The following is a 114,788-nucleotide window of genomic DNA, read 5'->3' on the forward strand; positions in this document are numbered from 1 at the left end:
CGGGCCGCCTCAAAAGCGGCCCTTTCGCATGATAAGGCCAAAGAAATAACGCGGGGTGGAGCAGCCCGGTAGCTCGTCAGGCTCATAACCTGAAGGCCGCAGGTTCAAATCCTGCCCCCGCAACCAAGACCACAAAATCAGACAAAAGCCCTCCCAACGTGGAGGGCTTTTGCCGTTTGGGGCCAAGGTTTTAGGGTTCGGCGTGGTAGCATAACGCACCGCCGCCTGGATTTGATGCAAGGGAAGGCACAAAATCGCTGCCCGATCTCGCTGGTAGAGGAACCTGTGTCGCTGATCTATCCGGCTCTGGCGCCCGTCGAATCCGAGCTGCAGGAAACCGTGGGCACAGGGTGTCGGCGAAGCGCGTGTGCCCTACTTCAGCACGAGCTCGCGAAACGCCTCGCTCGCCCTTGTACGGTGCCTCTCGCGATGACGAATGAGGCAGAATTCGCGGGATGGCAATTCGAGTGGCATGATGCAGAGTTTTCCGGTGCTGACGCCCGCCTGAGCCACGGTCTGCGACACCGCTGTCGCCAGTTGGCCGGCCTCGACTGCCGCGCAAATGGCTTCGTTCGAGGGCAGCTCGAATGCGACACGCAGGCTATCCCGGCTCAGTCCCAGCTCGACCAACGCCCGCTCGAACGAGGATCGGGTGCCCGATCCCGGTTCGCGCAGAACCCATTCCGTCTCGTGCAGGTCCTGCGGCAGGATCGGCTGCCGGTTGGCCCACGGATGTTCATGCCCGACGATCACCACGAGGCGGTCGCTTGCGACGCGCTCGACCGACACCGTCGGTTCGTGAATCGCCCCCTCGACAAATCCGAGTTCGGCTCTTCCAGAGAGAATCGCCTTGGTGCATTGGGCGGTATTTCCGACCTCGAGCCGCAGATCGATCTGGGGATACTGCTGATAAAAACGCACAAGGCGCTGCGGCAACCAGTAGCTGGCAATGGTCTGGCTCGCGAAGACCGTGAGCGTGCCGCGCCGTATGTTGCTCAGGTCGTCCATCGCCGCTTCCGCGGCGCTAACCCGCGCAACGATCGCCCGCGCTTCGTCGGCAAGGGTCCTGCCGGCTTCCGAGAGTTCTATCCGACGGCCGATGCGATGGAAAAGCTTGACGGCGTGCCGCGTTTCCAGGGCGTTGATCGCGCCGCTGACGGTGGATTGCGTCAGGTTCAGCGCTTCTGCCGCACGGGTTACATGTTCCCGCTCAGCGACAGCCAGAAATATGCGCAGCTGTTCCAGTGTCACGTCACGCCCTTCAAATCACATGCTTGTCCGCCCAGCCAGCGTCCATGAATGTCCGCTGGAGAGAACAGGCCATCAAACTTACGGAAACAGCCTGACCAGCAGGAGGCCGGCTGTCGCGATGTACAGTGACGCGAGGAAGGCGAGAAGCAAGGGGCGAAGACCGCGCTGCTTCAATTTGGTGAAACTCGTCCCCAGGCCAAGCGCGGCCATGGCGGCCGTGAGAAGCACGGGGGTCGCGGTCACGATCGGCGCCCGCAGCTGCTCCGGCAGGATGCCCGTGCTGTTGAGGATCACCAGCAGGATAAAACCGACGATGAAGAACGGGACGATCTGGGTCAGGGCCGGGCGGCCTGCGCCAGTGCGTTCGCGGGGCGCAACGATGAGCGCCAGCGCGATCACGACCGGCGCCAGCATCATCACCCGGGCAAGCTTCGAGACCACCGCGACCTGTCCGGCCGCTTCGCCGCCCTGGAAGCCGGCGCCGACAACCTGGGCGACCTCATGGACGGTCAACCCGACCCACAGGCCGTATGTCTCCGGGGCGTTGCCGATGAGGATGTTCAAGGAGGGATAGAGGAACATCGCAATCGTGCCGAACAGCGTAATACATGCCACGGCATAGGAAACGTCCTCGTCCCTGGCGCGGGTGACGGCGTTGGCGCCGGCGATGGCCGAGGCGCCACAGATTGCGCTGCCGGTCGCCACCAGCAGGGTGAGCTTGCGATCGACGCCCAGCACGCGGCCCATCCAGACGGTGAACAGCAATGTCGACACAACGACGGCTGCCGCAAAGGCAAGGCCGGTGATCCCGATGCTGGACAGCTGGACGAAGGTCAGTTGCAGGCCGAGCAGAGCGACCGCAAGACGCAGCAGCTTCTTGCCGGCGAGGGAGATACCCGCGTCGGCCGAAGACGAAAATCCGACGACATTGGCGAAGACCATTCCCAGGAAAATCGCCGTGATCATCGGGCTCAGCGACGAGACGAAAGGCAGGCTGCGCAAGCCATAGGCGGATGCGGTGATAACCGTCACAAGGACAATTCCCGGAATGCAAGCGATCAAGGCTCCCTGCTTTGGACTGGAGGCGACGGAAATATGGGTCATGCTGAACGGCCTTGAATACTGTGCTCGATATCGCTCGAAATTAGAAAATTTGTTCGTATAACTCCAATTGTATTGGAAGATCATACCAATCGCTATTTTCGATCATTCCGGGGCGAGAAGGGAGAAGAGCGCCATGCAGCGAGCGGCGAGGGCAGATTCTGCCTCGCTCGGGGGCGATATGCCGGGGGCACGCGTCATCGCCGAGGGCGCGTCGTTGCGACGAGCCACCGGGTGCTTCCAGGCCATGGCCTGAATATCTGTCCTATCTGTGGGCGGCTTTGCGGGCCTCGACGGGAGACAGTCCGAAACGCCGCTTGAAGGCGATGCTGAAATGGGAAACGGAACGGAAGCCGTTTTCCAGCGCCACCGTCGTGATCGAGGTCTCGCCGCCGTTCTCCAGGGCCTTGCGTGAACGGTCGAGCCGCTGCATCCAGAGCCAGTTCATCGGCGTGACGCCCTCTGCCGCAAAAAGCCGGTTCAGAGTACGGGGAGATACGCCGTTGCTTCGGCAAATCTCGGCAGTGTCGAGGTCGGGATTGTCGATCTGCCGCAGCATGCTGTTCTTGATGCCGTCGCAGATGCGACCGCGACTGTCAGGCAGGGGGGACGTATCGGCGCTGATGCCGCTCTCCAGCAGGCTGAGCGTATGACGCACAATCCCTTCGGAGAGCGCGACATCGTCGAGCCGCGACAAGTCGAAAAACTGGCGCAGCGCGGCAAGCGCGAAACGCCCGCCCGAACTGCTCGAACGCACTGCAATCGGAGCGACCGAACTATTCACGGCCAGTTGCTGCTGCAGCATGGCTTCGGGAATGAGAAAGGTCTGGGCGAGATACCCCTCACCAAAGACCAGCGAGAAGGGGATATCCTGGCGGTAGATCAGCAGGTCGCCACTTTGAAGCTTCTGACTTGATTGCCGCTGTTCGACCGCTACGGTCCCACGGCGCATCAGCATGAACATCAACGAATTCGACGGGCTTGTGCGAATATCCTGAATATCGCGCTTGTAGGAGACGGGTGTACTGAAAACCCGGCCGACCTTGATGCCTCCGAAGGGAACCGTCTCGAAGCCCCCGCGAAAAATCGAATCGCCCAGCGGCATGGGCTTGACCCTGCTATATGCCCTGCTCAGGTGCTCACGCCATTTGGACATGTTACTGCCGTCGGCCGTCACCATTGTCCGCCGTACTGGTTTCAAGCCCAAACCTCCCGATGAGAATGCTTCAACGGAGCCGGCTATCTTCTGGCCTTTCGGCCATCGAAGGGTGGAGACCGCACCCGCAGCCAGTCCGGAAAATCCTCAAAATATCCAAATGGCCCTCCCGCCGAGGCCGGCAGCATGGTGATGAGGACGCTAAAAGTCAACGGAACGTCGCAACTGCATTCGCGGCACCGGATAAGCCGGGCTTTTCCGGCGATCAGCGCAAGATCGTGCGCTGCCGCCATCGACTGCAAGAGGCGCCGGTTGTCGCTCTGACAGAATCGGAGAGCAGGAGGACCGGCCTTCGCAAGGCCCCGCGGCGGGGGGACGAAGGCCGGTCCGGATGTTGATCAGGTTTCAGGACGGGCTGTTTCGGCAGAATTCAACCCGTGTCCGTTCCATCGGAATGGCCGTTGCGTTTTTCCAAGTGGCGCGCGGCGATGTAACCGAAGGTGATGGCCGGTCCGAGCGTGATTCCACCGCCGGGATAGTTGCCGCCCATGATGGACAGGGCATCGTTGCCCACTGCATAAAGGCCGCCGACCGGCATTCCACCGTCGTCCAGGACCTGTGCGTCGGCGTTGGTGCGGATGCCGGCGAAGGTGCCGAGATCGCCGATATGCAGGCGAACGGCATAGAACGGGCCCTTGGCGATGGGGGCGACACAGGGATTGGGCTTGTGAGCCGGGTCTCCCAGCGAACGGTTGTAGCTGGTCGAGCCCTTGCCGAAGGCCGGATCCTCGCCGCGCACGGCATCCTTGTTGAACTCGCGGATCGTGGTCTCGAGTGCCGCCGGATCGCAGCCGATCTGCTCGGCGAGCTCGGCGATCGAGCGTCCGCGCAACAGATAGCCGTCGCGAATCTGCTTGCCGAAGGGAACTGGTGCGGGCTTGACGAAACCCAGCCCGTATTTGCGCATCGCTCGATGATCGGTGACGAACCAGGCGGCGAATTCGGGTTTCGCCTGGCCTTTTTCCGCGCACTCTTCCAGGCAGCGATCATACATGGCCTGACAAAAGTCATGATAGGATTGCGCCTCGTTGACGAAGCGACGGCCCGAGCGGGTCACGGCGATGATGCCGGGCTTCGATCGATCGACGAAATGGGGGAAGGTGCCGAGCGCCCCGCCCTTCATCCTCGGGCGCGAGATCGGCACCCAGGCGGCCGGATGCGGCAGCGAGGTGTCGATCGCGATGCCCAGATCCTCGACCATGCGCAACCCGTCGCCCGTATTGCCGGGCGGGGCCGGCGAAACGTGGTCATGGCCGGTCTCGTCGTGCCGCAGCAGGGATTGGCGGCGTTTGGGATCCTGCGGGAAGCCACCGGCGGCAAGCACGACGCCGCGTCGTGCGATTACCTGCACCGGGCCGTCGGCGCGATGGACTTCCGCCCCGACGACGGTTCCCACTTCATCGCGAATCAGCCGGACGGCAGGCGCTGCGGTCCAGATCGCGACATTGCGATCAAAGGCGGATTTCGCCAGCCGACCGACCAGCGCATTGCCATTGGTAAGGCGCATGGGCCGGCCATGGAAAAGCATGTCGCGGGCATATTTGACGAGCAATTTGCCGACATAGGCGGCAGACACGGCCGATCGGGTCGCGTTGAAGAAGTGCAGAAGCTCCCGGCCTGATCCGATCATCATGCCGAGCAGGGTGATTTCCGCAAGCGGCGGGCGGAGTCTCTTGACCTCATCGCCAAGGGCGCGGGCGTCAAAGGGGCGGGCGACCAGGGAGCGCCCTCCATCCATTCCCCCCGGTGCGGTAGGATGGTAGTCGGCAAAGAATGGACCAAGATCGAATTTCAGTTCGGTCTTCGCCTCGTAGAACGCCATCGCTTCAGGCACGGTGTCCAGGAAGGCGTCGACGCGTTCCGCGTCGTAGAAGGCGCCGGCCTCATGGCGCAGATACTGGCGTGCGGCCTCGGGGCTGTCGATCAGGCCTGCCGCGCGTGCCTGGGGGTTGTTTGGCAGCCACATCCAGCCGCCCGACCGTGCCGTGGTTCCGCCGAAGACCACTTCCTTTTCGGCGACGACGACCTGAAGGCCACGATGGGCGGCCGCGACCGCGGTTGCAAGGCCGCCTGCGCCTGATCCGATCACCAGCACGTCGGTTTCAAATTTCTTCATTGTGGCTTGCGTCATGCGTCAAGACCCTTCCTCGACATGAGCTTCAGCGGGCCGGGTACGCCGGCCGGTCGCCCAACCGCCCGACAATTGGCGAGCGGGGGCCTCCCTCGGCGGGGATAGCAACATCGGACCCGATGCGCTGTCGTCACTGTTGGTTACAGCGCCCGGCGCGGCCTGCCTCTATCTTGTGTGGAAGCCAAACTCCGGTATTGGAGGCGTCTTTTACAAGGCGGCACCGTGGGAGGGCGTCAGGGCGACCAATATGGAGATTGGGCTCGTTCTGCGGTGAGGCGTGCAATGTGGGGAGGCCATGACAGAAGTCGTTGTTGAGAATCTGAAAAAGAACTTCGGTGAGCTGGTTGTTATCAACAACATCAGCTTTACCGTCCCATCGGGCAGCGTCATGACGCTTCTCGGGCCGAGCGGCTGCGGGAAGACCACGACGCTGCGCTGTATCGCTGGGCTGGAATGGGCGAATTCAGGCCGTATCCGGCTCGGTGAGGATACGGTGTTCGATGGAGCTGCGGACATTGCCGTACCCGCCGAAAAGCGTGAGATCGGCATGGTGTTCCAATCCTACGCCATCTGGCCGCATCTGACCGTTTTCGACAATATCGCCTTTCCGCTGAAATTGCGGCGGGCTTCCAAGCCGCAGATCCGCACGGCCGTCATGGAGGCGCTGGCCTCCGTCGGATTGCAGGACCATGCCAATCGCTATCCGAGCCAGCTGTCCGGCGGACAGCAGCAGCGGGCGGTCCTGGCGCGCTGCCTCGTCTACAAGCCGCGGGTTCTGCTTCTCGACGAGCCGCTTGCCAACCTGGACGCATCCCTGCGCGAGGAAATGCGCTTCGAGCTGCGCGAGGTGCAGCAGCGCTTCGGACTGACCAGCATCTATGTGACGCATGACCAGGCCGAGGCGATGGCGCTTTCGGACACGATCCTTGTCCTGAAGGGCGGCAATGTCGTCAGTGCCGGCAGCCCGCGCGAGGTGTTCGAGCATCCCAAGCACCATTTCGTCGCCGGCTTCCTTGGCGGTGCGAACATGCTCAGTGCGGTTGTGGCAGAGCGCGGCACGGACGGGACGTCGGTGCTGGGCGTCGAGGCCGATGGCCGCCTGGTGCTTCGCGCCGATGCTGCCCCCGGCAGCTCGGTGACCGTTGCCGCGCGTCCGATGGATCTGTCGCTGCATCTTCCCTCGAGCCCGGCCGAAGGCAGCTTCGAGGCGACCTTGAAACGGGTCACCTATCTCGGCGAAGCCATGGACTGCGTGGTTTTCGTTGCGGGTCAGGAAATCCGCGTGAAAGCCGAGCCGGACGCCAACTGGAAGGCCGGCGATGTCGTGCGTGTGCGCCTGCACCCGACGCGCGTCAACATACTCGAGGCGGAGAACGCCTGATGAAATACCACACTGCCACACAGCCGTTGTTCTGGTTCGCGATGCTGATGGTCGTCATGCTGACGGTCTATCCGTTCGGATGGCTGCTCTATGGAAGCCTGCAGGGCAAGCAGGGCCTGACCCTCGACCACTATTCCAACGCAGTCACGGCCGTATCGAACATCCGCACGATCTGGAACTCGATCCAGCTGGTGCTCTGGTCGCTGCCGATCGCATTGGTTCTCGGGATTTTCTCGGCGGTGACGGTGACGCGACTGGACATTCCGTTCAAGCGTGTCGTTCGGGTCGCGAGCATCGTGGCATTCGTCAGCCCGCCCTGGGTCGCGGCGATTGCCTATGCCTATCTGATGTCGCCCAATGCCGGCGGATTGAACCAGCTGATCGATCATCTCGTGGGTGTGCGCCCCTTCAACATCTTCTCGATGGGCGGCATGGTCTTCTGTACGGTGCTGTTTCTCTACCCCTATGTCTTCCTGACCATTTCCTCGGCGCTGGAGAATATCGACAGCTCCTACGAAGAGGCGGCCATCATCACCGGCTGCTCGCCGGTCCAGACCATGATGAGGGTGTCGATCCCGCTCGTCACGCCGGCGATCATGACCTGCACCATCTTTTCGTTGATCATGGTGTGGTCGCTTTACTCCGTGCCGGCGCTGCTCGGCATGCCGTCCAAGATCTATGTCTTTGCCACCTACCTGTTCTTCCTGCTCAACGGCTTCCCGCCGAGGGTCGAACTGGCATCGGCAATCGCGATCATGTTCGCGCTGATTGCCGGACTGATTGTCTGGTTCGGCTTTCGCATGGTGCGCCGCGCGCAGGCCGGTAAGTTCCAGGTCGTCGGCGGAAAGGGCACCAAGCATATGGCGATGAGGGCTGGCGCGATGCGGTTGCCTATCGCCATGGTCAATCTCGGCATCGTCGCGACGGCAATCATCCTGCCCTATCTGGTGGTTCTGTACCTGTCCTTCTCGGCGGATATCTACGGCTTCACGGCGAAGTTCACGTTGGCGCATCATCTTGGTGAACTCACCATGGGTTCCATGCCGCGGATCGTTTTCAACACGCTGGCGCTGGCCTTCGGAACCGCCCTTGTCGGCAGCGTTATCGGGCTGGTCATTGCCTTCTACGACATGCGCATGCCGAACGGGGCGACCGCGACCCTGTCGCTATTGGCCATGTTCCCGGTTGCCGTGCCCGCCGTCGCCTTCGTGATCGGCGTCATGTGGGGCTGGATCCAGCCGCCGGTCGTTCTCTACGGCACGCTGCTGATCATGGTCTTCGCCCAGGTCGCCCGTTTCCTGCCGCTGGCCACCCAGCATTTCCGCGACGGCCTGAACCAGATTCATGTCTCGCTCGAGGAAGCCTCCCGGATCTGCGGCGCCTCGCAGGGAACCACGCTTCTGCGTGTCTCGCTGCCGATCATCCGCCCGGTGGTCGTGGCAACCATGCTGCTGCTCTTCATGTCCTCGATGCGTGATCTGGTCACGCCGATTTTCCTCGGAACGGGCACGCCTTCGACCACGGTGATGGCGTCCAGAATCTTCAACATGTGGAATGAAGGCGAAATCTCGCGGGCTGCGGCCGGGACGATCCACTACATCGTGATCATGGGACTGATCTACTTCGCCTGCTGGCTGATCCTCAGGCGGTCCGGAACCAAGATTATCTGAGACGCGCAGCGTCCACAGATGAGATCCATCAAATCAGGGAGGTAAAGATGGAGAATACCCTTTCACGTCGGCAGATGCTCGGTGTGCTGGCTGCCGCACCGCTTCTGATGAGCGCCAGGAACGTCCTTGCGCAATCGGTATCGCCCGAGGCGCTTCTGGCGGGGGCGAAGACCGAAGGCAAGGTCGTCGTCTATTCGATTTTCCCGACCACGGTCGAATCCGCGATGATGCAATCCTATCAGGATGCGACCGGCATCACGATGGAGTACAGCCGCATCGGCGGCACCAACCCGACCCTGCAGAAGTTCTACTCGCAGGTGAAGGTCGGGCAGCATCTGACCGATGTGATCGTGCTGGAAAAATCCGCCAACATGATCGCGGCGAATGATGGCCTGTTTGCCAGCGTGAAGCCCGGCAACCTCCCGAATGTGGTCGAGGCGTTCCGCTCGGCGGACGGGCTGGCGCAGACGGTCATCGCCTCCTTCCACGTCGTCGTCTACAACAAGAACCTGGTGACCGAGGATCAGTTGCCGAAGGAATGGTCCGACCTCGCCAAGCCGGAATATGCCGGAAAGGTGGTGGTGGGTTCGCCCGAAAACAGCGGCTCGGCCACCGTGATGATCAAGACGCTTCTGGACCGTCATGGCTGGGACTTCTTCAAGACCCTCGCCGCCAACGGGCTGATCGAAACGACCCGCGAGGTCGAGGCTGCCGATCTGGTGGCGCGCGGCGAACGGCTTTTCGCCGTCATCGCCCAGACCGCACCGGCGGCGCAGCTGGCTGCCGGTGCTCCGATCGGCATCCATTTCCCTGCACGCCCCATCGTGACGGAATTTGCTGCGTCGGTGCCGCTCGAGGCGCCGCATCCGCAGGCCGCCCGTCACTTCCTCGATTACATGCTGTCCGAAGACTACCAGAAGCGCGTCGTCAGCGACCTGGCGGGCTACAGCGTTCTGACTTCGGTCGCGCCGCCTCCGGGCATGCCCGTTCTGTCGGATCTGGCAATCGAGCCCTTTGACTATGCCGCGCTCCTCGCAGAACGCGACGGGATTCTCGAGAACTGGCGCGAGATCATGGGCGCCTGAACCTGTTCTGCAGATGGTCGCGGCATGCCGCGGCCATCCACCTGAAATCCGACTAGGGACACATTATGATTGTCGATTTTCGCGTCCGGCCGCCGTTCAAATCATTCCGCTCCAGCTTTCTCTATCGCAAGCGAGACCCCTCGCCGGATCCTGTAACGGCGTTCGCCCTGCATGCCGGAATGACGCCTTACCGCTCGTTCGAGGAACAATCCATGGAGGCGTTCATCGAGGAAATGGACGCCGCGGGGGTTGGTCTGGGCGTCGTCATGGGACGCAGCGCACCGCCACCGTTCAATGGAGTGCCGAATGAGGAAGTGGCCGAACTGGTCGCTTCCTACCCGAACCGCTTCATCGGTTTCGGTGCCGTCAGCGGCATGGATGTGGCCGGCGGCGTGCGGGAGCTGGACCGGATCAAGGCGCTGGGCCTGCGCGGCGTCGCCATCGACAATGGCTATTGCGATCCGCCGATCTACGACGACGATGCACGGATGGATCCGATCTATACCCGATGCGAAGAGCTCGGATTGATCCTCTCCATCACCTCCAGCCTCTATCTCGGCCCGGACCTGTCCTACAGCCACCCGCAGGCGATCCAGCGTGTTGCCCGACGCTTCCCCGGCCTGAAGATCGTGGTGCCGCATGCCTGCTATCCCTGGACGACGCTTGCGGTCGCCGTGGCCATGCAGTGCACCAATGTCTACCTGATCCCTGATCTCTACCTGAACACGCCGGGTCTTCCGGGACAGCGCGACTATCTCGACGCGGCCAATACCTATCTGTCGCATCGCCTGCTTTTCGCCAGCAGCTATCCGGTTCGTTCGATGGGCGACAGCGTCGCCGCATTCAGCGCGCTGGACTTCCGCAGCGACGCGATCCGGCAGCAATGCCTCGGCCAGAACGCGCTCCGTCTTCTCGACCTTTGAACTGAATTGAAGGGCTTTGCCATGAACAACATCATCGACTTCCGCCTGCGCCCGCCGTTGCGTGGATTCCTGAACGCCAATTTCTCGCGCGTGAAGATCATCGAACGCTTTACCGGCCAGCTCGGCTTCCGGCAGGCGGACTCCGTCCGCGAGCTGTCCATCGACAAGCTTCTGGCGGAAATGGACGAGGCAGGCATCGAGAAGGGCGTGGTCGTCGGGCGCAACACCACCACGATCGGCGCTGTTCCGAACACCGATGTGGCGCAGATCGCCCTCGACTATCCCGAGCGTTTTGTTGCGGTTGCCTCGGTCGACCCGGTGAACCGCGCCTCGGCAATGGCGCAGATTGCCGAGGCGCGCAGCCTGGGCATGAAGATGATCAACCTGGAGCCGGGCCTCGGCGCCGATCCCATGCATTTCGATGATCGCCGGCTGTATCCGATCTATGCCTATTGCGAAGATGCCGGCATGCCGGTCATCCTGATGGGCGGCGGCAATACCGGCCCGAACATCAGCTACAGCAATCCCGAGCACATCGACACCGTGCTGCACGACTTCCCGAAGCTTACGGTGATTTCGGCGCACGGCAACTGGCCCTGGGCCCAGCAGATCATCCATGTCGCCTTCCGGCGGGAGAATCTCTACCTGTCGCCCGACATGTATCTGCATCACCTGCCGGGCATGGACGACTACATCAAGGCCGCCAACAGCTTCCTGGCCGAGCGGTTCCTGTTTGCCACCGCCTATCCGCTGACGCCGGTGGTCGAATACACCAAATGGTTCACCAGCCTGCCCATCCGTCCGGACGCGATGGAAATGATCCTGCGCGGCAATGCCGAGCGTCTGCTGGCCGTCGACCTGAAATGAAGTCGGTAAGCGCCCGGTATTCCGGGCCGAGGCTTCGGTCCCGAACAGCGCAAGAATGGAGAATGGGCCATGCAGGCGAGCAATGACGCCACACAACTCACATTGGATCCGGTACGTCGGCCGTTTCCATTTGGTCGGGTGACACTGCGCAACCGCTGCGCCATGTCGCCGATGACACGGCAGTTTTCTCCCGGCGGGCTGCCCGGCCCGGACGTGGCCGCCTACTACGCGGTCCGCGCGGCGGCGGGCGTCGGGCTGATCATAACGGAAGGCGTCTATGTCGATCATCCTTCCGCCGGCAAGCCGGATGCTGCGCCGGCGCTGCGGCCCGACACGGCTGACGCCTGGCGCCAGGTCGTCGATGCGGTGCATGAGCAGGGCGGGGCGATCATCCCGCAGCTCTGGCATGTCGGCAATTATCGCCGCGTTGCCGCGGGGGACCCTGCGCCGGGTCTCGGACCCGAGGCGATCACCGAAGCGGGGGAAACCGTGGTCCTCGCAATGAACCAGGCTGACATCGACGCGACGGTCGCGGCTTTCGCCCGGTCGGCCCGGATCGCGATCGATTGCGGCTTCGACGGGGTCGAGATCCATGGCGGCCATGGATACATGCTGGATCAGTTTCACTGGGAACGGACGAACAACCGGCAGGACGCCTATGGCGGCACGCTGGAAAACCGGTTCCGGCTGTCATGCGAGGTCGTGCGCGCCGTGCGCGCGGAGATCGGGCCGGATTGGCCGATCGTCTTCCGGCTGTCGCAATGGAAGATGTCGGATTACGAGGCAAGGATCCTGCAGGATGTCGGGGAGCTGCAACAGGTTGCGGCAATGCTGACGGAGGCGGGCGTCGATGTCTTCGACATTTCGGCGCGACGTTTCTGGCTGCCTGCCTTCGAGGAAGGCGGGCCGTCGCTCGCCGCCCTGTTCCGTGCCGCATCCGGCCGACCGGTAATCGCCGTCGGCAGCGTCGGGCTCGACAAGCCGAGTGTCTCGCGCCACGAGCGCACCGCCGAGACGATGAAGGCGGTGCCGGTTGGTATCGAAAACGCCTCGGCTGCCTTGGCTGCCGGCGAGTTCGATCTGTTCGCCGCCGGGCGCACGCTACTTGCCGATCCTCGGTGGCTGGAGAAGATCCTGGCCGGCAGGCTGGAAGAACTCGTGCCTGTGACCAGCGCCGCCTACGCCCGGCTGGTCACCTGACACAACCGTTGCTGCGGGATTTGCCCTTTCGCAACGAGCATCCGATCGCCGCCGGGCGATCGGCTTAGAAATTCAATTGAAATGGAGACGAGAAGATGGCGAAATTCGCTTCGGAAGGCGATCTGTCGGAAAAGGCGATCAGCTTCACCTGCATTGGCGAGGGGCTCTATGCCTTCACTGCCGAAGGCGATCCGAACACCGGGGTAATCATCGGCGACGAAAGCGTCATGATCATCGAGGCGCAGGCGACCCCAAGGCTTGCCCGCAAGGTGATCGAGTGTGTCCGCAGCGTCACCGACAAGCCGATCTCGCACCTGGTACTGACGCACTACCATGCCGTTCGTGTCCTGGGGGCTTCGGCTTACGGTGCGCGTGAAATCGTCATGACCGATGCGGCCCGCTCCATGGTGGTCGAGCGCGGTGCGGAAGATTGGGAAAGCGAGTTCCGCCGCTTCCCTCGCCTGTTCGAGGGCCATGACGAGATTCCGGGCCTGACCTGGCCGACGACGACCTTCTCCAACAGCATGACGGTCTATCTGGGCAAGCGCCGGGTCGACATCCTGCAGGTCGGCCGAGCCCATACGGCCGGCGACCTTGTGGTCTGGGTGCCCGACGAAGAGGTGATGTTCACCGGTGACATCGTGGAACATCGTTCGGCCTGCTATTGCGGTGACGCGCATTTCCGTGACTGGCCTCAGACCCTGGTCAACATCGCCGATTTCAATCCGCGCGCCATTGCGCCCGGACGCGGTGAGGCGCTGATCGGCGAGGAGATTGTCACCGAGGCCATCGCCAGCACGACCGATTTCGTCATCTCGACCTTCCAGGCGGCAGAGCGTGTCGCGGCTCGCGGCGGAAGCCTGCGCGAGGCCTATGTTGCCGTTCGCGCAGCCTGCGATCCGAAATTCGGTAACTTCGCCATCTACGAACATTGCCTGCCGTTCAACGTATCGCGCGCTTACGACGAGGCGCGCGGTATCCAGTCGCCCCAGATATGGACCGCCGAGCGCGACCGGCGGGTCTGGGAGCAACTGCGCGAAGAAGTATGACCGGGAAGATGGGGGGCGTCGTGTTCGCCCCCCATCTTGATGGGAGGAGAGGACCATGAACAGCTATTTTGCATTTCTTGAAGAGCTCGATCAGCAGGCGCCCGGAGTGCTGGAGCAGGCCATCGACATTCTGCAGGCCGATCCTGCGGTAAGCGCGGTGGTGAAGAATAGCGCGGTCGATGGGCTCGCGCCATTTGCTCCCTACCGGGGAGAACAGCAAGCCGGCCGCCCCTTCTTCGGAGCGGTCGAGTTTCGCACGGCCGATGCGGCCCATGCTCGAGCCTTGTTCGCGCGGATCGCGGCGCTGGGCGCCACGGTGCATGGCTATGATGTCACGCCCCTGGTGGAGAAGGATGAGCTGACGCCAGATGCGGGCGGGCATGTGCCGGGGCTCAAGACCCTGCGTGGCATCTCCTTTCATCCCGACCTGCCGAAGGCCGCCGCCCGGCGATGCTGGGATCATCATGTCGAACTCGCGCTTCAGCTGCACGGTTTCGACAAGTATGTGCGCTACTGGGTCAATGATTGCCTGACCGAGAATTCACCGAGAATCGGCGGCATCACCAATCTGCAATTCGCATCCGAAAAGCGAATGCGTGAGCGATATTTCGTCAGGGAGGGTGCCTCCGAACTGGTGTTCCATGACGTGACCTATTTCATCTCCGGCGGCACAAGGCGATTGCTGGCCGCCGAGCAATTGATCGCTGACTGACGGCATGCTGCACGTCCTCGCGCTCAGCGCTTCACCGCGGAAAACCGGTCCAGCACCCGGCCGAGGCTGTCCGCGTCATCGCCGAGTTCGGCTACGAGTTCCTTCTGGAAGTCCTCGGCCACCCGGCCAAGCCGCTCCATCAGTTTCTGTCCGGCTTCCGTCAATTCCAGCGCCACCAGCCGTTGATCGGTGTGGTGCGCTGATTTTCTCAGGAGACCCGCCTGCTCGAGCCGGGTGGCCGCGCGGCTGACCACCGACTTGTCGAGGTTGACGCGCACATTGATGTCCCGAACGCTGACCGGCCCGGAATTGTTGAGATGCGCCAGAACCCGCCACTCCGGAATGCTTAGTCCGGCTTCGGCCGCATAGCGCGCGGCAAACCGGCGGCTGATCTGGGCGGCGGCAACGCTGAGGCGATAGGGCAGGAACTGGTCGAGATCGAATGGCATGTGCTCTCCTTCTGGCGAGAGGTCCGGATTGTCATTGCTGATACAACAAAAACCCGGCGTGCGGAACTTTGCCGTTGACTTCGTTGCTAGTGCAACGGTATTTCATTGCTACAGCAACGATAATCGTCGTCGACGACATCGGGAGGAGTTCCAATGAGCAAGCAAGAACTGTCCGCCGGCATGACCCGTGCGACTGGCGCTACCGGCACGGTCGAGGGCTACATGCCCGGCTTCGGCAACGATTTCGAGACGGAGGCGCTGCCGGGCGCGCTGCCGCAGGGCCAGAACTCGCCGCAGAAATGCAATTACGGCCTCTATGCCGAGCAGCTGTCGGGCACCGCATTCACGGCGCCGCGCGGCCAGAACGAGCGGACATGGTGCTATCGCATCCGGCCTTCTGTCCATCACACCGGTCGCTTCAGCCCGATCGACGTGCCCTATTGGAAGACCGCGCCGAACATCATGCCGCATGACCCGAACCGGCAGAACATCATGAGCCTCGGGCAGTATCGCTGGGATCCGATCCCGCTGCCGGGCGCCGACGAGAACCTGACCTGGATCTCCGGCATGCGTACGATCACCACCGCCGGCGATGTGAACATCCAGGTCGGCATGGCGAGCCACGTCTATCTGGTCACCCGGTCGATGCAGGATGAGTATTTCTTCTCGGCCGACAGCGAGCTGCTCGTCGTGCCGCAGGAAGGCCGTTTGCGCTTCTGCACCGAGCTTGGGGTCATCGACCTCGAACCCAAGGAGATCGCAATCATCCCGCGCGGCCTGGTCTACCGCGTCGAAGTGCTGGAGGGTCCGTGCCGCGGTTTCGTCTGCGAGAACTACGGCCAGAAATTCGACCTGCCCGGCCGTGGTCCCATCGGCGCGAACTGCATGGCCAACCCGCGCGACTTCAAGTGCCCGGTCGCGGCGTTCGAGGATCGTGATGCGCGCTCCCGCGTCGTGATCAAATGGTGTGGCCAGTTCCACGAGACCTGGATCGACCACAGCCCGCTCGACGTGGTGGCGTGGCACGGCAACTACTGCGCCTACAAATACGACCTGCGCACCTATTCCCCGGTCGGCGCAATCCTGTTCGACCATCCCGATCCGTCGATTTTCACCGTCCTTACCGCACCCTCCGGGCAGGAAGGAACGGCGAATATCGATTTCGTGCTGTTCCGCGAACGCTGGTTGGTGGCCGAACACTCGTTCCGCCCGCCCTGGTATCACAAGAACATCATGTCGGAGCTCATGGGCAACATCTACGGCACCTATGACGCCAAGCCGCAGGGCTTCGCGCCCGGCGGCATCAGCCTGCACAACTGCATGCTGCCGCATGGCCCCGACCGGGATGCGTTCGAAGGCGCATCGAACGGCGAACTGAAGCCGGAGAAGCTGGATAACACCATGAGCTTCATGTTCGAGACCCGCTTTCCGCAGCACCTCACCGAATTCGCGGCGAAGGAAGCCCCGATGCAGGAAGAGTATATCGAGGTCTGGAACCGGCTGGAGAAGAAGTTCGACGGTACGCCCGGCATCAAATAGCCCCGGAGCCGGCATTGCCCGGCCCGTGACCGACACGGGATCCGGGCAGGGCAGCGCGCGTCCTCGATGCCCCCCCCGGAGCAACCGACAGGAGAAACAGATGGTAACGCCCCTGCGCAGCAGGATCGCATCCGCGAACGAACCGGGATGCAACTTTCCGATCCAGAACCTGCCCTACGGGGTGTTTTCCATCCAGGGCGCCGCGCCGCGCTGCGGCGTCGCGATCGGGGATAGGGTCCTCGATCTGGCGGCCTGCGAGGCGCAGGGCCTGATCGAGGCGGGCGGCACGTTCGCCGAGGCGCAGCTCAACGGTTTCATCGCGCTCGGCCGGGCGAAATGGGACGACGTGCGTGCGCGGCTGACCGGGCTTTTGGCCGAGGGCGCCACGGAAGACCTGCCCCTCGTGGCGATGGCAGACGTCACGCTGCATCTGCCGATCCGCGTCGCCGAATTTACCGACTTCTACGCCTCCAGGAACCACGCCTTCAATGTCGGCGTGCTTTTCCGCGGACCCGAAAACGCGTTGCCGCCGCAATGGACGCACATGCCCATCGGCTATAACGGGCGCGCCTCCTCCGTGGTCGTCTCGGGCACCCCGATCCGCCGTCCGATGGGGCAGGTCCGGGGCGAGAACGGCCCGGAATGGACCGCCTGCCGGCGGCTGGATCTGGAGCTGGAACTCGGCGCCATCGTCGGCGGCGACAGCACGATGGGCGAGCGCCTCAGCGTCGAGCGGGCAGAAGGGATGATCTTTGGCTATGTGCTGCTCAACGACTGGTCGGCGCGTGACATCCAGGCCTGGGAGTACCAGCCGCTGGGCCCGTTCCAGTCCAAGGCGCTCGGCACCACGATCAGCCCGTGGATCGTGCCGCAGGCAGCCCTCGAGCCCTTCCGCAGTGCGGGCGCCGAGCGGGTCAATCCGCTGCTGCCCTACCTGCAGGAAGAGCGCCCGGGTTTCTATGACCTGACTATCGGCTGGACGATGAACGGCCAGGTCATGGGCCGGACCAACTACAATGCCATGTACTATTCCAGCGCCCAGCAGCTGGCACATCATACGCAGACCGGCTGCCCGATGCGGGTGGGCGATCTTCTGGGGACCGGAACGATTTCAGGGCCGGCGCGTGACCAGACCGGGGCGCTGCTCGAGATGACGCAGGGCGGCAAAGAGCCGGTGGACGTAAACGGCCAGTCCCGGACGTTCCTTGAGGATGGCGACGAGATCGGCCTCTTCGCTCACGCCGACGGCGAGGGCTACCGCATCGGTTTCGGTCCCTGCACCGGCCGCATCCTGCCGGCGCAAGCATGAGCGTGGTGCTGCACGACTACTGGCGCTCCTCCGCCTCCTACCGGGTGCGGATCGCGCTCGGCCTCAAGGGGATCGGCTACGACCGCGTCTCCGTCGATCTGGTCAAGGGCGAGCAGCGCGGGGCGCAGAACCTCAGCGTCAATCCGCAGGGGCTGGTGCCGACGCTCCAAATCGACGGCATGCGGCTGACCCAGTCCCTGGCGATCATCGAATATCTCGAGGAAACGCGCCCCGAGCCCGCCCTGCTGCCGGCGACGCATGAAGGAAGGGCGCATGTTCGGGCGCTGGCGCTCGCAATCGCGTGCGAGATCCATCCGGTTTCCAATCTCAAGGTACTGAGCCGTGTCGAAGCGCTTGCAGGGGCTGAAGCGCGGGGGCAATGGAACCGCGAGAACATCGCCGCCGGACTTGAGGCCGTAGAAAACCTGCTGGACCATCCCGGATTCAACGGCCGCTTCTGCCATGGCTCCACGCCCGGCATGGCGGACTGCACGCTGATCCCGCAACTCTACAACGCCACGCGCTGGGGCGTCGATCATTCGCATCTGTCCCGTATCTGCGCGATCGCGCGCAACTGCGCCGAGCTGCCGGCCTTCCAGGCGGCCGCACCGGAGGCGCTGGCGTGAGCGCCCTTCGGGTCGCGTCGCCGTTTATCAGACAACCGGGCATGAGGAGCTTTGCAAGATGAAGAAGGTCTATTCGAGCGCGTCTGCCGCTCTGGACGGCCTGTTGACGGACGGAATGCTGATCGCCGCCGGCGGATTTGGCCTGTGCGGCATTCCAGAATTGCTGATCGATGCGATTCACAAGGCCGGAACGAAAGACCTGACGATCGCCAGCAACAATTGCGGCGTGGACGATTTCGGCCTGGGCATCCTGCTCGCGTCGCGCCAGATCAGGAAGATGATCTCGTCCTATGTCGGCGAGAATGCCGAGTTTATGCGCCAGTATCTGTCGGGTGAACTCGAGCTGGAATTCAATCCGCAAGGCACGCTGGCCGAGAGGATGCGGGCCGGGGGCGCCGGCATCCCCGGATTCTACACCAGGACCGGCGTGGGGACCGTCATCGCCGAGGCCAAGGAACACAAGGCGTTCGACGGCCAGACCTACATCCTCGAACGGGGCATTGTCGCCGATCTTGCCATCGTCAAGGGTTGGAAGGCGGACGCAAGCGGCAACGTCATCTTCCGCAAGACCGCGCGCAACTTCAACGTACCGGCCGCCAAATGCGGACGCGTCTGTGTCTGCGAGGTCGAGGAGATCGTGCCGACCGGCACGCTCGATCCAGACCATATCCATCTGCCGGGCATCTATGTCCATCGCCTGATCCAGGGCGCGCATGAAAAGCGCATCGAGCAGCGCACCACACGCAAGGAGGCCTGATCATGGCATGGGATCGCAATCAGATGGCTGCTCGCGCCGCGAAGGAACTGCGGGACGGCTGGTATGTAAACCTCGGCATCGGCATCCCGACGCTTGTGGCGAACTATATTCCCGAGGGCGTCGAGGTGACGCTGCAATCCGAAAACGGCATGCTTGGGATCGGCGCCTTTCCCTATGAGGGCGAAGAGGACCCGGACCTGATCAATGCCGGCAAGCAGACGGTCACCGAACTGCCGCAGACTGTCTATTTCGACAGCGCGGAAAGCTTTGCGATGATCCGCGGGGGAAAGATTGCGATGGCTATTCTTGGCGCCATGGAGGTGGCGGAGAATGGCGATCTGGCAAACTGGATGATCCCGGGAAAGCTGGTCAAGGGCATGGGCGGAGCCATGGACCTGGTTGCCGGAGTAGACCGCGTGGTGGTCGTGATGGATCACACCAACAAGGCGGGTCAATCCAAGGTCCTGAAACAGTGCACCCTGCCACTGACCGGCCAGGGGGTCGTAAACCGGATCATCACCAACCTCGGCGTGATGGAAGTGGTGGCGGGCGGGCTCAAGGTCATTGAACTGGCCGACGGCGTCACCGGGGAGGAGCTTCGCGCCTCGACGGAAGCAACGATCGTCGACTAGAACAGCGGGCGTTCGCCGGGTGTTTCCGCATCACGCCTCATTCCCCGACGAGCCCGCCGCAGTCTGGCAGTTACGTAAAAAACTTTGGCAATCCCAGAAAAGCAGCGGGCCGGCAAAGGCCCTAGTCTGGACACAGGATTTGTGGCGAGGGAGGTGTCATGTATCACTATCACGGAAGGCTTTCTGGCGCTGCTCTGTCGATAAACAGCGGTTGGTATCCGCGATTGCTGGATACGATTGGCAGCAAGGAATTCTCTCTCACCCTGAGCGAATTGCTCGCAGTTGTCGGTGTCGCTGAAATCTGCGTGGTTGCGCCGGGCATGGCGCGCGTGATTTCGCTTGTGAGCGAGGCCGGGTTGGAGGATGCCGATCTTGCCGCGAGTGCCCGCTCCCGCCATCGCAAAATTCAAGACGAGCATTGCGAAGACACTGACGAGAGCGCGGTCATTCGGCATTTCTTCCCGGCTGATCGTGATGCGCCAGAATGCCGGTCACCACGCAGTCGTTTTGTCGGAGAGACCGTTATCGGCAAGGGCGAGATCGATAGCCCGATCACTGTCCATCTCTACTATTCGAAGAAGAACATTGGCGACTGGGTCGAGTTCGACTGGATCCTGCAAGCGATCTATCCGTTGATCCTTGCGCATTACCGGCTTTACACACAAACGCGGCTGGAAAAGACGTCGTGTGAGTGGATCTCCCAGCGCCTGCAGGAACGGTTTCCCGAGCTGACCGAGCGGGAGGTTGCGGTCTGCGCCCGTTCCGTGCGGGGCCTGACGACCGAAGGCATCTCGCTCGACCTCGGCATCAAGATTACCACCGCCCTTACCTATCGCAGGCGCGCCTATGCCCGGCTGAACATATCGTCCTTGCAGCAATTGTCGTTGCTGGTGCTTGCCTAGGGTGCCCTGCCGGTTCGCTGGAGCTCCGGGGTTGCCGTGTCCAAGGGCGGGGTGCCGGGGTTTAACCGTGGCAAGGCGCGGCTCGCATCCGGAGCGGCTGGATGCTTGAAACGGCCACAGACCTGACCTTCTACCTCGCTGCCGTTCCCGCCGTGATCCTGCTCGGCATCTCGAAAGGCGGTTTTGCCGGCGTCGGCATGATTGCGTTGCCAATGATGGCGCTGGCGACCTCGCCGCTGGAGGCTGCTGCGATCATGCTGCCGATCCTTGTCGTGCAGGATGCGGTGAGTTTGCTGTCCTACCGCAAGACCTGGGACGGCTGGAATCTTGGCGCTTTGCTGCCGGGCGCCGTGGCCGGCATCCTGCTGGGCTATTTGCTCGCGGCCTCCGTATCGGACGCCATGGTCGCCCTGATGGTCGGGATCGTTTCCATCGCATTCGGCTTGCGCCGGCTGTTCATCGAGCGTGGCGGTGCCGGTCCGGCGGTTGCCAGGCCGAAAGCGGTTTTCGGCTTTCTGTGCGGGGCAGGATCAGGGTTTACCAGCATGATCGCGCATGCAGGCGGCCCCCCCTTCCAGATGTTCGTGCTGCCCCAGCGATTGTCCCGCGACATCTTCGTCGGCACCAGCGTGGCGTTCTTCGCCGCGGTCAATCTGATCAAGGTGCCGCCATATTTCCTGCTTGGCCAGTTCACTCGGCACAACCTCATCGCCTCGGCAACACTCATGCCGCTTGCGATCGTGTCGACCTTTGCCGGCATCTGGCTGGTCCGGCGCACGTCGGCGGATCGCTTCTACACGATCATCTATCTTCTGATGGTCGCCATCGGGATCAAGCTTTCCTTCGACGGGATCCGGGCCTTGTATTTGTAGGCCCTCGGGCCGGGCGGAAACAGAAAAGGCCGCGGTCCGAACAACGGAACCGCGGCCCTTGTCGAAGGCTTCGGGTCAGGTCAGGTGCGCCCGCCGGCAGCGGCGGAGCGCAGGTTGTCGAGCAGGACGGCCAGAAGCAGGATCAGGCCGCGCACGACATATTGATAGAACGCCTGGATATTGAGCAGGTTCATTACGTTCTCGGCAATGCCCATGATCAGAACGCCGACGATGACGCCCGTCATGGCCGCGCGGCCGCCGGCGAGCGATACGCCGCCGAGCACGCAGGCCGAGATCACCGACAGCTCGAGGCCCGTTGCGGCGTTCGGCTGGCCGGAGGTGATGCGCGAGGCGAGCAGCACGCCGGCAACGGCGCAGACAAGGCCCTGCAGCATGAAGATCCAGATGCGCATGTTGGAGACGTTGACGCCGGCAAGACGCGAGGCTTCCGGATTGCCGCCGATCGCCAGCGTGTTCTTGCCGAAGACCGTGCGGTTCAGCACGAAGCCGAAGAGCACGAAGAAGGCGGCCATGACCCAGATCGGCGACGGAATGCCGAGGAACTTCGACAGCGCGAGCTGGTAGAAGCCGGGATCGTTGATGCCGACGGCGCGGCCGTCCGAGGCGATCAGCGCAAGGCCGCGCACGATCTGCATGGTGGCGAGCGTGGTGATCAGCGCATTGATGCGGAAGCGGGCGATCACGACGCCATTGACGAGGCCGACGGCGCCGCCGCACAGCAGCGCGGCAAGAAGGCCGATGACGATCGAGCCCGAGGCGTTCGAGGCCATGACGGCGACCATGCCGGAAAAGGCGACGGTGGAGCCGACCGAAAGGTCGAAGTCGCGCGAGGCGAGGCAGAACATCATCGTGCAGGCGACGATGCCGATCGTGACGACCGATTGCAGCAGGCCCAGCATGTTGCGCTCGGTCAGGAAGTTGGGCACCGTCAGTGCCACGATGGCGAAGGCGATGGCGAAGATGACGACGAGGCCTTGCTCGCCGAGGAGGAGTTTTTTCAAAGACGTCATCGCGACTGGACCTGCTGGTTGGGGAGTTCGCTGGCATTGGATATGTCGGGCAGGGCGGCGGCGAGGATGCGCCGCTCGTCGAAGTCGTCGCGATCGATATCGGCGGCGACCCGGCCCTCGCACATGACCATGATGCGGTCGGTGATGCCCATCACCTCCGGCAGTTCGCTGGAGATGACGACGATCGCCATGCCCTGGCCGGCGAGTTCGTAGAGGATTTCGTAGATTTCCGACTTGGCGCCGACGTCGATGCCGCGCGTGGGTTCATCGATGATGAGGACCTTGACGCCCTGCTCGGAAAGCCAGCGGCCGAGGATGACCTTCTGCTGGTTGCCGCCGGACAGGTTGATGATGTCCTGCTTGCGGGAGGGCGTGCGCACCCTGAGCCTTGCGATGAACTGGTCGGCAAGTTCGGCTTCCTTCTTCGGCTGGAGAATGCCGAAGGGGGAGAAATGCCGGCGTGAGGAGATCGTCATGTTCTCCTCGATATTGCGGCCCTGCACGATGCCGTCGAACTTGCGGTCCTCCGGGCAGAGCACGATGCCGGCGCGGATCGAGTGCCGCGGACTGTCGGGCGTGACGGCTGTGCCGTCGACGCTGACCGTGCCTTGCGAGCGGCCGTCCGCGCCGTAGACGAGGCGTGACATCTCGCTGCGGCCTGCGCCGATGAGGCCGAAGAAGCCGAGGATTTCACCCTGGCGTATGGAGAAGCTGATCGGCGTGCGCAGCTTGCGCCCGGCAAGGTCCTTGACCTCCAGCCGCACCGGTCCCTGTTCGCGCGGGCGAAAACCCCAGATGTTGGAAATCTCGCGGCCGACCATTTCGGAAATGATCTGGTCGCGCGTGACCTCGGCGATCTCGGGATGATGCGCGGCAAGCTTGCCGTCGCGCAGCACGGTGAGGCTGTCGCAGAGCCGGAAGATCTCGTCGAGACGGTGCGAGACGTAGAGGATGACCTTGCCCTGCGCGCGCAGGCGATCGATGAGGGCAAAGAGGATTTCGCTTTCGCGCGAGGAGAGCGAAGAGGTCGGCTCGTCCAGCGCAATGACGCGCGCATCGGCCATCACCGCCTTGGCGATCTCCACCATCTGGCGCTCGCCGATCGAAAGGGCCGCGACCTTGACGGCAGGATCGATATCGATGCCGATATCGGCCAGCTTCTCCTTCACCACGCCCATCAGCCGGTTGCGGTCGATAATGCCGGCCTTGCCGGGGAAGCGGCCGAGCCAGAGGTTTTCGGCGACCGTCAGCTCGGGCACGAGCTGGAGTTCCTGATGGATCACGATGACGCCGGCATCGAAGGCGTCGCGCACCGAGCGGTAGCGCTGCACCTGGCCGTCGATGCGGATTTCGCCGTTATCGGACGACTGGTCGCCGGAAAGCACGCGGATGAGGGTCGATTTGCCCGCGCCGTTTTCGCCCATCAGGCCGTGCACGGCTCCCTTTTTCACGGAGAAGGAAACGTCGGCGAGTGCCTGGACGCCGGGATATCCCTTGGATATCGCCTTGAATTCAAGAAAGTCCTGCATGTCATCACCCCGGAGGTGGCCCGGCGGCTGGCGCGCTTTTCAGCCCCGCCGCCGGGATGAAATCATCTTGGGAGGATGACTATTCGATGCCGAGATTCTTGCGGACAGCTTCGTAGTTGTCGCGCAATGCGACCTCGCCCGCCGTCAGGATCAGCTTTTCCGGCTCCTTGCCGTTGGCGATCCACTCATACATGTTGAGTGCGGTCTCGTAGCCATGGCGCTTGGGCGAGATGATCACGGTTCCGAAGAAGCCGGTTGCAGTGGGCTTCTTGAATTCGTTGATCGCCGAATCCGCACCGCCGATGCCGACGCCGATCATGCTGTCGGCGGCAATGCCGACGCTTTCGGTGGCGCGAACGGCGCCGAGCACGGCTTCGTCATTGAGGCCGACGGCGACCCAGTGCTTGATGCCGGCATTCTTGTTGAGAACGACGGTCGAGGCATTCAGTGCCGCTTCCGTATCGGTCTTGGCCTGCGGGGCGTCGAAGATGTTGGCCTCCGGGAAGCCTGCGGCCTTCAGCACCGAGAGCGCGCCTTCGACGCGGTCGACGGCGGTCGGCAGCTGGTCGTAGGAGACGCGGATTGCGCCGACGTCCTTCATGTCCCAGCCGCGCTTCTTGATCTCGTCGAGGATCGTCTGGCCGGCGGCTTCACCGATCTTGGAGGCCGAGATACCCATATGTGCGACATCTTCGATCGCGCTGCCGTCGGCATTGACCAGGCGGTCGTCGACCGTCATCAGCTTGAGGTCGTTGGCGGCCGCCTTGGCGACGATGCCCGGGCCGAGCTTTACGTCCGGCGTGCAGATGATGAAGCCCTGTACGCCCTGTGCGCCGAGATTGTCGATAGCGGACTGAACCTTCTCGCCGTCCTCAGCGCCGATCTTGACGAGGGTGAAGCCCTTCTCCTTGGCGGCGATGTCGGCGAACTTCCATTCGTCCTGGAACCACGGCTCTTCCGGCTGCTTCACGATGAAGCCGATCTTCACGTCTGCGGCGAAGGCGGAGGTCGCGGCGAATACGGCGACGGTGCCAGCCAGGATGGCTGCTTTGATAAAGCCCATTGTCTCTCTCCCAAATGAACTGCGCTTGCAGTGGCTCAAGGTGTAGTTGCTTTCATCATAATCGTCAATTACTCTTGTATGATGAATTAAATAGCAGTGTATGATAGCTATGCTGTCATGCAGCAAATCCCGTCGTCGCTATCGGGCGCGAAACGGGATATGGATCGCGGGCGACGCACTGCGGCGACAATGGGATGGAGAATGACCGTGCAGAATGAGGGGGAGCGCTTGGATACGCCTGAAGGCTCAGGGACCGTGCGCCGGCCTCGTGTGCAGAAGAACGTCACGCGGTCGATCGCCTCGGATATCTGCGCGGATGTCTTCCCCATCGGGGCCTTCCTGCCAACGGAAGCCGAGTTGTGCCTGCGCTACGGCGTCAGCCGCACGGTCATCCGGGAAACGCTGAAGATCCTCGAATCCAAGGGCCTAGTGCGCGGGCGCTCTCGGGTCGGCACCATTGTCTGCCCGAAGGAGGAGTGGAACATCCTCGACGCGCAGGTGCTGGAATGGATCGGTCCGCGCATCTTCGAACTCGACCTTCTGGCCTGCGTGCTCGACGCGCGCCGCGCCATCGAGCCCTTTGCCGCGGAATTCGCTGCCGAGCGCGCGACCGTGCAGGAGGTTGCGGAGATCGAGCGGGCCTGGCAGCGCATGTGCGATGCGCAAGGCGATCTTGAGGCCTTCACGCAGGCGGATGTCGACTTTCACGCAGGCCTGCTCAGGGCCAGCCACAATCAGGTTTTCATGCAGCTCGCCAGCATCATCCAGGCGGCGCTCGAATTTTCCCTCTACGCCTCCAACGAGGCGGCGGATGCCCGCGACGAAGCGGTGGAGGTCCACAAGCGGCTCGTGGAAGCCCTGCGCGTGCGCGACAAGGCGGCGGCCCGCGAATGCTCGCACCAGATGCTCAACCTAGCCGCCCGCGACCTCGCCATTGCCGTGCGCAAGCATCCCGCGCCGAAAAGCGACAAGGAGAACAGACCATGACAGATCGCCTGGCGGGCAAGCGGATCGTCGTTACCGGTGCGGCGCAGGGCATCGGCCTTGCCATTGCCGAAACCTTCCTTGCGCAAGGGGCAAGCCTCTTCCTGATCGACCGCGATGGCCACCTTCTCGGCGCCGAGGCCGACCGTTTGCGCGCGGCTGGCGGCAGGCTTGCTCACGCGGCGGCGGACATTTCCGATGCGGCCGCGATCGAGCAGGCGATCGCCGTGGCGACACGCGAAATCGGCCAGCCGAATGCGCTCGTCAACAATGCCGGCGTCAATGTGTTCTTCGAGCCCCTGAAACTCTCCGATGCCGACTGGGAGCGTTGTTTCGACGTCAATCTCAAGGGCGCGTGGAATTGCAGCAGGGCCGTGCTGCCGGGCATGATTGCCGATGGCGGCGGCGTCATTCTCAACATCGCCTCGACCCACGCATTCACAATCATTCCGCACACGTTCCCGTATCCGGTCACCAAGCACGCGCTGCTCGGCATGACCAAGGCGCTCGGCATCGAATATGCCGGGCAGGGCGTTCGCGTGAACGCGCTTGCGCCCGGCTATGTGCGCACGCAGAAGGCCGTCGAATACTGGGAGAGCTTCCCCGATCCGGTGGCCGCCGAAGCCGAGACGATGAAGCTTCATCCTGGCGGGCGCATCGCGACGCCGGAAGAGATCGCCAGGGCGGCCGTGTTCATGATCTCGGACGAGTGCCCCTTCATGAACGCCACCTGCCTGACGGTCGATGGCGGCATGAGCGTCCTTCACCACCCCTGAAAGTCTGGAACCTCACGGATCGGCGTGCAGGGTCTCGGCCTCGATCAGCGACAGGAAGCGCTGCGCCAGCGGCGACAGCAGCGCGCCCTTGTCGAGGATGACGTTGTAGGCCGGCACGCTGACCGGGCGGGCCATGTCGAGCGTGACGATGCGCACGCCGAGGTCTTCCGCCATGAGAAGGCTGGCGACTTCGCGCGCCAGCGGGGCGATGGCGTCCGTGCGGGATATGGTGGCGAGCGTCAGCAGGGCCGAAGCTGAATAGGTCACGCGCTCGGGAAAGTCCGCATATTCGGCGCGAAACGCGTCCACCACCGTCGTCCAGATCGGCGAGCCGGCCGGCTGGAGGATCCAGTGATAGGGCGAAAGGTCACGAAAGCCGAGCCGGCTGCGGCCGGTGAGCGGATGCTTCTGCCGCACGGCAAAGCTCAGCACTTCCTCTCCGACCGGCCGCACGTCATAGGCGGTCGGGTCGTCCGCGGCGCTGAGCCGCGCCAGCACGAAATCGTATTCGCCGGCGCGCATGCGCTGCATCAGCGTCAGGCTCGGCTCGACATCGACCTGAAGCTGGGCGTGCGGGGCCTGCGCGCGCAGCGCCAGCGAGGCCGGCAGGACATGGGCGACGGCAGCCGCCGTCACCGCGCCGATCCGGACCCGGCCGCGCAACCCGTCGGCGACCTCGCGAATGTCGCGGCCGATATTCTCCACCTCCGCGACGACGCGGCTGGCGCGCGCGGCCAGCACATTGCCGAACTCGTTGAAGATGAAGCCGTGTGCATTGCGGGTGCAGATCTGCTGGCCGACAAGCGCCTCGATCTCGGCGAGCGTCCGGGAGGCTGCCGGCTGCGAAATGTTCATCTCTTCCGCCGCAAGGCTGAGCCTGCCCCGGCGGTGCAGGGCATCGATGAACCGGAGCTGGTTGAGCTTGAGATAATGCGCTTTCATACGGCCAGCCTAGTCGCGCCGGTATCATGACGCAATTGGTATGAAACGATATCGATTGATGATTTGACTGTTATGTGAGTTCCGCGTTCTGTGGGAGACGGGGAGGATGGCGATCTGCGCCCGCAGGCGCGCCTGACGCATCGCCCCCGCGTAACAGAGAGCAAGCACGACAATGACATTCAAACCTTCCGCCTGGCCGCGCAAACTGCGTTCGCAGGAATGGTACGGCGGCAATTCGCGCGACAACATCTATCATCGCGGCTGGCTGAAGAATCAGGGATATCCGCACGACTTGTTCGACGGACGCCCGGTGATCGGCATCCTCAACACCTGGTCGGATCTGACGCCCTGCAACGGGCACCTGCGCGAACTGGCGGAAAAGGTGAAGGCGGGCGTCTGGGAGGCGGGCGGTTTCCCGCTGGAGGTTCCGGTGTTCTCGGCCTCCGAAAACACCTACCGGCCGACGGCCATGATGTACCGCAATCTCGCCGCGCTCGCGGTTGAGGAAACGATGCGCGCGCAGCCGATCGACGGCGCGGTGCTGCTCGTCGGCTGTGACAAGACCACGCCTTCGCTGATGATGGGCGCGGCCTCCACCGACATTCCCTCGATCGTCGTCACCGGCGGGCCGATGCTGAACGGCTGGTTCCGCGGCGAGCGTGTCGGTTCGGGCACGGCGCTCTGGCAGATGTCGGAGGCGATCAAGGCCGGCACGATGAGCCAGGCCGACTTCCTCGACGCCGAGCAGGCGATGAGCCGTTCCTCCGGCACCTGCAACACGATGGGCACCGCCTCCACCATGGCCTCCATGGCCGAGGCGCTCGGCATGGCGCTTTCCGGCAATGCCGCCATACCCGGCGTCGACAGCCGCCGCCGCGTCATGGCGCAGCTTACCGGCCGGCGGATCGTCCAGATGGTCAAGGACGACCTCAAACCCTCCGACATCCTCACCCGCGAAGCCTTCGAGAACGCCATCCGCACCAACGGCGCGATCGGCGGCTCGACCAATGCGGTGGTGCATCTTCTGGCGCTTGCCGGCCGCGTCGGCATCGACCTGACGCTCGACGACTGGGACCGTCTCGGCCGTGACGTGCCGACCATCGTCAACCTCATGCCGTCGGGCAAGTACCTGATGGAAGAGTTCTTCTATGCCGGCGGCCTGCCGGTGGTGCTGAAGCGGCTCGGCGAATCCGGCCTTCTCAACAAGCAGGCGCTGACCGTTTCCGGCGAGACGATCTGGGACGAAGTCAAGGACGTCACCAACTGGAACGAGGACGTCATCCTGCCGACGGAAAAGGCGCTGGCCCATCAAGGCGGCATCGCGGTGCTCAAGGGCAACCTTGCGCCCAGGGGCGCGGTGCTGAAGCCGTCGGCTGCCACCGCCTCGCTGATGGTTCATCGCGGCCGCGCCGTCGTCTTCGAGGATATCGACGATTACAAGCGCAAGATCGAGGATCCCGATCTCGACATCGACGAGACCTGCGTGATGGTGCTGAAGAACTGTGGCCCGCGCGGCTATCCCGGCATGGCCGAGGTCGGCAATATGGGCCTGCCGCCCAAGGTGCTGAAGAAGGGCATCACCGATATGGTGCGCATTTCGGATGCCCGCATGTCCGGCACCGCCTATGGTACGGTCGTGCTGCATACCAGCCCGGAAGCCGCCGCCGGCGGGCCGCTGGCCATCGTGCGCGACGGCGATTTCATCGAGCTCGACGTGCCGAACCGGCGCCTGCATCTCGATGTGCCGGAGGGCGAGATCGAGCGGCGCCTTGCCGAATGGAAGAGCCCGGTCGCGCGCCCGGCGAGCGGCTACGGCATGCTCTACCACGATCATGTCACCGGCGCCGATACCGGTGCCGACTTCGACTTCCTGCGCGGCGCGCGCGGCAATGCCGTGCCCAAGGATTCGCACTGACCTATACGGCGAGCCTGCCGGAAGCAGGCTCGCCGGCACCCGCATGCGTGCCCCGTTTTCCCCGCCCTTTGCCGCCCTCCTATAATCGTCCGGACCCTTCGAGACAGGAGCCGGACGAATGGATGCGACTGAAAACCTGAACCTTCCCTATATCCTGCCCGCGCAGGCGCAGAAGCATGTCACCCACAATGAGGCCATCCGGGCGCTGGATGCGCTGCTGCACCTTGCCGTCAGCAGCCGGACCGTTGCCAGCCCGCCGGCAAGCCCTTCCGGCGGCGCGCGTTATATCGTTCCTTCGGGGGCGACCGGCGGCTGGACCGGCCAGGCAAGGACGGTCGCCGCATGGCAGGATGGCCTCTGGATCTTCTACGCGCCGCGCGAAGGCTGGCTTGCCCATGTGCTGGACGAGAACAGCCTGTTCGCCTTCAAAGCAGGCGACTGGGCGCCAGCTTCCTTCACCATCGCCATCCCTGATCGGGTCGGTATCAACGCCACGGCGGATGCGACGAACCGGCTGGCGGTCGCCGCTCCCGCGACGCTCTTCACCAACGAGGGGGCGGGGCACCAGATCAAGGTCAACAAGGCCAATGCCGGCGATACCGCATCGCTTCTGTTCCAGACCGGCTGGTCGGGGCGGGCGGAGATGGGGCTTGCCGGCAGCGATGCATTCCACATCAAGGTCAGTGCGGACGGCTCGTCCTTTGCCGACGCCATGGTCGTCAACCAGGCGACGGGGCGTGTCACTTTTCCGGCGGGCGTGCAGGACCTGCGGCCGCAGCTCACGGCAAACCGCACCTATCACGTCGCGACAACCGGCGATAACGGCAACAATGGCCTGACGGCCGGCACGCCCTTCGCGACCCTCCAGAAGGCGGTGGACGAGGCGGCAAGGCTCGACTGTGCGGGCTACGACGTCACGATCCAGCTGGCCAACGGCGCCTATGCCGGCGCGACCGCCGCCCGTCCTCTTGTCGGCGGCGGCACGCTCTTCATCAAGGGCAACGAGACGACGCCATCCTCCGTCGTCCTCTCGTCGGGCCTTGTCTTCGCCAATGGTGCGCAGGTTCGCGTCTCCGGCATCCGGATCGCCATCGCCACGGACATGATCCATGGGCTTTCGGTCGGCAACGGTGTGTCGCTGCGCCTCGGCAAGTTGGAATTCGGTGCCGTGGGGGCGAATGCGGACCACATCTTCGCCGACAGTCCCTGCCATATCCTGCTTGAGGAAAATTACACCATTTCCGGCGGCGCGCGGCGGCACATCAATATCGGCGCGGGCTTGCTGACGGCGGCGAACCGGACCTTCACACTGACCGGCACGCCCGCCTTCACGGCGTTCATCGCCGCCCGGAACGGTGGGGCCGTTTCGCTGTCGAACCCGACGATTGTCGGCGCCGCCACCGGCAGCCGCTATATCGCCGAGACCAACGGCGTGATCGACACGTTCGGCAAGGCTGCAACCTTCCTGCCGGGCTCGACGGCCGGCACGACGCCCTCCGGCGGCATATATGCATAGGCAAGCATCGCATGCGCTGTTTCCGGCGGCTCTTGCAACCGCGCCGCCGGACCGGCTATGAAATGCCATGTCTCTTGAATCCGTCCGCAGCTTCTTCGCTGAAAACGCTCCCGATATCACCGTCCTCGTCACCGAGCAGAGCTCGGCGACCGTGACGCTTGCCGCCGAGGCCCACGGCGTGGCGCCCGAGCAGATCGCCAAGACGATCTGCCTGCGCGTCGGGGAGGAGATCGTTCTTCTGGTCGCCGCCGGCACGGCGCGACTGAGCAACCGGAAATTCAAGGACCGCTTTGCCGCAAAGCCGCGCATGCTGGATGCCGAACAGGTGGTCGCCACCACCTCGCATCCGGTCGGCGGCGTCTGCCCCTTCGGCCTGCCCTCGTTGCTGCCGGTCTATTGCGACGTGTCGCTGCGGTCCTTCGAGGAGGTCGTCCCGGCTGCCGGCGCGACCAATGCGGCGGTGCGAATTGCGCCGGACCGCATGGCCGCGCTCGTTGCGGCCGAATGGATCGACGTCTGCGAATGACGGCGGGCGCAAGCCCCGCCGTGAAAGAGTTTCGCTAAAATCCGTGGAAATCCCCGACTGGCGCGGACGCGCCGGAACAAGCAATATAACAGAACTGTGATCACGGTGGTCTGCCTCTCGGAGCCCGCCGCGCACAGGCGCGGAAGGATCCGCGACGGGCTGCTGGAGGAGCATTTGCCCGAATCTATCGCACGACGGCGCCTGATGGTGTCCGTCAGGGGGAGAAAATATGTTTGAACGGCTTTTCAAGCTGAGTGAGCACGGCACGACCGTGCGCACCGAAGTGATCGCGGGTCTCACGACCTTCCTCACGATGTCCTATATCATCTTCGTCAACCCGGACATCCTGTCGACGACAGGCATGGATCGGGATGCCGTCTTCGTGGCGACCTGTCTTGCTGCTGCGCTCGGCTCCATCGTCATGGCGACTGTCGCCAACTGGCCGATCGGCATGGCTCCCGGCATGGGCCTCAATGCCTTCTTCGCCTTCACCGTCGTGGCCTCGCTGGGCTTCACCTGGCAACAGGCGCTCGGCGCGGTGTTCATTTCGGGCATCATCTTCGTCATCCTGACGGTGACTGGTGTGCGCAGCTGGCTGATCGCCGGCATCCCGCATTCGCTCAGAAGCGCGATTGCCGCCGGTATCGGCCTCTTCCTCGGCATCATCGCGCTGAAAAGCTCGGGCATCGTCGTGGACAACCCGGCAACGCTCGTCGGCCTCGGCGACCTGAAGCAGACGGGCCCGCTGCTTGCGATCCTCGGCTTCTTCACCATCGCGGTGCTGGATTCGCTGCGCGTCAAGGGCGCGATCCTGATCGGCATTCTCGTCGTCACGGTCCTGTCCTGGATCCTCGGCGTCAGCGAATTCCGCGGCATCGTCTCCGCCCCGCCGTCGATCCTGCCCACCTTCCTGCAGCTCGACATCATCGGTGCGCTGCATGGCGGCCTGCTGCATGTCATCCTCGTCTTCGTTCTGGTTGAAGTCTTCGACGCCACGGGCACGCTGATCGGCGTCGCCAAGCGCGCCAACCTCATCCAGGAAGGCAAGAAGAGCCGCCTCGGTCGCGCGCTTCTGGCCGACAGCACGGCGATCGTCGCCGGTTCGCTGATCGGTACGAGCAGCACCACGGCCTATGTCGAAAGCGCGTCGGGCGTGCAGGCCGGCGGCCGCACCGGCCTTACCGCCCTCGTCGTCGGCATCCTGTTCCTCGCTGCCCTCTTCATCTCGCCGCTCGCCGGCTCGGTGCCGAGCTATGCGACGGCACCGGCGCTGCTCTATGTCGCCGGCCTGATGATGCGCGAGCTGACGGAAATCGAATGGGAAGACCTGACGGAAGCGGCGCCCGCTGCGGTCACCGCGCTCGCCATGCCCTTCACCTATTCGATCGCCAACGGCCTTGCCTTCGGCTTCATCACCTACGCCGTACTGAAGCTCTTCACCGGCAAGTGGAAGCAGATCCATCCGGCAACGGCGATCGTCGCTGCCCTCTTCATCATCCGCTTCGCCTTCTTCGCCGAATAGAAAAGCTGGATCACTCAAAGCAAACGGGCCGCGCTCATAGCGCGGCCCGTTTCGTTTTGTGGATGCAAAAAAGCCGGCCCGTGGAGGCGGGCCGGCAGATCCGCAAACCTGATGGGTGGATCAGCGGATCAGAAACGCTTCGGCGTAGAAATGCTCTTCGAGGTTCACACCCTCGCCGCCGCGGTCGATCACGGCGAATTCGGAGACGCTATCGAGTGGCGTCAGGATGCCATGCCAGACATTGCGGCCGATATTGACGCCCTGGCCGGGCGCGGTGCGAAAGGCGATCGGTTCGGCCGGGCCGCTGTCCGTCTCCTCGGCGACGACGACGAGGAAGGAACTGTCGCCCAGCGGAATGAAGGCCTGGCTGCCGAGCGGATGGCGTTCGACCATGTTCAGCTCGAGCGGCAGCGGATAGGGTTCGCCGCGCAGCAGGCTGATCATCGGCCGGGCCTTCTCGCCGGTCGTCTCGATATTCGCAAGGTCATGGAAGCGGACGCATTTTCCCGCATTGATCGGGAAATTGTGCGCGCCCTCCTGCTCGATCACCTGGCCGAAGGGCGCGAACGCCTCGCGGGTCAGCGGCTTGATCTCGATGGTCTTCATGTCTTCCTCCCTCAGGCCGAATGGCCAAACGTGGAATCGGCAAGCATTGCCGTCCGGATGGATGTTGCGGCGCGACGGGGTGGGGAGGTCCCCTGTCGCGCCAAGGAATATCACACTCTGCTCAGGCCGGCAGCAGGGCTTTCAGCCGCAGGAGCGCGATGCGTTCGACCTGCCGGCAGGCGGTCGCAAGTTCGGCGTCGCGATCATTGGCAACGCGCGTCTCGAAGGCGGCAAGGATGCTTGCCTTCGTGTTGTCCCGGACGGCGATGATGAACGGGAAGCCGAATTTCGCGACGTAGCGGTCGTTGAGTTCGGTGAAGCGTGCCCGCTCGTCGTCCGTCAGCGCGTCGAGGCCGGCGGAGGCCTGTTCCTCGGTCGAGCTTGCCGTCAGGCGTTTGGCCTGCGCGAGCTTGCCGGCAAGGTCGGGGTGGGCGATGAGCACGCCGAGCCTTTCCTCGTCGCTTGCGGCGCGGAACTGGAAGGTGAGCGCGGCGGCAAGGCCGGTCGCGGTATCATTAGCCGGCGAAAGTTCATCGGCCCAGGCGCGTTGCGCGATCCAGGGGGAATGCTCGAAAATGTCGCCGAAACGTTTGACGAACGCCTCTTGCGGCATTTGCGACGGGCGCTCGGCGGCGGGTTGCGGCGGATGGGTGCTGGCCCAATGCTCGGCAATGTCGATGCGCCGGGCGATCCAGACCTTCTCGTGGCTCTGCACGTAATCGATGAAGCGGGCAAGCGCCATGACGCGGCCCGGCCGGCCGATCAGCCGGCAATGCAGGCCGATGCTGATCATCTTCGGGCTGCCCGCCTTGCCTTCCGCATAGAGCGCATCGAAGGAATCCTTGAGGTAGCTGAAGAACTGGTCGCCGCTGTTGAAACCCTGCGGGGTGGCAAAGCGCATGTCGTTGGTGTCGAGCGTATAGGGGATGATGAGCTGCTGCCTGCCGCCGTGCTCGTACCAGTAGGGCAGGTCGTCGGCATAGGTGTCGGAAATGTAGTCGAAGCCGCCGGCTTCCGCCACGAGATCGACCGTGTTGACCGAACAGCGACCCGTATACCAGCCGCGCGGCCGCTCGCCGGTGACGAGCGTGTGCAGGCGGATTGCTTCGGCGATCGCCGCGCGCTCGTCATCCGCGTTCATGTCCTTGTGCTCGACCCATTTGAGGCCGTGCGAAGCGATTTCCCAGCCAGCCTCGATCATCGCGGCGACCTGAGCCGGCGAGCGCTTGAGGGCGGTCGCCACGCCATAGACCGTGACGGGTACGTTCTTTTCGGTCAGTAGCCGGTGCAGGCGCCAGAAGCCGGCGCGCGCGCCGTATTCGTAGATCGATTCCATGTTCCAGTGGCGCTGGCCCGGCCATTGCGCCGCGCCGACGATTTCGGACAGGAAGGCTTCGGATGCCGCATCGCCATGCAGCACGCAGTTTTCGCCGCCTTCCTCGTAGTTCAGGACGAATTGTACGGCGACGCGCGCATCGCCCGGCCAGCGGGCTGCGGGCGGCTGTTGGCCATATCCGTGCATGTCACGGCAATATCGCATGGAACGCTCCTCCAAACGCTTTTTGATGGCAAATGTCTAACCCAGGAATCGCGCGAGCCATTCCTCCGTAAAATTTGAAAGTCTCGAACGATCTTATTGCTTTTCAGGGGATGTGACCTGGCCGATAGTGCAAGCAGCAGTGCTGTATTCGGGAGGAAAACATGCAGTCTCAATCGCACGGAGCCGGGCGGCTCACGACCCATGTTCTGGATACCGCGCGCGGCAAACCCGCCGAGGGCCTGCGCATCGAGCTTTACCGTGTCGAGGGCGACACGCTTCACCTTCTCAAGACCACCGAGACGAACGACGACGGCCGCTGCGATGCGCCGCTCCTGTCGGGCGAAACCATGAAGACCGGCACCTACGAGCTGCGTTTCCATGCCGGCGACTATCTCGGCCGCACGGGCGATGGCCCCCTGTTCCTCGACATCATCCCGATCCGTTTCGGCCTGGCCGATGCGGGTGCGCACTATCATGTGCCGCTGCTCGTCTCGCCCTTCAGCTATTCTACCTATCGCGGGAGTTAAGCTCATGGCTGCTGCACCGATCCGCTCGGAACTGCGCTTCATCCTCAACGGGCAGGACGTGGCCCTTCGCGACGTCGCACCGGACCACACGCTGCTCGACTGGCTGCGCCTTTCCCGTTCGCTCAGGGGCACCAAGGAAGGTTGCGCCGAGGGCGACTGTGGCGCCTGCACGGTGCTGGTCGGCCGCCTCACTCCGCAGGGCGGCCTTGTCTATGAGGGCGTCAATGCCTGCATCCGTTTCCTCGGCTCGCTGGACGGCTGTCATGTCGTGACCGTGGAGCACGTCGCCGGCGCCGGCGATCGGCTGCATCCGGTGCAGCAGGCCATGGTGGACTATCACGGCTCGCAATGCGGCTTCTGTACGCCGGGCTTCGTCATGTCGCTCTATGCGCTCTGGATGCAGAGCCCGAACCCGAGCGACGAGCAGATCGAAACGGCGCTGCAAGGCAATCTCTGTCGCTGCACCGGCTACGAGCCGATCCTGCGCGCCGCTCGCGCCATTTCCGAATATGGCGGCACGGACAAGGATCCGCTGCTGACGGAACGCGCAACGACGATCGCGCGCCTCAAGGGGCTGCGCGACGGTGCGCGCGTCGAGATCGGCGAAGGCAGCCAGCGGCTCATCGTGCCGGCGGATCTCGGCGATTTCGCCGCCGTACTGGAAGCCTCGCCCACCGCCACGGTCGTTGCCGGCTCCACCGATGTTGGCCTCTGGGTGACCAAGCACATGCGCAACATTTCGCCGGCCGTCTTCATCGCCGGGCTCGATGAATTGAAATCCATCTCGGTCAAGGACGGCACGGTCTCCATCGGCGCGGCCGTCACCTATAGCGAGGCCATCGAAACGCTCTCGCAGCACATCCCGGCACTCGGGCCGCTCATCAACCGTATCGGTGGCCAGCAGGTGCGCAACATGGGCACGATCGGCGGCAATATCGCCAATGGCTCGCCCATCGGCGATACGCCGCCGGCGCTGATCGCGCTCAACGCCTCGCTCACCTTGCGCAAGGGCGCGCAAAGGCGCACCATTCCCCTTCAGGACTTCTTCATCGCCTACGGCAAGCAGGATCGCCAGCCGGGCGAGTTCGTGGAGGCCGTGCATGTGCCGGTGCCGCCGGCGACGGAAAAGTTCGCCGTCTACAAGGTGACCAAGCGCCGCGACGAAGACATCACGGCAACGCTCGGCGCCTTCCGCCTGGCGCTTGCCGCCGACGGCACGGTGGCGACGATCCTGATCGCCTATGGCGGCATGGCGGCGACCCCGAAGCGCGCCTTCACCGTGGAAAAGGCGCTTGTCGGCCAGCCATGGACGGAAGCGACGGTGGAAGCGGCCATGGAAAAGTACGCGGAAGACTATACGCCGCTGACCGACATGCGGGCCACTGCCGCCTATCGCGCCCTGGTGGCGAAAAACCTTCTTCTGCGGTTCTACATGGAAACGACATCCAGCGGGCTCCCTGCCCAGGTGTCCAGATACGAGGCTGCGTAAGTCATGAACAAGCATACGACAGACCTCAAGGCTGAGAAGATTTCCGGCGGCGTCCACGCCAGTGTCCGCCACGATTCCGCGCACAAGCATGTTGCCGGCACGGCTGTTTATATCGACGATATCGCCGAGCCCACCGGCACGCTGCATGCCGGCCTCGGCCTCTCGACGGTGGCGCACGGCATCCTGAAATCCGTCGATCTTGCGGCGGTGCGCGCAGCGCCCGGCGTCGTCGACGTGCTGACCTATGCGGACGTGCCCGGCGTCAACGACATCTCGCCGTCCAACATGAACGACGATCCGGTCCTGGCCGAAGGCAAGGTCGAGTTCCATGGCCAGCCGATCTTCTGTGTCCTTGCCGAAACCCGCGAACAGGCGCGCCAGGCCGCAAGGCTTGCGAAGATCGAGTATGAGGAACTGCCGGCCGACATCGACATCTGGGATCTCGATGTCGCCACGCACAAGCAGGTCGTGACCCCGCTGACGCTGACGCGCGGCGATGCGGCAGCCGCGCTCGAAAGCGCGCCGCGCCGCGTGAAGGGCCGCATGCGGCTCGGCGGGCAGGATCATTTCTATCTGGAAGGCCAGATCTCGCTTGCTGTGCCCGGCGAGGACGACGAGGTCATCGTCTATTGCTCGACGCAGGGGCCGAGCGAGACGCAGCATATGATCGCGCACGCGCTCGGCGTGCCGAGCAATGCGGTGACGGTCGAGGTGCGCCGCATGGGCGGCGGCTTCGGCGGCAAGGAAACCCAGGCCAACCAGTGGGCCGCCATCGCGGCCATCGCAGCCAAGAAGCTGAACCGCGCTGTCAAGATCCGGCTCGACCGCGACGAGGACATGGTCGCGTCCGGCAAGCGGCACGATTTCGCCATCGACTACGATGTCGGCTTCGACGACGAGGGCCGCATTCTCGGCATCGACTATACGTTCGCGCTGCGGGCGGGTTTCTCGGCGGACCTTTCCGGCCCGGTGGGCGACCGCGCGCTGTTCCACTGCGACAACACCTATTTCTACCCGCATGTGCATGCCAAGTCCGCGCCGCTCTACACCAACACCGTCTCCAATACGGCCTTCCGCGGCTTCGGCGGGCCGCAAGGCATGGTGGGCGCCGAGCGCGTCATCGACGAGGTGGCCTTCGCCGTCGGCAAGGATCCGCTGGAAATCCGCAAGCTCAATTTCTACGACGCCATGGGTGTCGAGGGGAGCCGCAATCTCACGCCCTACCACCAGAAGGTCGAGGATTGCATCATCCAGCGCATCGTTGCGGAGCTTGAGGAAAGCGCCGACTATGCAGGCCGCCGCAAGGCGATCGCCGAGTTCAACGCCAGGAGCCCGATCGTCAAGCGTGGCCTTGCGCTGACGCCGGTGAAATTCGGCATCTCCTTCACCAAGACCGAATCCAACCAGGCCGGCGCGCTGGTGCATGTCTATACGGACGGTTCCGTGCACATGAACCATGGCGGCACGGAAATGGGCCAGGGCCTGCACCTGAAGATCGCGCAGGTCGTGGCGGAGGAATTCCAGATCGACCTCGAACGGGTGAAGATCACCGCGACGACCACCGCCAAGGTGCCGAACACCTCGCCGACCGCCGCCTCCTCGGGCGCCGACCTCAACGGCATGGCGGCGCAGAATGCCGCCCGCCAGATCAAGGACCGGCTCATCGATTTCGCCGCCGAAAGCCACCAGGTGCCGCACGACCAGATCGTCTTCCTGCCGAACCGCGTGCGCATCGGCAATGCCGAGATCCCTTTCAGCGAACTCGTCAAGCAGGCCTATATGGCGCGCATCCAGCTGTCGGCGGCCGGTTTCTACAAGACGCCGAAGATCCACTGGGACCGCTCCAAGGGACGCGGCCACGCCTTCTACTACTATGCCTATGGCGCGGCCTGCTCGGAGGTCTCCGTCGATACGCTGACCGGCGAATATGTCGTCGAGCGCACCGATATCCTGCACGATACCGGCCGCTCGCTGAACAAGGTCATCGATATCGGCCAGATCGAAGGCGGCTTCATCCAGGGCATGGGCTGGCTGACGACGGAAGAACTGTGGTGGGACGGCAAGGGGCGTCTGCGGACCCACGCGCCCTCCACCTACAAGATCCCGCTCGCCTCGGACCGCCCGAAGATCTTCAACGTGGCGCTGACCGACTGGTCGGAAGCCTACGAGCCGACGATCCATCGCTCCAAGGCGGTCGGCGAGCCGCCGCTGCCGCTCGGCCTTGCCGTGCTGCATGCGCTTTCGGATGCGGTGGCGAGCGTGGCGGATCACACGCTCTGCCCGCGTCTCGATGCCCCGGCCACGCCCGAATGCGTGCTGATGGCCATCGAGCGGCTGAAGGCCCAGAAGAAAGGGTAATCCGATGCCCGCCATGCGCGAAGATATCCGGGATTTCCTGCGGCGCGAGCCGGCGGCGGTCCTTGTCGAGGTGACCGGCGCGGCGGGTTCCACGCCGCGCGATACGGATGCCTGGATGCTGGTGTCGGAACGGGCGATCTACGCGACGATCGGCGGCGGGCAGCTGGAATATATGGCGATCGACCAGGCGCGGCGGGCGCTGCGCTCCGGCCTTGCCGCCGAGCCGATGAGCGTGCCGCTGGGCCCGGAGATCGGACAATGCTGCGGCGGCAGGGTCGGACTGTCGTTCACCGCGCTGGGTCCGGCCCTGGCAATGGACCTTGTTACCCGGAGCGACCTTGAACTGGCGGCGCGCCCGCATGTCTATGTCTTCGGTGCAGGTCATGTCGGCGATGCGCTCTCCATGGCGTTGTCGCTTGCGCCGCTGCGCGTCATTCTGGTGGATACCCGCGAGGACGAGCTGACCGCCTCGACGGTGCCGCATATCGAGACCTGCCTCACCGCCATGCCGGAGGCCGTGGTGCGGGATGCGCCCGCCGGCAGCAGCTTCGTGGTTCTGACTCACGACCACGCGCTCGATTTCCTGATCGCCGCCGAAGCGCTGCGGCGCGACGATGCCGCCTATGTCGGCATGATCGGCTCAAAGACCAAGCGCACCACCTTCCGCAACTGGCTGTCGCGCGAAATCGGCCATGCCGAACTCTTTGGAAAACTTGTCTGCCCGATCGGCGGCACGGCCCTGAAAGACAAGCGCCCCGCGGTCATCGCCACGCTCGCCGCCGCGGAAATCATGACGTCGGCGCTGACCTGGTCGGCAAGCCGGGCCAGGATTACGCAGGCCGTCAGTCGGTAGAAGCTTCGGCGGCAAGGTCCTCGCCGAGCAGCTTGCCGATCAGCCGCTGACAGCGCTCGGCCATGAAGTCGATCATCAGCCGGACCTTCGGATCCTGGAAGCGCTTGTGCGGATAGATCGCGGCGAGCTGCACGGGGGCGGGCGGACTGTCCTTGAGGATTTCTACCAGCCGGCCCTCCTTGAGATGGGCCTTCACCTCGAAGAGCGGCTTGTTGATGATGCCGCGGTCTTCCAGCGCCCATTGGGTGAGCACGTCGCCGTCGTCGCTGTCATAGGGGCCGCCAACCTCGAATTTGCGCGTGCCTTCCGGCGTCGCCAGCGTCCAGAAATATTCCTTCGAGCCGGGATAGCGCAGCAGCAGGCAGTCGTGCTTGTCGCCAATCAGCGCGTCGGCATTGGCCGGAACGCCGCGACGCGCAAGATAGTCGGGCGAGGCGCAGAGCACGCGGTCGCATCGCAGGATGCCGCGCATGCGCAGGTTCGAATCCTCCAGCACGCCAAGCTTGAAGGCGACGTCGACGCCCTCGGCGAGAATATCGACATTGTGGTCCGACAGGCGCACGCGCACCTCGATATCCGGATACTTGTCGTGAAATTCCGGGATGCCGGAGGCAATGAGACGTCGGCCGATGCCGAGCGGCGCGGTGATCCGAAGCGAGCCTTTCGGGTTGCGCGACAGATCGGCAATGGCGGCTTCCGCCTCGTTGACCGCCTCAATGATCTTTACCGCGCCGTCATAGAAGACGCGGCCGTGCTCGGTCGGCGACAGCTTGCGCGTCGTGCGATTGAACAGCCGCACGCCGAGATGACGCTCCAGTTCCTTGATGCGGTTGCTGGCGACCGCCGGGGTGACGCGCTGGTCGCGCCCCGCCGCCGAAAGGGTACCAAGTTCGACCACGCGAACGAAGACTCGCACATTATCGAGATAGGACATGGCTCTTTCTAGCACATTGGCGTGTGGAGCAAAGGGGAGGCCACCTTATAGTTTTTTTTGAAAGTGTTCGGCATTCACCGGGATTTCCGGGAAAATGACTTGATGGCAAACAGGTTCGATAAGATCGGGAGGAGGTCCCCATGTACGAATACGCCATTGCCTGGGACTGGGTAATGTTCGCCGTGCGCTGGTTGCACGTGATAACGGCCGTCGCGTGGATCGGCTCGTCGTTCTACTTCGTCGCGCTCGACCTGGGCCTGAAGAAGCATCCGGGGCTTCCGCCGGGCGCCCATGGCGAGGAATGGCAGGTCCATGGTGGAGGCTTCTACCATATCCAGAAATACCTGGTGGCGCCGGCCGCAATGCCCGAGCATCTCGTCTGGTTCAAGTGGGAAAGCTACGCCACATGGCTGTCCGGCTTCGCCATGCTCTGTCTGGTCTATTATGCAGGCGCGGACCTCTATCTGATCGACCCGAACGTGCTCGACGTCTCCAAGCCGGTGGCCATCGCCATCTCGTTGGCATCGCTCGCCTTCGGCTGGATCATCTACGACCTCATCTGCAAGTCGCCCTTCGGCAACGACAACACGCGGCTGATGGTGGCGCTCTACTTCATCCTGGTCGCCGTCGCCTGGGGCTACACGCAGCTCTTCACTGGCCGCGCCGCCTTCCTGCATCTCGGCGCCTTCACGGCAACGATCATGTCGGCCAACGTCTTCTTCATCATCATGCCGAACCAGCGGGTCGTCGTCGCCGACCTCATCGCCGGCCGCACGCCCGATCCGAAATACGGCAAGATCGCCAAGCAGCGCTCCACCCACAACAACTACCTGACGCTGCCGGTGCTGTTCCTGATGCTGTCGAACCACTATCCGCTGGCTTTCGGCACGGAGTTCAACTGGATCATCGCCTCACTGGTGTTCCTGATGGGCGTCACCATCCGGCACTACTTCAACACCACGCATGCCAATGCCGGCAATCCGACCTGGACCTGGCTTGCCACGGCGCTGCTCTTCGTTCTCATCATGTGGCTTTCCACCGTGCCGAAGGTCCTGACGGGCGAGGCGGACGACACCAGGGTCTCCACCGCGCAGCAGCCCTTCATCACGGCGGAAGCCTTCCCGAAGGTGCGCGACACGGTGCTTGGTCGCTGCGCCATGTGCCACGCCAAGGAACCCGGCTGGGAGGGGATCGTGGTGCCGCCGAAGGGCGTGGTGCTGGAAACGGACGGCGAGATCGCCGCCCATGCCCGCGAGATCTACCTGCAGGCCGGTCGCTCGCACGCCATGCCGCCGGCCAATGTCACCCAGATCTCGGACGAGGAGCGCAAGCTCTTCGTCGCCTGGTATGAGAACGCGGTTAGCGGGGAGAAGACCCAATGAACGAACTCCTGATCCGCGGACGGGTGCTGACCTTCGTCGCCGAGCCGCAGGGCATCGACGACACGGCCTCCTATCGCTACTTCGAGGACGGTGCCGTCTTCGTGCGTGGCGGCAAAGTGGTGGACGCAGGCGATCATGCTGACATCAGCAAGCTTGCTGGCGCGGATGTCGAGGTGGCCGATCACCGGCCGAACCTCGTTCTGCCGGGCCTTATCGACACGCATTTGCACTTCCCGCAGACTCAGGCAATCGCTTCCTACGGTGCGCAGCTTCTCGAATGGCTGAACACCTATATCTTCGTCGAGGAACAGAAATTCGCCGAGGCCGCCCATGCGGCGGCCGTGGCCGATCGCTTCATGGACGAGCTCCTCTCGAACGGCACGACGACGGCGGTCGCCTATTGTTCGGTGCATCCTGAAAGCGTCGATGCCTATTTCTCGGCGGCCGCGGCGCGCGGCATGCGCATGATCGGCGGCAAGGTGATGATGGACCGCAACGCGCCGGACGCGCTGCGCGACACGCCGCAGCAGGGTTATGACGAGACGAAGAAGCTCATAGAGAAGTGGCACGGCCGCGGCCGGGCGCTCTATGCCATCAGCCCGCGCTTCGCCATCACCTCGACGCCGGAGCAGATGGAGATGAGCCAGGCGCTCGTTGCCGAGCATCCGTCCTGCTACGTCCAGACCCATCTTTCGGAAAACCACGACGAGATCGCCTTTGCGACGTCGCTTTATCCTGAGGCCAGGGACTATACGGATATTTACGCGCGCTATGGCCTGCTGAACGAGCGCATGCTGCTCGGCCATTGCATCCATTTGAGCGACCGGGAGATTTCCGTCCTCGCCGAGACCGGCGCGGTCGGCGTCTTCTGCCCGACCTCCAACCTCTTCCTCGGCTCGGGCCTGTTCGACCGGGACCGGTTCGACAGGCTCGGTGCGCGCTGGTCGGTGGCGACGGATGTCGGCGCGGGCACCAGCTTCTCCATGCTGGAGACGATGGGCGAGGCCTACAAGGTGCTGCATCTGCGCGGCCAGAAGCTGACGCCGTTCAACTCCTTCTACCGCATGACGCTGGGCAATGCCCGGGCGCTCGGGCTGGAAAGGCACATCGGCTCGCTGCATGCGGGGGCGGATGCCGATATCGTCGTGCTCGATTCCAGCGCCAAGCCGGCGATGGACTATCGCATGCGCACCGCAACCACGCTGATGGAGGAACTGTTCATCCTCCAGACGATGGGCGACGACCGCTCGGTCGCCGAGGTCTATGTCGCGGGCAAGCCGATGAAGGCGAAATCCGCGACCGCAAAGCGCGTTCTCGAAACGGCCTGACCACCGGGGTCGTCCCGGACCAATCGTGCTGTCGTGTCCCATGCAGGGGCGCGGCGGCATCTGGTTTCCGGCTCAGGCGGAGCGCGACCGTCCGCCCATTGCCTTGGTCAGTCCTTCCGCCGCCGCTCTCACGACCGGCCCGAACGCATCGACCTTCGCGTCGGGCAAACGCACCGCCGGTCCTGATACCGAAATCCCCGCAACGGCCTCGCCATATTCATCGAAGATCGGCGCCGCCACGCAGCGCATGCCGAGCGTGTGCTCCTCGTCGTCGATCGACCAGCCGCGGGTGCGGATTCTTGCGATGTCCTCCAGAAGCGTCGGCAGGCTGTCACGGGTCTTGTCGGTAAAGTGCAGGAGCGTGCGGCCGGCAAGCAGCGCCTCAATGCGCGCGTCGGGCCAGGTCGAAAGGATCGCCTTGCCGATGCCCGATGCATGGATCGGCCCGCGCCGGCCGGGGCGGAAGAAAGCGCGCATCGGCGCGTGGCTTTCCACCTGCGAGATGAAGACCACGTCGCCGTCATCCTCGATGGCGATGTTGGCGGTCTCGCCGCATCCTTCCATCAACTGCTTGAGAAACGGCCGGCTGATCGTGCCGAGCTTGCGGAAACGCAGATAGGCGGTGCCGATCTCGAAGGCCTTGACGCCGATCGTCCAGGCGCCGGTCTCCCCGTCATGGGACACCATGCCGTGCTGGGCGAGCGAGGTGAGCAGCCGGTGCACCGTGGAGGGCGCCATGCCGGACTGGTCCGCAAGGTCCGTCAGCGCCGCGCCGTCCGCCCGCGCGACGAGATCGAGCAGCTTGAGGCTGCGGTCGAGCACCTGCACGGATGAGGGCGCTGCGTTTTCCGCGGGCTTCCGGCCTGGCCTGCCCCGTGTCTTTTCCTGATGCTCTGCCATGACGCTTTCTCCTGTCCGCCGCATTGATGACATAGCTGGCTCGCGTCGATTGTTCCAGTTTCGTTGAAAATGTTTATTTCCGCATGATGGGATTGATTTCCATTTTATGATTGCGCCGAGCCGCAGATGCGCTACCTTCATCTCCAAGAGACGGAGGAAATCCCATGGCTAAAATGCGTGCTGTCGATGCAGCGGTGCTGGTTCTGGAAAAGGAAGGTGTCGATTGCGCCTTCGGCGTTCCGGGCGCAGCGATCAATCCCTTCTATTCGGCGATGAAGGCGCGCGGTTCGATCCGCCACATCCTGGCTCGCCACGTCGAGGGCGCAAGCCACATGGCCGAGGGCTATACCCGTGCCCGCGCCGGCAATATCGGCCTGTGCATCGGCACGTCGGGCCCCGCCGGCACCGACATGATCACCGGCCTCTATTCGGCATCCGCCGATTCGATCCCGATCCTCTGCATCACCGGCCAGGCGCCGCGCGCCCGCCTCGACAAGGAGGATTTCCAGGCGGTCGATATCGCCAAGATCGCCGCGCCCGTCACCAAATGGGCCGTCACGGTCATGGAGCCGGGTCTGGTTCCCTATGTCTTCCAGAAGGCGTTCCACACCATGCGTTCGGGTCGTCCCGGTCCGGTCCTGATCGACCTGCCGATCGACGTCCAGCTCGCCGAAATCGAATTCGACATCGACGCCTACGAACCGCTGGCGCCCTACAAGCCGGCCGCAACGCGCGCCCAGGCCGAAAAGGCGCTCGCCATGCTGAACCAGGCCGAGCGCCCGCTGATCGTCGCCGGTGGCGGCATCATCAATGCGGACGCCTCCGACCTGCTCGTCGAATTCGCCGAGATCGTCGGCGTTCCGGTCATCCCGACGCTGATGGGCTGGGGCGCGATCCCGGACGATCATCCGCTGATGGCCGGCATGTGCGGCCTGCAGACCTCGCATCGCTACGGCAATGCGACCATGCTCGCCTCGGACTTCGTCTTCGGCATCGGCAACCGCTGGGCAAACCGCCACACCGGCAACATCTCGACCTATACTGAAGGCCGGACCTTCGTCCATGTCGATATCGAGCCGACCCAGATCGGCCGCGTCTTCACCCCGGATTTCGGTATCGTCTCGGATGCCGGCGCCGCGCTGAAGGTTCTCCTCGACGTTGCGACGGAATGGAAGGTCGCCGGCAAGCTGCGCGGCTGGTCCGCCTGGGGCGAGGAATGCCGCGAGCGCAAGCGCACCATGCTGCGCAAGACCCATTTCAACCAGACGCCGCTGAAGCCGCAGCGCGTCTACGAGGAAATGAACAAGGCCTTCGACCGCGACACCTGCTACGTCTCGACCATAGGCCTCAGCCAGATCGCCGGCGCGCAGTTCCTGCATGTCTACAAGCCGCGCAACTGGATCAACTGCGGCCAGGCCGGCCCGCTCGGCTGGACGCTGCCGGCGGCGCTCGGCGTTCGCGCCGCCGATCCGGACCGCCCCATCGTCGCCCTGTCCGGCGACTACGACTTCCAGTTCCTCATCGAGGAGCTTGCGGTCGGCGCCCAGCACAAGCTGCCCTACCTGCATGTCGTCGTGAACAATTCCTATCTCGGCCTCATCCGTCAGGCCCAGCGTGGCTTCAACATGGACTTCGAGGTCAGCCTGGCCTTCGACAACATCAATGCGACGGCGGATTCGGAAGCCGGCTACGGTGTCGACCATGTCGCGGTTGCCGAGGGCCTCGGCTGCAAGGCGATCCGCGTGCGCAGCCCGAACGAGTTCCAGGAAGCCTTCGACAGGGCGCAGCAGATGATGAAGGAACACCAGGTTCCCGTCGTCATCGAGTTCATCCTGGAGCGGGTCACCAACATCGCCATGGGCGCCGACATCAATGCCGTCGTCGAATTCGAGGAGCTGGCCGAACGCGGCGAGGATGCCCCGACCGCAACGCTCGCCCTGCTGGACTGATTGGAAAAGAGGAATACATCCATGCCGAAATTTGCGGCCAACCTGACCATGCTCTTCAACGAGGCGCCGTTCCTCGAGCGCTTCGCACTGGCCGCAAAAGCCGGCTTCGAGGGGGTCGAATATCTCTTCCCCTACGATTTCGACAGGGATGCGCTGCGCGCCGAACTGGACAGGAACGGCCTGACGCAGGTGCTGCACAACCTGCCGGCGGGTAACTGGGGCGGCGGCGAACGGGGCATCGCGATCCTGCCGGACCGGGTCGACGAGTTTCGCCGCGGCGTCGCCTCCGCCATCAACTATGCGACGGCGCTTGGCTGCAAGCAGGTCAACTGCCTTTCCGGCATCGCACCGGCAGGCGTGTCCGACGAGGTGCTGCGCACAACCTTCGTCGCCAACCTGAAGCTTGCTGCGGAAGAACTCGGCAAACATGGAATCCGGCTGCTGATCGAGCCGATCAACCGCTTCGACATCCCGGGCTTCTACCTCAACACGCCCGATCAGGTGGCCTCGATCATTGCCGAGGTCGGCAGCGACAACCTGTTCATCCAGTACGACCTCTACCACCAGCAGCGCACCGAGGGCGAGCTGATCGGCACGTTCAAGAAGCACCAGGCAAAAATCGCCCATGTGCAACTTGCCGACAATCCGGGCCGGGGCGAACCGGGGACCGGCGAGATCGCCTATCCCTTCGTGTTCAAGACGCTCGACGCGCTCGGCTACGACGGCTGGATCGGCTGCGAATACAAGCCGCGCACCACCACTGCGGAAGGGCTTGGCTGGCTGACCGAAATCGGTCGCTGAACCAACCAAACGATTTCAAGACTGGGAGTTTAGATCATGGCTAATATCGGTTTCATCGGCCTCGGCATCATGGGCACGCCCATGGCGCGTCATCTTCAGGACGCCGGCCACACGGTCATCACCTCGAAATTTTCCATCCCGCCGCGCCAGGAACTGGTCGACAACGGCCTGAAGATCGTCGACAGCCCGAAGGCGCTTGCCGAAACGGTCGATACGATCATCCTCATGCTGCCGGATACGCCGGAAGTGAAGGACGTGATCTTCGGCGAAGGCGGTGTCATCCATGGCCTTTCGGCCGGCAAGCTGCTCATCGACATGAGCTCGATTTCGCCGATCGAGACGAAGGAATTCGCCAGGAAGGTCCGTGAGACCGGTGCTGAATATGTCGATGCCCCGGTTTCCGGCGGCGAGGTCGGCGCGAAGAACGCTTCGCTCTCGATCATGGCCGGCGGCTCGCAGGAAAGTTTCGACCGGGCGCTGCCGCTTCTGCAGCTGATGGGCAAGAACATCACGCTCGTCGGCGATTGCGGCGATGGCCAGGTGACCAAGGTCGCCAACCAGATCATCGTGGCGCTGACGATCGAAGCGGTTTCCGAAGCCCTCGTCTTCGCCTCCAAGGCCGGTGCCGATCCGGCGCGCGTGCGCGCCGCGCTTATGGGCGGCTTTGCCTCCTCGCGCATTCTCGAGGTGCACGGCGAGCGCATGGTCAAGCGCACCTTCGACCCGGGCTTCCGCATTTCCCTGCACCAGAAGGACCTCAATCTCGCGCTGCAGGGCGCCAAGGCGCTGGGCGTCGCACTGCCCAACACCGCATCGACCCAGGAACTTTTCAACCAGTGTGCAGCTCATGGCGAGGCAGGCCTCGACCACTCAGGTCTCGTCAAGGCGCTGGAGCGCATGGCGAACCACGCCGTCGCATGACGGCCTGACCGGGCGGGGAGGGGAGCCCCGCCCGGTCACCCCTTCTGGAGGAGGAACAGCCCCTCATCCCGCCGCGCCGTCTCCGGTTCGAGACAGTGCTGGCCTGTGGATGGGGGGCTGTGCTTTATAGACCCGTTCGCATGACCCGGAGGAATGACATGCCGCCCATCGCCGATCCGCGCGCCTTTCTGGAATCTCTGTTTTCCGTCGCGGTCGCGGCCGCCGACCCGGAGAAGGTGCTGGCCGCCAACCTGCCGGAAAAGCCGAAAGGCCGCACGGTCGTGATCGGCGCAGGCAAGGGCGCCGCGCAGATGGCGCGCGCCTTCGAGCGCCTGTGGGATGGCCCGCTCACCGGCGTCATCGTCACGCGCTACGGCTATGCCGTCGCCTGCAAGCATATCGAGGTGCTCGAGGCCGCCCATCCGGTGCCCGACGACAGCGGCCTTCTCGCCTCCGGCCGGCTCATGGCGGCGGTGCGCGGCCTCACCCAAGACGATCTCGTCGTCGCGCTCGTCTGTGGCGGTGGTTCCGCCCTTCTGCCGGCACCCGCCGGCGACCTGACGCTTGCCGATGAGATCGCGGTCAACCGTGCCCTGCTGGCCTCCGGCGCGCCGATCAGCGCGATGAACGCCGTGCGCAAGCAGGTCTCGCGCATCAAGGGCGGACGCCTTGCCGCGCTTGCCCATCCCGCCCGCGTCGTCTCGCTCGTCGTTTCCGATATTCCCGGCGACAATCCCGCGCTCGTCGCCTCCGGCCCGACCATTGCCGATGCGACCACCCGCGCCGATGCGCTGCGCCTCATCGAGCGCTATCGCCTCGACCTGCCCGAGGCCGTGATGCGCCATATTGAGGGCGGCAAGGACGAGCCGCCGGTGCCGTCGGATACCCGCTTTGCCCGCAACGAGGTCAAGCTCGTAGCCTCCGCCGCCGTTTCGCTGGAGGCTGCCGCCGCGGCGGCCAGCAAGGCCGGCGTCGAGGCCGTCATCCTCTCCGATGCCATCGAAGGCGAGGCAGCGGAAGTCGGCCGCGTTCATGCGGCCATCGCCGCCGAAGTCGTTCGTCGCAATCGCCCCTTCCGCAAACCCGTCGTGATCCTCTCGGGCGGCGAAACGACCGTTACCATCAAGGGGAAGGGCAAGGGTGGCCGCAACGGCGAATTCCTGCTGTCCTTCGCCTGCGCCACGGATGGTCTCGAAGGCCTGTCTGCGCTCGCCGCCGACACGGACGGCATCGACGGCTCGGAGGACAATGCCGGCGCCTTCGCCGACGGCACGACGGTCGTGCGTCTCGCCCATCAGGGCAAGGATGCCGCCGAGTTCCTGGGGCGCAACGACAGCTGGACGGCCTTCGATGCGCTCGGCGACCTCTTCGTGCCCGGCCCGACCGGCACCAATGTCAACGATTTCCGCGCCATCCTCATCCAGTAGGCGCAAACGAAAACAGCCCCGGCTTGCCGGGGCTGTTTCATTCGTTCTGCCGGCCGGATCAGCCGTCGAAGAATTCCTTCATCCGTGCGAAGAAGCCGGCGGATTCGGGGTTGTTCTCCTTCGAGGAGATTTCCTCGAATTCCTTCAGCAGCTCGCGCTGGCGCTTGGTCAGCTTCTGCGGCGTCTCGATCTGGATCTGGATATAGAGATCGCCGATCTGGCTGGAGCGCAGCACCGGCATGCCCTTGCCCTTGAGGCGGAACTGCTTGCCGGCCTGCGTGCCTTCCGGCACCGAGACACGCGACTTCGTGCTGTCGAGCGTCGCCACGTCGAAGGTGCCGCCGAGCGCAGCTGTCGTCATGGAGATCGGCACGGTGCAGTAGAGATCCGCGCCATCGCGCTGGAAGAACTCGTGCGGCTTCACCGACAGGAAGATGTAGAGATCGCCCGCAGGTCCGCCACGCACGCCCGCTTCGCCCTCGCCGGACAGCCGGATGCGCGTGCCATCCTCGATGCCCGCCGGGATGTTGACCGACAGCGACCGCTCTTCGGTGACGCGGCCGTTGCCGTGGCACTTGGTGCAGGGATCGCTGATCGTCTGGCCGCGGCCGTGACAGGTCGGGCAGGTGCGTTCGACAGAGAAGAAGCCCTGCGCCGCGCGCACGCGGCCGGAACCCTGGCAGGTTGCGCATGTCTTCGGGCTCGTGCCGGGCTTGGCGCCGGAACCGGTACAGACATCGCAGGTGATCGACGTCGGAACGCGGATCTGCGCGGTCTTGCCGGCATAGGCCTCTTCCAGCGAGATTTCCATGTTGTAGCGCAGATCTGCGCCGCGCTCACGCCCGCCGGAGGAGCGCCGCTGGCGCCCGCCGCCCATCATCTCGCCGAAGATGTCCTCGAAGATGTCGGAGAAGCCGCCGCCCTGGAAGCCGCCGCCGCCACCGCCACCCATGCCGCCCTGCTCGAAGGCAGCGTGGCCATAGCGGTCGTAGGCCGCGCGTTTCTGCGGGTCCTTCAGCGTCTCATAGGCTTCGTTGACGTTCTTGAACGTCTGTTCGGCAGAGGCATCGCCCGGATTCTTGTCGGGGTGATACTTCATCGCCATCTTGCGGAAGGCGCTCTTCAGCTCCTTCTCGTCGGCGGTCCTGGAGACACCCAGCGTCTCGTAAAAATCAGCTTTAGCCATTCTGTTTCACGTCCGTTTCGCGGGAACGGTCTTGTTATCGTGTATCGGGAAGCTTGCCGCCAGCCTGCGCGCTGCAAAATCGCGCACGCAAAAGGACGGAAGCCGGTACGAAGGGAAATGCCGTGACGTCTTCGCCGCACAGAACGGGAGTGATCATCCGGCTTTTTTCCCTTCGTGCTGACTTCCGCCCTCTTGCTATCCATTGCACCGGCCGCGCCAGGCGCGGCCGGTCATTCAGGAGGCTCAGGCCGACTTCTTGCGGTCGTCCTCATCCTTGACTTCCTCGTAGTCGGCATCGACGACATTGTCGCCGGCCTCACCCGAGGATGCGTTCTCTTCGGCCTGCTGGGCCTCGTAGATCGCCTGACCGAGCTTCATGGACACTTCCATGAGCGTGTTGGTCTTGGCCTTGATGTCCTCGGCGTCCGGCTCGGAGGCGTCGACGGCGGCCTGGAGGGCGGCAATCGCCTCCTCGATGGCCTTGCGGTCGGCTTCCGTGACCTTGTCGCCATATTCCTTCAGCGACTTTTCCGACGAGTGGATCAGGCTTTCGGCCTGGTTCTTCGCCTCGATGCCTTCACGGCGCTTCTTGTCGCTTTCGGCATTGGCTTCGGCATCCTTGACCATCTTCTCGATGTCGGCGTCGGAGAGACCGCCGGAGGCCTGGATGCGGATCTGGTGCTCCTTGCCGGTGCCCTTGTCCTTGGCCGAAACCTGCACGATGCCGTTGGCGTCGATGTCGAAGGTCACTTCGATCTGCGGCATGCCGCGCGGTGCCGGCGGAATGCCCATGAGGTCGAACTGGCCGAGCAGCTTGTTGTCCGCCGCCATTTCGCGCTCGCCCTGGCTGACGCGGATGGTGACGGCCGACTGGTTGTCCTCGGCGGTCGAGAAGGTCTGCGACTTCTTCGTCGGGATCGTCGTGTTGCGCTCGATCAGACGGGTGAAGACGCCGCCCAGCGTTTCGATGCCGAGAGACAGCGGGGTCACGTCGAGGAGCAGAACGTCCTTGACGTCGCCCTGCAGAACGCCGGCCTGGATGGCGGCGCCCATGGCGACCACTTCATCCGGGTTCACGCCCTTGTGCGGCTCCTTGCCGAATAGCTGCTTGACGACTTCCTGCACCTTCGGCATGCGGCTCATGCCGCCGACCAGAACGACTTCGTCGATCTCGGCCGCCGAGACGCCGGCATCCTTGAGGGCTGCCTTGCACGGTGCGACGGTGCGCTGGACGAGATCATCGACCAGGCTCTCGAACTTGGCGCGCGACAGCTTCATCGTCAGGTGCTTCGGACCGGAGGCATCCGCCGTGATGAACGGCAGGTTGATTTCGGTCTGCTGCGAGGAGGAGAGCTCGATCTTGGCCTTTTCAGCAGCTTCCTTGAGGCGCTGCAGGGCGAGCTTGTCGTTCTTCAGGTCGATGCCCTGATCCTTCTTGAACTCGGCTGCGAGATATTCAACGAGACGCATGTCGAAGTCTTCACCGCCAAGGAAGGTGTCGCCGTTGGTCGACTTCACTTCGAAGACGCCGTCGCCGATTTCCAGGACCGAGATGTCGAACGTGCCGCCGCCAAGGTCGTAGACGGCGATCGTCTTGCCGTCCTTCTTGTCGAGGCCATAGGCGAGCGCGGCAGCGGTCGGCTCGTTGATGATGCGGAGCACTTCAAGACCCGCGATCTTGCCGGCATCCTTGGTGGCCTGGCGCTGCGCGTCGTTGAAGTAGGCCGGAACCGTGATGACGGCCTGGGTGATCTTTTCGCCGAGATAGGATTCAGCCGTTTCCTTCATCTTCTGAAGGATCATTGCGGAGACCTGCGAGGGGGAATAGCCGGTGCCGTGGGCCTCAACCCAGGCGTCGCCATTGTCGCCCTTGACGATCTTGTACGGAACGAGGTCCTTGTCCTTCTCGACAAGCTTGTCGTCGTAACGGCGGCCGATGAGGCGCTTGACGGCGAAGAGCGTGTTTTCCGGATTGGTGACGGCCTGGCGCTTGGCCGGCTGGCCGGTCAGCCGCTCACCGTCTTCGTTGAAGGCAACGATCGAAGGGGTCGTGCGCGCGCCTTCGGCGTTTTCGATAACTTTCGCGTCCTTGCCGTCCATGACGGAAACGCAGGAATTGGTCGTCCCGAGGTCGATACCGATTACTTTAGCCATGTCATTCTCTCCTTCAAGCGAACTGCCGGAACCCATTCAGGCATTCTTTTGGCAGCCCCTAATGGTATGGTCTTTTTGGAAAGCCCCGGCATGAACCGGAGCTTTGCGGGGTATATAAGGACCCCTCCAGACGACTGCAAGACATCTGGGAGCCGCAAAGCTCGCGAAATCAGCATTCTCAAGAAGGTGAAGCGTTCCCCGGCGGCAATGTGGTGGGCTTCATGACGGGCGTCAAGCCGCTGGAGCAATCCCGGCAAGGCGGTGCGGTGATTTTGCCGAAAAAACCGATGACGCGTCAGCCGCCGACGAGGAAGTCGAAGAGGGTCGTGCGGCGCGTGCCGGTCTGGCGCTCGCCGCCGACGTCTGCCGGCGGGATGAGGCCGTCGTCGAGCGGGACGGCGCCCGTCCGGTCGGTCGCCACCTCGCCCGTGCCGGCGGGTTGCTCGTCGGTGCCGAGCGTGCGCGAGATGATGTCGAAGAGTTCGTCGCCGCCCTCCTGCGGCACGGGCCGGGTCGCATCCAGCACCGGCCCGCCGCCGGTCGTGCCGAACAGCGGGGAGGGGGAGAGGCCGGCATGGGCGGCCGTCATGAACTCGCTCCAGGCTTTGGCCGGAAGCCCGCCGCCCGTCACCTTCTTCATCGACTTGCCGTCGTCGTTGCCGAACCAGACGCCCGTGGTCAGGTTGGCGGTGTAGCCGACGAAGAGCGCGTCGCGGAAGGATTGCGTCGTGCCGCTCTTGCCGGCGGCCTGCCAGCCGGGAATGCGGGCGTTCTTGCCGGTGCCCTCGGTGATGACGCGCATCATCATGCCGTTCATCTGGGAGACGATGGTCTCCTCCAGGACGCGGGGCGGATTGTCGTAGGTGTTTTCGTAGAGCACCGTGCCATCGGCGGTCGAAATGCGCCGGATGATATGCGGCGTCGCCTTGTAGCCGCCATTCATGAAGGGCGCATAGGCGGCGGTCAGCTCGACGAGCGTCACTTCCGAGGTGCCGAGCGCGATGGAGGCGTTCGACTGCATCTCCGATTCGATGCCGAGCCGGCGGGCGAGCTTGATCACCTCGCCCGGACCGACCTCCATGACGAGCTGGGCGGCGATCGTGTTCAGCGAATTGGCGAGGGCCGAGGAAAGCGTTACCTCTCCGCGGTACTTCTGGTCGTAGTTTTCCGGCGTCCAGTTGCCGATCTTCACCGGTGCGTCATTGCGCACCGACAGCGGCGAGCGGCCGGCTTCCAGCGCTGCCGCATAGACGAATGGCTTGAAGGCGGACCCCGGCTGACGCTTGGCCTTGGAGGCGCGGTCGAACTGGCTTTCCGCATAGTCGCGCCCGCCGACCAGCGCCCGGATCGCGCCAGTGCCGTCGATGGAGACGAGCGCGGCCTGCGCGGCGTTCAACTTGGCGCCTTCCTTCTCGAGCAGGGCGGCGATCGTCTCGTCGGCCTTCTTCTCGAGGTCGAGGTCGATCGTCGTGTCGATGACGAGGTCTTCCTTGATGTCGCCGATCATGCCCGGAAGCTGCGCCATGACCATGTCGGCGGCATAGTGCTGGGCGCCCGACCAGTAGCTCTTGGAGCGCGCCGGCGTCTGCGACATTGCGGTCTTGATTTCGCTGTCGGTGATGAAGCCCTCTTCGCGCATGGCGCCGAGAACGACCTGGGCGCGCGCTTCGGCCGCCTCCGGATCGCGTGCCGGCGAGAGGCGCGAAGGGGCCTTGAGCAGGCCGGCGAGAAGCGCAGCCTCGCCGAGGTTCACGTCGCGCGCCGACTTGTTGAAATAGCGCCGCGAGGCGGCCTCGACGCCATAGGAGTTGGAGCCGTAGAAGACGCGGTTGAGATACATCGCAAGGATCTGGTCCTTGGAATATGTGTGCTCGAGCCAGAAGGCGAGCAGCACTTCCTGCACCTTGCGCTCCAGCGTGCGCTCGGGCGAGAGGAACATGTTCTTGGCAAGCTGCTGCGTCAGGGTGGAGCCGCCCTGCACCATGCGCCCGCTCGTGATATTGGTGAGCATGGCGCGGGCAAGGCCGAGCGGGTCGACGCCGAAATGCGAATAGAAGCGCCGATCCTCGATGGCGATGACGGCCTGCGGAATGTAGGGCGACATGTTTTCGAGCGACAGCGCCTCGCCGCCGGTGAGGCCGCGATTGGCGATGATGTCGCCGCTGACGGCAAGGATCTTGAGGTTCGGCGGCCGGTCCGGGATCGACCAGCTCGTGGCGCTGGGCATGCGCGCGCCGTAATAGAGCACCAGCCCGCCGACGCCGATGGCGCCCCAGATGCCGAGCACGACGCACCAGTAGAACAGTCTGCGAAAGAGGCCGAAAAGGCCGCCGGAAGAGCCTCGACGCCGGTTGGAGCCGCGCCGCGGCCGCTCGGCCTTCGGCGGCTTCCCACGTCCCCTGCGGCCACCCGCGCCGCCCGCCACACGATCGCCGGCGCCAACGTGGATATCATCGTCGTCGCGTCCTGCCGATCCCTGGAAGGACGGCTCGATGCGTTGGGATTTGCGGTTACCTGCCATATGCTGCTGGACATGCCCTTTGAAACGTCGCTGTCCGTTGGACTTTAAATGCGGCGATTTAAGGGGTGGTTAAGGAGCAGTGAACGCGCCTCTGCCACTTTAAGGCGAATGGGCGCTTCAAGAAGAGCGGGCGGCCCGAAGGCCGCCCGAGAAGTGGTCTCAGTAGTAAGGCGAAAGGCACTCGCGCCGGCCGCCATAGTTGGGCTGGAACGTGTTGTCATAGGCCCGGTAAGACCGGTAGCGCGCGTAGCACCAGTCGGTGTGGCGCGGATTGATACCGCTGTAGCGCGGACGGGAATAACCGTCATTGGCGATAGCCCCGCCGATGATCGCGCCGGCGCCGAAGGCTGCCAGCGGATACCACCAGCCATCCGAGTGGCGGCGATAGCCGCGGCGCTCATGCCGATAGCCGCGATGCCCGCCATGCCAGCCACGGCGTTCGCGATGACGGTACTGCACCTGCTGGACATCGGAGGCCTGAGAAATGCCGATGTTCGACATCGGCACGGCTAAGGCCGGCGTGGATACGAAGGCCGTGGCGAACATGGCGACGGCCATGGCGGCGGAAAGGCCGGTCTTGATCGTTTTCTTCATGTCGGTCTCCCTTGGGTTGTCACTGTTGCACAGTGATCTTGACGGATCATAGTATGAAAGAATTCGGCTGAACCCAAGATGAACCGTAACTATCCATGGTTTCAGTCCTCGCCGTCGCTCGCCCGCGCGAGAAAGCGCGACCGCTCGAAGATCAGGATGACGACCAGCGCCATGATGAAGGGGATGATGAGATAGAAGAGCCGGAAGACCGCGAGGGCCGCCAGCACGGCCGCCGGATCCATATCCGGAAGGCCGGCGATGAAGACGAGTTCCAGGACGCCGATGCCACCCGGCGCATGCGATAGCAGCGCTATGGAGAAGGATGCGAGGAAGATGCCGAGCACGACGAAAAAGCCCGGATTGCCCTCCGCCGGCAGCACGAAATAGATGATCGCCGCAGCGCCGATCAGTTCGATGGGCGCGATGATCAATTGGCGGAAGACGAGCGAAGGCTTGGGATATTCCAGCTTCAGCCAGCGGGTATCGATCGGCCGGAAACCGACGAGGCTGCCGATCACATAGAGTGCGACAAGCGCCAGGATGATGAAGCCCGTTGAAAGGGCCGCCTCGATCGGCAGGAAATCGGCAAAGCGCCCGACGATCTCCGGCTCCAGCACCAGCACCAGACCGAACAGCATGAAGGTTCCGAGCGCGAAGGTGAAGGAGCAGAATGCGACGAGGACGCCCACCTCCGATCCGGTGAGACCCTTCGACGTATAGGCGCGATAGCGCACCAGCGCGCCTGAGAACACCGAGGCGCCGATATTGTGCGACAGCGCATAGGTCGTGAAGGAGGTGATGGTGATGAACCACAGCGAGATGCGATGGCCGAGATGCTCCAGCGCCAGATGGTCGTAGGCCGCAAGCGCGGCATAGGCGACGAAGGTCGCCAGGCAGGCGAGTATCCAGCCCGATGTCGGAATGGCGTGGATGCTTGCCAGGAACTCTTCGAGAGAGAGGCCGCGGAGCTCCTTGTAGAGGATATAGATCGACAGGACGATTGCGATGGTGCTGACGAGTGGCCAGAAGAATTTCCTGAGCCGCTTCATCCTGCCTTGCCCCTGGTTTTCAGCGTATCGCCGCCCGAGCAGCAAGTTTCCTTTGCAATTCGTCCTGAAGCCATCCTCACCCTTTCCCCATCGTGCGGACCTGTCATCGCCTTGCGACGGTGCGGTCCTTTGTTTGCTCAGTAGGCCAGCGTTTGTGTGCGCTCCGGTTAACTCTGGCCAACTTTGTCTTCACATCTGCGTCAACGGGCGGCCACCGCCGCCAGAATGCGCACCCAGGAACGGATGCCCTTCTCGAAGGAGCGCAGCTCGTATTTCTCGTTCGGCGAATGGATGCGGTCGTCCGACAGCGCGAAGCCGACGAGAAGGGATTCCATGCCGAGCATCTTCTGGAAATCGCCGACGATCGGGATGGAGCCGCCCATGCCGATGACGACGGCCGGCTTCGGCCATTCGTCGGAAAGCGCCGCCTTCGCCTTGCCGAGCAGCGACGAATCGTAGGGCAGCTGGATGGCGGGCGAGCCGCCATGGGCATGGAAGGTCACCGAGCAGTCCGCCGGGATATTGGCGCGCACATAGGTGCGGAAGGCGTCGCGGATCCTGGCGGGATCCTGCTTGCCGACGAGGCGGAAGGAAACCTTGGCCGAGGCTTCCGCCGCGATCACCGTCTTGAAGCCCTCGCCGGTATAGCCGCCGGTAATTCCGTTGACCTCGGCCGTCGGGCGGGCCCAGGTGAGCTCCAGCACGGAGCGGCCCTTTTCGCCGGACGGGATCGACAGTCCGATCTCGCCGAGCAGGCTTTCTGCCGAGCTGCCGAGCTTGTCCCAGGCGGCCTTGATCTGCGTCGGGGTTTCTTCCACGCCGTCATAGAAGCCGTCAAGCGTCACGCGGCCTGTCTCGTCATGGAGACCCGCAAGAATGGTCGCAAGAATGTGGATGGGGTTGGCCGCCGCGCCGCCGAAATAGCCGGAATGAAGGTCCCGGTCGGCCGCCTTGACGACGATTTCTTCCCCGACGAGGCCGCGCAGGCCGGCCGAGATCGCCGGCGTATCGGCATCCCACATGCTGGTGTCGCAGACGAGGGCGAAGTCGGCGGTCAGTTCCGCGGCATTGGCCTCAAGGAAGGGTTTGAGCGAAGGCGAGCCGGATTCTTCCTCGCCCTCGAACAGGATCGTGACGCGGCAGGGCAGCGCGCCCACGGTTTCCTTGTAGGCGCGGCAGGCTTCGACGAAGGTGAGGAGCTGGCCCTTGTCGTCGGACGTGCCGCGGCCGGTGATGATGCGCCGGCCGCCTTCGACCTCGCGCACCGCCGGCTCGAAGGGATCGTTGTCCCACAGGTCCAGCGGATCGACCGGCTGGACGTCGTAATGGCCGTAGAAGAGCACATGCGGCGCATCGGGCCTGGCGCCGTCGTGATGGGCGACGACCATCGGATGGCCGGGCGTGTCGCGCACCGTCGCATCGAACCCGAGCGAGCGCAGTTCCGTCACCAGCCACTCGGCAGCCCGGCGGCACTCGGCCTTGAAAGCCGGATCGGTGGAGATCGACTTGATGCGCACGAGCTCGAACAGGCGTTCGAGGCTGGCCGGAATGCCGGCGCTGGCGCGATCGAGGACGGGCAGAATGTTGGTCATGGTCGAGAATCCCTAAAGCATGGTGCGCAAGGCGTATGAGCGGCCTTGCCACGGCAGCATGCGCAAATCAGAAGAATTTCGGCGCGACATTAGACCGATCGCGTCGGGGAGGGCAAATTGTATGACGGCCTTGTGCCGTCAGATCCGCGGCATGCGACCGAGATTGGCCAGCACCATGCGCATGTATTCCAGAAGAAGCTCCCGCTCGAAGCGGCGAAAGCCCTGGAAGAGCGCTTCTTCCGTGGCGCTCGCGCGGCCATTGCCGTTTCCTGCAGCGCCTTGCCGCGGGCGGTCAGGAAAACCAGTTGCGCGCGCTTGTCCTTCGGATGGCGGCGGCGGGAAATGAGGCCGTCGCGTTCCATGCGCGAAAGCGTGTTGGCCATGGTGGCCTGCTCGATGTCGAGCCGGTCGAGGAGGTCGCGCTGGGTAACGCCGTCGCCATTCCAAAGCTCGAGCAGGACCGGGAACTGGCCGGGCGCAAAGCCGGCCCCGTCCGCCCGCGCATGGAGTGCGCGGGAGGCAGCCTTCGCCAGCAGATTGGCGAGGTAAGTAGCCGACGCCGTCCGGTCAAAGTCCATGACGGGAAGCTATGCCGGTTTGCAGTCGAAGACAATGGATTGCAGGCGATCCCCATCGCCGGATTTTCAGCGTGCCGTGGCCGCATTTCAGCGTGCCGTGGCCGCAGCATAGTTTCGCATTCTCGCGCAGCATGCTCCGGATGCGAGAAGCCGCCGACGACAGGAGGCTTGTCGCGGCGGCTTCTGCGAATTATGGACAAAGGCCCGGAGAGGGGGATGAGGCCTTTGTCCTTGTCTGGCGCGGCGGGGGACAGGCCGGGATGCCAGACAGCGGCTCGATCAGGTGCCGATGAGTAGTATTTGTGGGTCCGAATGTGGCTTTTCAAGGGATTCGGCTGCCAGCGAAAATTACAAATCGGTAACGTTGGTGTGAGGCTTTCCGCCCCTCCCGAAAGGGCTGCGGGACGCAATGAGAGATAGACGGCGCAAGCCGCCCGCGCTATCCATTCACCCCATGAAAAAAGGTGATCATCTCTTCCTCGTCGACGGCTCGGGCTTCATTTTCCGCGCCTTCCACGCCATCCCGCCGCTCAACCGCAAATCGGACGGGCTGCCGGTCAATGCCGTCTCGGGTTTCTGCAACATGCTGTGGAAGCTCCTGAAGGATGCGCGCAACACCGACCTGGGCGTGACGCCGACCCATTTCGCGGTCATCTTCGACTATTCCTCGAAGACCTTCCGCAACGAGCTCTACGACCAGTACAAGGCGAACCGCACCGCGCCGCCGGAAGACCTGATCCCGCAGTTCGGCCTGATCCGCCACGCGACGCGCGCCTTCAACCTGCCCTGCATTGAGAAGGAAGGCTTCGAGGCCGACGACCTGATCGCGACTTATGCCCGCCTCGCCGAAGCAGACGGCGCGGATGTCACCATCGTCTCTTCCGACAAGGATCTCATGCAGCTCGTGACCGAGAATGTCTCGATGTACGACGGCATGAAGGACAAGCAGATCTCCGTTCCCGAAGTGATCGAGAAATGGGGCGTGCCGCCGGAAAAGATGATCGATCTCCAGTCGCTGACCGGGGATTCGACCGACAACGTGCCGGGCGTTCCCGGCATCGGCCCGAAGACCGCCGCCCAGCTTCTCGAAGAATATGGCGACCTCGACACGCTGCTCGCCCGCGCCGGGGAGATCAAACAGGTCAAGCGCCGCGAGAACATAATCGCCAACCGCGAGCTGGTGCTGCTTTCCCGCCAGCTCGTCACGCTGAAGACGGACACGCCGCTCGACGTTCCGCTCGACGAACTGGTCCTCCATCCGCAGGACGGGCCGAAGCTGATCGGCTTCCTGAAGACAATGGAATTCACCACGCTGACGCGCCGCGTCGCGGAAGCCTGCGACTGCGATGCGGGCGCCATCGAGCCGGCGGACGTGCCGGTCGAATGGGGCTCGGAGGCGCGTGGTCCGGATCTCGACAAGGGGGACGCCGCCGGCCCGAGCCTCGCATCGGACGGCAACGAGACGGCGGCCGAGGCGGCCGAGACGCTGCTGCCCTCCGCCGGCTCCGGCGATGCCACGCCTCCGGGTCTTGCGAGGGCGCGGGCCGAACGCTTTTCCGCCGCGCCCATCGACCATTCCACCTATGAGACGGTGCGCGACCTCGAAGCGCTCGACCGCTGGATCGCCGCCGCGCGCGAAACCGGTCTTGTCGGCTTCGACACCGAAACCACCTCGCTCGACGCCATGCAGGCAGAGCTCTGCGGCTTCTCGCTGGCGATCGCCGACAATGGCAGCAACCCGGCAAGCACGGTCATCCGCGCCTGCTACGTGCCGCTGAACCACAAGACCGGCGTTGGCGATCTGTTGGGCGGCGGGCTTGCAGAAGGTCAGATTCCGGTTCGCGCCGCGCTGGAACGGCTGAAGGCGTTGCTGGAGGATCCGTCGGTCCTGAAGGTCGCGCAGAACCTCAAATACGACTATCTCGTCATGCGCCGGCACGGCATCACCATGCAGAGCTTCGACGATACGATGCTGATGTCCTACGCGCTCGATGCGGGTGCGGGCACCCACGGCATGGATGCGCTCTCGGAGCGCTGGCTCGGCCACAAGCCGATCGCCTACAAGGATGTTGCGGGATCGGGCAAGAGCGCGCAGACCTTCGACATGGTCGATATCGCCCGCGCGACGACCTACGGGGCGGAAGACGCCGATGTGACGCTGCGCCTCTGGCATGTCCTCAAGCCGCGGCTTGCCGCGGACCGCATGACGACGGTCTATGAACGGCTGGAGCGCCCGCTGGTGCCGGTGCTGGCCCGCATGGAAGAGCGCGGCATCACGATCGACCGTCAGGTTCTCTCCCGCCTTTCCGGCGAGCTGGCGCAGGGCGCGGCAGCCTTCGAGGACGAGATCTACGAGCTGGCCGGCGAGCGCTTCAATATCGGTTCGCCCAAGCAGCTCGGCGATATCCTGTTCGGCAAGATGGGCCTGCCCGGTGCGTCCAAGACCAAGACCGGCCAGTGGTCGACCTCCGCGCAGGTGCTGGAAGACCTCGCCGCGCAGGGGATTCCGCTGCCGCGCAAGATCGTCGACTGGCGTCAGGTCACCAAGCTGAAATCCACCTATACCGATGCGCTGCCCGGCTTCGTGCATCCCGAGACGAAGCGCGTGCACACGTCCTATGCGCTCGCGGCGACGACGACCGGACGCCTTTCCTCCTCCGATCCGAACCTGCAGAACATTCCGGTGCGCACGGCCGAAGGCCGCAAGATCCGCACGGCCTTCATCTCGACGCCCGGCCACAAGCTGGTTTCGGCCGACTACAGCCAGATCGAGCTGCGCGTGCTTGCCCATGTCGCCGATATTCCGCAGCTCAAGCAGGCTTTTGCCGACGGCGTCGACATCCATGCGATGACGGCTTCCGAAATGTTCGGCGTGCCGGTCGAGGGTATGCCTTCGGAAGTCCGCCGCCGCGCCAAGGCGATCAATTTCGGCATCATCTACGGCATTTCGGCCTTCGGCCTTGCCAACCAGCTCTCCATCGAGCGCTCGGAAGCCGGCGACTACATCAAGAAGTATTTCGAGCGCTTCCCTGGTATCAAGGACTATATGGATTCCACCAAGGCCTTTGCCCGCGAGAACGGCTATGTCGAGACGATCTTCGGCCGCCGCGCGCATTACCCGGAGATCAAGTCGTCCAATCCGTCGGTGCGCGCCTTCAACGAGCGCGCCTCGATCAATGCGCCGATCCAGGGCTCGGCCGCCGACATCATCCGCCGCGCCATGGTGAAGATGGAGCCGGCGCTGGAAGCCGCCGGCCTTGCTGCCCGCATGCTCCTGCAGGTGCATGACGAACTGATCTTCGAGGTCGAGGACGGCGAGGTCGACAAGGCGATCCCGCTCATCGTCGACGTCATGGAGAATGCGTCCATGCCGGCCCTTTCGATGAAGGTGCCGCTGAAGGTGGACGCTCGCGCCGCCAGCAACTGGGATGAGGCGCACTGAGCGGCCGCAAGGCCGGAACAGTGGCAGGGGCATGCGATCCATGCCCCTGCGGCGCAAACCTGCCCGCCAGGCCGGCAACGGCCCGGCGCGGGCCTGATTGATTTTACCAGCCGGAATTTTCGGTTCTCCCGCACGCTTTGCGTTTATGGCTAACGGAGCCTCAACGGGACAGAATCGTGCCGTTACGATACGGCGGGCGCTCCCTTCAACATGCTGGAAAACCGGGCTTGTTCGGTCTTTCTTTACAAGGTTTCACAATGGGGCGTCCCACCCTGGCCCGCCTCTGAGAAGGGCTTCACGGTTTCTTATCCATGTCTTTTCAGTCGATCTTATCAACCGCCGGTTATGTCTCTCGGAAGCGATAAGCCAAGGCCAGCTGTCCGGCCGACGAAGAAAAGATGGAGAAGAACATGAAGCAGAAGATCCGTGACATTCTGGGCAAGCACGGCGGTCTGCCGGTGCCGGTGGATCAGCTGGCCGATGACGCCGATCTCTATGCGGCGGGCCTTTCCTCCTTCGCTTCCGTGCAGGTGATGCTCGGGATCGAAGAAGCCTTCGACGTCGAGTTCCCCGACAACCTGCTCAATCGCAAGTCCTTCCAGAGCGTCGATGCGATCACGCGGGCAGTCGCCAGCCTCGTCGGCAATGCGGAGGCCGCTGAATGACCCTTACAGTCGGTTCGAGCCTTGCGGAGCGCGCCGAGCGCGTCTCCGCCGTGGCCGCCGCCCATGCCGACGATGTGGACGTCAAGAGCCGCTTCCCCCAGGAAGCGGTCGACGCCATGGTCGCCGAGCGGCTGCTGTCCATCCAGATCCCCGCTGCCCTCGGCGGCGAGGATGCCTCGCTTTCCGAGATCGCTGAAGTCTGTTCGCTGGTCGGCCAGAGCTGCTCGGCCGCCGCCATGGTCTTCGCCATGCACCACATCAAGCTGTCGAGCCTCGTCTCGCACGGGCAGGAGAGCGCCTGGCACGCGGCCTTCATGCGCCGCATCGCGGAAGGTCAGCTGCTGCTCGGCTCGGCGACGACCGAGGGCGGCATCGGTGGGAACCTGCGCAACAGCATCTGCGCCATCGAGATCGAGGGTGATCTTTGCCGCCTTGCCAAGGATGCGACGGTGATCTCCTACGGCGCCAATGCGGACGCCATCCTCATCACCTCCCGCGCCCATGCGGATGCCGCCTCGACCGACCAGGTCATGACGGTCTTCACGAAAGACCAGTACACGCTCGAGCAGACCCATGTGTGGGATACGCTCGGCATGCGCGGCACTTGCTCGGACGGCTGGCTCTTCAAGGGCGAAGCCCCGAAGGAGCAGATCTTCCCGAAGCCCTTCGCCGAGATTGCCGCCCAGTCGATGCTTGCGACCTCGCATGTCTTGTGGAGCGCGGTCTGGTATGGCATCGCCGTCAACGCGGTCTCCCGGGCGCAGGCCTTCGTGCGCGCCGCAGCCCGCAAGAGCCCCGGCGTGACACCGCCCGGCGCGCTGCGCCTTGCGGAAGCCTCGAACCTGCTCCAGCTCGTGAAGTCGAACACGATCGCCGGCCTTCGCGAATATGAAGCGGCCAAGGCGGATCCGGACCGGCTTTCCTCCATGGGCTTTGCCGTCGCGATGAACAACGTGAAGATCGCCTCCTCGGAGACGATCCTGACGATCATCAACCAGGCGATGCTGATCTGCGGCATCATGGGCTACAAGAACGGCACGCCCTTCAGCCTTGGCCGGCACCTGCGCGACGCGCATTCCGCCCAGCTCATGATCTCGAATGATCGCATTCTCGGCAACACGTCGAACCTCCTGCTTGTCCACAAGCAGGACACCAGCCTGATCGGGTGACACTATGGATATGCAAACCTCTCTTCTCGACCGTCTCTTCGATACGGGCCTGCTCATCGACACCGGCGTCGAGGGCCTCTATGGCCGCAGCGGCGCCTTCGAGGATGTGATTGCCCGCTTCGAGCGGATGATCGACGCCTATGGCGGCGCCGACGGCGCCGAAGCCATGCGCTTTCCGCCGGGCATGAGCCGCGCGCATTTCGAGACCAGCGGCTACATGAAGAGCTTCCCGCAGCTTGCCGGCACCGTGCACAGCTTCTGCGGTGGCGACCTCGACCATATGAGCCTCTTGCAGTGCATGGAAGTCGACGGCGACTGGACGAAGGACCAGAAGGCCACCGACATCGTGCTGACGCCTGCCGCCTGCTACCCGCTCTATCCGACGATCGCCAAGCGCGGCCGCCTGCCGGCCAAGGGCGGGCTCTACGACCTGCAGTCCTACTGCTTCCGCCATGAGCCCTCGAACGACCCGGCCCGCCAGCAGCTGTTCCGCATGCGCGAATATGTCTGCATGGGTACGGAAGAGCACGTGACGACGTTCCGCCAGACCTGGATGGACCGCGGCCTCGAAATGATGGCCAAGGTCGGTCTCGACGTGACGATGGACGTGGCGAACGACCCGTTCTTCGGCCGCGCCGGCCGCATGATGTCCAACAACCAGCGCGACCAGAACCTGAAGTTCGAGCTGCTGATCCCGGTCACATCCGCCGCCAAGCCGACGGCCTGCATGAGCTTCAACTACCATCAGGACGCTTTCGGCGCGAAATGGGGCCTCAACCTCGAGAATGGCGATGTCGCGCACACCGCCTGCGTCGGCTTCGGCCTGGAGCGCATCGCGCTTGCGCTGTTCGCCCGCCACGGCCTCGATATCGCCGCCTGGCCGGAGGATGTCCGCAAGGTGCTGGGATACCAGGACTGATATGACTGCCGTCTTCGCCGGGCTTGACCCCGAGACCTACCGGCCGCACGCGCTGCACGATGCGGAGCGCATGTGGCCGGAGACCAACTGCTACGTCGATCTGTGGATCGAGGTGCTGCATGCCTTCGGCACCGCGCCGGAGGCAATGCTCGGCTTCTCGCTGATGCAGGATTTCGAGGGCGACCAGTTCACCTTCTTCAAGGTGCCGCTGGAAGACCTCGAAGCCCTGTACGGCATCCGCGGCACGGAACTTGCCATTTTCGACAGGGTGGAGAGCCATGTCGCGACCCAGATCGCGCGCGGCCGCCTCTGCCTGCTCGAGATGGACAGTTTCTACATGCCGGACACGCGCGGCGTCGCCTACGGCCGGGAACACGGCAAGACGACAGTGGCGATCAACCGGCTCGATGTTGAGAACCGGCGGCTCGACTATTTCCACAATGCCGGCTTCTTCCGGCTGGAAGGCGAGGATTTCGACGGCCTGTTCCATCTGAACGACGGCCCCGACGACCTTCCCTTCCTGCCCTATACGGAATTTGCGAAATTCCCGGCCGAAAGGCCCGGCGAGGCGCATTTGCGCCGCGAAGCCAAGCGCCTGCTTTCCTTCCATTTCGGCCGGCGTCCGGCGGAAAATCCGGTGGCTGCCTTCGCAAAGGTGTTTCCGCAGCAGGTGGAGGCGGTGGCGGATCGACCGTTCGATTTCTTCCACAAATACGCCTTCAACACGTTGCGCCAGCTCGGCGCCAATTTCGAGCTGGCCGGCAGCCATCTCGACTGGCTCGCGCCGGACGGAAGCCTTGCGGACGCCGCCGACGCCGCGCGCAGGATTTCCGAGACCGCCAAGTCCGTGCAGTTCCAGCTCGCCCGCGCCGTGACGCGCCGCAAGTTCGATCCGCTGGCGAGCGCGCTCGACCCGGCCGTCGAGGCCTGGGACAAGCTGATGGCGAACCTCGCCGCCCGCATAGACTGAGGAAGACGAATGTCCGAGACTGGAAATGCGCTCTCCACCGGCTGGCGCATGGCATTGACACCGGCCGGCGCTGCCGCTGATCCGGCAGCGCTGGAAAGCCTTTCCGATTTCCTCGATGCGCCGGTGCCCGGCACGGTCGCCGGCGCGCTGGAGCGGGCCGGCCGCTTCGACCGCACGGCCCCCGAACCGCTCGACCATTTCGACGCCTGGTATGTGCTTGATCTTTCGGACGAGGCGCCGGGCGATGCCGTGCTGCATTTCGACGGACTCGCAACGATTGCCGAAATCTGGTGGAACGGCGCGCTTCTCCTGTCTTCAGACAGCATGTTCGTGCGCCACGACCTGCCGGTCGCGCTGACCGGCCGCGACCGTCTTGCCCTCTGCTTCCGGGCGCTGAAGCCGCATCTGGAAAAGCGCGGGCCGCGCGCCCGCTGGCGGCCGCAGATGATCACGCCGCAGGGCCTGCGCCTCGTGCGCACCACGCTGCTCGGCCGCATGCCGGGCTGGTGCCCCGAAATCCATGCCGCCGGCCCCTGGCGGCCCGTCCGGCTTTCGCGGGCGGTTCCGGCGCTTCCCGGCGACATCAGGCTCTCGGCGACACTCGACCGCGATGGCACCGGCCGTCTCGACATTCGCTTCCGGCTTGACGGCGCGGCATCCATCGCCGTCGAATGCGCCGGCCTTTCGGCCGAAGCCACGCCCGTTGAAGACGGCAATTTCGTCGCTGCCCTCGCCATCCCGAAGGTCGATGCGTGGTGGCCGCGAACGCATGGCAGGCCCGTGCTGCACAAGGTCCAGATCGTCGTGGACGGCAAGCGCCATCCCGTCGGCCGCACCGGCTTCCGCCGCATCGAGATCGATCGCGGTGCGGATGGCCGGGATTTTGCGCTGCGGGTCAATGGCACCGAAATCTTCTGCCGCGGCGCTGTCTGGACCAGTGCCGACATCGTCGACCTGCCGGGCGAGCGCGCGCGGTACGAGCCGCTGCTGAAGCTGGCGGCGGACGCCAACATGAACATGCTGCGCATCGGCGGCACCATGACCTACGAGACGCCGGAGTTCTTCTCGCTTTGCGATGAGCTGGGCTTGATGGTCTGGCAGGATTTCCAGTTCGCCAATTTCGATTACCCGGCTAATGATGCTGCCTTCGTGGAGAATGTGCGCAGGGAAATCGCCCAGTTTCTCGATGCGACCGCCGCTTTTCCATCGCTCGCGATCCTGTGCGGCGGCAGCGAAGTCGACCAGCAGGCGGCTATGCTCGGCCTGCCGCAGAGCGCCTGGGCCGGCCGGCTCACCCGCGAGATCCTGCCGGCGCTTGCTGCCGCGCACCGGCCGGACGTGCCCTATGTCGAGAATTCGCCGAGCGGCGGCGCGATGCCCTTTGCTCCCAATGCGGGCGTGACGCACTATTACGGCGTCGGCGCCTATTGCCGGCCGCTGGAGGATGCGCGCCGCGCCGAGGTGCGCTTTGCTGCCGAAAGCCTCGCCTTCGCCAATGTGCCGGAGCAGCAGACCCTCGATGCGCATCTGCCGGTGCCGGCCGTGCACGATCCGCGCTGGAAGGCGCGTGTGCCGCGCGACCGCAGCGCCTCCTGGGATTTCGAGGATGTGCGCGACCATTATCTCGGCCTGCTCTACGACGAGGACCCGGCGCGCCTGCGCCGCGAGAACCCCGCTCGCTACCTCGATCTGTCCCGCGCCGTCGTCGGCGAGGTGATGGAGGCGACCTTTGCCGAATGGCGTCGTGCGCAATCGACCTGCAACGGCGCGCTGGTCTGGACCTTTCAGGATCTCTTGCCAGGTGCCGGCTGGGGCGTGGTCGATGCGACCGGCCTGCCGAAATCCGCCTGGCACGCACTGCGCCGGGCGTTCCGGTCGGTGCAGGTCATGTTCGCTGACGAGGGCACGAACGGGCTCGAGGTGCATGTCATCAATGACGGCGCGGACGAGCGTCATGTCGCGCTGGAGCTTTCCTGCCTGCGCCATGGCCGCCAGCCGGTGGTTTCCGGCAGCCGGGAACTCGTGCTCGGCCCGCACTCGGCACTGACGCTACCGGCAACGGACCTGTTCGGCGCGTTCTTCGACACGACCTATGCCTTCCGCTTCGGCCCGCCCTCGCACGACGTCACGGTTGGCAGGCTCATCGATGCGGATGGGGTGATGATTGCCGAGACGTTCCATTTTCCGCGCGGCCGGTCGTCGGCGATGGCGCCCGCCGCCTTGACGGCAGGGCTTCGTCAGGATGGGGAGGGCTGGGTGCTGGACCTGTCGGTGGATCGCTTCGCCCAGTCCGTCGTGATCGAGGTCGAGGGTTTCCTGCCGTCGGATAGCTGGTTCCATCTTTCGCCGGGTGGCGTGAAGGCCATACGCCTTGCGCCGCGGGCCGGCACGGACCCGGCAGCAAAACCCGCCGGCGAGATCCGCGGCATCGGCATCGAGGCCGTCATTTCGTTCTGAGGCCGTCGTTCCATGCCGGCAGGCGGCAAGAAATCATCGATGATTTTCTGTAGAAGCAGACGTCGCGTCAGAAGAAAACGTGCAGCGGCCAGTGCACCGGGCGGCGGGAGGAAGAGAGCCGGCTGCCTTCGAGCGGGAGCCTGTCTTCCGTTGCCGGGCACTGCGCTTCCTCGCGGCCCGCGTCGTCGGTCTTTGGCTGAAACCCGACCGGGTAGAGGTTGAAGTAGCCGAGCGTTACGCCTCCGAGATACATCATGCAATCGTCTCCGTCGTTGTTACGGTCCGTTCATTATTACGGCAAAATCGCGGCAATGGCAATAATCTATAGATTTGGTGCTCTATTCGCCGCTTGAAGCGCGGGCCACCGAAAGGCTACGAAACGGGTTCGAGTAACCCGGAAACCGCCGCAGAGACGCGCCTTGTACACGCTGGACCGCACCGAACATTTCGAGCAGGAGATCCGCAAGAGTCGGTTCCGCGCGATCGCCTGCCCGGTCGATAGCGAAGCGGAGGCAAAGGCCCGGCTGGCGGCGGTGTCCGAGGTTTCCGCGAACCACAATTGCTGGGCCTGGCGCATCGGCCAGGCCTATCGCTTCAGCGACGACGGCGAGCCGAGCGGCACGGCGGGAAAGCCGATCCTGCAGGCCATCGACGGCCAGGCGCTCGATCGCACGCTGGTCGTCGTCACGCGCTGGTTCGGCGGCATCCTGCTCGGCAGCGGCGGGCTGATGCGCGCCTATGGCGGAACGGCGGCGCTGTGTCTGCGCGCTGCCGAAAAAACGGAACATGTCGAGCGTATCGCGCTTACCGTCTCGCTCGGTTTTTCCGATCTCGCCCTCGTCAAGGCTCGGCTCGGCTCGGTTGCCGGTCTGGTCCTGGATGGGGAGGCCTATCACGAGACCGGCGCCCGCCTGTCCTTCCGCGTGCCGGCCGAAAAGGCGGAGGAAATCGGCCAGCTGATCGTCGATCTGACCAGCGGGCGCGCCGAAATCGGCGACTGACGGCCGCATTTGCTTAGGCGATCAAATAAAATCGTCTTTCCCCTCAGCGGCACCTTTGGAGAACGGTTTGGCGCGCCGGCGCGCCCTTGCCGAAAGCCGTCTTCCTGCGGGTGGAATCGGCGCAAAGTTGCGCTCTTTGCCGCCGCGCCAGCCGCCGCGCGCGCTATAGGCAAGGTGGTTTTTTAGGTCTATCTACCGCCCGGACCTATTCTCGCGGGCGTCTGGCCCGCGATCCTGCACGACAGAGAGGATGATACAATGAGCCTGCGTATCAACGATATCGCTCCGGACTTCACGGCCGAAACCACCGCCGGCACGATCCACTTCCATGACTGGATCGGCGAGGGCTGGGCCGTCCTCTTCTCGCACCCGAAGAATTTCACCCCGGTCTGCACGACGGAACTCGGCGCCATGGCCGGCATAGAGGGCGAATTCCGCAAGCGCGGCGTCAAGATCATCGGCATCTCGGTCGATCCGGTCGACAGCCACACCAGGTGGAAGGCCGACATCCGCACCGCCACGGGCTTCGACGTCGATTATCCGCTGATCGGCGACAACGACCTGAAGGTCGCAAAGCTCTATGACATGCTGCCGGCCGCCGCCGGCGACAGCTCGGAGGGCCGCACCCCGGCCGACAACGCCACCGTGCGGTCGGTCTTCGTCATCGGCCCGGATAAGAAGATCAAGCTGATCCTCACCTATCCGATGACGACCGGCCGTAATTTTGCGGAAATCCTGCGTGCAATCGACTCGATCCAGCTCACCAGCAAGCACCAGGTGGCAACGCCGGCGAACTGGCAGCAGGGCGACGATGTGATCATCACCGCCGCAGTCTCGAACGAAGATGCCATCGCCCGCTTCGGCTCCTTCGATACGGTCCTGCCATATCTGCGCAAGACGCGGCAGCCGGCTGCCTGAGCAGCCGAAGCGCCATTGGCAAAACAACAAAGCCGGGATCGAAAGATCCCGGCTTTACTGTTGGTGCCCGCAGGCCGCAGAACGAACCGCGGCCGTTCAAAGCCTGCTTACTGGCCGACCGACGATACCATGACGGCCTCGCCGTTCTCGATCGAGACCCAGCGGCCGGCGTGGAAAGAAGCCTGGCGCTTGAGGTAGCGATAGGGCGTCTGCTTCCAGAGCTTCACTTCGTTGTTGAGGTTGTCGAGGACGTAGTCGCCCTCGGTGGTGCGCAGCGTCAGCACGGCGTGACCTTCGCCATCCGGCTTGCGCACGACGGTGATCAGCAGATCGCCGGCGGCAAAACCCTTCTGGATCAGCTTCTTGCGCTTGAGGAGAACGAAGTCCTCGCAATCGCCCGCGCCGTCCGGATAGGACCAGTATTCGTCCTTGCCGTGCAGTTCCTTGTCCGTCATCGGGGTGACGTTGCGGTTGACGCTGGCATTGATCTGGCGAACCACCGACCAGCCGAATTCCGTCACCTTGGCGGGGGCCTGGTTGCGCACGCCGGCGCGACATTCGGATTTGTGGGTCTGGCAGAATTCGTAATGGCCGATCGGCTGCGAGGTGACGCCGCCTGTCTTCATCGAAGACGCCGAGGCCGAAGCCGTGAAAGCCGAGGAAGAAGAAACAAGGAGAGCGAGAACCGCTGCTGCCCCAGCCTTCGCACCAATCATTCGTGCCATGAAACGTCCCCTAATCGTTAATAAAGAGTTAACGGTCAGAAGGGCCTCACGTCAATCATCAGAATTGGCGATGCGGTAATATGGTTAAAATGCGCCGGACCGGCGCACGCATTCTCAATGCTGCCGGCGTCATTGCCCGCGGGCGAAAATCTCCGTCGCCTCGAGGATCTTGGCAATGTCCTGCGGGCGCGACAGGCGGTGATCGCCGTCGCGGATCATCGTCAGCACCACGTCGTCGCCGGAAAGGTGCTCCATCAGGCGCACCGCATGGGCATAGGGCACGTCGGGGTCGGCCATGCCCTGAAGGATATGCACGGGGCAGCCTGTCTCGATGACGCCGGCAAGCACGCGGTTCTTGCGGCCGTCCTCGATGAGCTTGAGCGTGTAGATGTTCGGATCGGGGCCGTAGGGGGTCGGCTCCTCGAACTGGCCGCGCTCGGCAAGCGCCGTGCGCTCGGCATCCGTCAGGTTCGGCTCGATCAGCTCGCTGGTGAAATCCGGCGCGGGGGCGATGAGCACAAGGCCGGCGATCTCGATGCCCTGACGCCCGGCAAGCTCCGCGACGGCACGCAGCGCGATCCAGCCGCCCATCGACGAGCCGACCAGCACGACGCGGCGGGTGCCAAGGGCCGTGGCGGCATGGTCGATCACCGCGAGCGATTCCTCCAGCCAGCGCGAGATCGTGCCGTCGACGAAGGCGCCGCCGGAGGCGCCGTGGCCGGAATAGTCGAAACGCACGCAGCCGGTGCCGAGACGGGCGGCGAGCCCCGCCAGTTCCACCGCCTTCGTGCCGGTCATGTCGGAGCGGTAGCCGCCGAGCCAGACGAGATGGGCCAGCGCATTGCCGGTGGCGGGGTGCTCGAGGCAGACGGCGATCTGCCGCGCGTCGCCGTCATTGCCAACCGTGATGAATTCCACCGCGTTGCCGTTGCCGTTCGTTGCCGTCATACCTATCTCCTTCGCGCACTTCGGGCCCGGAAAACCACCCGGCCGCCTGCCTTTGGCCGAGAGCTAGACCAGATTCGCACGCGCAAGGACAGGTGGTGATTTTTTCCGAGCGGCGTGCTATTGACTTCGCAAGCGCGATCAAACATTGCCGATAAACGCTGCAAGGCGGGCAAAAACGGCTTGATCGACGCACTGATTCATACCAGTCGAAACAGTTCGAGGAGAACACGACCATTCGCAGACCCTTCAAAGCGGAAGCCCCCGTCAAAGACGGCCCGCGTTCCAACAAGGAAATCCGGACGCCCCGCGTCCAGCTTATCGACGCCGACGGTAACAACCACGGCACAGTTCCCACCGATCAGGCGCTCCGCATGGCTGAAGAAGCCGGCCTCGATCTCGTGGAGATTTCGCCGAACTCCGAACCCCCCGTCTGCAAGATTCTTGACCTTGGAAGGCTGAAATACGCCAACCAGAAGAAGGCGGCCGAAGCGCGCAAGAAGCAGAAGGTCGTCGAGATCAAGGAAGTCAAGATGCGCCCGAACATCGACACCCATGACTATGAGGTGAAGATGAAGGCGATGCTCCGCTTCTTCGACGACGGCGACAAGGTCAAGGTGACGCTGAAGTTCCGTGGTCGTGAAATGGCCCACCAGGAACTCGGCATGAAGCTTCTGATGCAGGTCAAGGAAGACACGCTCTCCATCGCCAAGGTGGAAGCCGAGCCGAAGCTCGAAGGTCGCCAGATGATGATGGTGCTCGCTCCGAAGTGAGCCCGTCTCCGGCGCCTTCCTGCCGAACGGATCAAAGCCGCCTTTCGGGGCGGCTTTTCCTTTTCTGCCGCCCGGAAAGCGATGTTTCGAGGATTCCGGTTGCGCATCGGGGACAGTTCAGTTACAAGCCGCCGTCCGAACGGTCCGGCAGGGCATGCCGTGGCCGTTCTCTACGCTGGAGCCGTGCATCGTCACGCGGCTCGAATTCAAGAAGAATGGAGTAGCAAAATGCCCAAGATGAAGACGAAATCGTCTGCCAAGAAGCGGTTCAAAATCACCGCGACCGGCAAAGTCGTCGCTGCCGCTGCCGGCAAGCGCCACGGCATGATCAAGCGTACCAACAAGTTCATTCGCGACGCGCGCGGCACCATGGTGCTGGCCGAGCCCGATGGCAAGAAGGTCATCAAGAACTACCTGCCGAACGGTCTCTGAGACTTCTCGAGCAATTTGATACGTTAAGGAGATCATGACATGGCACGTGTAAAACGCGGCGTTACGTCCCACGCCAAGCACAAGAAGACACTCAAGGCAGCCAAGGGTTTCTACGGCCGCCGCAAGAACACCATCCGCGCCGCCAAGGCAGCGGTTGATCGTTCGAAGCAGTTCGCCTACCGCGACCGCAAGGTCAATAAGCGCAACTTCCGCGCGCTCTGGATCCAGCGCATCAACGCTGCCGTCCGCGAGCACGGCCTGACCTACGGCCGCTTCATCGACGGCCTGAACAAGGCTGGCATCGAAGTCGACCGCAAGGTGCTGTCCGACATGGCGATCCATGAGACCGAAGCTTTCGGCGCGCTCGTCGCTGCCTCCAAGAAGGCTCTGGAATACCTCAAGGAAGCCGGCACGAACAATGAGTTTGAGGCCGCCGTTAACTAACCGGCGCTCACAACCATCTTTCGTTTTGTTGTGAAACCCGCGCCGGGGAACCGGTGCGGGTTTTGTTTTAATTCAGGATTTGGCTATGGACGGCAGGGTTTTCGAGCTCAACGCGATCCCGCAGATGACCGATACGGACATCGAGACGCTGCTTGCCGCGCTGACCCGGGAGACGCGCCGCATCGAGCGGCTGGACCTGTCCTTCGGCGCCGTCTGGATCAAGCGCTACGGCACCGAGCGCCCGCCGGTCTGGACGAAGGCGCAGACAGCGCTTGCCTGCCTGTTCGGCCAGCCGTTCCTTCGCCCTTCCCCCTATCTCGACAGCCGCGGCATGGTCGCGCGGGAAATCCGCCGCATCACCGCGTTTGCGGGCAGGGGCGTGCCGGTGCCGCAGGTGCTCTATTCCTCCGGCAGCGCGCTTGTGCTTTCCGATGTCGCGCCGACCGTGACGGCCCGCCTCGACGTGCTGCGGAACACCGATCCCACTGCCCATGATGCGCTTCTCGTTGCCTGCGCCGCCGATCTCGGCGCGCTTCATGGCGAGGGACTCTGCCACGGCCGCCCGCACCCGCGCGATTTCTTCGTGGCCGGCGAGCGTATCGGCTTCATGGATTTCGAGGAGGAGCCGGATGCGGCGATGCCGCTGGCCGTTGCCCAGGCGCGCGACGTCTGGCTGCTCTTCCTGCAGCTCACCGACCGCGCCCTTCTTGGCGAGGCGACGGCCGGCAAGGCCTACGCCGCCTGGCGCGCGCGCGCGCCTGCCGCCGCCGAGGCGGAACTGGCCCGGATGCTACAGTTCCTCGGCAAGTTTTTGTCGCCAACCCGATTGATCGGGCGCGTGCACATGGGTAGTGATCTGCGGCGCTTCCTCGCCGCAACCGGCTATCTGTCCGAGGTTCTTCTGCCTCCCCGCCCGGCCGACGCAAGCAAAGCAGGTAAAGATGACTGAACTCGACACACTGGAACTTGGGCTCCTTTCCGACGTAGCCGCGGCCTCCGACGAGGCGACGATCGAAGCCGTGCGCGTCGGCGCGCTTGGCAAGAAGGGCTCCGTCTCCGAACTTCTCAAGACGCTCGGCGCCATGTCGCCGGAAGAGCGCCAGACGCGCGGAGCGGCGATCAACGCGCTGAAGACCCGTGTGACGGACGCGATTGCCGAGCGCAAGACGGCGCTGCGCGATGCCGCCATCGAGGCCCGTCTGAAGGCCGAGACGGTGGATGTCAGCCTGCCGGTCCGCTCCTCACCGGCCGAGCGCGGCCGCATCCATCCGATCAGCCAGATCGTCGACGAGATCACCGCCATCTTCGCCGATATGGGTTTTTCCATCGCCGAAGGTCCGGATATCGAGACGGACTACTATAACTTCACGGCGCTGAACTTCCCCGAGGGCCACCCGGCCCGCGAGATGCACGACACGTTCTTCTTCCCCGCGGACGAGAACGGCGAGCGTAAGGTGCTGCGCACGCACACCTCGCCGGTGCAAATCCGCACGATGGAGGCACAGAAGCCGCCGATCCGCATCATCATTCCCGGCAAGACCTACCGGCAGGACTCGGACGCGACCCACTCGCCGATGTTCCATCAGGTGGAAGGCCTCGTGGTCGACAAGACCGCCAATGTCGCCAACATGCGCTGGGTGCTGGAGGAATTCTGCAAGACCTTTTTCGAGGTCGACAGCGTCACCATGCGCTTCCGCCCGTCCTTCTTCCCGTTCACCGAGCCGTCCTTCGAGGTCGACATCCAGTGCGACCGCTCGTCCGGCCCGATCGTCAAGTTCGGCGAAGGCACGGACTGGATGGAAATCCTCGGCTGCGGCATGGTTCATCCGAACGTGCTGCGCGCCGGCGGGCTCGACCCGGACGAATATCAGGGCTTTGCCTGGGGCATGGGCCTCGATCGCATCGCCATGCTGAAATACGGCATGCCGGACCTGCGCGACTTCTTCAACGCCGACGTCCGCTGGCTGAGCCACTACGGCTTCCGCCCGCTCGACATGCCGACCCTGTTCGGCGGCCTCAGCGCGTAACCGGCACCAAGGAGAAACAACATGAAATTCACGCTCTCCTGGCTGAAGGACCATCTCGACACCGACGCCACGCTCGAGGAGATCTGCACGAAGCTGACGGCGATCGGCCTCGAAGTGGAGGAAGTCGACGACAAGGCGGCCTTCCGGCCCTTCGTCATCGCCAAAGTAGTTTCCGCCGAACAGCATCCGAACGCCGACAAGCTGCGCGTGCTGATGGTCGACACCGGCAAGGGCGACCCGATCCAGGTCGTCTGCGGCGCGCCGAATGCCCGTACGGGCCTCGTGGGCGCGTTTGCCGCGCCCGGCACCTATGTGCCCGGCATCGACGTGACGCTCGCCGTCGGCACCATCCGCGGCGTCGAGAGCCGCGGCATGATGTGCTCGGAGAAGGAACTGGAACTCTCCGACAACCATGACGGCATCATCGACCTTCCGGCCGATGCGCCGGTCGGCACGAGCTATGCCGCCTATGCCGGCCTCGACGATCCGGTCATCGAGATCAACCTGACGCCGAACCGCCCGGACTGCACCAGCATCTACGGCATTGCCCGCGATCTTGCCGCCTCCGGCCTCGGCACGCTCAAGACCCCGAAGGCTCCGTCCTTCGCGGTGGAAGGCGAGACGCCGGTCAAGGTGAAGCTGGAGCTTGGCGGTGACGAGCATCTGTGCCCCGGTTTTGCGCTCCGCCTCGTGCGCGGCGTCAAGAACGGCCCGAGCCCGCGCTGGATGCAGCAGCGGTTGCTGGCCATCGGCCTTCGCCCGATCAACGCGCTCGTCGACATCACCAACTACATGACCTTCGACCAGGGCCGCCCGCTGCACGTCTTCGATGCGGCCAAGGTAAAGGGCAATCTCGTCGTTCGCCGCGCGGCGGAAGGCGAGAAGGTTCTGGCGCTCGATACGCGCGAATATACGCTGAACCCCGGCAACGTCGTCATTGCCGACGACAATGGCATCGAATCCATCGGCGGCATCATGGGCGGCGAGCATTCGGGCTGTGACGAGAACACGGTCGACGTGCTGATCGAATCGGCGCTCTGGGACCCGATGAACATCGCCAAGTCCGGCCGCTCGCACGGCATCATCACCGATGCACGCTATCGCTTCGAGCGCGGCGTCGATCCGGAATACATGGTGCCGGGCCTCGAGCGCGCCACCGAGCTGGTGCTGGAACTGTGCGGCGGCATGCCGGCGAAGACCGATGTCGTCGGCTACAAGGGTTATGAGGCGAAGAACGTCGATTTCCCGTTCTCGGACGTCAAGCGCCTGACGGGCCTCGAGGTCTCCCGCGAGGAGAGCGTCGATATCCTCACCCGCCTCGGCTTCACGGTCACGGGCTCGGGCGAGCGCGTCTCGGTTGCGGTTCCCTCCTGGCGTCCCGATGTCGATGGCAAGGCGGACCTCGTGGAAGAGGTCATGCGCATCCACGGCGTCGACAATATCCGCCCTGCGCCGCTCGATAGCCATGGCGCGGTGAACGGACGCATCCTGACGACGCTGCAGATCCGTTCGAGGCTCGCCAAGCGGGCGCTTGCGGCGCGCGGCATGATGGAGGCCGTCACCTGGTCCTTCATCCCCAAGGCCCATGCCGAACTGTTCGGCGGCGGCGCGCCGTCGCTGGCGCTGTCCAACCCGATTGCATCGGACATGTCCGACATGCGACCCTCGCTGCTGCCGGGCCTTCTGGCGGCCGCCCAGCGCAATGCCGACAAGGGCTATGGGGATGTCGCGATCTTCGAGGTTTCCGGCACCTACGAGAATGACAGGCCGGAAGGCCAGCGCCGGGTTGCCGGCGGCGTGCGCCGTGGCACCGCCTCGCTGGCGGGCTCCGGCCGTCTGTGGTCGAATACCGCCAAGGGTGGCGGCAAGCCGGTCGACATCTATGATGCGAAAGCCGATGCGCTTGCCGTGATCGAGGCCTGCGGCCTGCCGATGGGCAATGTGCAGATCGAACCCGGCGCACCTGGCTGGTACCATCCGGGGCGCTCCGGCACGATCAAGATGGGCCCGAAGGTCGTTCTGGGCTATTTCGGCGAGTTCCATCCCAAGGCGCTCGGCGCGCTCGATGTTTCCGGCGCTCTTTGCGGCTTCGAGATCTATGTCGATGCCATGCCCGAGCCGAAGAAGAAGGCGACCCGCACCAAGCCGGCGCTCGACCTTTCGCCGTTCCAGGCGGTGAAGCGCGACTTCGCCTTCGTGGTCGACAAGACGGTGGATGCCGGCGCCATCGTGCGCGCGGCGACCAGCGCCGACCGCAAGCTGATCACCGCCGTCAACGTCTTCGACGTGTTCGAGGGCGCTTCGCTCGGCGAAGACAGGAAGTCTGTCGCCATCGAAGTCGTCATCCAGCCGACCGACAAGACGCTGACCGACGAGGATTTCGAGGCGCTGACCGCCAAGATCGTCGGCAATGTCGTGAAGACCACGGGCGGCACGCTGCGCGCCTGACAATAACCGGAGCGGGGCGGCAACGCCCCGCCGGACTGCTTGAAAACCGGCGCTTTATCGCTGGTTGGCTTCGCCTGCGATGCGCACGAGCCGCAGCTTGCCGTCGGCATCCACTTGCGTCGCGACACCCTCATAGCTCGTCAGCGTCGGATGGCTGGTCTCGATCGGGTGATGGTGGGTGGCCGTGATCACGACCACCTGCGCGCCTGCACCTTCGCCGGCAAGGATGCCCGCCGGCACGTCCTCGAAGACAAGGCAATCGGCCGGATCGAAGCCGAGACGCTCTGCACCCAGACGATAGCCGTCCGGGGCGGGCTTGCCCCTGGTCACGTCGTCCGCCGTCACGATGACGCCCGGCAGCGGCATGCCGGCGGCGGCAAGGCGGCGTTGCGCAAGCGCCACCGGCGCCGAGGTCACGATGCCCCAGCGATCCGCCGGCAGCGAGGAAAGAAACGCGATGGCGCCGGCAATCGGAACGACACCGTCGACATCCTCCAGTTCGCCCCGCTCCACTTCCTTCGCCTCGGCGACCGGATCGACGCCCGGCAGGCCGAGACGGCCGATCGTGTCGATGCCGCGCTGGCCATGCATGGTCGGCAGGAAGGTCGCGACGTCGAGCCCGTGTTTCAGCGCCCAACGGCTCCAGACCCGCTCGGTGGCCGGAATGGAATTGATGATCGTGCCATCCATGTCGAAGAGGAAGGCGGAAAAGCTGCGGTCGAAGAGGGGACGAGGGGAAGAGGACAAGGCAAAGACCTGCTGACTGGGAGGGGAGGATGCAATGCACGGCGGGACCTGTGGATTAGCCCTTCCCGTCCATGCAGGCAACCGCGCTCACGTCGACATGCCCCGGCACTGGACTTGGCCGGAGAGGGATGGCACCCCATCTTTCCGTTGTTGCCCGATTAATGCGCCGACAGGTGATTCCCCTTGGCGCCAAAATGCTCTAGCTCTCAGCCCATGCCGCACAAGGTTTTCCTTTCCCGCCTCAAGCTCACGGATTTCCGCAACTATGCGGGCCTGTCGCTGCCGCTCGACGGCCGGCATGTCGTGCTGACGGGACAGAACGGGGCGGGCAAGACCAATCTCATGGAAGCCGTGTCCTTCCTCTCGCCCGGCCGGGGCCTGCGCCGCGCCGCCTATGGCGATGTGCCGCGTGCCGGCAGCGAAGGCGGCTTTTCCGTCTTCGCCACCGTCGAGGGCATGTTGGACGAGGTCGATATCGGCACCGGCACGGAAGGCGGTGACGAGGGGCAGGCGCGAAAGCTCAGGATCAACGGCACGCCGGCCCGCACCGTCGATGAACTGCTCGATCACCTGCGCGTCCTCTGGCTCACTCCCTCCATGGACGGGCTTTTCACCGGCCCCTCGGCCGACCGCCGCCGTTTCCTCGACAGGCTCGTGTTGTCGCTCGATCCCGAGCACGGCCGCCGCGCGACGGATTTCGAGAAGGCGATGCGCGGCCGCAACCGGCTGCTCTCCGAAGCCCGGGCCGATCCTGTCTGGCTGACGGCGCTGGAAAAGCAGATGGCCGAGCTTGGCATCGCCATGGCCCATGCCCGCCACGAACTTGTCGGCCTGCTCTCCGGCCTTGTCGAGGCGGCGCGCGACGACGGGCCGTTCCCCTCCGCCACCATGCGGCTCTCCGGCTTCCTCGACGACGAATGGCAGCGTCCCGCCTACGAGATCGAGGAGATCTATCTCGGCATGTTGCGGGACGGGCGCTACCGTGACGCGGCCGCCGGCCGCACGCTGGACGGGCCGCACCGCGCCGACCTCGTCATCCGCCACCGCGAGAAGGATATGGAGGCCGAGCGCTGCTCGACGGGCGAGCAGAAGGCGCTGCTTGTCGGTCTCATCCTGGCCCATGCCGGCCTCGTCGGCGGCATGACCGGCCACGCGCCGGTGCTGCTGCTCGACGAGATTGCGGCCCATCTCGACGAAGGCCGTCGCGCCGCGCTGTTCGACCGCGTCGATGCGCTGGGTGGCCAGGCCTTCATGACCGGCACCGACCAGGCGATGTTCGACGCCCTCGGCGAACGCGCGCAGTTTCTCACCGTCTCGAACGGAGGCATCGTGACATGACCGATCCCCTCAGCCCTGCCGAAATCGACCGTTACCGCCGCCATATCGTGCTTGCCGAAATCGGTGGGGCCGGCCAGCAGAAACTGAAGCAGGCGAATGTGCTGATCGTCGGCGCGGGCGGCCTTGGCGCGCCGGCCATCCAGTATCTCGCCGCCGCCGGCATCGGCCATATCGGCGTTCTCGACGACGATACGGTCTCGCTCTCCAATCTCCAGCGCCAGGTGATCCACGATACGGCCGGCATCGGCATGGCCAAGATAGCCAGCGCGGAAGCCGCCGTCGGGCGGCTCAATCCGCATGTGCGCTTTACCGGCATTGCCGAGCGGCTGACGCCGCAAACCGCAGCGCGCCTGCTTGCGGGCTACGATCTTTTGGTCGACGGGTCGGACAATTTCGATACGCGCTACGCTTCGGCCGATGCCGCGGAAGCCGCGGGCATCCCGCTCGTCTCCGGCGCTGTCGGCCGGTTCGATGGCTCACTGACGGTGCTGAAACCCTATGAGACATGTCCCGACGGGACACTCAATCCCGGCTACCGCGATCTGTTTCCGGCAGCCCCGCCGCCGGGCGTCGTGCCGGCCTGCGCGGAGGCCGGCATTGTCGGCGCGCTGACGGGCGTCATCGGCACGCTGATGGCGATGGAGGTGATCAAGCTGGTCACAGGGGCCGGCGACCCGCTGGTCGGCCGGCTGCTGCTCTATGACGGATTGGCCGCGCGCTTCGAGACGCTGAAGTACAAGCGCCGGAAGGCTTAGACCCGGCCCGGCAGCACGCGGTCCGGCGGACGATGGCCGTCGAAGAAGGTGCGGATGTTGATCACCACCTTCTCGCCCATGTCGATGCGGCCCTCGATGGTCGCCGAACTCATATGCGGCAGCAGCACGACCTTGCCTTCGGAAGCAAGCTTCAGAAGCTTCGGGTTGACCGCCGGTTCGTTCTCGAAGACGTCGAGCCCGGCGCCGGCGATCTTGCCCTCCCGCAGGCACTTGATCAGCGCCGTCTCGTCAACGATGCCGCCGCGCGCCGTATTGACGATGTAGCTGGTCGGCTGCATCAGCTCGAGCCGGCGGGCCGAGAGCAGGTGATAGGTGGCGGGCGTCGAGGGGCAGTTTACCGAGACGATATCGACACGGGCGAGCATCTGGTCGAGGCTGTCCCAGTAGGTTGCTTCCAGCGCATCCTCCGTCTCCGGATGCACGCGGTTGCGGTTGTGGTAGTGGATGGAGAGGCCGAAGGCCTTGGCGCGCTTGGCGACGGCTGTGCCGATGCGGCCCATGCCGACGATGCCGAGGCGCTTGCCCCAGATGCGCCGGCCGAGCATCCAGGTCGGCGACCAGCCGGCCCATTCGCCCTTGCGGTCCGTCAGGATGCGTGCGCCCTCGGCAAGACGGCGCGGCGCGGCAAGGATCAGCGCCATCGTCATGTCGGCCGTATCTTCCGTCAGGACGTTCGGTGTGTTGGTGACGGTGATGCCGCGCTTGGCCGCTGCTTCCACGTCCACATTGTCGACGCCGTTGGAAAAACAGGCGATCAGCTTCAGCTGCGGTCCGGCCTGCTCGATCAGCGCGGCGTCGATCCGGTCGGTCAGCGTCGGCACCAATACGTCTGCGCTCTTCACGGCGGCGACGAGTTCGGGCTGGGTGCGCGGTACGTCGTCGATGTTGAGTTCGGCGTCGAACAGTTCGCGCATCCGGGTCTCCACCACCTCTGGCAGGCGGCGGGTGATGTAGACCTTCGGTTTTTTCTTCTGCGTCATGGGATGTTCCGGCGTCCTGTTGACGGGTCCTTAACCAAGTTGGGCAAGGATTGCTTCATCAGGGGCATTTTCTACCAGACCCGGTCGCGAAGACAATCCGCTCATAGGGTGGTCCGCGCGATTTGCCATCGCGTACCGGCACGGCAGCCCGATGTCCTTTCCAGTTTGTGCGGGTTTTCCATGCGTAACCTTATCGTCCGTTTCAGTCTTGCCGCCCTTGCGGGCATCCTTGTTTCCGTCGTGGGCCCGGATTTTGCCCATGCCCAGGCGGCCAAGGGCCCAAGCGGCCTGCCGCTGCCGCGCTTCGTCAGCCTCAAGGCGAAGAGCGTCAACCTGCGTGTCGGCCCGAGCGTCGACTATGCCGTTGCGTGGCGCTACATGAAGTCCGGCGTGCCGGTCGAAATCATCCAGGAATATGACAACTGGCGGCGCATCCGCGATGCGGACGGCACGGAGGGCTGGGTCAACCAGGCGCTGCTGTCGGGCGAGCGTACCGCCGTGGCCGCGCCGTGGATGCGCGGCAAGGGTGAAGACATCTATGTCAATATGCGCCGCGAGGCGCTGGCGAACGCGACGCTCATCGCCAAGATCCAGCCCGGCGTCGTCATCAAGGTCGGCGAATGCAACGGCGACTGGTGCCGTGCCGAAGTGGACGGCACGGCGGGCTGGGTGTCGCAGAACGAGATCTGGGGCGCCTATCCGGGCGAGGCCTTCAAATAAGGCCGGCTTTCGCGGCTTCCTCCGCCAGCGACAGCAGCGGGCGGGGTCCGACCTGCTGGATCACGAGGCCGGCGGCAAGGCTGCCGAGCCGGCCGCAATCGGCAAGCGAGCGTCCGGCCGTGTAGCCGTAGAGGAACCCGGCGGCATAGAGATCGCCCGCCCCCGTCGTATCGACGACGCGCGGAATGCTGATCGCCTCCACCTTGGTGCGCTCGCCCTTCGTCAGGATGACGGACCCTTCCTCGCTCATCGTCACGGCGGCAAGCCGGCAATCCTGCGAAATGCGGGTCAAGGCTTCCTCGAAATCCTCGGTTTCGTAGAGCGCCAGCGCCTCGGCCTTGTTGGCGAAGACGATGTCGATGGTGCCCGAGCGCATCAGGTCGAGGAATTCGCCGCGATAGCGGTGCACGCAAAAACTGTCGGAAAGCGTCATCGACATCTCGCGGCCATGGGCATGGGCGATGCGGGCGCATTCGCGGATCGCATCCTTGGCGCGCGGCGGATCCCACAGATAACCCTCGAAATAGGTGACCTTGGCCTCGGCAACGACGTTTTCCTCGACGTCTTCCGGCCCGAGCTCCACGCAGGCGCCGAGATAGGTGTTCATCGAGCGCTCGCCATCCGGCGTGACGAAGATCATCGAGCGGGCGGTTGGCGGCGTGCCGGCAAGCGGTTTCGTTTCGAAATGCACGCCCTGGGCGCGGATGTCGTGAATGAAGATCTCGCCGAGCTGGTCGTTCGCGACCTTGCCGAAATAGGCGGCGCGGGCGCCGAAGCTTGCGACGCCCGAGGCGGTGTTGCCGGCGCTGCCGCCGGAGGCTTCGAGGGCAGGGCCCATGCGGGAATAGAGCAGTTCCGCCCGCTCTGCATCGATGAGGTTCATCGCACCCTTGATGATGCCGTTGTCGGTGATGAAGTTCTCGTCGCAGCGCGCGATAATGTCGACGATCGCGTTGCCGACCGTCAGCACGTCGAATTTGGTCATGCGGGATTCCCGTCCTGGTTGGATAAGCCGGGCTTTGGTCTTAACGGATTTCCCGGAAGTTGGAAGAAGAAAAGCCGCCTCGCCGTTTCCGGCGGGCGGCTCGCTGGCATCGCTGGGATACCGATCAGTCCTTGGCGCGTTCCACGTAGGAACCGTCTTCCGTCGCGATGACGACGCGCGTGCCGGCCGTGATGTGCGGCGGCACCAGCGTGCGCACGCCGTTCGACAGGATCGCCGGCTTGTAGGAGGAGGAAGCCGTCTGGCCCTTGACGACCGGCTCGGTCTCCATAATCTCGAGGGTGACGTGGCGCGGCAGGTCGATCGCGATGGCGACGCCTTCATGCACCGACAGGATGACCATCATGCCTTCCTGGAGGTAGGCCTTCAGGTCGCCGATGTCTTCCACCGACATGGTGAGCTGGTCGTAGCTCTCCGGGTTCATGAAGTGGAAGCCGTCGCCGTCCTCGTAGAGGAAGTTGTGCTCGCGGTCCTCGACAAAGGCGCGCTCGACCTGCTCGGTCGTGCGGTAGCGTTCGGAGACCTTCACGCCGTCGGAGATGCGGCGCATGTCGACCTGCGTGACCGGCGTGCCCTTGCCCGGATGGAAGTTCTGCGCCGTCAGCACGACATAGAGCTTGCCGTCGACTTCGAGAACATTGCCCTTGCGGACGGAAGAGGCGATGATCTTTACCATAAGTCTTCCTTGTAACTGAATGGATCGCGTCGTAGAGGACCGCCTAGAGACGCCTTCCCCGAACGCTGAAAAAGTGTTTTCGGGGCCGCAACTATCCTATATTCCGGCAAAAGACCAGTCTGTCCGCCGGCATGGCCGAAGAAACCTGTCATATGAGCGCCGCAAACCCGAAGCCCTCGCCCTGGTGGACACCCGACGTCCATGCCGACCGCCGGCCGTTCCTGCTTGCGCGCGGCCGCATCCAGGCGGCGCTGAGGGGCTGGTTTGCCGAGCGCGATTTCATCGAGGTGGATACGGCGACGCTGCAGGTTTCGCCCGGCAACGAGGCGCATCTGCACGCTTTCCGGACTGCCGCCATCGGCCATTCGGGCGCCGAGACGCCGCTCTACCTGCACACCTCGCCGGAATTCGCCTGCAAGAAGCTGCTGGCGGCCGGCGAAAAGCGCATTGCCTGCTTTGCCCATGTCTACCGCAATCGCGAGCGCGGGCCGCTGCACCACCCGGAATTCACCATGCTGGAATGGTATCGGGCGGGCGAGGCCTATGAGGTGCTGATGAGCGATTGCGCTGCGATGCTGGCGCTTGCCGCCACGGTGGCGGGCGTGTCCATGCTCGCCTATCGCGGCGCGACCTGCGATCCGGCGCTGGCTCCGGAGCGGCTGACGGTGGCCGATGCCTTCCGGCGTCATGCCGGCATCGATCTCCTCGCGACGATCAATCCCGACGGCTCGACGGACCGGCAGGCCCTGGCATCCGCCATGCGGGACGTCGGGTTGCGCGTGGCCGAAGACGATATCTGGGCGGACCTATTCAGCCGCGTCCTGGTGGAGAAGGTGGAGCCGGAACTCGGCTTCGGCCACGCCACCATCCTTTGCGAATATCCGACGGCGGAAGCCGCGCTTGCGCGCCCCGCCCCGCACGATCCGCGCGTTGCCGAACGCTTCGAGCTTTATGCCTGCGGCGTGGAACTGGCCAATGCCTTCGGTGAACTGACGGATGCCGCCGAGCAGCGCCGCCGCTTCGAGCTGGAAATGGCGGAAAAGGCCCGCGTCTATGGCGAGACCTATCCGCTCGACGAGGATTTTCTGGCCGCGCTCGCCATCATGCCCGAGGCAAGCGGCATCGCGCTCGGCTTCGACCGTCTGGTCATGCTGGCGACGGGCGCCTCGCGCATCGACCAAGTGCTATGGGCGCCGGTCGCGGAGACGGCGCCATGACGGCGACGCGCAGCCTGACGACGGTCGCCGAGCTTGCGGAGGCCGGTCTCGTCCCCGAGAACAGGCGTGCCGATGCGGCCGCCGTGGCCGAGCGCTATGCCGTCGCCGTGACGCCCTCGCTCGTATCGTTGATCGATGCGGATGATCCGCTCGATCCGATCGCCCGCCAGTTCATCCCCGATGCCGCCGAGCTCCTGACCCTGCCGGAGGAGCGCGCCGACCCGATCGGCGACCTCGCGCACAGCCCCGTCGAAGGCATCGTGCACCGCTATCCGGACCGCGTGCTGCTGAAGGCCGTGCATGTCTGCCCGGTCTATTGCCGCTTCTGCTTCCGCCGCGAAATGGTGGGGCCGGAAGGGCTCGGCACCCTCTCGGCCAAGGCGCTCGATACGGCCATCGCCTATATCGCGGCGCGGCCGGAGATCTGGGAGGTCATCCTGACAGGCGGCGATCCGCTCGTGCTCTCGCCGCGCCGTCTCCAGGCCATCATGGAGCGGCTCGCGGCGATCCCGCATCTGAAGATCGTGCGCTTCCACTCCCGCGTGCCGGTGGTCGATCCGGCGCGGGTGGACGATGCGCTCGTTGCGGCGCTGAAGGCCTCGGGCAAGACGACCTATGTGGCGCTCCACGCCAATCATCCCCGCGAATTCACCGTGGAGGCTCGCGCCGCCATCGCCCGCATCGTCGATGCCGGCATGGTGATGATCAGCCAGACCGTGCTGCTGAAGGGCGTCAACGACGACGCGGCGGTGCTGGCCGAACTGATGCGCACCTTCGTCGAGAACCGCGTAAAACCCTACTATCTGCACCACCCGGACCTTGCGCCCGGCACGGCGCATTTCCGCATGACGCTTGCCGAAGGCAGGGCGCTGGTCGAAGCTCTGCGCGGCCGCGTCTCAGGTCTCTGCCAGCCGGCCTATATCCTCGACATTCCGGGTGGCCACGGCAAGGTGCGGGCCGATTCCATGGCCGTGGAAGAAGCCGACGACGGCTGTTTCCGCCTGCGCGATTTCCGCGGCGAGACACATATCTATCCGCCGCAAGAAGATTGAGCCGCTGGCCTGGAGCATTTCCAGTCGAAGCGGCATCGCTTCGACGCCGGAAAATGTGGCAAAACAAAAACATGGAGCAATTGCGATGATCCGGTTCTTACCGGAATTGCTCCAGCTCTCACGCGCCTCTCAGAACTCTTCCCAATCCGCGTCGTTCCCCTTGTCCTGTCGCACGCCGAATGCGCCGGCGAGCTTTTCGCTGAGCGCCAGCGCCGGCGAGGTGACGGGGCGCGAGACGTTCGAGGCGGGCTTGACGTTCCACTGGCCGGGCGACTTGCGGGCGAGCTTGGGCTCCTGCGCGGGCGCGGCGGGCGGCGTGGCTGGGGTGGACGGCACGATATGCAGGTGCGGCGCCTGTGCGGTGCGGCTGGATGCGAGCGAACCGCCGACATTGAAATGGCCGATCAGCGCGTTGAGCGCCTGCACTTCGGAGGCAAGGCCGTGGCTTGCGGCCGTCGTTTCCTCGACCATGGCGGCATTCTTCTGCGTGCCCTGGTCCATCGCATTGACGGCGGTGTTGATCTCCTGAAGGCCCGTCGACTGCTCGCGCGCGGCCTCGACAATCGCCTGAACGTGGCTGTTGATCTCCTGCACCTCGGCAACGATGGTCTGGAGCGAGCGCCCGGTATCGCCGACGAGCGACACGCCGGTGCGCACCTGTTCGCCGGAGGTGTTGATCAGCGTCTTGATTTCCTTGGCGGCCGTGGCCGAGCGCTGGGCAAGCTCGCGCACTTCCTGCGCCACCACGGCAAAGCCCTTGCCGGCTTCCCCCGCGCGGGCGGCTTCCACCCCGGCATTCAGCGCCAGCAGGTTCGTCTGGAAGGCGATGTCGTCGATGACGCCGATAATGCTGGTGATCTCGCTGGAGGACTTTTCGATTTCCTGCATGGCGGCAACGGCGCGGCGCACGATCTCGCCGGATTTTTCCGCGCCCGAGCGGGTGCGGGCGACAAGGGCGCCGGCCTCTTCCGCACGCTTCGTCGAATCCTTGACGGTGGTGGTGATCTCTTCCAGCGCGGCGGCCGTTTGCTCGACGGAAGCGGCCTGCTGTTCGGTACGGTGCGAAAGGTCGTCGGCGGCCGCCCTGATCTGGCTGGCGCCGGCATCGATCGCCCGGGCATTCTCGCCCACTTCCCGCAGCGCATCGCCAAGGCGCGAGACGGAGGCGTTGAAATCCTCGCGCAGGCGCTCGAGATCGCCGTCGAAGGGCTTTTCGATGGTGCAGGTCATGTCGCCGGCAGCAAGCTTGCCAAGCGCGTCGGCAAGGCTGGCGACGGCCTCCTGCACGCGGCCGCTGTCACGGGTGCGCTCGGCGTCACGGGCCTGACGCTCGCCGTCGGCGCGCTGGCGGTCGTCCTCGCTCTGGCGTTCCAGACGCTGCCGGTCGGCGGCATTGTCGCGGAAGACGGCGACGGTGCCGGCCATCTCGCCGATCTCGTCCGTGCGGTCGGCATGGGGAATGGTGACGGCGGTATCGCCTGCGGCGAGGCGCTTCATCGCGCCGGCAAGGCCGTTGAGCGGCTTCACGACGCGGCGGTTGACGAGGAAGATGGCGGCGATGGCAAGGCCCATGGCAGCGGCGAGCGAAGCCCAGGTGAGTGCGAAGGCGGTGCCCTGCTCGCTATGCGCGGCAAGGATGGTTTCGTCCGTCACCTTCTGGGTGCGGGCGACAAGATCGTTGAGCGAGGCGGTGATCGCATCGGCATTGGCCTGCATCGGGCCTCTGTAGACCTCGAGCGCCGGCCCCTTGGCCGCAATGGCGGAAAACTGGATGAGCTTTGCGGATTCGTCGACATAGGTCTTCAGCGTCGCCCTGATGCTGTCGATCTCGGCTACGGTGGTCGCGTCGGCGCTATTGGCGGCGGCATAGGCGTCGACCATGCCGGCAAAGGCGTCGGCACGCTCCTGGATGCGAGCCTCGACGCGGCCGATTTCGTCGGGATCCATCGACAGCAGGTGTTCGTAATAGGTTGCGTTGAGGTCGGCGAAGGCGTGGCTCAACTGCAAGATGGTGTTCATCTGCGGCATGCGGTCGGTGCCGATGCGCTCGATATGGCCGGTCATCGCCGAAAGCGAGCGGAAGGCGACCGCGCCTTGCAGGCCGCCGAGGGCGACCATGAGGACGAAGAGCGCGGGCAGGAGCCTGCTGATCCGGACATTGCGCATGACAGTTCAGTTCCCCGATTTTTGGCTGCACGGCTACGTGCGGGTGCGCGAAAGTCTAGGAGCCGTGGTTTAACGCCGGCTTAATGCGCGGTTCCTGCCTCCTGCCTTGCCGGGCGCTTTTCCACACCCTACATGCGAAGCGAACAGGAGTTTTCGATGATCCTCAACGCGGCCCGGCTTTCGCTCGCCAATCTCTTCGCCCCCGAGACGCGCGGCGTCTTCTGGAAAGTTCTGGGACTCACCCTTCTCGCCCTCGTGGTCATCTGGTTCGGCCTGCGCGAAAGCTTCATCGCCTTCGCCTGGCCCTGGCTGCAGGGCGCGGTGATGCCGGACCTGCCGGCCTGGGCCGGCTGGCTCACCTTCGCCTTCGGCATTGTCGCCAGCCTCGGCCTTGCGCTGGGGCTTGCACTTCTGCTGGCGCCGGTGACGGCGATCATTGCAGGCTTCTTCCTCGACGATGTCGCCGAAGTCCTCGAGAAGCGCGACTATCCGGCAGAAGCGCCCGGTACGGCGCTGCCGCTCGGACAGGCGATCATGGGGTCGATCAAGTTTCTCGGCGTCGTCATTCTCGGCAACCTGGTCGCGCTGTTCCTGCTGTTCATTCCGGGCGTCAACCTCGTCGCCTTCTTCCTCGTCAACGGCTACCTGCTCGGCCGCGAGTTCTTCGAGTTTGCGGCGATGCGCTACCGCACGCCGCAGGAGGCACGCCTGTTCCGGGCCAAGCACGCCACGACGGTGCTGATTGCCGGCCTGCTCATCGCGGCCTTCCTGGCGGTGCCGATCGTCAATCTCCTGACGCCGCTCTTTGCCGCCGGTCTCATGGTGCACCTGCACAAGGCGCTGAGCCGCAAGGATCCGGGTTTCCTACTGCGGCAGAACTGACGCGTCATACAGCGCTGCATAGGCGGCACTCGGCGGGATCGGTTTGATCACGTCGATCATCACGCCGTTCGGATCGGCGGTGATGAAGTGGCGCTGGCCGAAATCCTCGTCGCGGATGTCGCGCAGGATCGGCAGGCCGGCGGCGCGCACGGCGTCATAGACGCTATCGACATCCTCCACCTCGAAGTTGAGCAGGAGACCGCTCACCTTGCCGCGGCCGATGGCCGGGATCGTTTCGTGGCTGCCGTCGAGCACGGCAAGCGCCACCTTCTCGTCTTCCCTCGACTGGAGATGGACATACCAGTCGCTGGTGAAGAGGGGGGTGAAGCGAAAATGCCTCTGGTAGAAGGCGGCGGTGCCGGCGACGTCGCCGGTCATGATCACGGGATAGTAGCTGGTCGTTTTCATCTCTTTCCCTTTCGCCAAAATAAACATACAGTGTGTATGTTTCTGATAATTAACATGCATGCAGTTTGTATGTAAAGAGGGAAAATGGCACGCAGCAACAGGGAACGCACGGAGGCGACGCGCCTTGCCTTGATCGAGGCGGCGCGGCGGCTCTTCGTGGAAAAGGGCTATGCGGAAACTGCGACGCCCGACATCGTGGCGGAGGCGGGGGTGACGCGCGGCGCGCTCTACCACCATTTCGAGGACAAGAAGGCGCTCTTTCGCGCCATGCTGGAGCGTGAGGCCGAGGCGGTGGCAGCGCATATCGAGAAGCTCTCGGTGCCGGCCGGATCGCCGCGCGAGGCGCTGCTGCTCGGCGCCTCGGCCTATTTCGACGCGATGGCCGAGCCCGGCCGCACCCGCCTGCTGCTGCTGGAGGCCCCCGCCGTGCTCGGCTTCGAGAGCGTCGGCAAGATCGACCGGGAGAATGCCGAGGACACGCTGAAGACGGGGCTTTCCGTTTTTCTCGGCCCGGAGGCGGATGCCGGACGGTTGCAGGCGCTGACCGGCCTGCTCTCGGCCGCCTTCGACCGGGCGGCGATCGCCATCGAGGCGGGCGCCGAGCGCAAGGCCTATGAGGGTGCGATTGCCGACCTTCTCGACGGGCTCGTCAGGGCGTAGCGCCGAAAAGCTGCTGCGGCAGTTCGACCAGCGGGGCCGGCACGTCGCAGGTCTTTTCCGGCGACTTGCAGATGTCGGCGATGACGCAGCGCTCGCATTCCGGCTTGCGCGCCTTGCAACAGTACCGTCCGTGCAGGATCAGCCAGTGATGGGCGTGGTAGAGATACTCGTCCGGCACGATGCGGACCAGCCTGTCCTCCACCTCGTCCGGCGTCTTGCCGGGCGCAAGGCGCAGCCGGTTGGCAATGCGCAGGATGTGCGTGTCGACCGCCATCGTCGCCTGGCCGAAGGCCATGGAGAGCACGACATTCGCCGTCTTGCGCCCGACGCCCGGCAGCATCACCAGTTCCTCGCGGGTGCGCGGCACCTCGCTGGCGAACCGGTCGACGAGCATCTGGCTCAGCGCGATGACGTTCTTCGCCTTGTTGCGGAAGAGGCCGATCGTCTTGATGTAGTCGCGGACCTTTTCCTCGCCGAGTTCAAGCATCTTTTCCGGCGTGTCCGCCACCTTGAAAAGGGCACGGGTCGCCTTGTTGACGCCGGCATCCGTTGCCTGCGCGGACAAGGCCACGGCGACGACGAGCGTGAAGGGGTTCACATGTTCCAGTTCGCCCTTCGGCTCGGGCCGCTGGATGGAAAAACGCCGGAAAATCTCCTTCAGTTCGTCCTGCGAATAGAGGCTTTTCGGCCGCGCTGGAGCCTTGCGGCGGGGCAGGGCAGAGCCCGGCTTCTTTTTGGTCTTCACGTTTTCCATGATGCTTCTATAGTCTTGCGTCATGACGCAAGGCAACGCCGACATGACGATGAACGACCTGCCGGTCTTTTCCGCCGAACTGCACCCCTACCGGTCGCTCGGGCGGAACGGACACCGTATCCTCTTTGTCATCACGGGTGCGCTCAGCTTGGCCCATATGGCCATTTTCATGATTTCCGGGGCCTGGCCGGTCGTCCTGTTCTTCGGTCTCGATTTTGCCGCGCTGTTCGGCGCCTTCTGGCTGAACAACCGGGCGGCCAGGGCGCGTGAAGTCGTGTCGCTATCGCGCACCAATATCTCGATCCGCAAGATCAGCCCGTCGGGCAGGGAGACGGAACATGTCTTCAACCCGTTCTGGACGCGCTTTCTCGTCTCGCGCAAGGCGAAGATCGGCATCACCGCCATGCATGTGCGCGGCAGCGGGCGGGAAACCGACGTTGGAACCTTCCTGCCGCTCGACGATCGCGAGCGGTTCGCTTCCGCCTTTTCCGGCGCGCTGGCGCGGGTAAAACGCGGCTACTGACTGTCTTTGCTACGCAATCGCGCAGGCAAAACCGCTTCATACCTCTGCTGGAATTGCTCGCCGGCAGGAATCGGGTGGCGGGCATGCCTTGAGCGTGCTTTTCTGGCGGTACAGGAGAAGTCCCATGAACATCGCCGCAACATTGCAAACCGACATCACGCCCGAGGGCGACGACTACGCGACCGTCCGCCGCGTCATCGAGATGATCACCGAGGATTATCGCGAGCAGCCGGGCCTCGACGACATTGCCGGCCGGCTCGGCCAGTCGCCGACGCAGTTGCAGAAGACCTTTACCCGCTGGGCCGGCCTGTCGCCGAAGGCCTTCCTGCAGGCCGTCACGCTCGATCATGCCAAGCGCCTCTTGCGCCAGGAAGAACTGCCGCTGCTCGAAACGAGTTTCGAAGTCGGCCTTTCCGGTCCCGGCAGGCTGCACGATCTCTTCGTCACGCATGAGGCCATGTCGCCCGGCGAGTGGAAGGCGCGCGGCGCGGGCCTGACGATACGTTACGGCCTCCATCCCTCGCCCTTCGGCCAGGCGCTCGTCATGATCACCGACCGGGGTCTGGCGGGCCTCGCCTTCGCCGACGAGGCGGATGGCATGGATGCCTTCGAGGACATGTCGTCGCGCTGGCCGAATGCCGACTATGTCGAGGACCGCGAGGCGACGGCATCCTATGCGCAGCGCATCTTCGATCCGAAGCGCTGGGACCCGAAGGAGCCGCTGCGCATCGTGCTGATCGGTTCGGATTTCCAGGTGCGCGTCTGGGAGGCGCTGCTGCGCATCCCGCTCGGCTGCGCTGTCACCTATTCGTCCATCGCCGAAAAGCTCGGCCAGCCGACCGCCTCGCGCGCTGTCGGGGCTGCCGTCGGCCGCAACCCCATTTCCTTCGTGGTGCCCTGCCATCGCGCGCTCGGCAAGAGCGGCGCGCTCACCGGCTATCACTGGGGCCTGACGCGCAAGCGCGCCATGCTCGGCTGGGAAGCGGGCAAGGCCTGAAACGGAAAAGGCCGGCGGAAACGCCGGCCTTTGTCTTGGTCGTCGGCAGCGCTCAGTGCGCGCCGGACATATCGCCGAGCACGTCCTTCGACTTGACCGTCGAATCGGCATTCAGCGTGTAGATCATCGGAACGCCGGTCGCCAGGTTGAGCTTCAGGATCTCTTCCTTGGTGAGCTTGTCGAGCACCATGACGAGCGAGCGCAGCGAATTGCCGTGGGCGGCGACGAGCACCTTTTCGCCGCGCAGCACGCGGGGCAGGATTTCCGTCAGATAATAGGGCCAGACGCGGGCGCCGGTGTCGCGCAGGCTCTCGCCGCCCGGCGGCGGAACGTCATAGGAGCGGCGCCAGATATGGACCTGCTCCTCGCCCCACTTGATGCGGGCATCGTCCTTGTTGAGGCCGGAAAGATCGCCGTAGTCGCGCTCGTTCAGCGCCTGGTCGCGGATCGTTTCAAGGCCCTGCTGGCCGATCTCGTCGAGGATGAGCGTCAGGGTCTTCTGCGCGCGGGAGAGATCGGAGGTGAAGGCGATGTCGAACTTGATGCCGGTTTCGGCAATCGCCTTGCCGCCCGTCTTGGCTTCCTCGACACCGAGTTCCGTCAGGTCCGGATCACGCCAGCCGGTGAAGAGGTTTTTCAGGTTCCATTCGCTCTGGCCGTGGCGAACAAGGACGAGGGTTCCGCTCATAGGGTCTGTCTCCGCTTTTGATCAATTGAGCCCGAGCACGTCGAGCATGGAATAGAAACCGGGCTTTTGGTCGCGCGCCCAGAGCGCCGCCTTGACGGCGCCGCGGGCGAAGATCGCGCGGTCCGTCGCGCTGTGCGACAGCGTCACCATCTCGCCCTCGCCGGCGATCATCACCGAATGCTCGCCGATGACCGAACCGCCGCGCAGCGTGGCAAAGCCGATCGTGCCGGCCGGGCGCGGGCCGGTATGCCCGTCGCGCACGCGCACCGAGTTGTCCTCAAGCGAAATGCCGCGACCCTTGGCGGCGGCAAGGCCAAGCAGCAGCGCGGTGCCGGACGGCGCATCGACCTTGTGCTTGTGGTGCATTTCCAGCACCTCGATGTCCCAGTCGGCCGGATCGAGCGCGCGGGCGGCCGTTTCCGTCAGCACGCCGAGCAGGTTGACGCCGAGGCTCATATTGCCGGACTTGACGATGCGGGCATGGCGGGCAGCGGCCTTGATCTTGTCCTCGTCTTCGGCCGAGCAACCGGTTGTGCCGATCACGTGGACAATGCGCGCCTGCGCCGTGAGGCCGGCAAATTCGACCGTTGCGGCCGGTGCCGTGAAGTCGAGCACGCCTTCCGCCGCCACGAAGGCTTCGAGCGGCTTGTCGGTGACGGGAACGCCGATGGGGCCGAGGCCGGCCAGTTCCCCGGCGTCGCGGCCGATGAAGGGCGAGCCCTCGCGTTCCACCGCGGCGAACAGTTCCGCACCCTCGATGGCGTGGATCGCGCGGATCAGCGTCTGACCCATGCGGCCGGCGGCTCCGACGACGACCAGTTTCATTGCGTTGCCGCTCATGTCTTGTCCCTGTCCGTTTGTTAGTTGCCCGTGCTGCCGGCGGGCGCCTGAAGATTGTTGAGGCGAGCGTAGAGGCCGTTCTCGCGGGCGGCAAGCTCCTCGTGCGTGCCCTCCTCGGCAACCGCGCCATCCTGCATCACGATGATCTTGTCGGCGCGCACGACGGTCGACAGGCGGTGCGCGATGACGACCACGGTGCGCCCGCTCATCGCCTCGTCCAGCGCCTTCTGTACGGCATGTTCGGATTCCGTATCGAGCGCAGAGGTCGCCTCGTCGAGCAGCAGGATCGGCGCATTGCGCACCAGCGCGCGGGCAATCGAGAGGCGCTGGCGCTGGCCGCCGGACAACGTCACGCCATTCTCGCCGACGGGCGTGTCGTAGCCGAGCGGTTGGGCGAGGATGAAGTCGTGCGCATAGGCGTGGCGCGCCGCTTCCTCGATCTCCGCATCCGTCGCATCCGGCCGGCCATAGCGGATATTGTCGCGGATCGTGCCCTCGAAGAGATAGGGCTGCTGGGACACATAGGCGATGCCGTTCCTCAGCGACTGTTTCGTCACGTGGGCGATGTCCTGCCCGTCGATCAGGATTTCGCCTTCCGCCGGATCGTAGAAGCGCGGAATGAGGCTGATGACGGTGGATTTGCCAGCGCCGGACGGGCCGACGAGCGCCGTCGTCTTGCCGCCCTCGGCGGTGAAGGACACGCCCTTCAGGATCGTCTCGGTTTCCGAATAGCCGAAGCGCACGTCCTTGAAGGTGATCGACGCATCGGTGATGGCAAGCGCCTTGGCATCGGCGCGGTCGGCCTGGCGGGGCTTCAGGTCGAGGATCTCATAGATCATGCGCGCATTGACGGCGGCGCGCTCCAGCGAGACCTGCAGGCGCGCAAGGCGTCGTGCCGGATCGTAGGCCATCAGCAGCGCGGTGACGAAGGAGAAGAAGGCGCCCGGCATCACGCCGCTGTAGATCGATCGGTAGGCGGCATAGGCAAGCACGCCGGAAATGGCAAAGCCGGCGAAGGTTTCCGTCATCGGCGCCGTGCGCTCGGTCAGCCGCGCGATGCGGTTGGAGCGGCCTTCGGCCTCGCTGATGATGGCCTCGACCTTGCCCTTGAGCTGCGCCTCCATGGTGAAGGCCTTGACGATGGTGATGCCCTGGATCGTCTCCTGCATGGCGCCCAGCACGTGGCTGTTCAGTTCCACCGCCTCGCGCGTCGCGCTGCGCAGGCGCTTGGAAATGTAGCGCAGGCCGAGAAGAAGCGGCGGCGCGACGACGAAGACGAGCAGCGTCAGCAGCCAGTCCTTGGAGATCATCACGCCGATAAGGGCAACGAGCGTCAGCACGTCGCGGGCAAGCGAGGTGACGGTCATGTTCAGTACGTCCCTGATACCGGTGACGTTCTGGCTTATCTGGGCGGCGAGGTAGGCCGAGCGCGATTCGTTGAAGAAACCGACACTGAGCGCCATCAGGTGCGAATAGAGGCGGCGCTGGTAGCGCGCGACGATGTTGTTGCCGATCTTGGAGAGGATGACGGCTTCGTAATAGGTCGCAAAGCCGCGCAGCACGAAGGCGGCGAAGATCGCGCTGCAGATGATCATGACGAGATCGGCGCGCTTGTTGGCGAAGGCCTCGTTGACCACCGATTCCATGATCCAGGCCGTAAAGGCCGTCGTCAGAGCGACCACCATGAGGCAGGCGATGGCGATGGCGTAGCCGCGCACATGCTCGCGGCCGTTTTCGGCGATAACGCGTTTGAGCACGGTGGCGACGGTGTCGGAGCTTACGGGATGGCGCTCGGTACGACTCTTATCGGCCAATAACTTGTCTTTCCTGCACGGTCTCGACGACGGCCGGCCAGACCGGCCCGTCCGCCGCTCTATAGGGTGTCAGTCTGCTTTTGGCGAGTCCGGGCGGCGGCAAAGCCGCAAGGCGGGGTCACCTTTTCCAGTGGCGTCCCTCGGTTGCAACACCGAAGCGATCCGGCATGCGGGCGAAGGCGGCAAGGCCGGCAAGGGCGGCGACCGGATGGGTGACGACATAGGTCGGGATGGTTTTGAGGAGCGCGCGGTGTGGCGCCTTGTCCTCGAAAGCGTCGCGGAATTCCGGGCCGCGCAGGGCGGGCAGGATCTTTTGCGAGATGCCGCCGGCCAGGAACACGCCGCCCTTGGCCATGAAGATCATCGCCATATCGCCGGCCACGCGGCCGAGATAGGTGGAGAACAGCGAAACGGTCTCGATCGCCGCGCGGTCTTCCTGCGCGAGCGCCCTGGCGGTGACGTCGGCCGGTGTCGCCAGCGGCGCATCGACGTCGTCGGCGGCCGAGATGGCATGGTAGATGTTCATGATGCCGCGCCCGCAGAGCAGCTGTTCGGCGGAGATGCGCCCCTCGATCGGTTCGAGGAAGGGCCAGATCTGATAGTCGCGTTCGCTGCGCGGGCCGACATCCACATGGCCGCCTTCGCCCGGAACCGGGATCCAGCTGTGGCGGGCGTGGACGAGGCCGGCGACGCCGAGGCCGGTGCCGGGGCCGAGCACGGCGCGCGATGCCGAATGACGCTCGATGCCGGGGCCGATCTTCTCGCAGTCGTTGTTGCCGAGCGAGGCGACGGCAAGCGCCTGCGCCTCGAAGTCGTTGACGAGCAGCACGTCCTCGAAGCCGAGATTGGCGATCATGTCGCGCGGGCGCACCACCCAGGGGCAGTTGGTCAGCGGCACCTCGTCGCCCTCGATGGGGCCGGCCAGCGCCAGGATCGCCGAGCGCGGCTGTACCGAACTCGTGTCGAGAATGCATTGCTGGAGCGCGTCGTCGATGTTCGGGAAGTCGGCCGTCTGGACGATCGGAAACTGTTTCGGCTCGGCAAAGGCATCGATCAGCAGCGCAAAGCGCGCATTGGTGCCGCCGATATCGCCGACGAGGATCGGGAAGGGGAGGTTCGTGTCGTTGTCGCTCGGCCGTGCCATCAGCTGTCCCGTTCTCTTTCGCGTGGATCGTCCCGCTTGGCCTATTCCATGGCCAAGGTTGTCGTCAATTGGCGGCGAAGTCGAGCAGGTCTTCCGCCGTGGCGCGGTTCAGCGCCATCGGAATGTCGTAGACGATGGCCAGCCGCATCAGGGCCTTCACGTCCACGTCGTGCGGCATCGGGGTGAGCGGGTCGACGAAGAAGATGAGGATATCGACCTCGCCGGTCGCGATCAGCGCGCCGATCTGCTGGTCGCCGCCGAGCGGGCCGCTCTTCAGACGTGTCACGTCGAGGCCTGGACAGGCTTCCAGCACCCTGCCGCCGGTCGTGCCGGTGGCGACGATCCTGGCCTGCGCCAGAACCTTCTCGTTCTTCAGCGCGAAGGCCGCCATGTCGTCCTTCTTCTCGTCATGCGCGATGAGGGCGATGCATTTCTGGCGCGACATGGGCGTTCCTCGTGGCTCGACGGGGATACTTAAATCGATTTGAACGCCTTATACAAAAGCAGCGGAGCCTTGAAAAGCCCCGCCGCCGGATTGCGTTACTGGTATGGGCGCGGAATGGGGATCGGCACGATGGCCGGCAGCATCGTATCGGCGGCGATCACCGATTCGATCGTGCGTCCCACCTCGCCGCCGGCATTGCCGGAAAAGGCGAGCGCGGTCGAAGCGCCGCCATTGCCGCGCCAGGTCACTTCCTGTTCGGAGGCCGGCGAGGGACCGGCAAGCACCGTGCTGCATGCCTTCGGCAGATCGGAAAGCATCACATAGCGCGGCTTGACGGGCTTGGCGTCCTTTTTCGGCGTGGGCTTGGCCCATGGTTCCTTGGTGAACCACCAGGCAAGCGAGGCATCGCAGCCGTCGCCCGGTGCGACCTTCGCCTGCGGCTTGCATCCGGCCACGCCTTCCGGGCACTTGATGCGGATATGGAAATGCTCGTCATGGCCGTAGACCGGCCGCACCTTGCCGAGCAGCGAACGATCGCCCTGCCACGTCTCGCAGAGCTTCTTCTTGATCGCGGGGTTGACGAAGACGCGGTCGACCTGGGGATAGCTTGCCGCCTTCATGACGAGCCGCGCATGGGTGGCGGTCCAGCGGCGCGAATCGACCGTCAGGAACTTGCTCTTGTCGAGCATGGAGGTGAAGGGCAGTTTCTCGCGCTCGGCGGCCGAAAGCCGCTGGTCGGGCATCGGCGTGAACCAGACATCGGCATCGAGGCCGACCTGGTGCGAGGCGTGGCCCGACAGCATCGGCCCGCCGCGCGGCTGCGAAATGTCGCCGAGCAGGAGGCCGGGCCAGCCGAGCTGCCTTGCGTCCTGCGAAAACTCCTCGAGCAGCGCAATCATGTTGGGATGGCCCCAGCGCCGGTTGCGCGACAGGCGCATCGCCTGCCAGCCAGGCCCGTCCGCCGGGATCGCCACCGCGCCGGCAATGCAGCCCTTGGCATAGGAACCGTAGGAAGCCGTCGCCAGCTGCGCCGGCAGGCGCTTGGCGCCGAACAGCTCCTTGGCGGGCCGCTCTTCGGCCGCAAGCGGCGCGGCAAGGGCGGTCAGCGCAAGGCCGGCGGCGATCAGGCAGGTGGTCAGTCGGGAAAGCATGGGATGCGTCGGCATTGTCCGGTCTCGAATGTCGCAATCGTTGCGAAAGGCTAAAGGATCATCCTTTCACAGAAGTGAATCGTCGGCCGGAATAGGCGCGGCAAAAATCGCCCCTTTGATGGCAGGTCTGTCAATTGCCAGGATTTTGCCTATTCTCTCCGCCATGCTTCGGCACAGGATGGAAAAGGGAACTGGCATATGCATGCAGCCTTCGGGAAGAACGTGTTCACGGCAGGTCTGGCCCTCTCGCTGGCGTTCGCGACCGGCGCGGGCGCGCAGGAGGAGGCGGACCGGAACTGGCGCATCGGCATTTCCACGATCGGCGAACTGAAGCATCCGGACGGCTTTGCGCATTTCGATTATGTCAATCCGGCAGCGCCGAAGGGTGGCGAGCTGAAGCTCTCCGAGACCGGCACCTATGACACGTTCAACCCGATTCTTTCCAAGGGGGAGGCGGCGGCCGGCGTTGCATCCCTCGTCTTCGACACGCTGCTGAAATCCGCCGAGGACGAGATCACCACCTCCTACGGGCTGCTTGCCGAAGGCGTTTCCTATCCCGACGACATCTCGTCGGCGACCTTCCGCCTGCGGGCGGAGGCCCAGTGGGCAGACGGCCAGCCGGTGACGCCAGAGGATGTGATCTTCTCCTTCGAGAAATCGAAGGAGCACAATCCGCTCCTCGCCAACTACTACCGGCATGTCGTTTCGGCGGAAAAGACCGGCGAGCGCGACGTCACCTTCCGCTTCGACGAGAAGAACAACCACGAGCTTCCGAACATTCTCGGCCAGTTCCAGATCGTGCCGAAGCACTGGTGGGAGGGAACGGATGCGAAGGGCAACAAGCGCGATATCGGCCGCACGACGCTGGAGCCGGTCATGGGCTCCGGGCCGTACAAGATAGCGTCCTTCCAGGCGGGCGGCTCCGTCCGGTTCGAGCTGCGCGACGACTACTGGGGCAAGGACCTCAACGTGAATGTCGGCCAGAACAATTTCGGCGCGATCACCTATACGTTCTTCGGCGACCGGAATGTGGAATTCGAGGCGTTCCGCGCCGGCAACGTCGATTTCTACCGCGACAACAGCTCCAGCCACTGGATGACGGCCTATGATTTCCCGGCCGCCAAGGACGGCCGCATCGTGCGCGAGGAGATCGAGAATCCGCTGCGCGCCACCGGCATCATGCAGGCCTTCGTGCCGAACCTGCGCCGGGAGAAATTCAAGGACCAGCGGGTGCGCGAGGCGCTGAACTACGCCTACGATTTCGAGAGCCTCAACCGCAATCTCTCCTTCGGCCGGCTCAACCGCATCGACAGCTACTTCTGGGGCACCGAGCTTGCCTCCTCCGGCCTGCCGGAGGGTCGCGAAAAGGAAATCCTGGAAGAGCTGAAGGACAAGGTGCCGCCTGCCGTCTTCACCACGCCCTATACCAATCCGGTCGCCGGCGATCCCAAGAAATCGCGCGAGAACCTGCGCAAGGCCATGACGCTCTTCAAGGAGGCGGGCTACGAGCTGAAGAACAGGAAGCTGGTGAACGTCAAGACCGGCGAGCCCTTCGGCATCGAGATCCTCCTGTCCAACCCGTCGCAGGAGCGCACCGTCCTGCCCTATATCAAGAGCCTCACCGATATCGGCATCGATGCCCGCATTCGCACCGTCGACGCCTCGCAATACACCAATCGCGTGCGCAGTTTCGACTATGACATGATCTACGGCATCTGGGCGCAATCCCTGGTGCCTGGCAACGAGCAGGTCGACTACTGGGGCTCTTCCTCGGTCGACCAGACCGGATCGCGCAACTATGCCGGAATTGCCGATCCGGCCATCGACGAACTGATCCGCCGGATCATCTTCGCGCCCAACCGCGCCGAACTGGTGGCGACCACCCATGCGCTCGACCGCGTGCTGCTGGCCCATCACTATCTGGTGCCGATGTTCTATTCCAAGTCGGTGCAGGTGGCCTACTGGAAACATCTCGCCCATTCGCAGGAATTGCCCTATTACGGCCTCGGTTTTCCGGATGTCTGGTGGTCGAAGAACGCTGCCAAATGAGCGGGGCTTGCGCCGTGCGGCGTCCTCGGCTCCATATAGCGGTGACGAATCACCGCCGCGTCCAGCGGCGGCAGAACGGAAGGGTTGGGCTTGACCAACGGGACTGCGCCAAAACTGGAAGACCGGCAACAGGCCGTAGCGGGTAGCGTCTGATGGGCGCCTATATTCTGCGCCGTATCCTGCTGATGATCCCGACGATCTTCGGCATCATGGCGATTTCTTTCGCGATCGTGCAGTTCGCGCCGGGCGGCCCGGTCGAGCAGGTGATTTCCGACCTCACCAGCCAGAGCTCCGGCGACCGGCTTTCGGGCGGCGGCGACATGCTGCAGGAGGTCGGGCAGGACAGCGCCTATCGCGGTGCGCGCGGCCTCGACCCGGAATTCATCGCCAAGCTCGAAAAGCAGTTCGGCTTCGACAAACCGCCGCTCGAGCGCTTCTTCTCGATGATGTGGGACTATATGCGCTTCGACTTTGGCGAGAGCTTCTTCCGCAACGTCTCCGTCGTCGATCTCATCGTACAGAAGATGCCGGTCTCCCTTTCGCTCGGCGTCTGGATCCTGATCTTCTCCTACGCCATCTCCATCCCGCTCGGCATCCGCAAGGCGGTGAAGGACGGCTCGGCCTTCGACGTGTGGACCTCCGGCATCATCATCGTCGGCTACGCGGTGCCGAGCTTCCTGTTCGGCATCCTGCTGATCGTGCTCTTTGCCGGCGGTTCCTTCCTCGACTGGTTCCCGCTGCGCGGCATCGTCTCGGACAATTTCGCAAGCCTTGCCTGGTGGCAGAAGCCGCTCGACTACATGTGGCACATGACGCTGCCGCTGATCACGCTGCTCCTGTCCGCCTTCGCAACGACGACGCTGCTGACGAAGAACTCCTTCATCGACGAGATCAAGAAACAGTATGTGACGACCGCCCGCGCCAAGGGTCTCACCGAGCGGCAGGTGCTGTACGGCCACGTCTTCCGCAATGCCATGCTGATCATCATCGCCGGCTTTCCCGGCGCCTTCATCTCGGCCTTCTTCACTGGCTCGCTGCTCATCGAGTATATCTTCTCGCTCGATGGCCTCGGCCGTCTCGGCTACGATTCCATCGTCCGGCGCGATTACCCGATCGTCTTTGCGACGCTGTTTATCTTCTCGCTGATGGGCCTCGTCGTCTCCCTCGTCTCCGACCTCATCTATACCTGGGTCGATCCGCGCATCGATTTCGAGCGGAGGGACGTGTGATGAGCGCCATTGCCGACGTGAAACCGCTCGCCCCGCCGCGCAAGGGCCTGCTGTCGCCGACCAACCTGCGGCGCTGGGAGAATTTCAAGGCGAACCGGCGCGGCTACTGGTCGCTCTGGATCTTCCTCGCCATCTTCGTCCTCAGCCTCTTTGCCGAGGGCATCGCCAACGACCGGCCGATCATCGCCTCCTACAAGGGCGAGCTGCTCTTCCCCGTCGTCATCGACTATCCGGAGGAAAAGTTCGGCGGCTTCCTTGCCGAGACCGACTATCGCTCCGATTTCATCACGGACGAGATCGAGGCGAACGGCTGGATGGTCTGGCCGCCGATCCGCTATTCCTACAGCTCGACCAATTCGAACATCCCGCATTCCGCCCCGACGAAACCGTTCTGGCTGATGTCGCAGGAGGAGCGCTGCGCCGGCTATCCGGCCGGTGCCGCGGACCCGAACTGCAACTGGAGCAACCTCAACTGGCTCGGTACGGACGACCAGGCGCGCGACGTTCTCGCCCGTGTCATCTACGGCTTCCGCATCTCGGTGCTGTTCGGCCTCGCGCTGACCATCGCCTCGGCCATCGTCGGCGTGACGGCCGGCGCCATCCAGGGTTATTTCGGCGGCTGGACCGACCTTTTGATGCAGCGCTTCATCGAGATCTGGTCGTCGATGCCCGTGCTCTACATACTGCTGATCATCGCCGCCATCCTGCCGCCCGGCTTCTGGATCCTGCTCGGCATCATGCTGCTCTTCTCGTGGGTCGGCTTTGTCGGCGTGGTGCGCGCGGAATTCCTGCGCGCCCGCAATTTCGAATATGTCAGGGCGGCCCGCGCGCTTGGGGTCGGCAATGCGACGATCATGTACCGGCACCTCTTGCCCAACGCGATGGTCGCGACGCTGACCTTCCTGCCCTTCATCCTCTCCGGCTCCATCACCACGCTCACCTCGCTCGACTTCCTCGGCTTCGGCATGCCGCCGGGCTCGCCGTCGCTCGGCGAACTGATCGCGCAGGGCAAGGAGAACCTTCAGGCGCCGTGGCTCGGCCTCACCGCCTTCATCGTCATGTCCCTCATGCTGTCGCTGCTGATCTTCGTCGGCGAAGCGACGCGTGACGCCTTCGATCCGAGGAAGACCTTCCGGTGAGCGCTCCCGAAACCATCCTCTCCGTTAAGGACCTGTCGGTCGCCTTCCACCAGGGCGGCAACACGTCGCTGGCCGTCGACCGCGTCTCCTTCGACATCCATCGCGGCGAAGTCGTCGCGCTGGTCGGCGAATCCGGCTCCGGCAAATCGGTGACCGCGAATTCGATCCTCAAGCTCCTGCCCTATCCGGCCGCAAGCCACCCAACGGGCGAAATCCTCTTTGGCGGCAAGGACCTGTTGAAGGCGTCCGATGCGGTGCTGCGCGATGTGCGCGGCAACGACATCACCATGATCTTCCAGGAGCCGATGACCTCGCTCAATCCGCTGCACGCCATCGAGCGGCAGATCGGCGAGATCCTGAAGCTGCACCAGGATATCGAAGGCCCTGCCGCGCGCGCGAAAATCATCGAACTACTCAATCAGGTCGGCATCCGTGAGCCGGAAAAGCGGCTGGCCGCCTACCCGCACGAACTGTCCGGCGGCCAGCGCCAGCGTGTCATGATCGCCATGGCGCTCGCCAACCGGCCGGAGCTGCTGATTGCCGACGAGCCGACGACGGCGCTCGACGTCACCGTGCAGGCGCAGATCCTCGAGCTTCTCAAGAGCCTGAAGGAAGAGCACGGCATGTCCATGCTCTTCATCACCCATGACCTCGGTATCGTGCGCAAGTTCGCCGATCGGGTCTGCGTGATGACAAAGGGCCGGATCGTCGAGACCGGTCCGGTCGAGGAGATCTTCACCAATCCGCAGCACGCCTATACGCGCCACCTGCTCGCCTCCGAGCCGAAGGGCCAGCCGCGCCCGGCCGATGACAGCCAGCCGGTGGTGATGGAAGCCGAGGACGTGAAGGTGTGGTTCCCGATCAAGGCAGGCTTCCTTCGCCGCGTCGTCGATCATGTGAAGGCGGTCGACGGCATCGACCTCAAGCTGCGCGCCGGCCACACGCTCGGCGTCGTCGGCGAATCCGGCTCGGGCAAGACGACGCTCGGCCTCGCGCTGACGCGGCTCATTTCGTCCAAGGGCCGTATCGCCTTTGTCGGGCAGGACATTGCCGGCCATTCCTTCGAGGAAATGCGGCCGCTGCGCCGGCGCATGCAGATCGTCTTCCAGGATCCCTATGGTTCGTTGTCGCCGCGCATGTCCGTCGCCGATATCGTGGCGGAAGGCCTGAAGATCCACGAGCCGTCGCTTTCCGAGGCCGAGCGTGATCACCGCGTCGCGGCCGCGCTCGAGGAAACCGGCCTCGATCCGACGACCCGCTGGCGTTATCCGCATGAATTCTCCGGTGGCCAGCGCCAGCGCGTCGCGATTGCCCGCGCCATGGTCCTGAAGCCGGAATTCGTCATGCTGGACGAGCCGACCTCGGCGCTCGACATGAGCGTGCAGGCGCAGGTCGTGGAGCTTCTGCGCGACCTCCAGGCAAGGCACAACCTTGCCTATCTCTTCATCAGCCACGATCTCAAGGTCGTACGGGCGCTCGCCAACGACATCATCGTCATGCGCGGCGGACGGGTGGTGGAGAAGGGGTCGGCCAAGGACATCATCGAACGGCCGGGCGAGGCCTATACCAGGGCCCTGATGGCCGCCGCCTTCAATCTCGAGGCGGTCGGCAGCGAGGCAATCGGCCAGTAACGGGCGGCCAGTAGCGGGCGACCAGTAGCAGGAAGCAGCATGCAGACGAAAAGTCCGGTCATCATCGATCTGAAATTCGATCAGGAGAAGGTCGCAGCGGCGCTCAAGGGCGCTTTTCCCGGCCGCGAGGTGATCAACCTTTCGCATCCGGCAAGCCGCAACCGCGACCTTTCCGGCATCGATTATGCCGTGGTCTGGAGACCGGGCGCCGACCTCTTTTCGCGCGCCGGCGACCTCAAGGTCGTGTTTTCCGGCGGCGCGGGCGTCGATCATGTGGTGACGCTGCCGGGCCTGCCCGATGTGCCGCTGGTGCGCTTCGTTGACGCCATGCTGACGACGCGCATGAGTGAGTGGGTGATCATGCAGTGCCTGCTGCATCTGCGCCAGCACCAGGCCTACGAGGCGCAGCGGCAAAAGCGTGTCTGGCGCGAGCTCGTCCAGCCGGGAGCCAGTGAAATCACCGTCGGGATCATGGGTTTCGGCGTGCTCGGGCAGGATGCGGCCGCCAAGCTGAAAGCGCTCGGCTTCAACGTCATCGGCTGGTCGAAGAGCGGCCGCAAGGTCGAGGGCTTCGAGACCCATGACGAAAAGGGTCTCGGCACCTTCCTCGGCAGGACGGATTTCCTTGTCGGCCTTCTGCCGCTGACGCCGGACACTAGGGGCATCTACAATACCGGCCTCTTCACCCGCCTCAGCCGCAAGGGGCCGTTCGGAGCGCCGGTCTTCATCAATGGCGGGCGCGGCGGCAGCCAGGTGGCGGCCGATATCGTCGCCTCCATCAACGATGGCACGCTCCACGGCGCCTCGCTCGACGTCTTCGAGCAGGAGCCGTTGCCGCTCGAAAGTCCGTTCTGGTCGATGGACAGGGTGTTCATCACGCCCCACGTGGCGGCGGCCTCCGATGTCGGCGCGCTGTTCCGTCATGTCGGCCGGCAGATCGACCGGCTGGAAAGCGGCAAGCCGCTGGAGCATATCGTCGATCGCGGCGCGGGCTACTGAGCGGCTTCATCGGACCACACGGCAAAAGACCCGGATGCGGGGACATCCGGGGCTTCGGGAGGTCAGCGGGCCTGCGGCCTACTTGCAGACCTTGATCTTCTTGATGATCACATTGCCGTAGTAGTCGTAGGCTTTCACCTTCTTGACGAAGCAATGCGGCTTGTAGCCGTAGCTGTAGCCGGCCTGCGAAGGGGCGGCGAAGGAAAGAGCGGCGACGGCGGCGATGGCGGCGGAAACGATGATCTTGCGCATGGGTCTCTCCTGATCGGTGGGATGAGCCTCTCTCATCCGGTGATCAGAAGGTCTCACATCCGCCCGCCCGCAGCTGTTCCGGGAGGAACACCCCGCAAGCGTCAGTGCAGGCCGCCGACGCCGAGCAGGGTTTCGACGGTGTGCTGGTCGGCGGCGAGCGCCTCGGGCGTGCCGGTCCAGGCGATGCGGCCGCGTTCGAGAATGATGACCTCGTCGGCGAAATCGAGGGCGCTCTGGATGCGCTGCTCGATGAGCAGGATCGTCATCTCGCCGGATGCCGCCAGTGTGCCGAAGGCCGCAATCAGCTCCTCGCAGATGACCGGTGCCAGCCCCTCCAGCGGTTCGTCGAGCAAAAGCACCGAGGGCTGGCCGAGAATGGTGCGGGCCGTCGTCAGCATCTGCTGCTCGCCGCCGGAAAGCTGCGAGCCGAGGTTTTTTCGCCGCTCCCGGAGGCGCGGGAACATGGCGTAGGCCTCCTCGATGGCCGAACGCGGCCGCGCCTTCAGCCCGACGAAAAGGTTTTCCTCGACCGTCAGCGTCGGGAAGACGTCACGCGATTGCGGCACATAGCCGAGGCCCTTCAGGGCGCGAGCCGAACTGTCCATCCCCTCGATCGCCGCGTCGCCGAGACGGATCTGACCGCCATAGCGCTTCGTCTGGCCGGCGAGCGTGGCGAAGAGGGTGGACTTGCCCATGCCGTTGCGGCCGAGCACGGCGAGCTTGCGGCCGGCGCTGGCGGCAAAGGAAATGTCCTCCAGCACGCGCGTCGGCCCGTAGCCGGCGCAAAGGCCGGAAATTTCAAGCGACGCTGCGGGCATCGGCATAGCTCCCGAGATAGGCCTGGCGGACGCGGACATCCTTCGTCACGGCGTCCGGGGATCCGTCGAAGATGATCTCGCCCGCCGCCAGCACGATGACGCGCCTGGCGAAACGGAAGACGAGATCCATGTCATGCTCGATCATCAGCACGGCAAGGTCGGCCGGCAGGTCGGCGATTGCCTGCTCGATGCGCGCCGTGTCGCTCTGCGGCACGCCGGCCGCCGGCTCGTCGAGCAGCAGCACCTTCGGCTTCAGCGCGAGCGCGAGCGCCAGTTCGAGAAGGCGCTGCTGGCCATAGGCGATCTCGCTGACCTTGTGCCGGGCAAGCTGGGCGATGCCCAATCTTGTGAGCAGCGCATATCCCTCGTCCATGACGTCGGGCATGGCGCGATGGCTGGCAAACATCCGTCCCGCGCGCCCCTCGCGCTGGAGGATGGCGAGCGCCACGTGTTCTTCCGGCGTCATCTCGGGAAAGAGACGCGTCACCTGGAAGGAACGCACCAGGCCGCGGCGCACGCGTTTGGTCGGGCCGAGGCGGGTCACGTCCTCGCCGCCCAGCATCACGCTGCCGGAATTCGGCAGGATATTGCCGGTTACGAGGTTGACGAAGGTGGTCTTGCCGGCGCCGTTCGGGCCAATCAGCGCCACCCGGTCGCCGGGCGCCATGGAGAGCGAGACATCGTTGGTGACGGCAAGGCCGCCGAACATTTTCTTCAGGTTCCGGACGTCGAAGATCGCGCTCACTTGTCTTTCCTCCCGCGGCGTTCGAAGGCGGCGGCGAGCGAGCCGTAGAGCCCCTTCGGCGCAAACAGCACGACAGCGATCAGCAGCGCGCCGACGATGGTGAGCCAGTGGAACGGGTTGGCCGCCGAGACGACATCCTCGAACCACAGGAAGGCGAGGGTGCCGATCAGCGCGCCGTAGAGTGAGCCGGTGCCGCCGAGCACGAGCATGACGAGCGCTTCGGCCGAAAGCGTGAAGGACAGGCTGTCGAGGCCGACGACCTGCGTCGAGATGGCGTTGAGCGCGCCGCCCGCGCCTGCGACGGCGCCCGAGATTGCGTACATTTTGATCAGCGTGCCGTGCACCGAGCCGCCCATGGCGCGGATGCGCACCGGATCCTGCCTGATGCCCCGGCACAGCATGCCGAAGGGCGAGCGCACGATTTGGCGCAGGATCACGAAGGCGACGACGAGCAGCACGATGCCGAAGACATAGGCGGTGCGGCCCCACAGGTCGAACTGCCAGGTGCCGAAGACGGCATCCGGCATGATACCCGCGAGGCCGTCGCTGCCGCCGGTCCAGCCGGAAGCCTTGTTGGCGGCTTCATGGGCAAGGTGGACGATGGCGATGGAAAGCACGAGCTGCGGCAGGCCGTGCGCGCGCAGCACCACGACGCCGGAAACGAGGCCGGCAAGCGCCCCCGCGACGACGCCGACGGCGAGCATGGCGATGGGGTCGGTGATGCCGAAATGCGCCGCCGCAATGCCCGCGCCATAGGCCCCCGCGCCGAAGAGGGCGGCATGGCCGAGCGTCGCCACGCCGCAATAACCGGTGACGAGGTCGAGCGAGAGGACCAGCAGCGCGATCGCCGTGATACGGGTGAGCAGCGCCAGATTGTTCGGGAAGAGGAGGTAACCCACGACCGCGACGGCGAGGATGACGAGGACGCCGATGGCGTCGCGCATCAGCCGGGCACGGCGGTCGCCGGCGGTGGCAGCGGTGTCGGAATTGGTTGCGAGCGCCATCACTTTGCCCTTCCGGCAAGGCCGCGCGGAAAGATCCAGACGATGGCGATGACCGCGAGATAGAAGAAGAATTCGCCGAATTCCGGCATCAGGTAGCGTCCCGTCGTGTCGATTGCGCCGAGCAGCAGGCAGGCGGCGAGTGCGCCGGGAATGGAGCCCGCCCCGCCGACGGAGACGACGACGAGGAAGGTCACCATGTAGCGCAGCGCATAATAGGGCTCGATCGGCAACAGCTCCGCGCCGACCACGCCCCCGAAGGCGGCAAGCCCGACCGCCACGGCGAAGCTGACGGCGTAGACGACTTCGGTCCTGACGCCGAGCGCGGCGGCCATTGCCGCATTGTCGACGGCGGCGCGCAGCTTGACGCCGAAGGCGGTGCGCTCAATGAAATACCAGAGGCCGAGCGCCACCGCGACGCCGCAGCCAATGACGAAGAGCCGGTGCGCCGAGACCGTGCGGAAGCCGAGACCGACGGACTGGCGCAGCGTCTCCGGCGTGGGGATGGTCTTCAGCGTCGGGCCGAAGACGTAGTTGGCGATGCCGATGATGCAGAAGGTGATGCCGATGGTCATCAGCACCTGCGTCAGCTCCGGCTGCCCGTAGATGCGGCGGTAGAGGAAGCGTTCGATCGGAATGGCGATGAGGATCGTGCCGAAGACGGCGATGATGACGGCGAGCGCATAGGCCAGCCCGAGGTCCCGCGCGGCATAGGAGGCGATATAGCCGCCGATCATGGCGAAGGCGCCATGCGCCAGGTTGACGACCCGCATCAGCCCCATCGTCACCGAAAGGCCGATGGAGATGACGAAGAGCACCATGCCATAGGCAAGGGCGTCGACACCGATGCTGAAGACCGTTTGCATGAACCTATCCTGATGTGTTGACGGGACAACGCCTCATCCGGCTTGCCGGACACCTTCTGCTTGGCTGCCCCATCCTGGCGTCGCATGGGGCACGTCCCTCTCCCCGCCTGCGGGGAGAGAGTAGGGTGATGGGCGAACCGATCGTCGAGCTTGCTACGGTTGTTACTTCGCCGCCGCCAGCCCTGGATCGCCCTGTTTCTCGAAGGTCTGGACCTCCTTGTTGTAGTAGGTGCCGTCATCGGCCTTGGCCACTTCGCGCAGGTAGATGTTCTGCGTGATGTGCCGGCTTTCCGGATCGATCGATACCGGGCCGCGCGGGCTTTCCCAGGATAGGCCCTTCACGGCTTCGACGGCCTTCGCCGCGTCCTGTTCGCCGCCCGTCGCCTCGATCATCTTGTAGATGACATGCATGCCGTCATAGGCGCCGACCGAGGGGAAGGAGAGTTCGGCCGGATTGCCGATCGCCTTGCTTGCGGCCTCGACGAACGTCTTGTTCTCGGCGGAATCATGCGAGACCGCATAGTGGAAGGTGGTCTGAAGGCCGAGCGCGGCTTCGCCGAGGGCCGGCAGGTCGGATTCCTGCGTCAGGTCGCCCGGCGCGAAGAACTTGATGCCGGCATCCTTGAGGCCGTTCTCGTTGAAGGCCTTGACAAAGCCCAGCGTCGTCGGGCCGGAGGGCAGGAAGGCGAAGACGCCTTCTGCGCCCGAATCCTTGATGCGCTGCATGATCGGCGAGAAATCGTTGGTCTGCAGCGGCATGCGGATCGCCTCGACGATCTCGCCGCCCGCCGCCTCGAAGCCGGCCTTGAAGGCGGCTTCCGCATCGACGCCCGGACCGTAGTCGCTGACAAGCGAGATGACCTTCTTCGTGCCTCCGTCGAAGGCCACCTTGGCGATCGGCATCGAGGTCTGCCAGGTGGTGAACGAGGTGCGCACCACATAGGGGCTCTTGGTGACGATGGCCGAGGTCGCGGCGTTCATCACCACCATCGGCACGTTCGCCTGTTCGAGAAGGGGCGTTGCGGCCATGGCATCTGGAGTGAAATAGAAGCCGGCGAGATATTGCACGCCTTCCTTGACGACCAGTTCCTGGGAAAGGGCCTTGGACTGCGCCGGATCGGCGGTCGGGACGTCGCGGTAGATGATCTCGATCGTATCGTCGCCGACCGTGTTGCCGTTCAGCGCCATATAGGCGTCGATACCGGCCTTGAAATTCTTGCCCTGCAGCGCGAAGGGGCCGGAGAACGGGCCGACGACGCCGACCTTGATCGTATCGGCATGGGCAACGCTCGCCATCAGCGCGGCGGCAAAGGCCGCGATCGCAAATTTTTTCATGTCTTCCTCCCTGAAAGGCCGGTCTCCCGCCGGCGCCCGGTCTTCGTCCAGACTGGTGTTTTGTCAGATTGCCAGATGAAACGGTGATGTAAAATGAAAATATCGGCCAATTTCATAACTTATGGATTATGTGAGGCAGGCGAATCCGCGCCGATCCGCTCAATGGAGGAGAACAGTTCGCCTGCCAGACGAAGCGCGGCGCCGCAGGCGACCACCATCTGCGGCAGGATCAGCCATTCCAGCGTCCAGGCCGCGCCGGAGCGTTCCTGCTCGTGCACCGCCGCCTGCGCCAGTCCGCCAAGCTGGGCGGCATTGAAGCGGGCGAGCGTCACCAGCACTTCGGCCGCGACCGGGTTCTGCTTGTGCGGCATGGCGGAGGAGCCGCCGCCGCCGGCAAGCGCGATCTCGCCGCCACGGTCGGCCATCAGGGCGATGTCCTGCCCGGCCTTTCCGAGGCTGCCCGTGACGGCGGCCATGAGCCCGGCGAATTCCATGATGCGGTCGCGCTGGGCGTGCCATTGCGGCGCGTCGGCAAGGCCGAGTTCGCCGGCAAGCGCGGCGCGCACGGCCGCCGCCTTGTCGCCCAGCCTTTCCAGCGTGCCGGCCGCACCGCCGAACTGTACGGCAAGGCCGCCCTGTTCCAAGGCTTTCAAGCGGTCTGCCTGTCGTTGCAGGGGGGAACGCCATGCGGAAATCCGGTCCGCCGCCGTGATCGGAATGGCCGCCTGCATGCGCGTGCGCCCCATCAGCGGGCGGCTGCCGAACTGCGCGGCAAGGCCGCCAAGGTGCCGGTCGAGCGCCGCCAGCCGGTCGCCGACGATCGGCAGCACGCGGGCCAGCCGCAGCATCAGACCGCTGTCGATGACATCCTGGCTGGTCGCGCCGACATGGACATGCTTGCCATGCACCTCGCCGACGGCCGCGCGCAGCTGGCGCACCAGATCCGGCACCACCACGCCGTCGCGCGCCGTCGCCTGCCTGAGGCTCGCGACGTCCGGCGAGAAGCGGCGGGCGGCTTCCGCAATCGCGCGCGCAGCCTCGTGCGGGACAATGCCCTCCGCCGCTTGCGCCTTCGCCAGCGCCACCTCGAAGGCGAGCATGGCTTCCAGCTCCGCGGCGGCAGAGAAGAGTGACGCGACCTCCTCGTCGCCAAGGAGGCCGGAAAGATAGGGGTGATCGAAGGGCGAGATGGTCATGGGACGCTCTTTTCGAGAGGCCGGTTCAGGCAGAAAGCCCACTATAGGCCATTGCCGGCGCACGGTCTCAAATATCGAAGAACACGGTCTCCTTCTCCCCCTGCAAATGGATGTCGAACCGGTACGTATCGCCATCCATGGCCGCGATCAGCGTCGGCACGCGTACCCGGTGCTCGATGCGCGCCAGCACGGGATCCTCGGCATTGGCCGTTTCCTCGTCGGCGAAATAGAGCCGGGTGTTGAGGCCGAGATTGATGCCGCGCGCAACGATCCAGAACGAGATATGCGGCGCCATCAGCCGTCCGTCCCGGAAGGGGGCGCGGCCGGGCTTGATGGTCTCGAAGCGGTATTCGCCGGTCTCGCCGTCCGTCGCGCAGCGGCCCCAGCCGGGAAAATTCGGGTCGGCGCTGCCGCGCAGTTCCGAAGGGCTGTTGTAGAGGCCGGCCGCATCGGCCTGCCAGATCTCGATCAGTGCGTCCTTCAGCGGCGTACCGGTGCCGTCAAGCACGCGGCCGGTGACCGTGATGCGCCGGCCGAGCGTCTTTTCATTGACCATCGCCGCGCCGAGATCGTTCTCGTAGACGCCGCCGATGCCGGAGAAATTGGGCGTGAGGCCGATATGGACATAGGGCCCTGCGGTCTGCGAGGCGCTTTCCTTGAGATAACCGAGCGGCTGGACCATCAGTTGCCCTCCATCCGGTTTTCGAACAGCGTCGAGCGGCGGCCGCGCAGCACGATGTCGAACTTATAGGCGCGCGCATCCATGGGGATCGTGTTGCCCCAGTCGAGCGCCGCCACCAATTGCTCGATCGCCGCCTTGTCCGGGATCGTTTGCACGATGGGACATTTCCAGATCATCGGATCGCCCTCGAAATACATCTGCGTGATCAGCCGCTGGGCAAAGCCGTGGCCGAAGACGGAGAAGTGGATATGGGCCGGACGCCAGTCGTTGACGCCGTTCGGCCAGGGATAGGGGCCGGGCTTGATGGTGCGGAAGGCGTAATGGCCGTCCTCATCGGTGATGGTGCGCCCGCAGCCGCCGAAATT

General features: G+C 64.4%; 103 protein-coding genes, 1 tRNA gene and 1 pseudogene (1 of these 105 running past the window's edge). 60 read left to right on the forward strand and 45 right to left on the reverse strand.

Annotated elements, in window-relative coordinates:
• The first annotated feature begins 49 nt into the window (after positions 1-49).
• Positions 50-126, forward strand: a tRNA-Met gene (locus WA950_RS05235).
• Positions 127-372: 246 nt separating this feature from the next.
• On the opposite strand, the gene WA950_RS05240 is transcribed toward WA950_RS05235, so the two are convergent.
• From WA950_RS05240 to WA950_RS05255, 4 genes are all read right to left on the reverse strand, one after another.
• On the reverse strand, positions 373-1,251 hold the full coding sequence (locus tag WA950_RS05240) for a LysR substrate-binding domain-containing protein (protein ID WP_424550636.1): 879 nt from the start codon (positions 1,249-1,251) through the stop codon (positions 373-375).
• A 78-nt stretch (positions 1,252-1,329) separates the two neighbouring features.
• Complete coding sequence (locus WA950_RS05245; RefSeq protein WP_424550637.1) at positions 1,330-2,439, reverse strand: YeiH family protein; 1,110 nt, start codon at positions 2,437-2,439, stop codon at positions 1,330-1,332.
• A 178-nt stretch (positions 2,440-2,617) separates the two neighbouring features.
• The gene (locus WA950_RS05250) at positions 2,618-3,553 is read right to left on the reverse strand and encodes a helix-turn-helix domain-containing protein (protein ID WP_424550638.1); all 936 of its coding nucleotides are present in this window, start codon (positions 3,551-3,553) and stop codon (positions 2,618-2,620) included.
• Between the two features lie 385 nt (positions 3,554-3,938).
• Positions 3,939-5,699, reverse strand: coding sequence for an FAD-dependent oxidoreductase (locus WA950_RS05255; RefSeq protein WP_424550639.1), 1,761 nt, complete (start codon positions 5,697-5,699; stop codon positions 3,939-3,941).
• A 295-nt stretch (positions 5,700-5,994) separates the two neighbouring features.
• Here WA950_RS05255 and WA950_RS05260 point away from each other — a divergent pair, with 295 nt between their 5' ends.
• From WA950_RS05260 to WA950_RS05295, 8 genes are all read left to right on the forward strand, one after another.
• Complete coding sequence (locus WA950_RS05260; protein ID WP_424550640.1) at positions 5,995-7,080, forward strand: ABC transporter ATP-binding protein; 1,086 nt, start codon at positions 5,995-5,997, stop codon at positions 7,078-7,080.
• The gene (locus WA950_RS05265; protein ID WP_424550641.1) at positions 7,080-8,750 is read left to right on the forward strand and encodes an ABC transporter permease; all 1,671 of its coding nucleotides are present in this window, start codon (positions 7,080-7,082) and stop codon (positions 8,748-8,750) included. The genes WA950_RS05260 and WA950_RS05265 overlap by 1 nt, the downstream gene beginning before the upstream one ends.
• A 47-nt stretch (positions 8,751-8,797) precedes the next feature.
• Positions 8,798-9,835, forward strand: coding sequence for an ABC transporter substrate-binding protein (locus tag WA950_RS05270; protein WP_424550642.1), 1,038 nt, complete (start codon positions 8,798-8,800; stop codon positions 9,833-9,835).
• Between the two features lie 65 nt (positions 9,836-9,900).
• Positions 9,901-10,758, forward strand: a complete 858-nt coding sequence (locus tag WA950_RS05275) for an amidohydrolase family protein (RefSeq protein ID WP_424550643.1) — start codon at positions 9,901-9,903, stop codon at positions 10,756-10,758.
• Positions 10,759-10,779: 21 nt separating this feature from the next.
• On the forward strand, positions 10,780-11,625 hold the full coding sequence (locus WA950_RS05280; RefSeq protein WP_424550644.1) for an amidohydrolase family protein: 846 nt from the start codon (positions 10,780-10,782) through the stop codon (positions 11,623-11,625).
• A 69-nt stretch (positions 11,626-11,694) separates the two neighbouring features.
• The gene (locus tag WA950_RS05285) at positions 11,695-12,825 is read left to right on the forward strand and encodes a 12-oxophytodienoate reductase (protein ID WP_424550645.1); all 1,131 of its coding nucleotides are present in this window, start codon (positions 11,695-11,697) and stop codon (positions 12,823-12,825) included.
• A 95-nt stretch (positions 12,826-12,920) separates the two neighbouring features.
• Positions 12,921-13,874, forward strand: a complete 954-nt coding sequence (locus tag WA950_RS05290) for an MBL fold metallo-hydrolase (RefSeq protein WP_424550646.1) — start codon at positions 12,921-12,923, stop codon at positions 13,872-13,874.
• A gap of 55 nt (positions 13,875-13,929) precedes the next feature.
• Entirely contained in the window at positions 13,930-14,586 is a 657-nt protein-coding gene (locus WA950_RS05295) for a hypothetical protein (RefSeq protein WP_424550647.1), read from the forward strand.
• A gap of 23 nt (positions 14,587-14,609) precedes the next feature.
• On the opposite strand, the gene WA950_RS05300 is transcribed toward WA950_RS05295, so the two are convergent.
• On the reverse strand, positions 14,610-15,035 hold the full coding sequence (locus tag WA950_RS05300) for a MarR family winged helix-turn-helix transcriptional regulator (protein ID WP_424550648.1): 426 nt from the start codon (positions 15,033-15,035) through the stop codon (positions 14,610-14,612).
• Positions 15,036-15,188: 153 nt separating this feature from the next.
• Here WA950_RS05300 and hmgA point away from each other — a divergent pair, with 153 nt between their 5' ends.
• The 7 genes from hmgA to WA950_RS05335 all read left to right on the forward strand — a co-directional run bounded on the left by hmgA (position 15,189) and on the right by WA950_RS05335 (position 21,672).
• The gene (gene hmgA / locus WA950_RS05305) at positions 15,189-16,574 is read left to right on the forward strand and encodes a homogentisate 1,2-dioxygenase (RefSeq protein ID WP_424550649.1); all 1,386 of its coding nucleotides are present in this window, start codon (positions 15,189-15,191) and stop codon (positions 16,572-16,574) included.
• Positions 16,575-16,674: 100 nt separating this feature from the next.
• Positions 16,675-17,883: a fumarylacetoacetase gene (gene fahA, locus WA950_RS05310; RefSeq protein ID WP_424550650.1), complete on the forward strand. Its 1,209-nt coding sequence runs from the start codon at positions 16,675-16,677 to the stop codon at positions 17,881-17,883.
• On the forward strand, positions 17,880-18,509 hold the full coding sequence (gene maiA, locus WA950_RS05315; protein ID WP_424550651.1) for a maleylacetoacetate isomerase: 630 nt from the start codon (positions 17,880-17,882) through the stop codon (positions 18,507-18,509). The genes fahA and maiA overlap by 4 nt, the downstream gene beginning before the upstream one ends.
• A 58-nt stretch (positions 18,510-18,567) precedes the next feature.
• Positions 18,568-19,266 (forward strand): CoA transferase subunit A, encoded by a 699-nt coding sequence (locus tag WA950_RS05320; protein WP_424550652.1) that lies wholly within the window; start codon positions 18,568-18,570, stop codon positions 19,264-19,266.
• Between the two features lie 2 nt (positions 19,267-19,268).
• Positions 19,269-19,898: a 3-oxoacid CoA-transferase subunit B gene (locus WA950_RS05325; RefSeq protein WP_424550653.1), complete on the forward strand. Its 630-nt coding sequence runs from the start codon at positions 19,269-19,271 to the stop codon at positions 19,896-19,898.
• Between the two features lie 158 nt (positions 19,899-20,056).
• On the forward strand, positions 20,057-20,800 hold the full coding sequence (locus tag WA950_RS05330; protein ID WP_424550654.1) for a LuxR C-terminal-related transcriptional regulator: 744 nt from the start codon (positions 20,057-20,059) through the stop codon (positions 20,798-20,800).
• 152 nt (positions 20,801-20,952) lie between these two features.
• The gene (locus tag WA950_RS05335) at positions 20,953-21,672 is read left to right on the forward strand and encodes a sulfite exporter TauE/SafE family protein (RefSeq protein ID WP_424550655.1); all 720 of its coding nucleotides are present in this window, start codon (positions 20,953-20,955) and stop codon (positions 21,670-21,672) included.
• An 80-nt stretch (positions 21,673-21,752) separates the two neighbouring features.
• Here WA950_RS05335 and araH read toward each other — a convergent pair whose 3' ends face one another.
• The 3 genes from araH to WA950_RS05350 form a co-directional block, all read right to left on the reverse strand.
• Positions 21,753-22,703, reverse strand: coding sequence for an L-arabinose ABC transporter permease AraH (gene araH / locus WA950_RS05340; protein ID WP_424550656.1), 951 nt, complete (start codon positions 22,701-22,703; stop codon positions 21,753-21,755).
• Complete coding sequence (gene araG, locus WA950_RS05345; protein WP_424550657.1) at positions 22,700-24,232, reverse strand: L-arabinose ABC transporter ATP-binding protein AraG; 1,533 nt, start codon at positions 24,230-24,232, stop codon at positions 22,700-22,702. The genes araH and araG overlap by 4 nt, the downstream gene beginning before the upstream one ends.
• Before the next feature lie 79 nt (positions 24,233-24,311).
• The gene (locus WA950_RS05350) at positions 24,312-25,295 is read right to left on the reverse strand and encodes an arabinose ABC transporter substrate-binding protein (RefSeq protein WP_424550658.1); all 984 of its coding nucleotides are present in this window, start codon (positions 25,293-25,295) and stop codon (positions 24,312-24,314) included.
• A gap of 201 nt (positions 25,296-25,496) precedes the next feature.
• On the opposite strand from WA950_RS05350, the gene WA950_RS05355 reads away from it, so the two are divergent.
• A complete protein-coding gene (locus WA950_RS05355) occupies positions 25,497-26,282 on the forward strand; it encodes a FadR/GntR family transcriptional regulator (RefSeq protein WP_424550659.1) in 786 nt (261 codons plus the stop codon).
• The gene (locus WA950_RS05360) at positions 26,279-27,055 is read left to right on the forward strand and encodes an SDR family oxidoreductase (protein ID WP_424550660.1); all 777 of its coding nucleotides are present in this window, start codon (positions 26,279-26,281) and stop codon (positions 27,053-27,055) included. Before WA950_RS05355 ends, WA950_RS05360 begins: the two co-directional genes overlap by 4 nt.
• A gap of 12 nt (positions 27,056-27,067) precedes the next feature.
• Here WA950_RS05360 and WA950_RS05365 read toward each other — a convergent pair whose 3' ends face one another.
• Positions 27,068-27,997, reverse strand: coding sequence for a LysR family transcriptional regulator (locus WA950_RS05365; protein ID WP_424550661.1), 930 nt, complete (start codon positions 27,995-27,997; stop codon positions 27,068-27,070).
• Between the two features lie 172 nt (positions 27,998-28,169).
• Here WA950_RS05365 and araD point away from each other — a divergent pair, with 172 nt between their 5' ends.
• From araD to WA950_RS05385, 4 genes are all read left to right on the forward strand, one after another.
• Complete coding sequence (gene araD, locus WA950_RS05370) at positions 28,170-29,912, forward strand: L-arabinonate dehydratase (RefSeq protein ID WP_424550662.1); 1,743 nt, start codon at positions 28,170-28,172, stop codon at positions 29,910-29,912.
• 118 nt (positions 29,913-30,030) lie between these two features.
• The gene (locus WA950_RS05375) at positions 30,031-31,428 is read left to right on the forward strand and encodes a DUF2793 domain-containing protein (protein WP_424550663.1); all 1,398 of its coding nucleotides are present in this window, start codon (positions 30,031-30,033) and stop codon (positions 31,426-31,428) included.
• Positions 31,429-31,495: 67 nt separating this feature from the next.
• Positions 31,496-31,954: a YbaK/EbsC family protein gene (locus tag WA950_RS05380; RefSeq protein WP_424550664.1), complete on the forward strand. Its 459-nt coding sequence runs from the start codon at positions 31,496-31,498 to the stop codon at positions 31,952-31,954.
• Positions 31,955-32,183: 229 nt separating this feature from the next.
• Entirely contained in the window at positions 32,184-33,476 is a 1,293-nt protein-coding gene (locus WA950_RS05385; RefSeq protein WP_424550665.1) for an NCS2 family permease, read from the forward strand.
• Between the two features lie 120 nt (positions 33,477-33,596).
• On the opposite strand, the gene WA950_RS05390 is transcribed toward WA950_RS05385, so the two are convergent.
• Both WA950_RS05390 and puuE read right to left on the reverse strand, forming a co-directional pair.
• A complete protein-coding gene (locus tag WA950_RS05390) occupies positions 33,597-34,082 on the reverse strand; it encodes an ureidoglycolate lyase (RefSeq protein ID WP_424550666.1) in 486 nt (161 codons plus the stop codon).
• A gap of 121 nt (positions 34,083-34,203) precedes the next feature.
• Positions 34,204-35,622: an allantoinase PuuE gene (gene puuE / locus WA950_RS05395; protein WP_424550667.1), complete on the reverse strand. Its 1,419-nt coding sequence runs from the start codon at positions 35,620-35,622 to the stop codon at positions 34,204-34,206.
• A gap of 161 nt (positions 35,623-35,783) precedes the next feature.
• Between puuE and uraH the strand changes: the two genes are divergently transcribed.
• The 4 genes from uraH to xdhC are packed head-to-tail and all read left to right on the forward strand — an operon-like array spanning position 35,784 to position 40,849.
• Positions 35,784-36,149 carry a hydroxyisourate hydrolase gene (gene uraH, locus WA950_RS05400; protein ID WP_424550668.1) on the forward strand — a complete coding sequence of 122 codons (366 nt, stop codon included), beginning with the start codon at positions 35,784-35,786 and terminating at the stop codon, positions 36,147-36,149.
• 4 nt (positions 36,150-36,153) lie between these two features.
• A complete protein-coding gene (gene xdhA / locus WA950_RS05405) occupies positions 36,154-37,638 on the forward strand; it encodes a xanthine dehydrogenase small subunit (RefSeq protein WP_424550669.1) in 1,485 nt (494 codons plus the stop codon).
• Positions 37,639-37,641: 3 nt separating this feature from the next.
• Positions 37,642-39,996, forward strand: coding sequence for a xanthine dehydrogenase molybdopterin binding subunit (gene xdhB / locus WA950_RS05410; RefSeq protein WP_424550670.1), 2,355 nt, complete (start codon positions 37,642-37,644; stop codon positions 39,994-39,996).
• 4 nt (positions 39,997-40,000) lie between these two features.
• The gene (gene xdhC, locus WA950_RS05415) at positions 40,001-40,849 is read left to right on the forward strand and encodes a xanthine dehydrogenase accessory protein XdhC (protein ID WP_424550671.1); all 849 of its coding nucleotides are present in this window, start codon (positions 40,001-40,003) and stop codon (positions 40,847-40,849) included.
• On the opposite strand, the gene WA950_RS05420 is transcribed toward xdhC, so the two are convergent.
• Entirely contained in the window at positions 40,839-41,783 is a 945-nt protein-coding gene (locus WA950_RS05420) for a LysR family transcriptional regulator (protein ID WP_424550672.1), read from the reverse strand. The two genes, xdhC and WA950_RS05420, sit on opposite strands and share 11 nt — an antisense overlap.
• Positions 41,784-41,923: 140 nt before the next feature.
• On the opposite strand from WA950_RS05420, the gene WA950_RS05425 reads away from it, so the two are divergent.
• Entirely contained in the window at positions 41,924-43,165 is a 1,242-nt protein-coding gene (locus WA950_RS05425; RefSeq protein ID WP_424550673.1) for a urate hydroxylase PuuD, read from the forward strand.
• Complete coding sequence (guaD, locus tag WA950_RS05430; RefSeq protein ID WP_424550674.1) at positions 43,162-44,493, forward strand: guanine deaminase; 1,332 nt, start codon at positions 43,162-43,164, stop codon at positions 44,491-44,493. The genes WA950_RS05425 and guaD overlap by 4 nt, the downstream gene beginning before the upstream one ends.
• Before the next feature lie 72 nt (positions 44,494-44,565).
• Here guaD and bhcR read toward each other — a convergent pair whose 3' ends face one another.
• On the reverse strand, positions 44,566-45,393 hold the full coding sequence (bhcR, locus tag WA950_RS05435) for an HTH-type transcriptional regulator BhcR (RefSeq protein ID WP_424550675.1): 828 nt from the start codon (positions 45,391-45,393) through the stop codon (positions 44,566-44,568).
• Positions 45,394-45,557: 164 nt separating this feature from the next.
• On the opposite strand from bhcR, the gene gcl reads away from it, so the two are divergent.
• The 4 genes from gcl to WA950_RS05455 all read left to right on the forward strand — a co-directional run bounded on the left by gcl (position 45,558) and on the right by WA950_RS05455 (position 50,491).
• A complete protein-coding gene (gcl, locus tag WA950_RS05440) occupies positions 45,558-47,342 on the forward strand; it encodes a glyoxylate carboligase (protein WP_424550676.1) in 1,785 nt (594 codons plus the stop codon).
• Positions 47,343-47,363: 21 nt separating this feature from the next.
• The gene (hyi, locus tag WA950_RS05445; protein WP_424550677.1) at positions 47,364-48,143 is read left to right on the forward strand and encodes a hydroxypyruvate isomerase; all 780 of its coding nucleotides are present in this window, start codon (positions 47,364-47,366) and stop codon (positions 48,141-48,143) included.
• 36 nt (positions 48,144-48,179) lie between these two features.
• Complete coding sequence (locus WA950_RS05450) at positions 48,180-49,064, forward strand: 2-hydroxy-3-oxopropionate reductase (RefSeq protein WP_424550678.1); 885 nt, start codon at positions 48,180-48,182, stop codon at positions 49,062-49,064.
• Between the two features lie 158 nt (positions 49,065-49,222).
• Positions 49,223-50,491: a glycerate kinase type-2 family protein gene (locus WA950_RS05455; protein ID WP_424550679.1), complete on the forward strand. Its 1,269-nt coding sequence runs from the start codon at positions 49,223-49,225 to the stop codon at positions 50,489-50,491.
• 58 nt (positions 50,492-50,549) lie between these two features.
• Here WA950_RS05455 and dnaJ read toward each other — a convergent pair whose 3' ends face one another.
• The 7 genes and pseudogenes from dnaJ to WA950_RS05490 form a co-directional block, all read right to left on the reverse strand.
• Positions 50,550-51,677 (reverse strand): molecular chaperone DnaJ, encoded by a 1,128-nt coding sequence (dnaJ, locus tag WA950_RS05460; protein ID WP_424550680.1) that lies wholly within the window; start codon positions 51,675-51,677, stop codon positions 50,550-50,552.
• A gap of 243 nt (positions 51,678-51,920) precedes the next feature.
• Positions 51,921-53,831, reverse strand: coding sequence for a molecular chaperone DnaK (gene dnaK / locus WA950_RS05465; protein WP_424550681.1), 1,911 nt, complete (start codon positions 53,829-53,831; stop codon positions 51,921-51,923).
• A 295-nt stretch (positions 53,832-54,126) separates the two neighbouring features.
• Positions 54,127-56,352, reverse strand: a complete 2,226-nt coding sequence (locus WA950_RS05470; protein WP_424550682.1) for a transglycosylase domain-containing protein — start codon at positions 56,350-56,352, stop codon at positions 54,127-54,129.
• A 159-nt stretch (positions 56,353-56,511) separates the two neighbouring features.
• Positions 56,512-56,946 (reverse strand): BA14K family protein, encoded by a 435-nt coding sequence (locus tag WA950_RS05475; protein WP_424550683.1) that lies wholly within the window; start codon positions 56,944-56,946, stop codon positions 56,512-56,514.
• A 101-nt stretch (positions 56,947-57,047) separates the two neighbouring features.
• A complete protein-coding gene (locus tag WA950_RS05480) occupies positions 57,048-57,995 on the reverse strand; it encodes a lysylphosphatidylglycerol synthase domain-containing protein (protein WP_424550684.1) in 948 nt (315 codons plus the stop codon).
• Positions 57,996-58,195: 200 nt separating this feature from the next.
• On the reverse strand, positions 58,196-59,587 hold the full coding sequence (locus WA950_RS05485) for a dipeptidase (protein WP_424550685.1): 1,392 nt from the start codon (positions 59,585-59,587) through the stop codon (positions 58,196-58,198).
• Between the two features lie 138 nt (positions 59,588-59,725).
• Positions 59,726-60,165: pseudogene (locus tag WA950_RS05490) on the reverse strand (MarR family winged helix-turn-helix transcriptional regulator).
• 454 nt (positions 60,166-60,619) lie between these two features.
• On the opposite strand from WA950_RS05490, the gene polA reads away from it, so the two are divergent.
• From polA to WA950_RS05520, 6 genes are all read left to right on the forward strand, one after another.
• Entirely contained in the window at positions 60,620-63,607 is a 2,988-nt protein-coding gene (gene polA, locus WA950_RS05495; protein ID WP_424550686.1) for a DNA polymerase I, read from the forward strand.
• Between the two features lie 410 nt (positions 63,608-64,017).
• On the forward strand, positions 64,018-64,272 hold the full coding sequence (locus WA950_RS05500; RefSeq protein WP_424550687.1) for an acyl carrier protein: 255 nt from the start codon (positions 64,018-64,020) through the stop codon (positions 64,270-64,272).
• Positions 64,269-65,441 (forward strand): acyl-CoA dehydrogenase family protein, encoded by a 1,173-nt coding sequence (locus WA950_RS05505; protein WP_424550688.1) that lies wholly within the window; start codon positions 64,269-64,271, stop codon positions 65,439-65,441. Before WA950_RS05500 ends, WA950_RS05505 begins: the two co-directional genes overlap by 4 nt.
• 4 nt (positions 65,442-65,445) lie before the next feature.
• Positions 65,446-66,360 carry an amino acid--[acyl-carrier-protein] ligase gene (locus tag WA950_RS05510; RefSeq protein ID WP_424550689.1) on the forward strand — a complete coding sequence of 305 codons (915 nt, stop codon included), beginning with the start codon at positions 65,446-65,448 and terminating at the stop codon, positions 66,358-66,360.
• A 1-nt stretch (position 66,361) separates the two neighbouring features.
• Positions 66,362-67,330 (forward strand): DUF1839 family protein, encoded by a 969-nt coding sequence (locus WA950_RS05515; RefSeq protein ID WP_424550690.1) that lies wholly within the window; start codon positions 66,362-66,364, stop codon positions 67,328-67,330.
• Positions 67,331-67,339: 9 nt separating this feature from the next.
• On the forward strand, positions 67,340-69,787 hold the full coding sequence (locus WA950_RS05520) for a glycosyl hydrolase 2 galactose-binding domain-containing protein (protein WP_424550691.1): 2,448 nt from the start codon (positions 67,340-67,342) through the stop codon (positions 69,785-69,787).
• 67 nt (positions 69,788-69,854) lie between these two features.
• On the opposite strand, the gene WA950_RS05525 is transcribed toward WA950_RS05520, so the two are convergent.
• Positions 69,855-70,043, reverse strand: coding sequence for a hypothetical protein (locus WA950_RS05525; protein ID WP_424550692.1), 189 nt, complete (start codon positions 70,041-70,043; stop codon positions 69,855-69,857).
• Positions 70,044-70,206: 163 nt separating this feature from the next.
• Between WA950_RS05525 and WA950_RS05530 the strand changes: the two genes are divergently transcribed.
• Both WA950_RS05530 and WA950_RS05535 read left to right on the forward strand, forming a co-directional pair.
• On the forward strand, positions 70,207-70,788 hold the full coding sequence (locus WA950_RS05530) for an IMPACT family protein (protein WP_424550693.1): 582 nt from the start codon (positions 70,207-70,209) through the stop codon (positions 70,786-70,788).
• A 258-nt stretch (positions 70,789-71,046) separates the two neighbouring features.
• Positions 71,047-71,706: a peroxiredoxin gene (locus tag WA950_RS05535; protein WP_424550694.1), complete on the forward strand. Its 660-nt coding sequence runs from the start codon at positions 71,047-71,049 to the stop codon at positions 71,704-71,706.
• A 107-nt stretch (positions 71,707-71,813) separates the two neighbouring features.
• On the opposite strand, the gene WA950_RS05540 is transcribed toward WA950_RS05535, so the two are convergent.
• Together WA950_RS05540 and WA950_RS05545 are read right to left on the reverse strand one after the other, a co-directional pair.
• A complete protein-coding gene (locus WA950_RS05540) occupies positions 71,814-72,431 on the reverse strand; it encodes a transglutaminase-like cysteine peptidase (protein WP_424550695.1) in 618 nt (205 codons plus the stop codon).
• Between the two features lie 129 nt (positions 72,432-72,560).
• Positions 72,561-73,379 carry an alpha/beta hydrolase gene (locus WA950_RS05545; RefSeq protein WP_424550696.1) on the reverse strand — a complete coding sequence of 273 codons (819 nt, stop codon included), beginning with the start codon at positions 73,377-73,379 and terminating at the stop codon, positions 72,561-72,563.
• Positions 73,380-73,612: 233 nt separating this feature from the next.
• On the opposite strand from WA950_RS05545, the gene infC reads away from it, so the two are divergent.
• From infC to pheT, 6 genes are all read left to right on the forward strand, one after another.
• Positions 73,613-74,149: a translation initiation factor IF-3 gene (gene infC, locus WA950_RS05550; RefSeq protein ID WP_424550987.1), complete on the forward strand. Its 537-nt coding sequence runs from the start codon at positions 73,613-73,615 to the stop codon at positions 74,147-74,149.
• A gap of 228 nt (positions 74,150-74,377) precedes the next feature.
• Positions 74,378-74,581 (forward strand): 50S ribosomal protein L35, encoded by a 204-nt coding sequence (rpmI, locus tag WA950_RS05555; RefSeq protein ID WP_024270153.1) that lies wholly within the window; start codon positions 74,378-74,380, stop codon positions 74,579-74,581.
• A gap of 39 nt (positions 74,582-74,620) precedes the next feature.
• Positions 74,621-75,025, forward strand: a complete 405-nt coding sequence (gene rplT, locus WA950_RS05560) for a 50S ribosomal protein L20 (protein WP_424550697.1) — start codon at positions 74,621-74,623, stop codon at positions 75,023-75,025.
• Positions 75,026-75,110: 85 nt separating this feature from the next.
• Positions 75,111-75,974 carry a serine/threonine protein phosphatase gene (locus WA950_RS05565; protein ID WP_424550698.1) on the forward strand — a complete coding sequence of 288 codons (864 nt, stop codon included), beginning with the start codon at positions 75,111-75,113 and terminating at the stop codon, positions 75,972-75,974.
• A complete protein-coding gene (gene pheS, locus WA950_RS05570) occupies positions 75,967-77,052 on the forward strand; it encodes a phenylalanine--tRNA ligase subunit alpha (RefSeq protein ID WP_424550699.1) in 1,086 nt (361 codons plus the stop codon). Before WA950_RS05565 ends, pheS begins: the two co-directional genes overlap by 8 nt.
• Positions 77,053-77,073: 21 nt before the next feature.
• A complete protein-coding gene (pheT, locus tag WA950_RS05575) occupies positions 77,074-79,500 on the forward strand; it encodes a phenylalanine--tRNA ligase subunit beta (protein WP_424550700.1) in 2,427 nt (808 codons plus the stop codon).
• Between the two features lie 54 nt (positions 79,501-79,554).
• Here pheT and WA950_RS05580 read toward each other — a convergent pair whose 3' ends face one another.
• Positions 79,555-80,247, reverse strand: a complete 693-nt coding sequence (locus tag WA950_RS05580; protein ID WP_424550701.1) for an HAD-IA family hydrolase — start codon at positions 80,245-80,247, stop codon at positions 79,555-79,557.
• Positions 80,248-80,460: 213 nt separating this feature from the next.
• On the opposite strand from WA950_RS05580, the gene recF reads away from it, so the two are divergent.
• Entirely contained in the window at positions 80,461-81,585 is a 1,125-nt protein-coding gene (recF, locus tag WA950_RS05585) for a DNA replication/repair protein RecF (RefSeq protein ID WP_424550702.1), read from the forward strand.
• Positions 81,582-82,340: a molybdopterin-synthase adenylyltransferase MoeB gene (gene moeB / locus WA950_RS05590; RefSeq protein WP_424550703.1), complete on the forward strand. Its 759-nt coding sequence runs from the start codon at positions 81,582-81,584 to the stop codon at positions 82,338-82,340. Before recF ends, moeB begins: the two co-directional genes overlap by 4 nt.
• On the opposite strand, the gene WA950_RS05595 is transcribed toward moeB, so the two are convergent.
• Positions 82,337-83,341 (reverse strand): 2-hydroxyacid dehydrogenase, encoded by a 1,005-nt coding sequence (locus WA950_RS05595; RefSeq protein WP_424550704.1) that lies wholly within the window; start codon positions 83,339-83,341, stop codon positions 82,337-82,339. The genes moeB and WA950_RS05595 overlap by 4 nt on opposite strands.
• Positions 83,342-83,521: 180 nt before the next feature.
• On the opposite strand from WA950_RS05595, the gene WA950_RS05600 reads away from it, so the two are divergent.
• Complete coding sequence (locus WA950_RS05600; RefSeq protein WP_424550705.1) at positions 83,522-84,061, forward strand: SH3 domain-containing protein; 540 nt, start codon at positions 83,522-83,524, stop codon at positions 84,059-84,061.
• On the opposite strand, the gene WA950_RS05605 is transcribed toward WA950_RS05600, so the two are convergent.
• Together WA950_RS05605 and efp are read right to left on the reverse strand one after the other, a co-directional pair.
• Positions 84,054-85,046 (reverse strand): adenosine kinase, encoded by a 993-nt coding sequence (locus tag WA950_RS05605; RefSeq protein ID WP_424550706.1) that lies wholly within the window; start codon positions 85,044-85,046, stop codon positions 84,054-84,056. The two genes, WA950_RS05600 and WA950_RS05605, sit on opposite strands and share 8 nt — an antisense overlap.
• Before the next feature lie 124 nt (positions 85,047-85,170).
• The gene (gene efp, locus WA950_RS05610; RefSeq protein WP_424550707.1) at positions 85,171-85,740 is read right to left on the reverse strand and encodes an elongation factor P; all 570 of its coding nucleotides are present in this window, start codon (positions 85,738-85,740) and stop codon (positions 85,171-85,173) included.
• Between the two features lie 152 nt (positions 85,741-85,892).
• Here efp and epmA point away from each other — a divergent pair, with 152 nt between their 5' ends.
• On the forward strand, positions 85,893-86,957 hold the full coding sequence (epmA, locus tag WA950_RS05615) for an EF-P lysine aminoacylase EpmA (protein WP_424550708.1): 1,065 nt from the start codon (positions 85,893-85,895) through the stop codon (positions 86,955-86,957).
• Complete coding sequence (locus tag WA950_RS05620; protein ID WP_424550709.1) at positions 86,954-88,009, forward strand: lysine-2,3-aminomutase-like protein; 1,056 nt, start codon at positions 86,954-86,956, stop codon at positions 88,007-88,009. The genes epmA and WA950_RS05620 overlap by 4 nt, the downstream gene beginning before the upstream one ends.
• Positions 88,010-88,138: 129 nt before the next feature.
• Here WA950_RS05620 and WA950_RS05625 read toward each other — a convergent pair whose 3' ends face one another.
• Positions 88,139-90,175, reverse strand: a complete 2,037-nt coding sequence (locus WA950_RS05625; protein ID WP_424550710.1) for a HAMP domain-containing methyl-accepting chemotaxis protein — start codon at positions 90,173-90,175, stop codon at positions 88,139-88,141.
• A gap of 156 nt (positions 90,176-90,331) precedes the next feature.
• Between WA950_RS05625 and WA950_RS05630 the strand changes: the two genes are divergently transcribed.
• Positions 90,332-91,057, forward strand: coding sequence for a sulfate transporter family protein (locus WA950_RS05630; RefSeq protein WP_424550711.1), 726 nt, complete (start codon positions 90,332-90,334; stop codon positions 91,055-91,057).
• Here WA950_RS05630 and WA950_RS05635 read toward each other — a convergent pair.
• The gene (locus WA950_RS05635; RefSeq protein WP_424550712.1) at positions 91,040-91,465 is read right to left on the reverse strand and encodes a VOC family protein; all 426 of its coding nucleotides are present in this window, start codon (positions 91,463-91,465) and stop codon (positions 91,040-91,042) included. The two genes, WA950_RS05630 and WA950_RS05635, sit on opposite strands and share 18 nt — an antisense overlap.
• A gap of 84 nt (positions 91,466-91,549) precedes the next feature.
• On the opposite strand from WA950_RS05635, the gene WA950_RS05640 reads away from it, so the two are divergent.
• Entirely contained in the window at positions 91,550-92,125 is a 576-nt protein-coding gene (locus WA950_RS05640; protein ID WP_424550713.1) for a TetR/AcrR family transcriptional regulator, read from the forward strand.
• On the opposite strand, the gene nth is transcribed toward WA950_RS05640, so the two are convergent.
• On the reverse strand, positions 92,115-92,903 hold the full coding sequence (nth, locus tag WA950_RS05645; RefSeq protein WP_424550714.1) for an endonuclease III: 789 nt from the start codon (positions 92,901-92,903) through the stop codon (positions 92,115-92,117). The two genes, WA950_RS05640 and nth, sit on opposite strands and share 11 nt — an antisense overlap.
• Here nth and WA950_RS05650 point away from each other — a divergent pair.
• Together WA950_RS05650 and WA950_RS05655 are read left to right on the forward strand one after the other, a co-directional pair.
• Positions 92,902-93,402, forward strand: a complete 501-nt coding sequence (locus WA950_RS05650) for a DUF2244 domain-containing protein (protein ID WP_424550715.1) — start codon at positions 92,902-92,904, stop codon at positions 93,400-93,402. The genes nth and WA950_RS05650 overlap by 2 nt on opposite strands.
• Positions 93,403-93,526: 124 nt before the next feature.
• Positions 93,527-94,399, forward strand: a complete 873-nt coding sequence (locus WA950_RS05655; RefSeq protein WP_424550716.1) for a methylated-DNA--[protein]-cysteine S-methyltransferase — start codon at positions 93,527-93,529, stop codon at positions 94,397-94,399.
• A 52-nt stretch (positions 94,400-94,451) separates the two neighbouring features.
• Here the strand turns inward: WA950_RS05655 and WA950_RS05660 are convergent, their stop codons facing one another.
• From WA950_RS05660 to mepA, 6 genes are all read right to left on the reverse strand, one after another.
• Entirely contained in the window at positions 94,452-95,087 is a 636-nt protein-coding gene (locus WA950_RS05660) for a 2,3-bisphosphoglycerate-dependent phosphoglycerate mutase (protein WP_424550717.1), read from the reverse strand.
• A gap of 21 nt (positions 95,088-95,108) precedes the next feature.
• Positions 95,109-95,927 (reverse strand): 4-hydroxy-tetrahydrodipicolinate reductase, encoded by an 819-nt coding sequence (gene dapB / locus WA950_RS05665; protein ID WP_424550718.1) that lies wholly within the window; start codon positions 95,925-95,927, stop codon positions 95,109-95,111.
• Positions 95,928-95,947: 20 nt separating this feature from the next.
• Positions 95,948-97,741, reverse strand: a complete 1,794-nt coding sequence (locus tag WA950_RS05670) for an ABC transporter ATP-binding protein (protein WP_424550719.1) — start codon at positions 97,739-97,741, stop codon at positions 95,948-95,950.
• A gap of 118 nt (positions 97,742-97,859) precedes the next feature.
• Complete coding sequence (locus WA950_RS05675) at positions 97,860-98,885, reverse strand: glucokinase (protein WP_424550720.1); 1,026 nt, start codon at positions 98,883-98,885, stop codon at positions 97,860-97,862.
• 64 nt (positions 98,886-98,949) lie between these two features.
• A complete protein-coding gene (locus tag WA950_RS05680; RefSeq protein WP_424550721.1) occupies positions 98,950-99,330 on the reverse strand; it encodes a methylglyoxal synthase in 381 nt (126 codons plus the stop codon).
• A gap of 95 nt (positions 99,331-99,425) precedes the next feature.
• Positions 99,426-100,481 (reverse strand): penicillin-insensitive murein endopeptidase, encoded by a 1,056-nt coding sequence (gene mepA, locus WA950_RS05685; RefSeq protein ID WP_424550988.1) that lies wholly within the window; start codon positions 100,479-100,481, stop codon positions 99,426-99,428.
• Between the two features lie 198 nt (positions 100,482-100,679).
• Here mepA and WA950_RS05690 point away from each other — a divergent pair, with 198 nt between their 5' ends.
• From WA950_RS05690 to WA950_RS05710, 5 genes are all read left to right on the forward strand, one after another.
• Positions 100,680-102,530 (forward strand): extracellular solute-binding protein, encoded by a 1,851-nt coding sequence (locus tag WA950_RS05690; RefSeq protein ID WP_424550722.1) that lies wholly within the window; start codon positions 100,680-100,682, stop codon positions 102,528-102,530.
• A 152-nt stretch (positions 102,531-102,682) separates the two neighbouring features.
• A complete protein-coding gene (locus tag WA950_RS05695) occupies positions 102,683-103,759 on the forward strand; it encodes a microcin C ABC transporter permease YejB (protein WP_424550723.1) in 1,077 nt (358 codons plus the stop codon).
• Entirely contained in the window at positions 103,759-104,898 is a 1,140-nt protein-coding gene (locus WA950_RS05700) for an ABC transporter permease (RefSeq protein ID WP_424550724.1), read from the forward strand. The genes WA950_RS05695 and WA950_RS05700 overlap by 1 nt, the downstream gene beginning before the upstream one ends.
• Complete coding sequence (locus WA950_RS05705) at positions 104,895-106,529, forward strand: ABC transporter ATP-binding protein (RefSeq protein WP_424550725.1); 1,635 nt, start codon at positions 104,895-104,897, stop codon at positions 106,527-106,529. The genes WA950_RS05700 and WA950_RS05705 overlap by 4 nt, the downstream gene beginning before the upstream one ends.
• Before the next feature lie 39 nt (positions 106,530-106,568).
• Complete coding sequence (locus WA950_RS05710) at positions 106,569-107,528, forward strand: 2-hydroxyacid dehydrogenase (RefSeq protein WP_424550726.1); 960 nt, start codon at positions 106,569-106,571, stop codon at positions 107,526-107,528.
• 78 nt (positions 107,529-107,606) lie between these two features.
• Here the strand turns inward: WA950_RS05710 and WA950_RS05715 are convergent, their stop codons facing one another.
• The 9 genes from WA950_RS05715 to pcaH all read right to left on the reverse strand — a co-directional run.
• Positions 107,607-107,780 carry a hypothetical protein gene (locus WA950_RS05715; protein WP_424550727.1) on the reverse strand — a complete coding sequence of 58 codons (174 nt, stop codon included), beginning with the start codon at positions 107,778-107,780 and terminating at the stop codon, positions 107,607-107,609.
• Positions 107,781-107,881: 101 nt separating this feature from the next.
• A complete protein-coding gene (locus WA950_RS05720) occupies positions 107,882-108,598 on the reverse strand; it encodes an ABC transporter ATP-binding protein (protein ID WP_424550728.1) in 717 nt (238 codons plus the stop codon).
• Positions 108,579-109,343 (reverse strand): ABC transporter ATP-binding protein, encoded by a 765-nt coding sequence (locus WA950_RS05725; protein ID WP_424550729.1) that lies wholly within the window; start codon positions 109,341-109,343, stop codon positions 108,579-108,581. Before WA950_RS05725 ends, WA950_RS05720 begins: the two co-directional genes overlap by 20 nt.
• Positions 109,340-110,347 carry a branched-chain amino acid ABC transporter permease gene (locus WA950_RS05730; protein WP_424550730.1) on the reverse strand — a complete coding sequence of 336 codons (1,008 nt, stop codon included), beginning with the start codon at positions 110,345-110,347 and terminating at the stop codon, positions 109,340-109,342. The genes WA950_RS05725 and WA950_RS05730 overlap by 4 nt, the downstream gene beginning before the upstream one ends.
• Positions 110,347-111,210 (reverse strand): branched-chain amino acid ABC transporter permease, encoded by an 864-nt coding sequence (locus WA950_RS05735; protein ID WP_424550731.1) that lies wholly within the window; start codon positions 111,208-111,210, stop codon positions 110,347-110,349. Before WA950_RS05735 ends, WA950_RS05730 begins: the two co-directional genes overlap by 1 nt.
• A 162-nt stretch (positions 111,211-111,372) precedes the next feature.
• Positions 111,373-112,545 (reverse strand): ABC transporter substrate-binding protein, encoded by a 1,173-nt coding sequence (locus WA950_RS05740; RefSeq protein WP_424550732.1) that lies wholly within the window; start codon positions 112,543-112,545, stop codon positions 111,373-111,375.
• A 119-nt stretch (positions 112,546-112,664) separates the two neighbouring features.
• Complete coding sequence (locus WA950_RS05745) at positions 112,665-113,741, reverse strand: 3-carboxy-cis,cis-muconate cycloisomerase (RefSeq protein ID WP_424550733.1); 1,077 nt, start codon at positions 113,739-113,741, stop codon at positions 112,665-112,667.
• Positions 113,742-113,808: 67 nt separating this feature from the next.
• On the reverse strand, positions 113,809-114,423 hold the full coding sequence (gene pcaG, locus WA950_RS05750) for a protocatechuate 3,4-dioxygenase subunit alpha (RefSeq protein ID WP_424550734.1): 615 nt from the start codon (positions 114,421-114,423) through the stop codon (positions 113,809-113,811).
• Positions 114,423-114,788: the 3' portion of a protocatechuate 3,4-dioxygenase subunit beta gene (gene pcaH / locus WA950_RS05755; protein ID WP_424550735.1), read on the reverse strand. It continues 384 nt past the right edge of the window; 366 of the gene's 750 nt are visible here — the last part of the coding sequence; the start codon falls outside the window, past its right edge; its stop codon occupies positions 114,423-114,425. The genes pcaG and pcaH overlap by 1 nt, the downstream gene beginning before the upstream one ends.

The sequence above is a fragment of the Shinella sp. genome (genome assembly GCF_049651085.1).
Classification (GTDB): domain Bacteria; phylum Pseudomonadota; class Alphaproteobacteria; order Rhizobiales; family Rhizobiaceae; genus Shinella.

Coding starts and splice junctions, on each gene's coding strand:
- WA950_RS05390 (WP_424550666.1), bottom strand. CDS start 34,082: ATGAAGACCATCGAGATCAAGCCGCTGACCCGCGAGGCGTTCGCGCCC.
- WA950_RS05710 (WP_424550726.1), top strand. CDS start 106,569: ATGCAGACGAAAAGTCCGGTCATCATCGATCTGAAATTCGATCAGGAG.
- WA950_RS05480 (WP_424550684.1), bottom strand. CDS start 57,995: ATGAAGCGGCTCAGGAAATTCTTCTGGCCACTCGTCAGCACCATCGCA.
- WA950_RS05485 (WP_424550685.1), bottom strand. CDS start 59,587: ATGACCAACATTCTGCCCGTCCTCGATCGCGCCAGCGCCGGCATTCCG.
- xdhA (WP_424550669.1), top strand. CDS start 36,154: ATGGCTGCTGCACCGATCCGCTCGGAACTGCGCTTCATCCTCAACGGG.
- WA950_RS05270 (WP_424550642.1), top strand. CDS start 8,798: ATGGAGAATACCCTTTCACGTCGGCAGATGCTCGGTGTGCTGGCTGCC.
- WA950_RS05285 (WP_424550645.1), top strand. CDS start 11,695: ATGCAGGCGAGCAATGACGCCACACAACTCACATTGGATCCGGTACGT.
- nth (WP_424550714.1), bottom strand. CDS start 92,903: ATGACGCAAGACTATAGAAGCATCATGGAAAACGTGAAGACCAAAAAG.
- uraH (WP_424550668.1), top strand. CDS start 35,784: ATGCAGTCTCAATCGCACGGAGCCGGGCGGCTCACGACCCATGTTCTG.
- WA950_RS05565 (WP_424550698.1), top strand. CDS start 75,111: ATGGACGGCAGGGTTTTCGAGCTCAACGCGATCCCGCAGATGACCGAT.
- WA950_RS05620 (WP_424550709.1), top strand. CDS start 86,954: ATGACGGCGACGCGCAGCCTGACGACGGTCGCCGAGCTTGCGGAGGCC.
- WA950_RS05660 (WP_424550717.1), bottom strand. CDS start 95,087: ATGAGCGGAACCCTCGTCCTTGTTCGCCACGGCCAGAGCGAATGGAAC.
- polA (WP_424550686.1), top strand. CDS start 60,620: ATGAAAAAAGGTGATCATCTCTTCCTCGTCGACGGCTCGGGCTTCATT.
- WA950_RS05630 (WP_424550711.1), top strand. CDS start 90,332: ATGATCCTCAACGCGGCCCGGCTTTCGCTCGCCAATCTCTTCGCCCCC.
- WA950_RS05350 (WP_424550658.1), bottom strand. CDS start 25,295: ATGGGCTTTATCAAAGCAGCCATCCTGGCTGGCACCGTCGCCGTATTC.
- WA950_RS05675 (WP_424550720.1), bottom strand. CDS start 98,885: ATGGCACGGCCGAGCGACAACGACACGAACCTCCCCTTCCCGATCCTC.
- WA950_RS05740 (WP_424550732.1), bottom strand. CDS start 112,545: ATGAAAAAATTTGCGATCGCGGCCTTTGCCGCCGCGCTGATGGCGAGC.
- WA950_RS05720 (WP_424550728.1), bottom strand. CDS start 108,598: ATGCCCGCAGCGTCGCTTGAAATTTCCGGCCTTTGCGCCGGCTACGGG.
- dapB (WP_424550718.1), bottom strand. CDS start 95,927: ATGAGCGGCAACGCAATGAAACTGGTCGTCGTCGGAGCCGCCGGCCGC.
- WA950_RS05450 (WP_424550678.1), top strand. CDS start 48,180: ATGGCTAATATCGGTTTCATCGGCCTCGGCATCATGGGCACGCCCATG.
- WA950_RS05470 (WP_424550682.1), bottom strand. CDS start 56,352: ATGGCAGGTAACCGCAAATCCCAACGCATCGAGCCGTCCTTCCAGGGA.
- bhcR (WP_424550675.1), bottom strand. CDS start 45,393: ATGGCAGAGCATCAGGAAAAGACACGGGGCAGGCCAGGCCGGAAGCCC.
- WA950_RS05300 (WP_424550648.1), bottom strand. CDS start 15,035: ATGCCATTCGATCTCGACCAGTTCCTGCCCTATCGCCTCAGCGTTGCC.
- WA950_RS05260 (WP_424550640.1), top strand. CDS start 5,995: ATGACAGAAGTCGTTGTTGAGAATCTGAAAAAGAACTTCGGTGAGCTG.
- WA950_RS05510 (WP_424550689.1), top strand. CDS start 65,446: ATGGATATGCAAACCTCTCTTCTCGACCGTCTCTTCGATACGGGCCTG.
- WA950_RS05385 (WP_424550665.1), top strand. CDS start 32,184: ATGTTTGAACGGCTTTTCAAGCTGAGTGAGCACGGCACGACCGTGCGC.
- WA950_RS05520 (WP_424550691.1), top strand. CDS start 67,340: ATGTCCGAGACTGGAAATGCGCTCTCCACCGGCTGGCGCATGGCATTG.
- WA950_RS05715 (WP_424550727.1), bottom strand. CDS start 107,780: ATGCGCAAGATCATCGTTTCCGCCGCCATCGCCGCCGTCGCCGCTCTT.
- WA950_RS05730 (WP_424550730.1), bottom strand. CDS start 110,347: ATGGCGCTCGCAACCAATTCCGACACCGCTGCCACCGCCGGCGACCGC.
- hmgA (WP_424550649.1), top strand. CDS start 15,189: ATGAGCAAGCAAGAACTGTCCGCCGGCATGACCCGTGCGACTGGCGCT.
- WA950_RS05355 (WP_424550659.1), top strand. CDS start 25,497: ATGACCGTGCAGAATGAGGGGGAGCGCTTGGATACGCCTGAAGGCTCA.
- WA950_RS05735 (WP_424550731.1), bottom strand. CDS start 111,210: ATGCAAACGGTCTTCAGCATCGGTGTCGACGCCCTTGCCTATGGCATG.
- WA950_RS05455 (WP_424550679.1), top strand. CDS start 49,223: ATGCCGCCCATCGCCGATCCGCGCGCCTTTCTGGAATCTCTGTTTTCC.
- WA950_RS05320 (WP_424550652.1), top strand. CDS start 18,568: ATGAAGAAGGTCTATTCGAGCGCGTCTGCCGCTCTGGACGGCCTGTTG.
- WA950_RS05245 (WP_424550637.1), bottom strand. CDS start 2,439: ATGATCTTCCAATACAATTGGAGTTATACGAACAAATTTTCTAATTTC.
- araG (WP_424550657.1), bottom strand. CDS start 24,232: ATGCAGGACTTTCTTGAATTCAAGGCGATATCCAAGGGATATCCCGGC.
- WA950_RS05420 (WP_424550672.1), bottom strand. CDS start 41,783: ATGTCCTATCTCGATAATGTGCGAGTCTTCGTTCGCGTGGTCGAACTT.
- WA950_RS05365 (WP_424550661.1), bottom strand. CDS start 27,997: ATGAAAGCGCATTATCTCAAGCTCAACCAGCTCCGGTTCATCGATGCC.
- WA950_RS05600 (WP_424550705.1), top strand. CDS start 83,522: ATGCGTAACCTTATCGTCCGTTTCAGTCTTGCCGCCCTTGCGGGCATC.
- WA950_RS05360 (WP_424550660.1), top strand. CDS start 26,279: ATGACAGATCGCCTGGCGGGCAAGCGGATCGTCGTTACCGGTGCGGCG.
- rplT (WP_424550697.1), top strand. CDS start 74,621: ATGGCACGTGTAAAACGCGGCGTTACGTCCCACGCCAAGCACAAGAAG.
- pheT (WP_424550700.1), top strand. CDS start 77,074: ATGAAATTCACGCTCTCCTGGCTGAAGGACCATCTCGACACCGACGCC.
- WA950_RS05690 (WP_424550722.1), top strand. CDS start 100,680: ATGCATGCAGCCTTCGGGAAGAACGTGTTCACGGCAGGTCTGGCCCTC.
- efp (WP_424550707.1), bottom strand. CDS start 85,740: ATGGTAAAGATCATCGCCTCTTCCGTCCGCAAGGGCAATGTTCTCGAA.
- WA950_RS05535 (WP_424550694.1), top strand. CDS start 71,047: ATGAGCCTGCGTATCAACGATATCGCTCCGGACTTCACGGCCGAAACC.
- dnaJ (WP_424550680.1), bottom strand. CDS start 51,677: ATGGCTAAAGCTGATTTTTACGAGACGCTGGGTGTCTCCAGGACCGCC.
- WA950_RS05605 (WP_424550706.1), bottom strand. CDS start 85,046: ATGACCAAATTCGACGTGCTGACGGTCGGCAACGCGATCGTCGACATT.
- WA950_RS05745 (WP_424550733.1), bottom strand. CDS start 113,741: ATGACCATCTCGCCCTTCGATCACCCCTATCTTTCCGGCCTCCTTGGC.
- mepA (WP_424550988.1), bottom strand. CDS start 100,481: ATGCTTTCCCGACTGACCACCTGCCTGATCGCCGCCGGCCTTGCGCTG.
- WA950_RS05295 (WP_424550647.1), top strand. CDS start 13,930: ATGAACAGCTATTTTGCATTTCTTGAAGAGCTCGATCAGCAGGCGCCC.
- WA950_RS05475 (WP_424550683.1), bottom strand. CDS start 56,946: ATGAAGAAAACGATCAAGACCGGCCTTTCCGCCGCCATGGCCGTCGCC.
- WA950_RS05640 (WP_424550713.1), top strand. CDS start 91,550: ATGGCACGCAGCAACAGGGAACGCACGGAGGCGACGCGCCTTGCCTTG.
- araD (WP_424550662.1), top strand. CDS start 28,170: ATGACATTCAAACCTTCCGCCTGGCCGCGCAAACTGCGTTCGCAGGAA.
- WA950_RS05635 (WP_424550712.1), bottom strand. CDS start 91,465: ATGAAAACGACCAGCTACTATCCCGTGATCATGACCGGCGACGTCGCC.
- WA950_RS05540 (WP_424550695.1), bottom strand. CDS start 72,431: ATGGCACGAATGATTGGTGCGAAGGCTGGGGCAGCAGCGGTTCTCGCT.
- WA950_RS05650 (WP_424550715.1), top strand. CDS start 92,902: ATGACGCAAGGCAACGCCGACATGACGATGAACGACCTGCCGGTCTTT.
- WA950_RS05290 (WP_424550646.1), top strand. CDS start 12,921: ATGGCGAAATTCGCTTCGGAAGGCGATCTGTCGGAAAAGGCGATCAGC.
- WA950_RS05595 (WP_424550704.1), bottom strand. CDS start 83,341: ATGACGCAGAAGAAAAAACCGAAGGTCTACATCACCCGCCGCCTGCCA.
- puuE (WP_424550667.1), bottom strand. CDS start 35,622: ATGCGATATTGCCGTGACATGCACGGATATGGCCAACAGCCGCCCGCA.
- WA950_RS05425 (WP_424550673.1), top strand. CDS start 41,924: ATGTACGAATACGCCATTGCCTGGGACTGGGTAATGTTCGCCGTGCGC.
- pheS (WP_424550699.1), top strand. CDS start 75,967: ATGACTGAACTCGACACACTGGAACTTGGGCTCCTTTCCGACGTAGCC.
- WA950_RS05280 (WP_424550644.1), top strand. CDS start 10,780: ATGAACAACATCATCGACTTCCGCCTGCGCCCGCCGTTGCGTGGATTC.
- maiA (WP_424550651.1), top strand. CDS start 17,880: ATGAGCGTGGTGCTGCACGACTACTGGCGCTCCTCCGCCTCCTACCGG.
- WA950_RS05545 (WP_424550696.1), bottom strand. CDS start 73,379: ATGACGGCAACGAACGGCAACGGCAACGCGGTGGAATTCATCACGGTT.
- WA950_RS05375 (WP_424550663.1), top strand. CDS start 30,031: ATGGATGCGACTGAAAACCTGAACCTTCCCTATATCCTGCCCGCGCAG.
- WA950_RS05325 (WP_424550653.1), top strand. CDS start 19,269: ATGGCATGGGATCGCAATCAGATGGCTGCTCGCGCCGCGAAGGAACTG.
- WA950_RS05500 (WP_424550687.1), top strand. CDS start 64,018: ATGAAGCAGAAGATCCGTGACATTCTGGGCAAGCACGGCGGTCTGCCG.
- xdhB (WP_424550670.1), top strand. CDS start 37,642: ATGAACAAGCATACGACAGACCTCAAGGCTGAGAAGATTTCCGGCGGC.
- araH (WP_424550656.1), bottom strand. CDS start 22,703: ATGACGTCTTTGAAAAAACTCCTCCTCGGCGAGCAAGGCCTCGTCGTC.
- fahA (WP_424550650.1), top strand. CDS start 16,675: ATGGTAACGCCCCTGCGCAGCAGGATCGCATCCGCGAACGAACCGGGA.
- pcaG (WP_424550734.1), bottom strand. CDS start 114,423: ATGGTCCAGCCGCTCGGTTATCTCAAGGAAAGCGCCTCGCAGACCGCA.
- WA950_RS05275 (WP_424550643.1), top strand. CDS start 9,901: ATGATTGTCGATTTTCGCGTCCGGCCGCCGTTCAAATCATTCCGCTCC.
- moeB (WP_424550703.1), top strand. CDS start 81,582: ATGACCGATCCCCTCAGCCCTGCCGAAATCGACCGTTACCGCCGCCAT.
- WA950_RS05695 (WP_424550723.1), top strand. CDS start 102,683: ATGGGCGCCTATATTCTGCGCCGTATCCTGCTGATGATCCCGACGATC.
- WA950_RS05655 (WP_424550716.1), top strand. CDS start 93,527: ATGAACATCGCCGCAACATTGCAAACCGACATCACGCCCGAGGGCGAC.
- WA950_RS05505 (WP_424550688.1), top strand. CDS start 64,269: ATGACCCTTACAGTCGGTTCGAGCCTTGCGGAGCGCGCCGAGCGCGTC.
- xdhC (WP_424550671.1), top strand. CDS start 40,001: ATGCCCGCCATGCGCGAAGATATCCGGGATTTCCTGCGGCGCGAGCCG.
- rpmI (WP_024270153.1), top strand. CDS start 74,378: ATGCCCAAGATGAAGACGAAATCGTCTGCCAAGAAGCGGTTCAAAATC.
- WA950_RS05525 (WP_424550692.1), bottom strand. CDS start 70,043: ATGATGTATCTCGGAGGCGTAACGCTCGGCTACTTCAACCTCTACCCG.
- guaD (WP_424550674.1), top strand. CDS start 43,162: ATGAACGAACTCCTGATCCGCGGACGGGTGCTGACCTTCGTCGCCGAG.
- WA950_RS05515 (WP_424550690.1), top strand. CDS start 66,362: ATGACTGCCGTCTTCGCCGGGCTTGACCCCGAGACCTACCGGCCGCAC.
- gcl (WP_424550676.1), top strand. CDS start 45,558: ATGGCTAAAATGCGTGCTGTCGATGCAGCGGTGCTGGTTCTGGAAAAG.
- WA950_RS05330 (WP_424550654.1), top strand. CDS start 20,057: ATGTATCACTATCACGGAAGGCTTTCTGGCGCTGCTCTGTCGATAAAC.
- WA950_RS05255 (WP_424550639.1), bottom strand. CDS start 5,699: ATGACGCAAGCCACAATGAAGAAATTTGAAACCGACGTGCTGGTGATC.
- WA950_RS05625 (WP_424550710.1), bottom strand. CDS start 90,175: ATGCGCAATGTCCGGATCAGCAGGCTCCTGCCCGCGCTCTTCGTCCTC.
- WA950_RS05265 (WP_424550641.1), top strand. CDS start 7,080: ATGAAATACCACACTGCCACACAGCCGTTGTTCTGGTTCGCGATGCTG.
- hyi (WP_424550677.1), top strand. CDS start 47,364: ATGCCGAAATTTGCGGCCAACCTGACCATGCTCTTCAACGAGGCGCCG.
- WA950_RS05680 (WP_424550721.1), bottom strand. CDS start 99,330: ATGTCGCGCCAGAAATGCATCGCCCTCATCGCGCATGACGAGAAGAAG.
- epmA (WP_424550708.1), top strand. CDS start 85,893: ATGAGCGCCGCAAACCCGAAGCCCTCGCCCTGGTGGACACCCGACGTC.
- WA950_RS05700 (WP_424550724.1), top strand. CDS start 103,759: ATGAGCGCCATTGCCGACGTGAAACCGCTCGCCCCGCCGCGCAAGGGC.
- recF (WP_424550702.1), top strand. CDS start 80,461: ATGCCGCACAAGGTTTTCCTTTCCCGCCTCAAGCTCACGGATTTCCGC.
- dnaK (WP_424550681.1), bottom strand. CDS start 53,831: ATGGCTAAAGTAATCGGTATCGACCTCGGGACGACCAATTCCTGCGTT.
- WA950_RS05380 (WP_424550664.1), top strand. CDS start 31,496: ATGTCTCTTGAATCCGTCCGCAGCTTCTTCGCTGAAAACGCTCCCGAT.